This is a genomic window from Staphylococcus sp. MSU001, from assembly GCF_052976705.1.
The window spans coordinates 1-115,343 of sequence record NZ_JBRIKK010000002.1 but is presented as its reverse complement, the minus strand read 5'-3'; the positions used below and the strand labels follow the sequence as shown (position 1 = coordinate 115,343).

Sequence of the window (115,343 nt, the reverse complement as noted above, 5' to 3'; positions counted from 1 at the left end):
TTCTGATTTATAATCATCAACTAACTTTTTACTTGGAGATCCATCTTCATTAACGTCGTAACGTTCTGCCTTTAATAATAAATCCGCTGCCTTTTGATCGTGTGCTAAAGTATATGCAGTTGGTGGCAAGAAACCAACATCCACTTTCTTAGATTTCATCGCTTCAACTATCGTGTTGTAGTTTGTTGAAACTGATACTTTAACCGGAATCCCTAATTTATCTGACAACAATTTTTCTAACGGTTTTGCCTTAGCTTCGAGTGTATCAGCATTTTGAGATGGTACAAATTGTACTGTTAATTCTTTAGGTGTATAACTACCTGATTTTGAATCTGATCCGCTATCAGAACTTTTATTATTATTCAAAGAACTTGAATTCCCACAGGCTGCTGCAAAAATAACCACCGATAAAACAAGCACCACTAAAAACTTAAGATTTTTCATTCTACTTACTGTCCCCTTCACATCAATATTGGTGTAATATGTATATTTTTGAAACTATATTTATAGATTAGCATATCTTATAAGTGATGGGTATTTAATTTTAATTAAAATTATAAATTTTTTATAATAAATCGTAAGAAATTGTAAAAAATATGTTAAGCAAGCACAATACGCTATACTTTTATACTATACTTTTTAAAAATTCCATCTTTTATATAAGGAGTAATCATAGAGATGAAAATATTTAAAACTTTAAGTTCTATACTAGTTACATCTGTTCTTTCTGTGACTGTGATTCCATCAACATTTGCATCAACAGAATCTACTGCTACAAATCAGACACAACAAACAGTACTTTTTGATAATTCTCACGCTCAAACTGCGGGCGCTGCCGATTGGGTGATTGATGGCGCTTTCTCAGATTATGCAGATTCAATGAGAAAGCAAGGTTACCAAGTTAAAGAACTAGAAGGAAAATCAAACATTTCTGATCAATCTTTACAGCAGGCGCATGTATTAGTTATTCCCGAAGCTAACAATCCATTTAAAGAAAATGAGCAGAAAGCAATCATTAATTTTGTTAAAAATGGTGGTAGCGTCATTTTCATCTCAGACCACTATAATGCCGATCGTAATTTAAACCGTATTGATTCTTCAGAATCAATGAATGGTTATCGACGTGGCGCATACCAAAATATGACTAAAGATATGAATAATGAAGAAAAAAATTCTAACGTTATGCATAACGTTAAGAGTTCTGATTGGCTCTCACAAAACTTCGGTGTTCGTTTTAGATATAATGCACTTGGAGATATCAATACTCAAAATATCGTTTCAAGCAAAGATAGTTTTGGTATTACTAAAGGTGTACACTCAGTTTCAATGCACTCAGGTTCAACATTAGCAATAACTAATCCTAATAAAGCTAAAGGCATTATTTATATGCCCGAACATTTAACACATAGTCAAAAATGGTCTCACGCAGTTGATCAAGGTATTTACAATGGTGGTGGCATCAACGAAGGACCTTATGTAGCCATTTCAAAAATTGATAAAGGAAAAGCTGCATTTATTGGTGATAGCTCTCTCGTAGAAGATCGTTCACCTAAATATCTTCGTGAAGATAATGGGAAACCTAAAAAAACGTACGATGGTTTTAAAGAACAAGATAATGGAAAGTTATTAAATAATTTAACAACATGGCTAGGCAAAAAAGAATCTCAATCTTCTATGAAAGACATGGGTATTAAACTTGATCATAAAACACCGTTACTTAACTTTGAGCAACCTGAGAATTCAATTGAACCTCAAAAAGAACCGTGGACTAACCCAATAGAAGGCTACAAATGGTATGATCGTTCAACATTTAAAAAAGGGAGTTATGGAAGTGATCAACAGGGGGCAGACGATGGAGTAGATGACAAAAGCTCTTCTTATCAAAAACAAAATGGCAAAGTTGAATTAACTTTACCTCAAAATATCCAACCGCATCATCCATTTCAATTTACAATCAAACTCACGGGATATGAGCCTAATAGCACAATTAACGATGTAAGAGTTGGACTTTATAAAGATGGAGGTAAGCAAATCGGTAGCTTTTCTTCTAACCGTAACCAATTCAATACTCCCGGCTATAGTCCTAGCCAATCAATTAAAACAAATGGAGCGGGTGAAGCCTCAATCACACTCACAGCTAGAGTGACAGATGAAATTAAAGATGCTAATATTCGTGTTAAACAAGGGAAAAAAATTCTATTAACTCAAAAAATGAATGAAAATTTTTAACACCGATAATAACTTAGTGTTGAAAAGTGAGACATTGTTTTTAATTTATATATCACAGAACTATGTCTCTTCCCCGTACTTGAGGAGGTTAATTCAATGTCTCAAATTGCTTTCTATATCCTTAGTGATGTCCACGGTTTTATATTCCCAACAGATTTTTCATCAAGAGGAAAAGATTTACCCATGGGGTTGTTAAAAGCCAATCATCTTATCGAGCAAGACTGCGTGCACTATGACGACAGTGTAAAGATTGATAATGGAGACTTCTTACAAGGTTCTCCATTATGTAACTACTTAGTATCTAAATTAAAGAGTAGTCTCCCATTAACATCAATATATAATCGTTTAGGGTTTGATTTTGGAACTGTTGGCAATCATGAATTTAATTATGATTTACCTTATCTAAAACAGGCCATCAATCAACTTCATTACCCAGTTTTGTGTGCAAATATAATTGAAAATACACAGCCATTCACTGGCCAAGGTATTCATTATTTTAAAGTAAATGGTTTAACTATAGGAACTATTGGTTTAACCACTCAGTATATCCCTCATTGGGAACAACCTGAATACATTAAGACACTCACTTTTAACAGTGCTGTCCAAACATTAAAATCTGAGTTACCTACACTTAGGGAAAAGAGTGATATTGTAGTAGTAAGTTATCATGGTGGCTTTGAACGTGATTTAGATAGTGGCATCCCGACTGAGGCGCTTACTGGGGAAAACGAAGGGTATGATATTCTAAGTCAGTTTAGCGATAATATCGATGTGTTGATAACCGGCCATCAACATCGTGATATTGCGACAATCAAGAACCAAACAGCCATCATTCAACCTGGTTCAAAAGGTACAAAAGTTGGAAAAATAGTTATTGAATATACGCATGATAAAAAAGTATTAATTAAAGAATGTAACTTAATGAATGTTCATAACAATACCTCCTTTAAGCCGAATGACGAAGATATCGTTTTACGTAATCAATTAGAAGATTGGCTTGATACTCAAATCGCAGAACTCCCCTACGCTATGAGAATAAACAATTCATTTGAGGCAAGAAAATCACCGCATGCATTTGTTAACCTTCTTAATTATATTTTACTAGAAAAAAGTGGTGCAGATATTGCATGTACAGCACTATTTGATTCCGCAAATGGCTTTGATGAGAAAGTAACCATGCGTGATATCATCAATAATTATCCTTTTCCTAATACTTTTAAAGTGATAGAACTTAGTGGAAAAGATATTAAACTTGCAATTGAACGAAGCGCAAGTTATTTTGACATTGTTAACCATAAAATCACAGTTAATAAAGAGTTTCTAGAACCTAAACCTCAGCATTTCAACTATGACATATTTGCAGGTATACAATATACAATTCATGTTGGTCATCCTTACGGTGAACGTGTTAGTGATTTGCAAATTAATGATGCACCACTACAAAGTGATCAAATATATACAATATGCGTAAATAATTATAGAGCTGTTGGTGGTGGGAATTATGATATGTATGTTAACAAACCTGTGATAAAAGATATTCAAATCGAAGGTGCTCAATTGTTAATAGATTACTTATCTCACAATGATTTATCTCAAATCCCACAAGTGATCGATTTCAATGTTGTTAAGTAATCCCTCTTTCTATTAAAGTATCATTGCTGAAAAGTTTGATTGTATAAAGAAAAATCCTTATAGAGGTGTCGCCACACTTCTATGAGGATTTTTTAATAATCATGAATATTCATTAAATGTGACATGTTTCTTTTCATAAAGTTGATTAACAAGATTAAGAAGCATACCCAACACTATAATCCCACCAGATATCATAGTAATTTGAATGTAAGGTAATCCTACTGATAATAATATAGATCCAATAATTGCACCAAGAAAATTAGCAACATTGAAAATAGAAGCTGCTAACGTGCTTGCAAGAAGTGGTGCTTCTTTTGCACTTAAGATAATTTTGCTATTAAGTAACGGTGTTGTACCAAATGTACCAAAACCGAATAAGAAGCAAATGATTAATGCTAATATTGAATTTTGAATAACAGTAACAAATAGTATGATTGTTAAAAATAGTAAAAGAAATGTAAGGTATAAATTTTTTGTTAATTTATCTTCCGGTACATTACCAGTAATTAAATTCCCTATTACACCGCCTAAACCAAACATAAATAAACAAACAGTTAAACCTACAATTTTAAATGGAGAATAATCTCGTATCATTGGCTCCATAAATGTATAAGTAGTAAACACACCAGAGTAACCAAACACAATAATGGCAATCACAATTAAAATGTGTGGATTCTTAAACACTGTTAATTCTTTGCTAATATTTGCTTCTGCACTTAAAGAAACGTTTGGAACAAATTTAATCATTCCTATCATAGTAATGATTGCCAGCACAATCATGAATCCAAAAACAACTCTCCAATTTGCAAAGCCACCTAAAAATGATCCGAATGGTACACCTAACATTACAGCAATAGTTAAACCTGCCTGAACAAGTGCAATGGCCTGTGTTTTTTTAGCAGGAGGTGCGACTGTCGCAGCAACACTCATACACACACCGAAGAATGGCGCATGCATTGCCGCAGACATGAGTCTTGATAATAACAATACATTAAAATTCGGTGCAAGCATCCCCACTATATTACTTATTATAAAAATCGCAACTAATATTGGTAACAGACGATGGGCGTGAACTTTCAATGTAATGATTCGCATTAAAGGACCTATCAATGCAACACTAATAGCATAAACACTAATTAATAAGCCAGCACTCGAAACAGAAACCTTCATATCGTCAGCGATTTGTGTAAGTAAGCCTGTCACTACATATTCAGCCATTCCTACTGTAAATGTTCCTATCATAAATATAATGAACAACATTTTATTATCTTTCATGAGCATTTCCTCCCTTTTCTTAATATCAAAAAATCAATATGAGTGGTATATTATAAAAAATTCGTCTCAATGTGAAGAGTATGTTTTCAAATTTTCATCTTCCTCAAATATTAATCTCATAAGTTTTCATATTGTTTTCATGTAATAATATTAAGACAATTTATGATGACTTGATATAAAGCATACGTTTAAATACGTCTGATTGAATTGATTTAATTTTGATAAATAAAATTGAATATTCATGAAATAATGTCGATTTTTTGACGAACCCTCTTATAATACGTTTTCTTTTTCCTGTTTGATCATAATTAAATGATTTTTTAAATAACTCGACAGTAAATATCTTTAAATTCATTTTAATATTTGAAGGTGATTGGGTGATCTGAAATTAAAACAGTTACCTAAAAATTAATTGTAGTATGGACAATGTAGTAGTATGTGATTAATGTCGATTGAATGATAATCACAGTCCGAATTGTATATATATTTTAAGTAGCTTAATGAAGTCGATTTACATGTTTATAATGAAAAACTAATTGCTACTTTACAAAACCTTCTATATATTATATGATACTAATTGTTGAAATTTTGGAGGGATACTCAAGTCTGGTTTAAGAGGCTAATCATTCGTGATTAGTAGGAGCTTTTTGCTCGCGTTGGTTCAAATCCTTCTCCCTCCGCTATATATAAAAGAGCCTGAGGCATTTATTTGTCTCAGGCTCTTTTGCATATTGGCTATGATGATTCAATTGAACATCATAAATATCCCTTATTCAAGCTACGATATATGTAAACACTTGAATAAGGGATTTTTATCTTACTATAGTTTTACATTATGAAAATAAATTTTTTAATACTCTGTATAAAGAGCCTAATAATTGAAAGAAATCACCTGTCATTTATTTCACTCCTATCTATATAAGATTACGTTAGGTTTATACCCTATATCATTTTATTTATTTGTTGATGTTAATTGTTCACTTTGTACTAAATCATCAGCAAGACCGTGCCAGAACTGTTGTAACTCATCTCTAGTACGTTTAGTATCTGTACTGTCTTGTCCTACAAAGTCCACATGATCCCAGTCATGTTTTGTTGGAGTTACTTGCCATACACCTTTTTGATTTTTATCTGTAGCTTCAACATATTTTTGATTAAATGGATGTTGTGAAGAAATGACTGAAACAAGTCCATCATTTTCTCTCCATTCTTTCTCTTTAGCTTTTCCAATTAAGTTACCAGTAATTGTAAATGGTAAGAACATGTTAAGATCAGCTTTTTGTTTTCCTGCCAATGTTTTATGTGTTGATTCGCCCGTATAAGTTTTATATACAATATTAGGATTTAATGATGTTTTTCGGTTTAAATCTGTTGCGCCATCGCGTGTTAAATCGTGTAAACCACTATCTTCTGATTTCCACAGTTTTGAATTTTGAACACGTTTAACATATTGAATATATGATTCATTTGGTTTTTGTTTTAATCCCCAGTGTTCTAACCCAAAGTCTACACGTGAATCTTTATTACCATACATTTTACCTACGTCATATACAAGTTGGCGTACAATCGCTTCGTTACCTAATAAGTCTGACGCATGTGTACCATTATGTGGTGTACCGAGTGTTGTAATAGATGACACCATATTATCGTGGCCACCTTGGTATAATGGAGAAATTTCCCCACCATGTTGTTTTTGATATTCAACTTCTTCTGGATTACCATGTCTCAATAGCTCTTCTAATTGACGAATTGTTTGACCACCCATACTATGACCAACTAAATGTATTTTTTGACCTGGTTTCCAATCTTTATAAACACCTTCATAGGTTTTACCGTAACGCTCATGACCATATTTAGCTGCGTGTGCTGCACCATAGTCAACACGTCCGCCTTTGATGTAGTAATATAACTCAACAGCACGGTCATAGTTACTACCAAATGCACTTATACTTGCTTCATAAGCCTCATATCCATTTTCTTCTAAATCTTGGCGAATATTCATTTTATCGCCACCCCAATAATGTGTTAGTACTGATGGGTTAATATTGTCTGTAAATCCATTGAAACCATGTACTAAAATAATTGGATCATTATTTTTATATTGTTTTTGTTTTGCTGATTTATTTGTTTGATCCTCATTTTTTTCACTCACTTGTTGCTTAGACTGTTTATTAGTTGTAGCAACAGCATTACTTTCTAAATTAGCTAGGCCATCTTGAGACCCTTTATCATTTTTAGAAGATTTATCTTTATCTGTAGTTGGATTCGCTTGCTTGTCAACTTTAAGAGGTTCCTCTTTACTATTTAAATTAAATGTTTCAACTTTGTCGTCATCTTTCTTAGCAGTCACTTGTTGAGTGTCGTTATTTACTTCTTTGTTTACCTCTTCTGTTGATTGGCTATCTTTTGATTGATTTTGACCTGTTGCTCGTAGTAGATCAGTATTTTTAGATGATTGTGTATCTTGTTTACTCAAATTCTCTTTTTGAGAGTCTTTTTGTTGGGCAGTTGTATTATCGAGTTGTGAAGGTTTAGTTTTCACATCTTCATTGGACTGTGCTGCATTTGAGTGTAAAGTTTGATTGTTTTCACTAGCATGCTTTTCCAGTTCAACTTGTTCTTGTTGTGGTTTCTCTTCAGAATGATTTTGAACAAATGCTTCATTCTTTTTATTTTGTTCAACTACAGATTCAGATTTATTGTCATTTTGAGAATCTTTTTGTTGCTGAATCAAATCCTCATTTTTTGGTGTTTCGTTATGTAAGTTTTCATTTTCAGTAATAGAATTAACATTACTTTTCTCATTAACATTCTTATTTTGCGTTGATTGTTGTTCACTTAACTTTTCATTTTCATCCCCAATAGATTGTGTTGTGCTATTTTCAACAGTTCCTTTATCCTGTTGTTGCTCAGCAGCCTGAGCTGATCCTCCACCCATAAATAATAATGCTGCAATCAGAATGGATGATGCACCTACGCTAAATTTACGAATACTGTATTTATTTTGTCTTGTCTTCACAATTAGCACCTCTATCTATTTGTTTATTTTAAAATGAAATTTTTGTCGGTAATTTGTTAGATGAAAATATTAATAATCATACGTGGTATAAATCCGAAAATTTTACTAAAAATGGGTTTGATTGCTTCCATAACTATCTCCTTCCCACCAAAGGTAAGCGCTTCCATTTTTGTTCAAAAAAAATAAAAATTATAAAAATAATTTTAATAGGTCATAAAAGAATAATTCACTTATCTACTTTGGTTTGATTTGATTAATATATTACATCGATGTTCACAATTTGTCAACAATTACATGCAATTTAATTATTTATCATACTAATATTAAATCTAAAGAAATGATGGTAATCTATATATACTATAAAATAAAAAATATCGATTTATATAAAAATAAAGGATGATTAGTAATGGATATACAAAAGTTTGAATCTTATCTAAAAATTAAGCATTCATATTATTCAAACCCTTCTCTTGAAGCATTGAATTACTATGTAAGACGCTTTATGATAACTGTGCCGTTTGAAAATATTAATGTTCAAAACAAGATTCCTATCTCAATCGATATCAAAGATTTATACAATAAAATTGTTATTCAACGGCGTGGCGGATTTTGCTATGAATTAAATCATTTGTTTGCTACGTATTTAGAACATAAAGGCTTCCACGTCACTCGTGCTGCGGCAACAGTTTACACACCAAATGGTGGACGTAGTCCTGAAGGTTCGCATATGTCACTTTACGTTAATATCGAAGGAACACTTTATATTACTGATGTTGGATTTGGTGATTTACCTACAAGTATTATCGAGATAGGTTCTAAAACACAATTCATTCCAACATATGATAAAAATGGAGTTTACCGTGCTGTTTGGATTAATGACAATCAATATGCTTTACAGAAGCTTAGACAAAATAAATGGATGACACTCTATGAAGCACATTTAAAATCTCAAAGCATTAAAGACTTTGAAGATAAAATAAGCTACAATGAGCATCATCCTCATTCTATTTTTGTACGACATTTGCTTATTACACAACCACAATCGTTTGGACGTGCAACAATGACTTATCATTCTTTAACTTTAAGCAATGATAGTACTAAACATAAATATGACGTTACTACCAATAACTACAAATATTTTTTAAAAAAATATTTTAACTTAAACGTATCAATTATCCCATTTGAGCCATAAATAGGATGAATCGTCATTCACTTTCATCCTATTTTTAATAATTTATTTATAAGATTCATGGAATAAATCCCCCATATTAAATTAATTAAAATTCTAAATTATACTACTTTACCATTTTCGAACCTCTTTGCGCTCGCCTTTAAAATTATTTCTTTTTTGATGGCGATGTGCTAGTACCTGTTCTACTTCTGAAAATGGAATATCTAAACTATGTAGTAACACAAAAAGGTGATACATGACATCTGCTGTTTCATTAATAACTTCTTCACGATTATGTTTTATCGCACCTATCACAACTTCAAATGCCTCTTCACCAAATTTCTTAGATATTTTCTCGATCCCTTCCTTTAACAAATATTGAGTGTAAGAGTTAGATTGATTGTCTTTAGCACTTTGATGAATCGTTTGTGCTAAAGCTTGAATTTTAAAGCGTGATGCAAATTCACTATTAAAACAACTCAGACTTCCAGTGTGACATGTAGGACCTTGTGGCATCACTTTGATTAAGATTGTATCTTGATCACAATCTATATGAATACTCTCAACGTGTTGGAAATGACCAGAAGTTTCACCTTTAGTCCACAAACGTTGTTTAGATCTAGAGAAAAAGGTTACTTTCTTTTCTTTCAGAGTTTTTCGATAAGCTTCTTCATTCATGTATCCCAACATTAATACGCTATCCGTTTGAGCATGTTGCAAAATTACTGGTACTAATCCTTTAGAAAAGTCTATAGGTTTATTCATCTCACAAGGATACCTCCTTCACGCATTTTATCTTTAATTTCTGCCACTGTAGTTTCTTGATCATGTAAAATACTTGCCGCTAAACCTGCAGAAACATCTGTGTGTTGAAACAGTTCAACAAAATGTTGTGCATTTCCTCCACCCCCAGAGGCGATAATCGGAATATTAACTAATTGTTTAATTTTTGCTAAATGTTCAATATCAAAACCTTGTTTCATTCCATCATGATGCATGCTAGTTATAAGTAATTCCCCGGCACCTAAATGCTCTACTTCTTGTACCCAATCATATACTCTGACATCAGTTAATTTTTTACCACCGTGCGTAGTACAGAAATAATCCTTTCTGTCTTTATCATAAAAGCTATCAATAGCAATACAAATACATTGACGACCAAATTTCTCACTTGCTTGTCGAATTAATTCTGGATGTTTTAAAGCGCTTGAATTGAGTGATACTTTATCTGCTCCGTGATTTAATAGTTGTGTAATATCATCTAAATTTTGAATACCTCCTCCTACTGTTAAAGGGATAAATAATTGTTTTGCCGTTGCTTCTATCACTTCTATCATAAGATCATGTCCTGCTTCCGTCTTCGAAATATCAAGAAAGACTAGTTCATCTGCACCGGCTTCATTATAAAAAAGAGCCAAATCAACTGGATTACCGATATCTCTTAATGACTGGAACTGGATACCCTTTACGACGCGTCCATCTTTAACATCTAAACATGGAATTACTCTTTTTTTAATCAAGATAATCCCTCCCAGAATTCATCCAGATGTGCTGCTTTTCCTACAATAGCAGCATGAACATTTAACGATTCTAATCGAAACAAGTCCTCTTGATGTCTAATACCTCCTGAAGCAATCACAGGCAACGATGTATAAAGTGCGAGACGACCTGTCAAATCAAAATTAGGCCCAGAAAGTTTACCATCTTTCGAAATATCGGTATAAATCACACCACCCAAAGGTAAATGCTCAATTTTGGCAACATAATCAAATAAATTGAGTTTGGCATCCTCTTTCCATCCATTAATCTTTATTTTCTCTCCAAAAGCATCTACGGATAAGTAGAGTTTATTTGGAAATTGATGTGTCATATGTGTTAACCACTCTATATCTTGGATACCTTTTGTACCTACGATACAATAGTCTATTCCTGAATGAATATAATTTTCAATTGTTTGTTTTGAACGAATGCCGCCACCCACTTCTATAGGCTTAGTGGTCAACTTTCTTAAGGAACGGATGTAGTCGAATTCTTTTACCTCTTTTGCTTTAGCCCCAATTAAATCAACAATATGTATACGTTTCACACATTTAAATTGACTATAAAATCGGATACTGTCTTCTACAGATTTTTCCATTTTTTCTTTTGAATCATATTTGCCTTCTGTTAATCGAACACTTGTTGAATTAATCAAATCAATAGCTGGCCATAAATCAATCATTAATAAACCCTCCTTTAAGCGCTTGATTTAGAATCTCTAATCCATACGTTCCACTTTTTTCAGGATGAAACTGGATACCGATATAATTTCGGTATTGAATGACTCCCGGAATCTTTGTACCATAGTCAGCATAAGCTACTACATATTCTGACATTTCTGCTTGATATGAATGAACAAAATACACATCATTTTGCAGTAAGGGATGTGTACTCTTTAATTCATTCCACCCCAAATGAGGAATAGGATGAGATGATTGGATTGGCACTATATTTCCTGGGACAAGTTCCAATCCACTAATGTCACCTTCTGCGCTATGTTGAAAGAGTAATTGCATACCTAAACATATTCCAATTATCGGTTTATCATGTATATTTTTAAGCATATCTTTGATTCTTTTTTCTTCTATAGAATGCATCGCATCCCGAAAATGTCCAACACCTGGAAGTACGATAGCTTCAGCTTTTTGCACGTCTTTATCATTACATGTCAAAATCACATCATATCCTAAATGTTGAATCGCTCGAGTGACGTTACTTATGTTTCCTAATCCATAATCAATAATCGCAATCATTCAATTACTCCTTTAGACGATGGAATACGTCCATCTTCATTTTGTGCAAGAGAAATCTTTAATGCTCTTGCAAAAGATTTAAATATTGCCTCAATCTCATGATGGGTATTTCCACCTCTTAATAAGTCAATGTGAACGGTTAATCGCGCATTAATTACCAATGCTCTAAAAAATTCTTCAACTAGTTCAGTGTCAAAAGTTCCTACCTTTTGAGCGCTCAACTTGCTATTAAATGAGAAATAGGGACGGCCACTAATGTCCACTACTGTTCGAGCAAGCGTCTCATCCATAGGTACATATGAGCAACCATATCTTGTAAAACTTTGTTGAGTCTTAACTAATTCAAGAAGTAATTGTCCAATAACTATACCTATATCTTCAGTTATATGATGATCATCAACATACGTATCACCAATGGCCTCAATAGATAAAGTTAATCCACTATGAAAAGTAAATAGCGTTAACATATGATCCAAAAATCCTACACCAGTATTAATATGAGATTGTGTTCCGTTATTAGCCAGTGAAATATTAAGCTGAGTTTCTTCAGTGTTTCTTTTGATTTGATAGTTCATAACATACGCTCCATTTCTTCACTATTTTTTCCAGTAGAAAAAGTTGTTTTTCTGTAGCAATAGAGTAACGAACATACGCATTCATTTTTATTAACAGATATCATAATAAGCTATCCTTTTCGGCGTACGTGAATCGATTTTTCATGATTAAATAAAGATTCTATATGTGCAATGTGCTCAGCTGATTCTGCTACTTCGTTAAATGTTTTTTGTGACAAATGAATGACTGAATGTCTTGTCATAAAGTCATTCACAGAAAGTCCATTTGTAAATCTAGCTGTTTGATTAGTAGGGAGTACATGACTAGGACCTGCCACATAGTCTCCAATAACTTCAGGAGAAAAGTGTCCTAAAAAAAGTGCGCCAACATATTTAACTTTATCTATATACCTTTCAGGTGCTCGAGTTTGAATAGATGCATGTTCAGGTGCAATCGTGTTCATAATTAAACATGCTTCTTCAGTATCTTGAGCTAATATTAGATAATGATGATTAGTAATACTTTGTGATATGATATCTTGCCGTTCAACATATTGAAGCTTCTCTTGTATTATAGTGTTCAATTGATTAAGTACCTTTTCATTTTCACTAATCACATAAGTACAAGCCATTTCATCATGCTCTGCTTGTGCAAATACGTCATAAACGATTGCGTCTAAGTCAGCACTTTCGTCTATAATCAAGGCTATTTCTGTCGGTCCTGCGATTTGGTCTATGCCTACTTGACCGAATACAAACTTTTTGGCATAAGCAACATATTGATTCCCTGGGCCTACAATTTTGTCGACTTTTTTTATAGTTTCCGTGCCATAAGTTAGTGCTGCAATACTTTGTGCTCCACCGACTTGATAAACATGATGAACACCTGTAATGTAACAAGCGGCTAACACCTCTTGACATATACCGTTATTTTGAGGTGGGGTAACAACAGTAATCTCATTAACACCTGCTACTTGAGCAAGTGTTGCAGTCATTAATACCGTAGACGGATAGCTAGCCTTACCTCCCGGCACGTAAATACCTACTCGTTCGATAGGATGGTATCGTTCATAACATTCAGTTTGTTGAGATGATTCCTGTTTCACCTTAATATTTTCTTGATACACTTTAATTCTCTGATAGCTTTGCTCTAATGCATCTCGTGTTTTATTATCTAGCATGTCATATGCATTTTTTAGTTGGCTTTGCTCTAATTCAAGATTCTCAGTTTCCACTTGATCAAATTGTAAATTATAATTTTTTAAAGCTTTATCTCCCTGTAATTTAACTTCTTCACAAATTTGACTCACTATCTCGTACAAAGATTCATCTAGAGATTCAACATTATTAAATTCTTTTAAAAATTGTTGTGCGCTAAGCATAGCTAATAGACACTCCCAACTGCTTGATTAGTCTCTCTATTTCGGATGATTGTTTAAAATATGATTCTTTATTTGTAATTAACTTAGCGTTAATTTCACTGATATACTTTTTCTCAACGAGCCCGTTAGCTGTAAGCGTAGAACCAGTTTGTACAATATCTACAATAGCATCAACCATATCCACTACACATGACAATTCAACTGAACCGTTAAGGTGAATCACTTCTACATCCATACCTTCTTTATTGAAGAATTGAGTAGCTGTATGTACATAGCTCGTTGCTACTTTTTTATAGCAAGATGTTTCTGGCTTTGCCGCCAACGCAAAATGACATTTACCAAATGGCAAATCGAGTAATTTATTAATATTATATTTTTGACCATTCAGAATATCACTTCCCACAATTCCTACATCAGCAATACCTTGTTCTACATAAGTGGGAACATCGCTTCCTTTAACTAAAATCATTTCAATGTTGTCGACTGTAAGCAATAACTGTCGTTGTCTATTTAAAAGTACAGTTGCAATATCTATCTGATTAACTTGTTGTAAATATTCGATAAAACTCTCTAATAAACGACCCTTTGCTAATGCAACTCGTAACATGGCGTTCCACCTCACCTTTTATAATTAAAGTGTTAATCCTAAACCAAAACCTTCTAGTGAACCGTGATAATAACCACCTGTCAAAACGCTATGAGTAGTATTTTTAAGATGACATTTTATAAAAATACCTTTGTAATAAGATCTAGGCGCTTGTGCAGTTACGTCAAGGTGGATTTCAGTAATCCCATGATCAGTAAACCATTGTGCCCAAGATTGAATTGCCCCCATTGCAGGATGTTGCTCAGGTAAATAATGAGATAATATTTTAAGTTGGTTTAATGTGTTCTCTTTAAGAATTTGAATGATGGGATGATTGAAAGTTAGTGTTTGAATAAGCCCTGATAAATTGCGTTCTTCTATCATCTCCATAACTTCTCTAGTTTGATGATTTTTCTCTAAAAGTGCATCAATCAATTGATAGTGACCTAAAATGACAAATTGAATATCATCATGAAGTACGTTTTGAATAAAATATTGGAAATCTAAGAAATTTTGAGTGATTTTATCAAATTGTGGCTCGTAGTTCTCGATGCCGACTTGCTTTATAACTCTGTTATCTCTGATAATATCCCCTGCATAAGCTACTTTTTTAAAATGTGTTGGATAGTTCGAATAATATCTGAATAATTGATCAGTAAAATCATTTCTTAATGCATAGATAGATTTATTTTGTTGCCAAAAGCTTCTTTCATCCATTTGTTGCAAATCCTCGTGAGTCAATCGTCGCCAATCCAATTCTTCAATTAAGTTAAAATCTACAACATTATACTTTTGTTGATGAAAAAACTTTAAAAAACGTAATTCCTTTTCTTTCATTGAAATAATGGTATTGTTCATACTTACGCCACCCCTCCCTCACGCTGCATTCTTTAGTTCGATAATACACTAAAGTAAAAATGTAGTAATACACTAACATGTTACAAGTTATCTGACAAGTATTTTTCTGAAAATTCTTTCTTTTATAATGAAATATATCTAAGTCTTTAATTATCAATTTTTAATTAAAATAAAAACCTCTTGTGAAGTAAATAATACTTTACAAGAGGCATATATTATTGATCAGTATTAAATTTTTAATTATTGCTAGGTTGTAAATTCATCATGCTTATAGTTTTAGTTATTATCCAACGCTTGTACGTTAAAAAAACAACGATCTCCTTTATTAATTACATCGTCCCAGTTAGCATCATAATTATATCCGAGTCTTTGTGCTAATTTAATAGAATTTGTATTATATTGATTTGTTCGAATTATTTTTGGTGTTATAGTATCATGCTTTTCTAAATGACGAGCAATCTCCTCCATCGACTCAAAAGCTAAACCAACACCAGTATACGATGGAAAGATTCTATAATACGCATTAAGAAATTGTTGTTGATGAATTGTACGATACTCAAATCCTGCTATTCCCACTACTTCTTGATTATCTCTCATAATTAAAATGAAGTAACCAAATTGATATTCATCCCAATGCCTCATCCATCCTTTAATAAAATCTCGGGTTGCTACTTTATTCTGATGAATACCTTTAGGTGTATACTTTGTAGCTACTTTATTTGTATGCAATTGATAAAGTTCATCTGTATAACTCAAATTAGGCTTCACTAGCTTTAATCTATGTGTTTCTAACATCTACATCCCTCTTTCCAATAAATTATTCAATTGTAGATAACTTAATATTGTTTACGCACTCTTTTCACTATTGAGAAGAGTATATATTATATTTAGACTTACGTCAGTCTCACCTAAAAATTTCACCTAACATCCCATTTTGACACTATAGTTCACCTTATATTTATACTTGTTCACTAGTAAATGTGTCTAATCAATGATCATATTGTGTCCAAAATATTACAAAATGGAATAGGTAGTATTATAAATATGTATTTTTGTTATATAGCCTATCGTCTTATAATAGGAATCAGCGCAATAATTTAATTATTTTTGCACGAATTCTTAAACCAAAGAAAGGTGAGCAAAAAATGGCTAATAAAGAGTCAAAAAATGTTGTTATTATTGGCGCTGGTGTCTTAAGTACGACATTTGGTTCTATGATTAAAGAATTAGAACCTAATTGGAACATCAAACTCTATGAACGCTTAGATCGTCCAGGTATTGAAAGTTCTAACGAAAGAAACAATGCCGGTACAGGACATGCGGCGTTATGTGAATTGAACTATACAGTACAACAACCTGATGGTTCAATTGATATAGAAAAAGCCAAAGAAATCAACGAACAATTCGAGATTTCAAAACAATTCTGGGGTCACTTAGTAAAAAGTGGTAACATCAGTAACCCTAGAGATTTCATTAATCCACTTCCTCACATTAGTTTCGTAAGAGGTAAAAATAACGTTAAATTCTTAAAAAACCGTTACGAAGCAATGCGTAACTTCCCTATGTTCGATAACATCGAATATACAGAAGATATCGAAGAAATGAGAAAATGGATGCCATTAATGATGACAGGTCGTACTGGTAACGAAATCATGGCGGCTAGTAAAATCGACGAAGGTACAGATGTTAACTACGGTGAATTGACTCGTAAAATGGCAAAAAGTATTGAAAAACATCCAAATGCTGATGTTCAATACAACCACGAAGTAATTAATTTCAATCGTCGTAAAGACGGTATTTGGGAAGTTAAAGTTAAAAACCGTAATTCTGGAGACGTTGAAACTGTTCTAGCTGATTATGTATTTATCGGTGCAGGCGGTGGCGCTATTCCACTATTACAAAAAACTGGTATCCCAGAAAGTAAACATCTTGGTGGATTCCCTATCAGTGGTCAGTTCTTAATTTGTACAAACCCTGATGTCATTAATGAACATGACGTCAAAGTATATGGTAAAGAACCACCAGGCACACCTCCAATGACTGTACCACACTTAGATACACGTTATATCGATGGTGAAAGAACATTATTATTTGGACCATTTGCAAATATTGGCCCTAAATTCTTAAGAAACGGTTCTAACTTAGACTTATTCAAATCAGTTAAACCTTATAACATTACAACATTACTTGCATCTGCAGTTAAAAACTTACCTTTAATCAAATACTCTATCGACCAAGTATTAATGACTAAAGAAGGTTGTATGAACCATCTACGCACGTTCTACCCTGAAGCTCGTGACGAAGATTGGCAATTATACACTGCAGGCAAACGTGTTCAAGTTATCAAAGATACTAAAGAACACGGTAAAGGATTCATTCAATTTGGTACAGAAGTTGTTAACTCTAAAGACCACTCTGTTATCGCATTATTAGGTGAATCACCTGGAGCATCAACTTCAGTATCAGTAGCCCTAGAAGTTTTAGAGAAAAACTTTGCTGAGTATGAAAAAGATTGGACTCCAAAATTACAAAAAATGATCCCATCATATGGTAAATCTCTTATCGATGATGTTAAGTTAATGAGAGCAACTCGTAAACAAACATCTAAAGATTTAGAATTAAATTATTACGAATCTAAATAAAATACTTTCCCTTTAAAATATAAAAATGATGAAGAGAAAATAAATAAATATAAAATATTTCTCCCCTATCCTCAAAACCTTAATTAATATTAAATTAGAGTAAATAAATTTAGAAACAAAATTAACCCCTACCCCTGATACCTCCAACGAAGTCGAGCCAACTTCGTTGGAGGATTTTTTATTTTTTTCTTAGCGACTTAAGTATCTATCACAGTAGATATCTAACAAATCAGCGATACAACAAAATTTATGAATTGTCCATGTTTTAAAACTCAATGAGTTAAAATAACTATTCACACGATTCCTTCTCAATTCACTTTTTATAAACACTATTTCTATATAAAAAATAAGCTTGTCTCTCTTTTTATAAAAACAAACTCAAATATCATCTCATTATACATTTTTAAAGACGTCGTTTAACCCATGCACTCTATATATAAATATATCCATTGTACTAAAGGTTATTTAAAATTCCATGTTGCAAGTCATCATAGATACGAGAAAGCTTATGAGTTGATTTAATTTCAGAATATAATTGAACAGAATCTTCAACAATTTCATCACTCTACTATAAAAAAACACTCGTCCTAAGACGAGTGAAAATAAAAAGAGTTAGAAATAAAAGGAAACTAAACATAAAAAGAACAATATAATAGATGATGGTCAATTGATGTGTTATATGAGGTATTGAAGAATTTTCACTTTGTTTGCACTTCAAATAAAATAGACATGGACGGATGTGTCCATCTTATATTCATCCAACCATCATCTCTATATCATTCTTAAATCGTAAAAATTACGATTTAATGTCATGTTACTTTCTTCTAATAGCAATGTCAAATGAAAGTATATGTGCTTAATTATTTTTTGAGATATACGTTGTCTTACTTCAGTATTAAATGAAATATTCTTAATTTATACTTCAATAATTCTCTCTATGAGCAACCTCAAATTAACAATCACATGTTCTTTTTTATTTTAAAATAAAATTTTACAACATTTTTTCTGGAGGATAAATTTACTGTTGATTGCAAAATATCATCATTCTTTTATGTATACTTCATTTCTTTTTAACAAATCTAGTATTATAAACACACTAAAAAAGGGGTTAAAAATCCGTAAATTTAATGAGAGCAAAAAAATTGATAAGTCATCTTACTGTATCTAGAATATAAATACAAGAAACATAACTATTGTAATAAAGAGAGAAGGGGTTATAATAATGACAAAATTTAACTTTGATCAAGTTCACAGTGATATTCAGTTTAAAATTAAACATCTTATGGTGTCTCAAGTAAAAGGAACATTTAAACAATTTGATGTTCAATTAGATGGAGATATTAATGATTTAACTTCACTAAAAGCAACAGCTACTATTATTCCAAGTTCAATTGACACTCAAAATGAGGACAGAGACAATCATTTAAGATCAAACGATTTCTTCGGTACAGAAGACAACGATAAAATGACATTTGTAACTAAAGAAATCAACGAAGATCAAGTAGTTGGAGATTTGACAATTAAAGGTGAAACTCATGAAGAGACATTTGATGTTGAATTTAATGGTGTAAGTAAGAATCCAATGAATGGACAACAAGTCACTGGTTTTATCGTTAGTGGAACAATTAACCGCGAAAAATATGGTATTAATTTCAACCAAGCTTTAGAAACTGGTGGCGTGATGTTAGGTAAAAACGTAAAATTTGAAGCATCAGCAGAATTTAGTATCGAGAATTAAACGATTTGTTATAGAAAATTTTCTTAAGCTTTTTATCTTTAACAGTAAAATAAAGTAACACATATTATAAATACCTGGGACACATTCAATGTCTCAGGCATATTTATTTATGGACAATCGTTGCATTAATAAAAAAATACAATGAGTTATATCAAATTTTCAAATTGAGCTATACGAGTGAGAAACATAAAGTTTTATTCGACCTTTGTTCTACTTCCTTTATTTATACAAAACAACTTATTCCATACGCTTTTTTAAGAATTTATTGAAATTGATAACTCTCATATCCTTTAGCAAAGCCATTAACTGTATAAAGCATAGCCCCACCTTCTGAATGGTTTTCAATATCATTAGTACAAATTATAAGTTGATTTGTACCAGGTATGAATTGTGGATGTGTTGTACGTAACATCTTCCCATCATCACGTCCCGGCATTAAAATTTGACCTATAGGATAACCTCTCTTATTGAAAACTAATACACGTCCTTGTCCATACATAGCCACATATAAATTATCATCACTATCAATACAACAAGAATCCGGTCCTTCATGACCTGTAAAATAATATGGTACTGTTGCTCCAAATGGTGCAATAGTCACACCATCATCCTCTAATGTGATTCGGTGAAGTCGATTAGTTGTAGTTTCGGTTACCCATAGTACTTTTTCATCCGTACTTAAAGCAATACCATTCGCCACAGAAATATTTTGAATAATTGGCGTAACCTTCTTAAAGTCTGGATCTACATAGTAAACACCACCCAAAGGTTGTGTAGAATACCCTCTAAAATCAGTGAAATAAAATCCGCCTTTACTGTCAAAAACCATATCATCAATACAATATTCTGTATTTAAATCAGAAATAATTTCTTCTATTTGTTCACCATTTTCTGTTGTCGCAAATATGCCTCCAGTTGTCTTGAAATCACCTAGATAACAGATAAATAAACGGCCATCTTTATGTACTTTAATCGCTGCCGGATTATCTTTAACAGACTGAAATTCTGTTGTAACCTCCTTGGTCGCGGGATTAACTTTAAAAATATTCCCTTCAAACACGTCTAATAAGAATAACTGACCTTCGCGATTAAAATTAAGTCCTTCTAGTTGTAACCCTTTATCTGAAATTTTCACCCACGGCTCTGCTGTTACCGTTTGTAATTCACTTTCTGAAACAATTGGCACTGCACTTTCTGATTTACCAGTATATTTTAATGTTGGTAATTTTTGATTTGCCATCAATTGGATCCCTCTCTTTATTCGGTGACTTTATTCTCATTTTATAAAAATTTATATTAAATGTCATTATAGCTACACAACTACACTTTTATTCATATATAAAAACAATCACATCTTATATCGGTCAAATGACGGATTTATAGGCTACCTTATTGAAAGTAATTCTCATTTTGATACAATATTAAAATGTCTAATTTTTAAACTTCAATCACTATCAATTTTTTTATATAACTTCAAATACTTTTAAATTAACTAAAATTGACTAAAGAGGAGCACAGATTTATGGATTATAGAGTACTACTTTATTATAAATATGTAACTATAGATGACCCTGAAACTTTTGCAGCCGAACATTTGAAATTTTGTAAGGAACAGCATTTAAAAGGAAGAATACTAGTTTCAACGGAAGGCATTAATGGAACATTATCTGGAACTAAAGAAGATACTGATAAATATATAGAGCATATGCATGCAGATAATCGTTTTGCTGATTTAACTTTTAAAATTGATGAAGCTGAAAGTCATGTGTTTAAAAAGATGCACGTGCGTCCAAGACGTGAAATTGTTGCACTCGACTTAGAAGAAGATATTAATCCACGTGAAATTACCGGTAAATACTATTCTCCTAAAGAATTTAAAGCCGCACTAGAAGATGAAAATACTGTTATATTAGATGCTCGAAATGATTATGAATACGATTTAGGACATTTCCGCGGAGCTATTCGTCCTGATATAACACGATTCCGTGACTTACCTGAATGGGTGCGTAATAATAAAGAACAACTCGACGGAAAAAATATTGTCACATATTGTACAGGTGGCATTCGTTGTGAAAAATTTTCTGGTTGGTTAGTAAAAGAAGGATTTGAAAACGTAGGTCAGTTGCATGGTGGTATTGCTACATACGGTAAAGACCCTGAAACTAAAGGGCAATATTGGGATGGTAAGATGTATGTATTTGATGAACGTATAAGTGTCGATGTGAATCAAATTGATAAAACAGTCATCGGCAAAGAGCATTTTGATGGTACACCTTGTGAACGTTATATTAATTGTGCAAACCCTGAATGTAATAAACAAATTCTTGTTTCTGAAGAAAATGAAGAAAAATATTTAGGTGCATGTTCGTATGATTGCGCAAAACATGAGCGCAATCGCTACGTTGCCCGTCATCATATTAGCAATGAAGAATGGCAACGTCGTTTAAACAATTTCAAAGATGTGCCTGAACACACACATGCATAATTCAAACACGCCTTTATTGTGAGTTTAACATTTCACATATAAAGGCGTATTTTATATGATTTAAATATCTATAATAACTTTTAACCCTGTTTTTTGACATAAAGAATACGTAAAATGGCAAATATTGATATCATTTATGTCACTGATAGTTTTAAAATAAATAACATAATAAGTCTACTTAAGGAGTGTCTGCATGGAAATATTAGTCACAGCATTTGAACCATTTGGAGATGAAAAAATTAATTCTGCACTTGAGGCTGTTAGCCATCTAGAAACTAAAATTGGCTGTCATAAAATTGATCGATTGATACTTACTACAGTATTTCATGACTCTGCGAATGTGATTGCTAAAGTGTTAAAATCTAAAAATTATGATGTTGCTCTAGCTATAGGACAAGCAGGTGGTCGTAGTGAAATCACTCCTGAGCGTGTAGGTATAAATATAGATGACGCACGTATTAAAGATAATCAAGGACACCAACCTATTGATCAAGTTATACGTCACGATGGCGCACCCGCTTATTTTTCTAATTTACCTATCAAAAGAATGACAATGGCAATTCAAAAGACTGGTCTCCCTAGCAGACTATCTAATTCCGCTGGAACATTTGTATGTAATCATATCTTATATCAACTTGGATATATGGCAGACCATTTTTACCCTGACTTATTATTTGGATTTATACACGTGCCTTTGATTCCTGAGCAAACAATTAATCATTCTCAACAACCTTCATTGTCCGTTGAAGATATCGTAAAAGGATTAACTGAAGCAATCAAAGCTATCGACTTCGTTGAAGATAACAAGATTGCATTAGGAGAAATCCAATAGTCTCTTAGCTCACTAATCATTCTGTATGTACTTTAAACAGGTGGCCCTGGGAACATCAAGCTCGTTTGACGTTTGCTCACATATGTATTAGCAAAAGCGTGCATGATAAGAATATAGAGTAATTGATGTTCTTTAAATAGCCTATCATTCCCTTCTGCATAAGCATAATCACCAATTTGTTTCCAACTCGCAATTTGTGTATCTCGCTTTATATCTTTGATAGTAGTATGATGTTTCTCATTAGCATGAATATTTAATATTATACCGTCAATTTTTAATATTCCATACGTCTCCTCATAACCATTACTTTGCTTATCAAATAACGCTTCACACTGCCTACCTTTTGAATCACGATATTCTACTTTAAAATGTTTTTTCTCCATATATCGCGATACCTTAATATAAGCTACACTATTATTATTCACATCACATATCTCATATTGATTTAATTTTAAACCTAAGGTTAAATAACCAATACATTTTTGAATAAAATTTTTATACACTTTCGATATCATACCAACAGGTTGCTGAGCATCATTTTTTATAATTGAAGTCTGTGTTGAGAATCGATTTCTTTTTAAATATTTATACATTTTGTCACCCATCTCTTTAATATCATACTTTTATCATATACAACAGACTTCTCTAAATCAAAATCTCTTTTTTTATCAAATCATTTTAAATACAAAAAGTATTTTTGAAAATATTTCCAATTATCTGTATACTTTAAACAAATACTTTGCAAGTTAAAAAGGGATGAATAAAAATATTAAAATGAAAAACAAACGAAAAATAAACAATACGCTTGTTTATACTATCTCTGTTTTAATTATTGTTGTTATTACACTTATTGCGGGTATCTTTCCTAAAGCATTTGGGATGTATGCGCAAAGCATTTACGATTGGATTACAAATTGGTTTGGTTGGCTATTCCTTATCATTGTCTTTGTTTTGGATGTATTTTTAATATTCTTAGCTTTTTCTAGATATGGGCGCTTTAAACTTGGTTCGGATGAAGAAGAACCAGAATTTTCCATGCTATCTTGGATTGGCATGTTATTTTCAGCAGGCCTTGGCGTTGGTATAGTCTTTTGGGGTGTTGCCGAACCTTTAACGCATTATCTCCATTCACCCTTCCCAGGAAAAATTGCAGATCACTCTGAAGAATCAGCACGTGTCGCGATGGGATATACATTTTTCCATTGGGGGATTTCACAATGGTCAATTTTTGCAATTTCAGGATTAATCGTTGCATACTTTCAATTTAGAAAACAACGTAACGGGCTTATTTCAACAGCTATGGAGCCCGTTTTTGGTGAAGCTTATAAACGTCCATTCAGGAATATTATTGATATATTAGCAATTATTGCAACCGTAATGGGAATTGCTACATCCATTGGTCTGGGGATTATGCAAATTGGTGGTGGATTAAACCATCTTTTTGATGTTCCTAATAATAATTCCACTAAAATCTTAATTACTATTTTGATGGTAGCCATATTTTTAGGCTCTTCATTAACTGGCTTAAATCACGGTGTAAAATGGTTAAGCAATTTTAATATCATATTAGGCGCGGTTTTACTCATATTTATTTTGGTTTTCGGTGATTTGAAGTTTATTCTTGAATCATACACACTAGCAATTTCTGATTATTTGCAGCATTTTATAGAATATAGTTTACGCGTAAATCCATACTCAGGAGATGATAGTTGGATTCAACAGTGGACTGTTTTCTATTGGGCTTGGGTAATTTCGTGGTCACCTTTTATTGGTGGCTTTGTAGCAAGAGTATCTCGAGGACGTACAATTAGAGAATTTGTCGTAGGTGTACTCATTATCCCTCCTCTAATTTCGTTTACATGGATTGCAGGTTTTGGCGGTACAGCTATTAAGCTTGCTTTAAATCATAACGACAAGCTTGTTCATATTGTCGATAAAGATTATACTGTTGCCTTGTTTGAATTATTATCACATTTTCCATTGTCGGAAGTCACTAGTTCCTTAGCCATTGTACTTATTTTCATCTTTATTGTAACAAGTGCTGATTCAACTACGCATATTGTTGCAGGTATGGCTACAGGTGGTGCTATCAATCCATCTTTAAAACATAAAGTCTTATGGGGTCTACTTATTGGGGCGATTTCAGTTGCTATGACAATTGCAGGTGGTCTTAAAAGTTTACAAACTGCATCAGTCATTACTGGTCTACCATTCTCTATCATTTTATTACTAATGATATTCTCACTCATGAGGGCTTTAAAAAGAGAACCCATCCATCATTTTAAAATGACATCAATTGATGATGAAAAAGATTACTCTATTTCATTAGAAGAGCGTGAAAAACAGGATGAACAAGAAAATCAGTAAAGCAGCTTTAATTGAGTAGCGCTATTATTCACTTTCTTTATTATTCTTTTGAACTATGACACAACGGGAGCGGGACAGAATTCATATTGAATTCGTTGTCCCACTCCCGTTTATCTATGTTTTAAAATAATATTCTCTTTTTTAATTTGCTATATATAATCATTTATGACAATGTAGCACTTGTAACATACCCATCTTTAACGTGAAAAACGATGTTTCCTTTTCCGACTTGATAACCGTACAAGCCATCTGTCTTACTTGTTTTGTTTTTAGATAATGGCGGCTGATAATTATAATTTTTTCCATACTTTTGTTTAATTTGATCTAAAGTAACAGTTCTGGAAGCAATTTTAAATTGTACGTTGTTTGCTTTATTTCCGTTAATTTGTTGAAATGTCTGATCGTATATTTTTTTAGTAGCAGTCTTAGATTCATATTTTTGATTTACCTTAATACCATTAAATGTAACGTTTCCAGCTTTTAAACCTCGATAAAATGAATTGCTAAGTACAAAGTCGCCACCCGATGCAGTATAACCATTATATTTATACCAGTAACTGTGTGCTGTTTGTGCCTTTGCTTCATTAGATACACCATTATGCTCTGTTACATTTAAACCTAAAATTGCACCTAAAGTAATACCACTTACGACAAATGCTTTTGCAAACCTTTTCATAATGTATCACACTCCTAATATAAAATAATAACGTGTTGCTACACTCAACATATAATATTTCATTAATTATTACAACTAACTATTAATAGGTAAAAATCTTTTAATGATTTTTATCAGTGCTCTATCAATCTTTATTTTGAAATTAAATGAAAGCGGGCTAACAAAATTGTTCAATGTTGTTAGCCCATTCATTGTCACTACCTATAACATCAATAAATAAGGGTTTTCGATATATTTAGCTAGTACTTTAAGAAAATCGGCCGCACCTGCACCATCTAAAATTTGATGATCAAATGTCAGACTTAAAGGAATTTTTGAAACTTGTTTAATGTTATCCGCTTCTAGCACGACTTCTTTAGTTAAAGCACCAACGCCTAGAATACCTGTTTCACCTAAATTTAAAATTGGTGTAAAGTATTCTATACCACTAGCACCCATATTAGTGATTGTAAATGTTGCTCCCTCTAATTGCACTGCTCCTGTGTTTCCTTCACGAATAGCTTCAGCCGATGATTTAATTTCATGGGCTAAAGTACCAATACTTTTTGTATCTGCATGATTAATCACTGGCACCATAAGGCCTTCGTCTAGAGACGTTGCGATTCCTAAATGGACATCTTCATACTCAGTTAATTCGCCTTGTTCATAACGTGCATTCATTGCTCCATATTCTTTAAGTGCAAGGACTACTGCTTTAGCTAATAATGCAGTAACAGTTAATTTAACATCTTGATCTGCTTGTTTAAGTTCCGTAGCTAATCTGTCTTTGAAATCTAGCAAGCGATCCGCATCAACCTTACGATGTAATGTTAATTGAGCAGTATTATTAAGACTTTGTCTCATATTTTGAGCAATACGTTGACGCATAGGATTCAATCCTTCACCAATCGCACTTGTATCCACAGTCTGTGTTGGAACACGACTTGTATCTTCATTAGATGTCGTATCACTAGCATAGTCGTATCCATTTGCTTCAACACGTTGAATATCTAGTTTTGTAATACGATGATTACCGCCCGTGCCTTTTATCTTGTTAATGTCTAATCCTTTATCCTCAGCCATATTACGTGCGAGCGGTGAGATAAAGATTCTTTCTCGTGATGCGCTTTTAGGCGAATTATCTTCATTATCGGAAGATTGTTGTGATGTATCTTTAACTTCTTGCGTTTCTTTTTCATGCTCGTTGTCTTCTTTTACTTTTTCTGATGCTAAATCATCTTCATCTTTATCAATAGCTTCCCCTTCTTCTCCAATTACACCTAATACCGCTTTAACTTCTGCATCTTCTCCGGCTTGCACTTTAATTTCTAACAATGTCCCACTCGCCGGCGCTTCAACATCGTTGGTTAATTTTTCAGAGCTTATTGTAACAATACTCTCTCCTTGTTTTACGGTGTCACCCTCTGATTTAAACCACTCTTCAACTGTTCCCTCTTTCATTGTCATTCCAAGCTTTGGCATAATAATATTTTCACTCATTGTGATACACCTCCTATGCGTTAGCCTTTTTTAAATCATCAATTAATTCAGATGCAATATTTAATACCTTATCAGCATTCGGCATATATGCCGCCTCTAAGTTCGCTGCAAATGGTACAGGAGTGTCTGGGGCAGTCACTTTCTTAATTGGACCATCTAAGTAATCAAATCCTACATCTCCAATCACTGAAGCAACGTCTCCAGCAATGTTACACTGTGGATTAGATTCGTCAATAACAATTAGGCGGCCCGTTTTCTTCACAGAATCTAAAACTGTCTCTTGATCCCACGGTGACACTGAGCGTAAATCGATGACCTCAACTGATACTTGGTCTTCTGCAAGTTTTTCAGCAGTTTCTTCTGCTACAGCTACCATTTTGCCAATAGCCACAATTGTTAAATCGTCACCTTCACGCGTCACATTGGCTTTACCAATTTCTATAGTATAAGGTTCTTCAGGAACATTACCTTTTTGTCCTAATAATGTTTTATCTTCTGAAAAGACAACAAGATTGTCCTCTTGAATAGCTGACATCAATAGACCTTTCGCATCATATGGATTAGATGGAACAACAACTTTAACTCCTGGAATTGCTGCAAACATATTATATAAAGACTGAGAGTGCTGTGCAGCAGCGCTTGCCCCTGCTCCATGAACAGTACGTACAACTAGTGGGATTTTGGCTTTTCCACCAAACATATATCTCATTTTTGCACCTTGATTTAAAATGGGATCTAAACCAAATCCGATAAAGTCGTTGAACATGAGTTCAGCAATTGGACGTAGCCCCGTCGCAGCAGCTCCTACTGCCGTGCTCAATGTAATGTGCTCAGCAATCGGTGTATCGATTACACGTTTACGACTATATTTTTTTGCGAGTCCTTTTGTTACACCAAATACACCACCGAATGTATCGTCATCTTTGATGTGGTCTACCTTTGCACCACCTGAGACATCAGTACCAATTAAAATGACATCCTCATCTTTTTCCATAGATTGGTCAATGGCTTCATTAATAGCACCCATAAATGTTAACTTGCGTTCTTCACTCATCGTAAAAACCTCCTTATGTGGTTAGGTCATTTGTTCTTATATCTTTTAATAAATATTCCAACCTTTTGATTTAAGCAAAAACATCTTTGTATAATGAATCCTCATCTGGTAATTCGCTTTCTTCAGCAAATTTCACAGCATCTTCTACCGCTTGCTCAGCTGCTTTTTCTATTTCATCTGCTTCTTTTTCAGTGAGCCAATTTTTTTCAATTGCTCTTTTTCTAAATTCAACTGTCGCATTTTTATCTGCATTACGATCATCTGGTGATTTTACTTTTTGCTCATCACCTTCAAAATGTCCATATTTACGATACGTATCACATTCAATTAACGTTGGTCCTTCACCTTTTTTAGCGCGTTCTACAGCCTCTTGTGTTGCTTTATATACTTCCACAACATCCATGCCATCAACACGTACACCCGGCATATTATAAGCCGCAGCACGCTCTGCAATTGTTTCAGAAGCACTTGCGTAGTCGTGTGTTGTTCCTTCAGCAAATTGGTTATTTTCACATATAAAAAGAACAGGTAAATCTAAAATTGAAGCAAAATTAAGTCCTTCATGGAAATTACCTTCATTTGCAGCACCATCACCAAAGAAACATACCGCAACATTATCTTTACCTTGATTGATGATTGAAATACTTGCGCCAATTGCTAACCCAAAACCACCACTGACAATACCATTCGCACCGAGCATTCCTTTGTCAATTTCTGCAACATGCATTGAGCCACCTTTACCGTGACCTAATCCGTCACGCTTGCCCATAATTTCTGCCATCATACCATTTAAATCGCATCCTTTTGCAATCGCATGACCATGACCACGGTGTGTACTTGTAATATAGTCATCATCACTTAATTGAGACATAACACCTGTTGCAACGGCTTCTTCACCTACATATAAGTGTACGAATCCTGGGATTCTACCATCACTAAAAATTTTGTGTACCTTTTCTTCAAAAAATCGAATTTCGTTCATCGTTTTATAAATCCAACGTGCTTGTTCTTTTTCCATTTTCATTGTCAATTCCTCCTATCTTTCATAGGTCATAAAGTTTAAAACTACATATGAATTGCAGAATCAAAAAATGCATCTGCACTCTCACCTATTGCTTCTAATAAAGCCGGGTGTGGTTGAATAATTTGAGAAAGTTCATGAATCGTACCCTCTGATGCTTTGACACTTAAAAGTTCTCCAATGATATCTGTAGCATGTGGTCCTACAATAAAAGCACCAAGAACCTCTCCATACTTTTTATCAACGACAAGTTTAATAAATCCTTCATTTTCTCCTTTAATTAACGCCTTTGCATTCCCTTGAAATGCTGATTGAGTCACTTTCACATCATAACCAGCCTCTTTAGCTTGCGCTTCTGATAACCCAACTGATGCTGCTTCAAGTCTTGTGTATATACAACGCGTAATATCTTCTTGACGCACAAGTGACGGCTGTTTGTTCATTATTGTTTCGACAACATGAATGCCATGCGCACTTGCTGCATGTGCAAGTTGATATCCTTTAATTAAATCTCCTATAGCATAGACATGTTTTTGACTCGTTTCATAATGTTCATTGACTTTAAAGAATTTACCATCCATTTCCAAATTTAAATTCTTTGCAACTTGCGTATTCGGTTGTCTACCTGTTGCAACAAGAAGGGTATCAAAGCTAACATCATCTTGCCCATCTAATATTATTTTCGATTCCTTAACTTGTTTTATCTTTGCTTTCGTCAGTATCTTAATACCTTGATTATCTAAATGTGCTTTTAACATTTCTCTAGTTTCGTTGATTTCAGTTAATAAAATGTCATCTGCAACTTCTATTATCGTAACTCTAACTCCAAGATCAGCCATTGAGGATGCGAGTTCTGTTGCAATCACACCCCCACCGATAACCGCTAACTGTTTTGGTAGCTTCTCTAAATCGAAAAATGTATCGGTTGTTTCATAATTGACTTGATCTAACCCATCAATTGGTGGAATGAACGGCTGACTGCCAGTTGCTAAAATGATATCTTTCGCTTGATACGTTTCATTGTTAACGTCCACTTTTAAGTTTTTAGAAATTCGTGCTTCCCCTTCAATATAAGCAACTTTATTTTTCTTTAACAACTGCTTCACGCCACCCGTAAGTGTTTGTACAACTTTCTTTTTACGTTGGACAAATTGAGTAAAATCAATTTTTAAGTCTTTCGTTGTGATACCCCAATCATTTGCAACTCGTATGTTGTGTGCTTTCTCGCCGTGTTCTAACAACGTTTTAGAGGGGATGCAACCTACATTTAAGCACGTGCCTCCAGCATTATTTTTTTCAATGACTGCAACATTTTTACCAAGTTGCGCACCACGTATTGCAGCTACATAGCCACCAGGTCCAGCTCCTATTACGATTAAGTCATATGATTTACTCATATAATAAATGCCTCCTTTCACCAATAGTACGTTGTGCCATCCCAATTTCATTTGCATGAGGAATAAGAAATTTTACATTTGTAAGCGCTTTCTTATTCCTTCAATTCCATTCTACTTCAAGTATTTTGAGTTTTCAAACAATTGTATGTTATTAATTATTAATACTTTATAAACTTTATAAATTACTGTTTATCTAACTCTTAAACTGATTTAAAAAAGTAATGATGTTTAAAGATTGTATAATTATAAAAAGACCTGTACATCAGCGTGTGATAAGACTATGATTAAAATGTAAAAAAGATTTTAGATAAAGGAAGATGGTGTCGTGGGAAGTACTGTTAAATATCGTAAGTTTATTCTACCTATTGTCGTTGGTTTAATTATCTGGGCATTGACACCTATTAAACCAGATGCCTTAAATGATCAAGCCTGGTATATGTTTGCTATTTTTGTGTCAACCATCATTGCTTGTATTACTCAACCTATGACTATAGGTGCCGTATCAATCATTGGGTTTACAATCATGATTTTGGTTGGAATTGTTGATACAAAAACTGCCGTTCAAGGCTTCGGTAATAGTAGTATTTGGCTTATTGCAATGGCCTTTTTCATTTCAAGAGGATTTGTAAAAACAGGGCTAGGTCGACGTATTGCTCTACAATTCGTTAAATTATTTGGAAAGAAAACGCTTGGTTTGGCTTATTCACTTGTTGGTGTTGATCTTATCTTAGCTCCTGCTACTCCAAGTAATACAGCACGTGCTGGTGGTATTATGTTTCCAATCATTAAGTCTTTGTCAGAGTCTTTTGGTTCATCGCCGAAAGATGGCTCTGAGAGAAAAATGGGTGCGTTTTTAATCTTTACTGAGTTCCAAGGTAATTTAATTACTTCGGCTATGTTTTTAACAGCTATGGCCGGTAACCCAATAGCGCAAAGTTTGGCTGAAAAAACGGCACACGTTCAAATTACATGGATGAATTGGTTTGTTGCTGCTATTATACCCGGATTAATTTCTCTCATCGTTGTCCCTTTCATTATTTATAAATTATACCCACCAACTGTTAAAGAAACGCCTAACGCTAAAAAATGGGCTACTGAACAACTAGAAGAAATGGGACATATGTCTATAGCCGAAAAAGTGATGGTTGGTATCTTTATCATTGCATTGGCTTTGTGGGTATTAGGAAGCTTCATTAATGTTGATGCCACGCTCACCGCATTTATTGCTTTAGCATTGTTATTATTAACAGGTGTATTAGCATGGTCAGATATTTTAAATGAAACAGGCGCATGGAATACACTCGTTTGGTTCTCAGTTCTTGTATTAATGGCAGAACAATTAAACAAGTTAGGCTTTATCCCTTGGTTAAGCAAACTCATTGCTCAAGGTTTGAATGGCTTTAGTTGGCCTATCGTTTTAGTTTTACTCATCTTGTTTTATTTCTACTCACATTATTTATTCGCAAGTGCAACAGCACATGTCAGCGCTATGTACGCTGCGTTACTCGGTGTTGCAGTCGCTTCGGGTGCACCGCCATTATTCAGTGCATTAATGTTAGGGTTCTTTGGTAACTTACTGGCATCAACAACACACTATAGTAGTGGACCAGCGCCTATATTATACGCAGCTGGCTATGTTACACAAAAGCGCTGGTGGACTATGAATATTGTACTTGGTATAGTCTATTTTATTATTTGGATTGGATTAGGTTCACTATGGATGAAACTCATTGGTATGATGTAAAGTTAGAATTTTAATTAAACTTCCGTTCATCAAATATATTGTAAGCTAACGTTTGAAACGTTAGCTTATTTTTTTGCATCATACTCCCATGATTAATATTTACTATATTCATTTTACTTTTTATTCAATTCAACTATGTTATTCTGTACATAGATTAACCAGTATCACTAGGGGTGCAATTCAATTTGCTGAGAGAAAGTCTACTTTCAACCCTTGAACCTGTTGGTTAGCACCAGCGTAGGAAAGTGAGCAATATTGATAACTGTTTCTTCATTCACTTTTTTACGCAATAATTAAATGGATGGAGGAATTTTTTATGGACAAATTAACAGTAGGTTTAGAATGGTTTTTAAATCCTGATCATATGCCATTAATCATAGGTATTGAAAAAGGATGGTTTAAAGAAGAATCATTAGAAATTGAGATGATTGAACCAAAAGAGCACTTTGATGCATTAGACGAGATTGAAAATGGTTCAATGGATATCGCGATTACTGAACCTATTCATCTGGTTCAAGATAGAGTTAAAGAACAAAACGTCATCGGGTTTGCGAGATATCTTCACACTAACGGCGGTATTATGTATAACAAAGATAAAAATATCGCTCGCCCCAAAGATTTAATCGGTAAGCGACTTCAATATCCTGGCGCTCCCGGTCCAGGTGGTATTGCCATGGCTAAAACGATGATTGAAGCAGATGGCGGCACATATAAAGAGGGTGACATCACACCAGTTAATCATAGCTTTTATCATACTGATGCACTTTTAACTGATAAAGCTGATGCTGCTACACTTATTTTCGAAAATTTTGAAATTCTTGAAGCTAAAAATCAAGGACTAAATGTAGATTATTTTCCACTAAAAAATTATAATGTACCTGATTTTTGTCAACTCATTTTCATTACTACACCTGAAGTATTAAATACGAGTGAGATCAAACTTAGAAAGTTTCTGAAGGTCATTCAAAAGGCCATTCATTACATCAATCATCATTTAGCAAGTGCAATTGAAATTTACTCAATGTATACTCGAACTGATATCTCTAACCAATTAAACAAAGATACAATTGAAGCAACAGCTAAATGTTTTACAAATGATTTGTCTATGAGTTCCGACTACTACAATGATTTACAGTTGTGGCTTAAAGAAGTCAATGATATTAAAGACACGATTAACCCAACTTTATATTTTACAAATCAACTACTATTCAGTCGATATACAAAATAAAAAATACACCTTCACTCTATTTAAACGTTGATGTACACATCAATAGTTAGAATCAATATCTAATTTAGAGAATGCACATTAAATAAAGTGAAGGTATATTTATTTTACAACTGGGTTTTTCTTAATTTGAACATATTGAGAAATACTATATAACACAATACCTATCCATATAAAAATAAAGGTAATCAATTGATCAGTGTTAAATGGCTCTTTAAAGACAAAGATACCTAAGATAAACATGATTGTCGGCCCTACATATTGAATGAAGCCAGTTAACGATAATGGAATTCGCTTAGCACCTGCTGAGAACAGAATCAATGGTATTGCTGTAATTGCACCTGAAAATAGTAGCCAAAATGATGATATATTTAATCCAAATGTTATGTGTTGTTGCTGCCATAGGTAAATAACATAGATTAAACCTGCTGGTGCAGTAACAATACATTCAATAGTGATGCTACTTATCGCATCGATATGCACAATCTTTTTTAGTAAACCATAAATACCAAAAGAAAATGCTAACAGAAGTGAAATAAATGGAAATTCACCGATTTTTATTGTCATATAAAGTACGCCTACTAATGCAAAGATGATGGCTAACCATTCGAATTTATTAAATCTCTCTTTTAAAAATATAAGCGCCAAGACGATACTCACTAGTGGGTTAATGTAGTAACCTAGGCTAGATTGTAGCACGTGACCATTAGATACTGCCCAAATAAATGTCCCCCAATTCACTGTAATAACATACCCTGCAACTATGATGGCAATAAGTTGTACGGGATGCGATACCAACTGATTAACATCTCTAAAAAAAAGCGTTCCGTTGATTTTTTCCTATAATGAGCACAAAAATCATAAATATCACTGAAAAAATAATTCGGAATGCCAAAATTTCAAAAGCGCCTATTTCATCAATTAAACGCCAATAAATGGGTAAAATCCCCCATAAAATATAAGCACCTAAAGCTAAAAATATTCCTTTTTTATACTCCGAAGACACCATTAACCCTCCCTCAATATAAGCGATTAAAAAATGAGACTCATTCCAACTCATTAACAGTTATGTAATCAAGTCTACTAATAAAACAGTAATATTTACACATATCTGTTTGCGCACAGCTTTTGATTTTATAATCAATCTTCATTAAAATAAGCACGTTTAATACTTGGTACATCAATTGTTTGAGACATATCTATAAAGTATTGTTTTTGCCACGCTTGTGTCTTTTGAGCGACACGATTTAAATCTTTCTCCCAAGTAGGATACACTCGAAAAGCCATTTTCCCTTTAGATTCATGATGTCTTAAAATACCTTTATGAAAAAGTACATGTTTTGGAAAAATAAACTGACCTACTTGAGAATCATCTATCACGTGTACAATTAATTTCCCAGGAAATGATTCGTAGTCAAATGCACGATTTTTCTTTGTTTTATCTTTTTCCCAAAGCGATAAAAAATATCCTTTTTTCTTTGTTGTTTTTTTAGCTAACCTACTTTTAAATACGTAGTCATTAATATTAAAATTGTATGCCTCATAAGACTGATTCCATTGTTCATCTCTTATAATTAATGATTGTTGTAAATTCATTATCTTTATGATGTGATTCAACAATCGAACTGAAGACTTCATCTTCATACTCCCCTTTATTTTCAGTCTCAAAGTTCAACACATCGACGCAAACTCTGAGATACTTTTATAATAAATATTTAAAATGGGCATATATTTATTCCCTTTGCTTTATTTTTAAACTACGATATCGATTAAGTGTCGCAATAAACTCCTGCTTTCTAGGTAGCGCTAAATGACCAGGATGACCATGATGATTTGATATAACATCTAATCCGTGTTTCTCAATCCGTTGATACAAACAATTGGTCAATTCTACAATCGTACTTTTGTCATCTAGCAATTCATTTTTTACATAACTTAACATCATCGCTAAACCTTGTGTTTGACTGTCATCGACAAGTTGCTCTAAGCCAGAAATATGAATAGTTTCCTTACCATACGTTACTACATTCAATCCTTTAGCTTTAAAGCGATCACGTTTCCCTTTTTGATTAAAACTCGCTCTCAACGGAATTCTTGATGGAATGTGACCGAACTGATTGTGAGAAGAAACCTTTCTTTGATAACCGTCTGACTGCGCAATGTCTTTAGCATGTTGCGTAACATCTTTCAACACATATTCATCCATCATCAATACTTGATCTGCCACATCAAAATAATCTCCCGAACCTCCAACGATTAGAATAGTCGACACGTTATGGTCGTCATATAATGCTTTTACCTTATTAGAAAAGGGTGTAATCGGCTCTTTTTCGGGAGCAATTAAACGTTGCATACGACCATCACGAATCATGAAATTCGTTGCAGATGTATCTTCATCAATGAGTAACAATGACGCTTGTGATTCTAAAGCTTCCATGACATTTGCAGCTTGAGACGTACTACCACTCGCATTTTCAGTTGAAAAATGTGTAGTATCTTTTTCACCTGGCAAATGATCAATAAATGGCTGGATATTAACATTTTGAATACTTCTTCCGTCTTCAGCACGAATTTTCATTGCATCTTGATTTGTAATCACATATTCTCTACCATCACCGGCAATATGATTATATACACCTCGTTCTAACGCTTCAAGTAATGTTGATTTACCATGATAACCGCCTCCAACTATTAATGTAATGCCTTTGGGAATGCCCATACCCTTAATAACTTTGCCACTCGATAGTTTCATTACAATCTCATATTGTTTGGGACTTTTAAATTCAATAGCGTTATTCATAGGTAGATCTGAAACACCACTTTTTCTTGGTAAAATAGCACCATTTGCTACAAATGCAACAAGGTCACGTTTTACTAACTGTTGTCTAATCTCCTCTTGATCCATCATTAATTCAACTTGTTGTTGCAATTGTGAACCATTAATGTTGCGATAACATAAGGCATTTTCTACTATTTGGGGCAATACATTAATAAATGTATGTCTTGCTATTCTACCTAATATGGTACGTCCTCGTGCTGGTAATCCAACTTCAATACGTGCCTCAATTTGATGATTCTTAATTACTACTGCGGTACGCTCTAAGATTTCTTGGCCACAACTATCAATTTGAATTTTACTTACTTTTTTATCTTGGGCTACTATTGATTGAATCTGCTTATGAAACACGCGCGTTAAGTAATCACTCACAGCCCGTTGTTTCAGTTCAGAATTTAATAAAGAATCAGGAAATTTTGCTTGTTGGCGATCTATAACGACACTCATCTTAGATGGTGGCGCAAATGGATCAGCTTGAATATGGTCAATACGTAGTTTAAATAAATTAAATTCGTATAGGTCTTTTATTTGCTTATACGCACCGTACTTTTGACCGTCTAACGATGTTAAAATCTGTTCAAGTGCTTGGGCACTTTTCATATTTTCAACCTCCAACGTTCATATATTATTACTTTTATTCTTGTACTTATTATCAAGTGTACTAAACGTTGACATTCCTACAAAAATATTTGAACTAAAAAATACTCCAAATTTTCAACTATACATTGAAAATTTGAAGTACTTCTCATTGTAATTATTCAGTTCTTGCTCCTGTACGCTCACGTAATTCATATTCTATTTCTTCTAAACTACGTCCGCGTGTTTCTGGTAAGAATTTAATTACGAACATCATCGCTAACACGCCTATGAACGCAAAAATTAAGAATACCCATTCTGTACTTAATGCATCACTTAATATTGGGAAGAATAATGACACGATAAGCGTTCCGATATTTAGCACAAGCGCTGAAATACCAGTAGCAGCGCCACGTGCGCGCATCGGGAATAATTCAGGTAGCATAACCCATAGAACAGGTCCCCAAGAAATCCCGAAGAATACGATAAATAATGATAAACAAACAATAATAATCCACGCTGATGAAGCGATTCCAATTGTCCAAATTAAGATTGCCATAATTAATAATGAGGCAATCATACCAATATTACCACCAACAAGTAATTTTTTACGATCAATCTTATCTACTACAAAAATGGCAACTATTGTTACAAGAACATTAATAGTTCCTATACCAACTGAACCTAATATAGACGCCGCTTCACCCAGTCCAGCCTTAGCAAAGATTGAAGATGAATAGAAAATGACCGCATTGATACCAATAAATTGTTGGAAAATAGCAAATATACAACCTACAATTAATATTCTACCTAACCATGGTGATTTAATGACTGTCCATGTTGATTCAGAGATAGCGTTAATTTCTTTCATTTCTTTAAGTTCTTTATCAATTTCGCTATCGTCATAGGTAATTTTCATCACTTGACGAGCAGCTTCTTCGTTTCTATTTTCAAGTAACCATCTTGGACTCTCAGGCATAAAATAAATACCCACGAGTAAAATAACCGATGGAACAACTGCTAATCCAAGCATCCAACGCCAACCCTCAATATCCGCAAATGCATAGTTGACTAAATATGCTGCTAAAATACCAATTGTAATCATTAGTTGATTAAGTGAACCTAGTGAACCACGATATTCTGTCGGCGCCATTTCACTTAAATAAACAGGTACTGTAGACATCGAACCACCCACTGCTAAACCAATAATTAAACGTCCAATAATTAATAATGCTAAATTGGTTGATGCAGCAAGAATCAGTGCCCCAATAATAAATACAATAGCGATGAGCATTACTAGACGTCGACGACCTAATTTATCGGCAAGTGGGCCACTGCTTCCTGCACCGACTATTGCGCCAATTAACATTGAAGACACAACGATACCCTCAGTTGTACTATTGAGAGGTATGTCTTTATGTATAAATAATAAAGCACCGGAAATCACACCATTATCATAACCATATAATAAGCCACCAAGTGCTCCCAAAATAAAGATTAAATACTTATTTGCTTTCATTCGTATCATTCCTTTTTCTATAGCTAGACTAATTATAATGCCTATATGAAAGCGTTTCAACATAATTTTATTAACATTTACTTATGAATGGTTATGATTTGATATTCAAGTCAAGTATAAATAAATATCATCATATTGCTTAAATTATCTATATCAATAACTTCACTAATCATAGCAATTTAAATATAATCATTGATTCTAGAAATACATATATAAATAAAACACCCTATCCGCTCACAATTTCTATCGACCAGATAAGGTGCCTTTGATTTTTCTTTATTTAATTATTGTTTATCTGTCACTTTTTCATTACGTACCATATCTTCAAACATGTTGTCCCAGAAATCTTCTAATTCTTCTTTAGAGATACGAACTTCTGATGTATCTGTACCAACGAAGTCACCATGGTCCCAATTATGTTTAACTGGTGTCACTTGCCATACTCCTTTTTGAACTTGATCTGTCGCAGACGTATGCGCTTGGTTCAATGGATATTGCCCAGAGATGACAGACACAAGTCCATCATTTTCTCTCCACGCTTTGTCTTTTACTTTACCAATCGTATTTGCAGTTAATGTATAGCCTATGTTCATATTGACATCTGCTTTTTGAGTACCATTTGGACCTGGTCTTGTAGATTCACCCTGATATGTTTTGTAAACAATATTGGGGTTTAAAGATGTTTTTTGATTTAAGATATCTGTACCCTCAGTAGTTAAATCATAGAATCCATTATCTTTTGTTGTCCATAATTTACTTTGTTTCACACGTTGAATATATTGAACTAATGTTTCGTCTTCTCTTTTTTTAAGTCCCCATTGACTTAAACCAACATCAACATGAGATAATTTATTACCTTTTGACCTTGCATAGTCATATGCTACTTGTCTAATAATTTCTTCATTACCTAATAAATCTGCAGCATGGGTGCCATTATGTGGTGTGGCAATAGTAGTAATAGACGATATCATATTATCTTGCCCACCTTTATATAACGGAGAAATGTCACCACCATGTTGTTTTTGGTATTCTACCTCTTCTGGACTACCATGACGTAATAACTCTTCAAGATAACGAATTGTTTGACCACCCATACTATGGCCAATGAGATGAATTTTTTGACCAGGCTTCCAATCTTTATAAGCACCGGCGTATGTTTTTCCGTAACGCTCGTGTCCATATTTTGCAGCATGTGCCGCACCATAGTCTACGCGTCCACCTTTAATGTAATAGTACAATTCTACAGCTCTATCATAATTACTGCCAAATGCACTTACACTTGCTTCCATCACGTTATAACCTTTAGCTCTATAATCTTGAATAATTTTGAGACGGTCACCACCCCAATAATTACCTTTTCCAGTAATGGGACCAGTTCCTGATGCATAACCATTAAATCCATGTACAAGAATAATAGGATCGTGATTTTTATATTCTTTTTGTGATGCTACTTTATTTGTTTGATCCTTTAATTCTTTGGATGCCTCTGTTGTCGCAGTATTTCTTGTTGTTGCCTGAGAATTTTTAGTGAGTGCTTTGATCCCTTTTCTAGAATCATCTTTTTCATTTTCAGGAGATTCTTTTGTGGAAAGATCTTTGTCTATGTCATCCACTTTAAGTTCTTTATCTGATGATGTTGTTGACTTTTCTTGATTTAAACGTTCATCTCCACGATTATTTCGAGTAACACCTTCATCTTTTGCTGTTATATGTTGCTCTAAAACGTTCTCAGATGCAGTATCCTCATTCGATTGCGTTGCATCTTTATTGTATTGATGATCTAATTTTCCATCTATTCTTGAAGATTTTTGAGCCTTTTCGATGCTCGATTGTTGGAGGTTAATTTTTTCTTGAGATTTTTCTTGGTCTATATTTTGATTTTCCTGTTGAACATTTTTTACATCTTTACTTTGTAACTGCTTTTGCTCGTTTGTAATATCTTGTTCACGTGATTCTTTCATTTTTGTTTGTTCAGATGTTGTTTTATCATCTTGTTGGGGTTGTACTAGGCTTTTTGCATTTTCATTTTTTCTAGTTTCTTCTTTTTTTGCATTTATACCTTTCGTTGTATGTTCCGCAACTTTTTTAGGATTTTGTTGATCATTCTTTGTCATGGATGTCTGAGGTTGATTGGATTGATTATCAATTTGTTTGCTTTCATTAGATTTAACGTCAGTACTAGGTGTCTCATGATATGAGTAGTCATTGTTATGTATTGTTGGATTTTTATCAATTGTTTCTGAATGGTAATTTTTATTATCTTTATTCTCAGGTTGTTGAATTTCTTGATCTTTGTGTTGCAGCTCAATAGAATGTGATGCACTTACTTCTGATTGTTCTTGATTTTCAAGTTGATTGGATTCAGCAGCATGTACTGAGCCTCCGCCAATAAATAACATCGATGCAACAATGATTGAAGACGCACCAACACTTAACTTTCGAATGCTATATGAATTCTTTTTATTTTTCATGTTTAAAGCACCTCTATCTTTTTTATATCATTTATAACCGTGACTTAAATGAAAAGATTAATAATTTCGCGCGGGATAATTTCTAAAATTCTTTGAATCCAGGCTTTCATCAATAAACTCCTCTCTCTTAGCTGAATAATTTAACAATTTATGAGAACAACACCAATTTTACACAATGAATATTAATCTATTATTAATTTCTTTTTACAACTATATAAACAACAATAAAATATGTACTTAAATTTAAACTTTTAAATACACACATATGCACTATCTCGATAGCAATTAGTCAATCGAACAACCTTTAAAGTTTAAAAAGACACTCAAACGATTTTCATATCGCTTAAGCGTCTTTTATAAATTTACACCATTATAATAATTGTGTGAGCGGCACCACTTCAAAGTTCAAACTATGTTTACTCATATGACATATTTGAATGAGCATTTTAAAATAATCCACTGAGGTAAATTGGACCTGTTTTTTTAAAAATCTTAAATTTTGTGTCACATCATAGCGGTCTAAACCATTCACTAATCCCTCACCAATGAGTTTTGTATAACTTTCTTTCTTAGTCCAAATTTCATAAAAATCTTTAAGTGTAGTCACTTGGTTAAATTCATTTGTTGTAAAATTCTTCGCCAAATATTTATAATCTAAGTCTTTCATTTCTTCGATATCAATACCAATAGGCTGATTATCTATTATACAAACGAGATAAGGATAACTATACGAAAGACTCACGTATATATGACAAGAAGTTCGTATCTCAACTTTACCCATAGTTGTGATGTGATACCCCCATTCTTTAGGAGTTAATCCAGCACATTGTTCAATAGCATACTGAATCAATACATCACCTAATTGGTGCATAAGTCGATCCTTTAAAAATTTATAGTGCATTCGTTCTGGCTTTTTCAACTGACGAGAACTTCTATTCAAAAGCAATTCTACTTCCTCTAAAGTTTCTGTCATCTTAGTAATATACAAATACATGATTCACCTCTAGTTGGCATCAAATTTTTCAAACAATAAGTGGTACCATTGTTGCAACCATTGGTAAGAAAGATGTGGCCATTCACCTTGTAATTCTTTCATTACTGTTTGAGTCATATTTGAATCTGTCACACCTGAAATTTGATTATCTCCATTACTATTAAGACCAATCAATTCATGCATACCTAATTCATGTAATTTCTGTTCAAACTCACTATCACTTACTACAGTCATTTCTGACCCTTTGGCATTGTCAATTACTTGTTTCATAGTTATTGAACGTGGTGCGTATACATGATAAATAATAGGTATTGCATTGGATCTTGCTAATTTAATAATATGGCGCGCTGTGACATCTATAAATGAAAATTCAACTTTAGCTTTCGATATACTTTCTCCTATAAACGGCATTTTTAATAAATCATGCATGACAATACTAAAACGATTAGTTGTTAAATTTTTCATATTTAATGGTCCGGTAGAAGCACTTGTCAGATTTCCTAATCTTATAATCTGAGCTGCTAGACCTTCATTAACCGCTTCTAACACTTTAATCTCGCTATAAAACTTACTTTTAGTGTATGGTGATGTAAATAACTGGCCTTTATATAGATCTTTTTCAGAAAATGAAATATCGTCTTGATGTGCTTTAAACACCGTACCTACACTTATCGTTGATATATAGATTAATTTCGCTTTTTTATCCTTAGCTAAATCAATTAATGATTGTGTACTTCTTACATTTACATCAAAAAATGTTTCATCATCACCAAAATGATCTGTACGTGCTCCGGCATGAATAATTGTATCAATGGCTGAATCGATAATGAGGTGATCAAGTTCTGATAAATCAGCTAAAACAATATCAATATGCTTCATTAATTTATCCACATGAGACATATCAAAATAACAATTTAAATTATTTTCCAAGTTAGTCTTAGCTTGATTGATATCATGACCTCTGACAATACATGTAATTTGATCAGCATTATCTTGCATTTCATCAATTAAATATGCGCCTAGGAACCCCGTTGCACCAGTTAGCAATACATGACCTAAAGATGATTGCGCTAGGTTTTGTGGTTTTAGTTGATATCGTCGTTCAACTAATGATTGTAATTGTGGTAGATGATCTGGTAATACTACTTCTGGTAGTGCTTGGCGTGTTTCTGTGTGATTAGCTATATAACGAACAGTTTTAAATTGATATACATCTTGCATTGTAATGTGTATGCCATTTGATTTTAGTTTTGATACTACCACCATTGCATCTAGTGATGTACCACCCATTTCAAAGAAGTCATCATCTATACTCATAGATGATACGTCCAACACTCCGCTAACGATTTGTGCTATTTCTCGTTCGATATTATTACGTGGTGCAGCAAATTTATTTTTGTGTACATTAGGTACAGGTAATTTTGACTCATCCACCTTATCATTTCCTGTTAATGGTATTTCGCTAATAGCTGTTAATGTCTTAGGAATCATGTATTTAGGCAAATATTGATTTAAATGTTGTGAAATATGATTTTCGTCTTCTTGACTTCCAACATAATAAGCATGTAGCACTTCACGATCACTTTGTTTAGCTAAAATAACAACGCTATCTGTCACAGTATCCACTGAATTAATGATATTTTCAATTTCACCTAGTTCAATGCGATAGCCATATACTTTAACTTGCTTGTCTATTCTACCAAGAAATTCAATTTGTCCATCTGGCATCAATCGTGCTAAATCACCACTTCGATAAAGTTGTCCTGGACCAAACGGGTTTTCAATAAATTTTTCCGCCGATAGTTCGGGTCTGTTTAAATATCCTGAAGTTAAACTTTCTCCTGCAATACATAATTCACCTGGAATACCAACGCCACATAGTTTACCGCCTGACATAATAAAAATATCAACATTAGCTAACGGTTTCCCAATCGGAATAGTCGATGGTATGGCGTCACCTTTTTTGTATATCCAACAAGATGCGATAACCGTATTTTCAGAAGGACCATATGCATTAACATACATATCACAATGCTTAGAGATATGCTGCACAAATGCTGGCGTACTTGTCGCACCTCCTGTAATTACTTTAGGAATGTAAAAATGATGCATCACATTATATACCTGTAGTGGAATAGATGCGATGGTGATATTTTCTTGTGAAATTAACTTTTCTAATAAATCTGTATTGGTCCGCTCAACTGATGTTGCAATGACAAGTGGATATCCATTTAATAAACTACAGTAGAAATCAGTTGCCGAAGCATCGAACACATAATTAGCGTACTGCAGATAGACTTCATCATCGGATAAATTGAGTCTTTTTGTCCAAGCACACACTAAATTTAATATATTACGTTGTTTCACTGATACTGCTTTAGGCTTTCCTGTTGTTCCAGATGTATAAATATGATACAAATCATCTTCCAAATTCCCTGCATATTCAATATTTAACCTTTTATTATTTTCAGTGTTATCAATATCTTCGATTTTAATTACTGGTATATGTGAGGATATTGTTTTTCCATATGTGACAACTGCTGCGACTTCAGCGTCTTTAATAATAAATTCAATCCGTTTATCGGGATAAGTGACGTCAATAGGTACATAAGAACCTCCAACTTTTAATACAGCAATCATACTAGCAACCATTTCAAAACTTCGTTCAGTTAAAAGGGCTACACGTTCCCATTTTTGAATGCCATTATGTATCAATGTTTGAGCTATACTATTAGAATAATCATCAAGTTCTTGATACGTCATCGATTGTCCATTCATTTTAAGTGCTACATCATCTGCTTTCGCTTTCATGACATCATGTAAAAGTTGCTGTATTGACTTATTTTTTGGCAAGTCTAAAGAACAATCATTCACATACTTGTCCAACCAAATTAATAAGTCATCATTTTCATCAATATCTTGAATTTTTAGGTTTTCGGTAGATATTACATGTTTAATAATCATTTGAAGTTGTTCAGCAATATGATGAATGGTCTCTTGTTTATATAAATCTGTATTATATTCAATATTAACAACATAGCCATCTTGATCTTCTTCAATAATAAATGACATATCAAATTTAGCTGTTGTTGACTGAGGTGGAATATGTGTCAGTTGACTATGTCCAAAATTCGCATGATTTGTTTCATTATTTTGAAGTACGAGCATCACATCAAATAACGGATTATGTGAAGCATCTCTTTCATCAACAAGATCATTGACTAAGCTTTCAAAAGGATATTCTTGATGTTCATATGCCCCTAGACACATCTCTTTCATCTCAGCCATCAATTGATCCCATGTCTTTTGATCATGTGGTCGACCACGATATACAAGTGTATTAGCAAACATACCTAACATATTTTCAGTATCGCGATGCGTACGCGCACTGATTACACTACCAATAGCGATATCGTCCTGACGTGTATATTTGTGCAATAATACCATGATTGCACTAGCAAAGAACATAAAGTCTGTCACTTGATGTTGTTCTATATAAGATTTCAATTGCTGTTTGATTTGACGATTGTAATGAAATGACAACATATTACCGTTGGTTGTTTTAATACTTGGTCTAGGATAATCCGTAGGCATGTTTAATATTGGAACCTGATTTTCAAATTGTTGTAACCAAAAGCGACGTTGTTTAGATAAATCTCTATGCACCATCCACTCACTATAATCTTTATACTGAAGCTTAAGTTCAGGTAATGATTTATCTTGATATAAAGCGTTCAAATCAGATAGTAAAATCGTGTTACTCATACCATCATTAATACTATGATGAGTATCCATAAATAAATAATCTTGTTGTGATCCATGTATATATTTAACTCGCATCTGACTTGGTTGTTCTAAATCAAACGGTTCCATAAATGATTGAATAATATCTTGCTCGTTCGTTAGAGATGTCGTTACCTCTTCAAAATCAGGTAAAACATGTGTTGCAATACGTTGTTTAACTTCATTGTCATCAATTACATATTGTGTTCGTAATATTTCATGACGTTCAATTAACTTAGATAATGCACGTTGCAATTGCATAACATTGAGTTCAGAAGATAATCTCCATAAGAATGGAATGTTATACACTGTGTCTTTAGGATTGACCTTCCATAATAGATACATACTTTTTTGAGACGCACTTAAATCATATTGATCCGATTCATTTGCTTTGGGAATCACATCATAGACATCATTTTGCAGTTCTTCAATTTGTTGTCCTAGTTGCTCTACAGTAGGAGATTTCATTAAATCACCTACTTTAAGACGTTTTTTCAACCTTTCTTCAATACTGTTTACAACTAATGTTGCTCTAAGAGAGTGTCCACCTAGTTCAAAGAAATTATCTTTAATACCTACCTGATCAATATGTAAAATCTCTTCGAAAATACGGCAAACAGTGCGTTCAATATCGTTACGAGGTTCTACATAATTTCTATTATTCTTTAGATTAATTTCAGGTAATGCACGCACATCTAATTTCCCATTCATCGTGATAGGTATACGATCCACCTTCATAAAATGCACAGGTATCATATATTCAGGTAATGTTCCACTTAAAATATCTTTTAATTGACCTGTTGATTTTAATTGCGATGCTTCATAATATGCCACTATTTGTTTATCTTGGTCTTGTTCCCGAACGATGACTACAGCTTTATTAATATCACGTATAGCTTCTAATGCTTTTTCAATTTCTGATAATTCTATTCTAAATCCACGTATTTTAACTTGCTTATCGATACGACTAATATAATCAATATTGCCATCTTCTTGAAGACGAACTAAATCACCGCTACGATAAAGCATTTCATTATTAAAAGGTGACTGAATAAAACGTTCAGCAGTAAGTTTAGGTTGATTTAAATAACCTTTTGCTAAACCTGCACCAGCAATGCACAATTCACCTGGAACACCTACACCACAAATACGTTCACCTTGCATGACATAAACTGTCGTTCCACTAATAGGTAAACCAATAGGTATACGTGAAGGCATCTCTTGTGGAATCGCAAAAGTTGTAGTAAATGTTGTATTCTCTGTCGGTCCATAACCATTGATTATTTGAGGATGACACTCACGTGAATTTAATAAGTGAACCCACTTAGCATTTAACACTTCCCCACCGATAAGCAAATAAGTTAAAGATTCTAATGCTTCGATACGTTCGCTGGCAATTTGATTAAATAAAGATGACGTTAACCACATCGTGTTGACTTTATTTTCAGTAATAGCTTGATCTAACAATTGAGGATTTAACAATGTATCTTTAGATGTAATGACTAACCGTCCACCATTCAATAATGGACCATATATTTCAAAGGTTGCTGCATCAAAAGCTACTGTTCCTGATAATAAGACGGCTGTATTTTCGTTTAATTCGACATAATTTGGATTGTGTACTAAGCGATCAATACCTCTATGTGGCACCAGTGTCCCTTTAGGTTTACCAGTCGTTCCTGATGTATAGATGACATAAGCGATATCTTCTGAACAATTAATGCCTCTCGGGTTATCAATCTCTTGTTCTCTTGAACCAACTATAAATTCTATATCAATTTGAGGTAAATCTGATTGAAATGATGTACGATATGTTAAAATCGCTTTAGGTTTTGCGTCCTCAACAATATATTTCATTCTTTCTTCAGGATAATCTGGATCAATTGGTATATAGCCTGCACCAGCTTTCAAGATGCCTAACATTCCAATAATCATCTCTAAGCTGCGTTCTGCTATTAACGCCACCATATCATTAGGTTCAATCTGATTATTTAAACGCAATTTATATGCTAAAAGATTCGCACATTGATTTAATTGATGATATGTCATCGATTGTTGTTCATATTGCAACGCAATACTATCTGGATGTTGGTGCACTTGACGTTCGAATCTTTCAACCACGGTTTTATAAGTGACCTCACTATAATTGATGTCATTGTTTTGAAAATTGATGTCGTTATATTTAGCTAAATCTGATTGATCACTGAGTTTTATATCTTTAATTAATAATGATGGATTTTGTGTAATTTGCATATAAATCCCATTAATTAATTTGACTAACGTATGTACAGTTAAATCATCATAAACGTTGTCATTATAAACTATATCAAAACCACCCTGTACATGAGGATAAAACTCTAAATCCGCTAATGATGATGCTTCATTGTATAGACGATGTATATGATGACATATATGATTAAGCTCAAATTGTTCTTGTACTTTTTCAATATGAATCATCGTTTCTACATCTGTTTGTACTGCTTTAGGTTGAACAACAAAAGACGCACCACACATTTGAAGCTCTTCAAGTAGTGCGGAACACTCATCCACCATATCTTTTACGGCGTCACTTTGACTAATACTTAAATTAAGTGGGGCAATGTCTGTGTTTAAAACCATCATATTCTCAGTATTTTTATTATCTGTCGAAAAATGGATGCCTAACGTCACATCAGAAGACTGACTTATAAAATGATGCGCTAAGTAAATACTTACAATCCACACATCAATGTCTAAAGATGGTAGTTCTGTATGCAAAGAACACATTTTTTTCTTTTCACATGTATTCTTAACAGGTATGTAAGCGTAATTATCACCGCCTGCATTCAATACGTTGAAGTGCTTTGATGGACACTCAGCTTGATTTTGATCCATCTTTTGGTTCATTTCTTTGATCCAATTATAAAAATCCGAGATACTATATTCACTTTTTAAAGAGTGGGTATAAGCGATATTTAATTGTTGCAAAAATGGAGTTAATTGACTTTCATTAAAAATAGTAGCGTGGAAATCTAAAAGTAGATAGGCTTCATCTAGAAATTGATAAATCTTAAAATTAAACAGAGGTAATTGATTGAAATGGTAGGAATTTAAATTACGTGTAAAGAATGCTTCTAAATCTATGCTTTGCGACATTTCATTAACTTCTTGAATTTCAATAAATGGAAAAAAATCTCTTAAATTTATCTTGAGTTGATTAAAATCATCTGTCACAAACTGTGTGCGCAACACAGGTTGATTTTGAACGACATCTAATAATGCATACATTAATCTATGTAACTCAATGTCGCGACTTAACTTTACCCAATATGTCACCCTGTGTTCTGAACTTGATTGATTTAAATGTTTAAAATAAAAGTACTTTTGAAAATATAGTGCTTCAATATTCATTAGAGTCCTTCTTTCATATTCATTCCCAAAATAACTCATAAACAACATACATCATATTTTCTAGCCATGATTTATATTAGTATACTCTCACTATAGAAAACAATTAGGAATATGAAAATTAACAAAATCTTAATAAATATAGTTTTTTTAAAATTACGAGCAATTTGGTACGAATTATACATTTCTAATTTAAAAAATTATTGTGAATTTGCATTATTAAAACGACTCACTGCAATGTAAAGTGACATGCCACCTAGCAGTAATAAAACAAACATATAAATCCCCATCTCCATTGAAGTTAAAAACACACCTAATATAATTCCAAATCTTGCAAGTAATTCAGCTAGGTTAAATCCTAAAGCATGCACTGCTGAATATGTCCCTCTCTTATGAGAAGGAACCATTTTAAAACGATTTTCTTCAAGAATTGGAGAATATACCATTTCACCTATCGTCGCTATAATCATAAATATGATAAGTAACGTAAAATCATTAAGATAAGTGAGGTTCGAATATCCAATCACATAAAAAATAATTCCAATCAATAGTGCTGTTTTAACATCCATTTTCATAACAATTTTTGAAATAAAATAGGTGAAAATGATAACAATAGTTGTATTCGTCATTAATAGAAGTGAATACATTTTAACGCCATTGATATGTAACGAAAACAATATCATCGGATCAAACTCTTGTTTTAAACGTACTGAAATGTATGATGATACAGATAACTCACCCATCGTTAAAATGCTAAATCCTATAATTAGAAGTAGATATGTTGTATCTTTAAATGCTGGTTTATAACTTTTTAATATTTGACCCACGGAGAATTGTTGCTCATTAGCATGATGTGTGTACGACTGATTCACTTGATTTAAATCTTTAGGCAACCATATGAAAAGTGCTATAAAAACCATAATGTAAATGGCAAATGCGATTAAAAACAACATAGATTTATGTGCTCCGTACATCAATCCACCTATGAGCGCACCAAGAGCAACAGCAATATTCGTCAGCCAATAACTTATCTTATAAATATATTGTTCAACTTCAGGTGTAATCGCATCCATAATAATCGTGTCCATTATAGGTTGCTGCATGCCTATTGTGATACTAAATATTGCGTAAGCGATGCAAAATAAAATGATCATATATGCTTGTTCAGAGATTGTAATCGCCATAATCACAAGCATCAAACTTAATATCGATTGATAACTTAGTGTTAATGTCTTTTTAGGTAATCGTTCAATAATATGACCTGATATTATTGATATGGGAAAATTTATCATAACTAGCGCAAATAAGAATAGCCCTGCAAAATGTTGATTGACCATATCTGTTAAATACAACGCAATAAATGGTAAAAATGCCGTGACTATAATATTTTGAAAAAAATCGCATATTAATCGGACTTTTAAAGTTGTACTTAATTGCTTCACATTCATCCTTCTTTCTCTGTTAAAACATATAATACTTTTTAAACCTTTAAAGAAAGTGATTAACCTCATATAAATTAAATGCAATTCAATTTTACATCACACATAATATATATAGTCTTTTTTATATTTAAATGCAAGTTTCATATTAAGTAAATTGATTTAAAAGTTGTTTCAATTTCTCATTAATCGATTTCATTTTAAATAAAAATATTTCATCGGTATATTTAAGTGGTGGATGGGGGCTTGAATTTAGAAATTATGATGGAAGTCATTTTTTATTTAACAACCGTTAGTCCGTTTGAATTTCCACTAAAAAGCTGAATAATAAGACATATATTCATAATGTCTTCATTGTCTCACTCTCTAAGCGTCGATACCCAAATTGCTTTGTCTATTGAAATACACTCTGTTAATGCCCAGAAGTTCACCGCTGTCTTTACATTATAAAAAACCTGGAACATCAATTTGTGTCCCAGGTTCATCCCATAATTCAGTCTCTCTTATACAGTTTTTTGAATAATTAATGATTTTTTTCTTCTTTTATGAATAACGCTAAGATAAATCCAATAATGATTAATACTGTAGTAAAAATAAATGCAACATCTATACCATGTACTGTTGCTTCTTGTGTTAGTTTCATTTTTGACATTGTCGAGTGTGAAGCTGTATACTGTTTTGCCACTATTGATAAAATTGTCACACTAATCGCTGTACCCATAGCACCTGCAATGATGCGTAAGGAATTCATAATTGCTGTACCATGTGAGACATCATCTGACTCAAGTGCATTCAGTCCAACTGTATTAAGAGGCATCACTAATAATCCTAATGCGATCATCCGTATAGTATAAACGAGAATCACAAACCAGTATGGTGTTCCTGTAGTAAGGAACGAATATAAGAATGTCATACTAATGAGTAAGATAAAACCAGGTATCACAAGCACTTTAATACCATGTTTATCAAAAATTTTTCCTGTATAAACCATCGTTAATCCATTAATGACCGCGCCTGGAAGTACGACAACCCCCGATAATAATGCGGATTGACCTAAACCTGTTTGAATATAAATAGGTATGAGTAACGCAGGACTTACCATTGTAATATATACTAGCATTGAAGAAACAGCTGAAAGTGTGAACACTTTATTTTTAAACACACGCATATTTAACAATGGATGTTTTAATTTAAGCTGACGCGTTGTAAAAATTATGATAATGGCTATACCGAGAACAAATGTCACAATGACAGGTAGAGAGGTGATACCAAACGTACTCACGCTACTAAATGCGAATAATATCAGACCAAAACCAAAAGTGGAATAAACTACAGAAATTTTATCAAGAATAATATCTTTTGTTTTTGTATTATTTTCTACGAAGAAGAAACCTAAAATAAAAGCCACAGCAGCAATTGCTGAAACAAGATAAAAAGGCATTCTCCAACTAAATAAATCTACGAATAATCCAGTTAACGTTGGACCAATTGCAGGCGCACTTTGTACAACCACACCTGCCAATCCCATCGCAAACCCACGTTGTTCAGCAGGAAACAGTGTAAATACTGTAAACTGCATCAAAGGCAAAAGAATGCCGGCACCAATCGCTTGGATAATACGAGATATCATTAAAATTGTAAACGTAGGTGAAAATGCCGCTACAATAGATCCTATAAGAAAAATAGCCATTGAGAAAATATATAGATGACGTGTCGAATATTTATCCATTAAAAAGGCAGTGAGTGGAATCATAATACCGTTAACAAGCATAAATCCCGTAATTAACCATTGTGCTGTTGTTTCTGTGATGTTCAGTCCTTTGATGATTGCTGGTAGTGCAGTGTTTAAAATAGTTTGATTGAGCATAGACACAAAAGCACTAATGAGCATTACCGTAACGATAGCATTACGTTTAGAAGTCGTCATCGAAATGTTAGACATAGAATGGTACTCCTTTCAAAATGAAGTTGCAGACACCAAACTTAAGATTGTGTGGAAGACTATTACAGAAACAATTGGTAGGTATAACATGAATGGTAGTCTTACTTGAACATTAACAAGAATTATTACTACATTGTGAAATATATCCTAGAAGTCTTATATAAGTACTTAACTGTATAAAATGATTAAAAATTAACAGAAGTAAAATAAAATTCGTATCGAATACGATGAACTACGCTTTTCAATAGATTGAGTTAAACCTTGTTATAATAACATTTTAGTTCTATCATCATATGTGAATACATAAAAATACCCGAGACGTTTGATGATGTCTCGGATATTAATCATATATTACTATTTTATATATCTACATTCCTTTTCAAGTCCCAACTTACTAGCGTCATCATTTACACAACACTACATAATAACAAAACGCTTTTCGTTAAACTTAATCCTCTCGTTGTTGTTCATGATATTCAACTTTATTTATATGATATAAAACCTGAAAATTTCTCAACAACTGCTATGTCATAATCATCTTGAGGGATTACTAACTTCCTTTATTTATCCTTTTGTGCTCTCTGCCATTCCTCAGCCAAGAATAATAGAGCCACAATACCTATAATAATAACGCCAATCAGTTTCATATGTATAATATCGGCTTGATACATATAGACAAGACTTGCAATTACCCCAACAGGTACAATAAAGCCTAAATATTTTATTTCCCGTACGCGATAAAAAGTAATGAATAGCAAGCAAAACAGCGTATATAATGACTGGTAATATGTTCTGTAGATGAATCATAAAATTGTATCCCTCCATAAACATTCATTGAATTGTCTTGCGCATCTATTGTCTATCTTAACGTATTTAAAATGGTTATTCATTCTTCTTTAAATAGTGAATGAATTCTAATACTATTTGTTGTTTTGACTTTTCTTTATTTACAATCGCTATAAAATTTACTACATAATCAAATGGTTTACCTAGGGTTACTGACTCTATGAGTTCATTATCTAAAAACGGTTCCTTTTCAAGCATTAACGCTGAAACGATACCTACACCTAAACCTTCAGCAACTGTTCGCATAAGAACAATTGGATTAGTGGTTTTAAAAATAATCTTCAGTGGATGGTGCGTTTCTTCAAATTTCTTCAAGTGATGTTGGTAAAACTCACGATCATATAGTACAAAAGGATATTGTTGAATTTCTTCCAAATTAACATATTCTTTGAAAGTTAATTTAGACTTTTTAGGAACAATCAATCTAAAATGAGAGGTTAAGTTAAGTGAGTGTTGTGATATTTGACTATCTTCATCCTCTCGTTCTGTAACACCTATCAGACCAATATCAATGTCACCATGATTAACCAACATTTTTATTCTATCTTTATCAGCTTCAATGACTTCAACATCAACATTAGGATGGTTATCTTTAAATTGAGATAAAGCTCTGGGTAGTATTTTATGAAAGAGAGTTGGAATCGTACCAACTCTAAGTGTCCCTTTAATATTTGTCCTCATCATAGCTATTTCTGATAATAGTGCATCTTTAGACTCCAGTATTTCTAATATAAACGGTATTAAACGGTTTCCTGCTTCTGTTAAAGTAGTTCCTTTTCTAGAACGTGAAAATAATTTATATCCTAATTCTTTTTCTAAATTAGTGAGAGATTGACTCATTGCAGATTGGCTAATATGTATGCTTTCACTCGCTTGAATCATTGATTCCAATTCATATAGCTTTTTTACGTATGCTAACTGTTCAAAGTTCATAATTCTCTCCTTCTTATATAAGCTTTACTTATATTATATTAATTAATTCTAATTATACATTAGTATACCCGATATATATAATAGATGTTATGACAACATTAAGTACGTAGAATTTCATTATATTGAGGAGGAATAGCATGTCGAATCAATCAACGAATAACGGTTTGTGGACAAAAGACTTTATATCTATTACTTTCATTAACTTATTCATGTATTTAATTCATTACATGTTGGTCGTAACGATCACTGAATATACTATTGATAAATATCATGCCTCTGAAAGTATAGGTGGATTAGCAGCAGGTATATTTATTATTGGTATGCTAGCTGGACGTTTAGGTTCTGGTAGAATTATAGATCACTTACAACCTAAAAAGGTCTTACTTTACGGCGTCATCTTTTCAATTATTGCGATAGCATTATACTTCACTATCACAAGCTTATGGATTCTTATGTTGATTCGATTTATTCATGGTATAGCCTTTGGATTCTCATCAACGGCAACAGGAACCATTTCATCTCGAATCATCCCAGAGAATCGAAAAGGTGAAGGTATTGGTTATTATGGATTAAGTGTAACACTTGCTTCTGCTATTGGCCCTTTTATTGGATTAGTATTTAATAACCATTTAGGGTTTAAATCTATCTTTGCTATCAGTCTATTAAGTATTCTTATAGCATTTGTATTAAGTATTTTTATTAAAAAACTACCCGTACTCAATAATAATATCGAAGCTAAAGATCAACCAAGTGGTATACACGCTTACCTACAAAAAGAAGCACTACCTATTTCTTTGGTGGTCATTTTAATTGGTGTCGCTTATTCTAGTGTCTTATCATTTTTATCTATTTACTCTGAAAAAATCAATCTCGTTACTACATCAAGTTTCTTCTTCATTGTCTTTGCGATTGTTACGTTTATCACACGCCCATTTACAGGTAAAATTTATGACAATTATGGTGAAAACAAAGTAATGTATCCAGTTTTACTGAGCTTTACATTTGGACTTATTATTCTCGGCTTTACTCATACAAGCATGATTTTACTTATTGCAGCTGCATTCATCGGCTTTGGTTATGGCACTATCGTACCTACTGCTCAAGCAATTGCAATTCAACAATCACCTGCAAATAAAATGGGCTTAGCAACGTCAACATTCTATATCTTTGCAGATTTCGGTGCAGGTATGGGGCCATTTATTTTAGGTATCATCATACCATTTATTGGTTATCGTCATTTATATATGGCAATGGGGATGCTTGTTATCATAGCACTTATTCTGTATTACTACGTTCACGGTAGAATGCACAAAAATCCATTCAATTAATGAGAATATTGAAATTAATCCAAACAATTTATAATTAAAACACCGTATAAATTTATTAAATAGCCACTTAGAGTTAAAAGTTAAAATCTCTAAGTGGTTATACTATTAAAATATGATAACTTCATTTTTTCATTCAAATTATATTAATATCAAGTTTGTATAATAAACAAAGAAATATATGCTAACACTTAAATATAAGCACAGTGTTTTTTGCAATACACAATATATAGTATTATCATATTATTATAAAATATTTAATAGAGGTGATATTGTTGAGTGAATTTTTAGCTGCAATAGTCGGAGGCATTTTTACTTTAGCAGGTACATTTATAGCACTTTGGTTCCAATTTAGAAAAGAGGATAAAGATAAAAGTAAAGATTATCATAACGATCAAGTTAGTTCTTTAGATGTTACAGCTTATAAAGCTGCAAAAGTAAGAAATAACTACTTAAATTTCGAGACTTCTAACTTTAGTAAAGAAAATACAATGGAAATTTATCAAGATATTGAAACAGATTTTAAATCTCTTGATACCCATGTTCAAAACCTAATTTCTCTAATGAGTCATCATAGCGATCAATCGAATACAATAATACAAAAATTATTAGGTAGCTATGAACCAGTCGAAAATCAATATAACAAACTTAAAGTAGCTTATAAGATTTATCATCATCAATATAATACACCGGATTTTGATAAAAATGGCATCACTTTCTCTAAAAGAAAGCTAGACATCGAAATAGATCAATTTATAGATAAATTAGAAGCATTTGCTAAAACCGAATATGCTAATCACCAACTATATAAACCAACACTAAATCCTACTGTAGATAAATCCGACGCAATTTATAAAAAATATTAACTTCATCAAACTTTGTCATATGAGACCAACACATGAAACATTATAAGACAGAAAGCAATATTCATTAATAATGCTTATACAAACAAATTTTCCTTTATGTTTTGAGCTTATTTATCTTTTTCGATTTTATAATTTTTACAAATTTTTCAGCTATTTAACCAGAAACATGTTTACAATATCTTAGTTACCACTACATTTTGCTTTTAGTATGTATACTAACACTAAAAACTAGGAGTACCATAACTATAACTAGCTATGGTACTCCTAGCGACAATTTCAATATTTACGCTCTATCTTTACATGTTATTCTTCAGGATATTTAGCTCTTACTTCAGAGATAACACTATCCATACTCATATTTGATTTAATTCCTACACTTGCAATAAAGCTTCCTTCAACGATTGGCGCTTCCATTTTAACAATTTTGTGGTCACCTTCGTACATTTCTAAAGCTGTGTCTAAATTCATGCCTGCTGAACCGATGTCATAGAAACAAAGCGCATCATTTTCAAGTTCATTAATTACAGAGACGATTTGATCAAATGATGTACCGATTTCATCGTCACTTAAGCCACCAACGGCAATAAGGTCAACACCACCGTCAGTCATTTGATTGATTAATTGTTTAACACCTTCTGCGATTTTATGACTATGACTTACTACTACTATAGATGTCATGACTTACTCTCCTCCTATAATTGCATTAAGAATATAAACACTACTTTGTGCACCAGGATCAATATAACCTTTTGAAGCTTCGTTAAAATATGATGCACGGCCTTTAGTAGCTACCATATCTTTGGTTTCATTAGCAAATGATTGTAGTTTATCAAGATTTACTGTTTCATCTTTTTCAACAGCTTCTCTCGCACGTTCGATAACATCATACATCGTTTTTTCATTTAATTCGACTTTACCACGTTGTTGAATGCCATCAGCAAACGCTTTAAGTACCTCTTTAAGATTATCATGATCAATTTCATCATTCACTGCACTCGCCATTTTGATAAAACCAAACCCGTATAATGGTCCAGAAGCACCACCTACGTTAGACATTAATGTCATACCTGTTGATTTAAATAGCGCTTGCATACTTTGATCATCTATTTTTTCTTTTAAGTGTTCGAAACCTCTGACCATATTTACACCATGATCTCCATCACCGATAGCTCTGTCTAAATCAGTCAGTTCACTTTCTTTTTCTTTAAAAGTATTTTCTAAATCTAATAAGCGTGCTTTGATATCTGCTACATTCATTCTCTAAGTCACCTCAAAATTTAATATATATTTATTACTTATTGAATTTTAAAATTAGAAATATTTACTTGCTGTAGGTGCAGCTAAAGCTTCACTCACTTCTTCACTGAAGGGGAGTACAGTAATAGAGAAGCCTTGCATATCTAAAGCTGTCATATAGTCACCTACATACCATTGTTTAACATCAATATCATTCTGATTGAATTGCTCATCTAAATATTTAGTAACTATATTTAATTCTGATAGTGGCGTACCACCCATACCATTAACCATTACGATTAAAGGTTTTTTCTCAATTTCTTTGTACAACTGATCGAGTAAACGTTCAACAATCACGTTGATGGGTTGTACGTCTTCACGATGTAAACCTTTTTCACCGTGAATACCGATACCAATTTCCATTTGATTGTCTTCAATATCGAAACCATTTTTACCAGTTGTGGGCACCATTGGAGGCGTTAATGCCATACCAATACTTTTAATATCTGGTAAAAGTGCCTCAACTTTAGATTTGATTTCATCAAGTGCAACACCTTTTTCAGCTAGGTATCCAGCATATTTATGCACAAACACTGTACCCGCTACACCACGGCGTTTTTCTGGGTCAGAAATAGCAATATCATCTCTGACGATAACACTTTCAACTTTAATATCTTCCATTTGAGCCATTTCTTGAGCCATTTCAAAGTTCATAACGTCTCCTGCATAGTTTTTAATGACAAGTAGAACACCGTCACCATTGTCCACAGCTTTAATGGCATCTAATATTTTATCAGGTGTAGGTGAAGTGAAGATTTCTCCACATACAGCTGCATCGAGCATGCCTTCTGCTACAAATCCTGCATGTGCAGGTTCATGACCACTACCGCCACCAGAAACGAGTGCAACACCTGATTGTTTTTTATGCTTTCTAACAACAATAGTGTCAGATACAACTTCAACATCGTTGTTTGAAACTGTAATTCCATCGAGCATATCTTTTAAAATTGTGTTTTTATCTTGAATTAACTTTTTCATTCAAAGCGACTCCTTTTAGTTGAACTGACTTTTAGATAAATCGTTAACAGTTAAAATTGCGTCTGCGATTTCATCAGCAGTGATTTTATCACTTAAGTTAGCAAACGTATCGTTTGGTGTTAATGCACGTTCACCTACTTGAACTAATTCTTCATAACTTGTGTTTTCAATGTGAAGACCTTCTAATGTTGTTGGCATATTGATATTATCGAAGAATGTTTTGTATTTCATGAATTTTTCAGTTGGCGCATTTTCAAGTACTAATTGTACTAAAATACCGTATGCCACTTTTTCACCATGAGTTAAGTGGTGGATGTCTCCTTCTAAAGCTGTGAATCCATTATGAATTGCGTGTGCACCTGCTAGTCCGCCGTTTTCAAATCCTAAACCTGAAAGTAATGTATTGGCTTCAATCACAGCATCTACTTGTGGTGTCACGATATGTTTTTCTACAGAAGTATAAGCACTATAACCATATTCAAAAATAACTTCTTCACATTTTTGAGCGATTGCTAAACTTGCTAATGTAGGTTTGCCATAGAACATGTTTTGTCCTTGTCTACGAAGTGTAGATTCAACTTCGATTAATGTTGCTAAACCATCACTCATACCTGATGCAAATAAACGTACAGGTGCTTGTGCAACAATTTCAGAATCTACGATAACTGTATCAGGGTTTTTAGGGTAGAATTCATAACCACTAAATGATCCATCTTCGTTATAAATAACAGATACTGCTGCTGTTGGTGCATCCATTGATGCTGTAGACGCAAAATCGATGACGCTTGCTTTAAGTTCAAATGCCACAGCTTTACCTGTATCTAACGCTTTACCTCCACCTAAACCAATAACAACGTCAATATTTTTTTCTTTATATTGTTTAGCTATACGTTGAATTTCTTCTTCAGAAGATTCTCCTTTAAATACTTCATATTCAAAATCAACGTTGTTATTTGCTGAGAAACTTTCTTTTATTTTTTCTTCAGTAATATTCCAAACTACTTCGTCTGCAATAATCAACGCATGACTACCAAGACGTTCTGTTTCTTCAGCGATAGAGCTAACAATACCTTTCCCTTGTACATATCTTCCAGGTGATTGATAAATAAATTTAGACATAAGTATTCCTCCAAAACATCTTTTATATTTATATTAAAAAATAAGATTTAAAATGAAATAATGTAATCTCATTCCCCTAATCTTAATTTTTAATAAGCATGGATCATACTGTCTCTCATCTCTCAATTCCTAGTATACGCTTTCAAAAATTTTTTTAAAGGATTATCCATCGAAAATTTAATAGAATTTGATTAAATTGTTGTTAATTCTTTTAAAAATTCATTAAAAAGCGCATGGTTAGTGCATTATGACAATTTATTTAAAATTATATTTACATTGCATGAATATATTTTTAATTATAAATTAACTGTCGATTTCAAACCCTAAATCTTCAATCATGCGATAATCTTCCTCATTCGGTTGACCACCTGTAATTAAGTAATCTCCTACAAAAATTGAATTAGCCGCTTTCAATGCGAGTGGTTGTAATGAACGAAGATTTACCTCCCGTCCACCTGCAATTCGAATTTCTTTTGTTGGATTGATTAACCTAAACATCGCTATAATTCTTAAACATTTCATTGGTGACAATAAATCTAATCCACCGAATTTAGTTCCTTTAATAGGATGTAAAAAATTAATAGGAATGCTGTCAGCATCGATGGCGCTTAAAGCAAATGCCATATCAATAATGTCCTCATTTGACTCTCCCATACCACATATCACCCCTGAACAAGGAGAAATATGATTATCTTTCATCATTTCAACCGTATTCACTCTATCCTCATATGTATGTGTAGTTACTACTTCATCGTGATAACGCTCACTCGTATTTAAATTATGATTATAACGATCGACACCAGCAGTCTTTAATTTTTTAGCTTGTTCTTCTTTCGTTAATCCTAAGCATGCACAAATCTTTAGTTGTGGGTGTACCTTTTTAATATCTTCTACTGTTTCACAAATATGATCGACTTCTCTGTTACTAGGTCCTCTACCACTCATAACGATACAATATGTACCGATTTGATTTTCAGTGGCCACTTGAGCACCTTCTTTAATTTGGTCCTGTTCAACAAGTGCATAACGTTGCTTTTCTTTCATTTTTACAGATTGCCCACAGTACCCACAATCTTCTGCACAGATACCACTTTTAGCATTTAATATCATATTAAGCTTAACTTTTTTACCGTAGTAATGTTTTCTCACTGTATAGGCTTCATTTAATAAATCAAATGTATCAATTTCAGCATTTTCGAAAATAGATATTGCTTCATCTTTTGATAATGATTTTTGATTTAACACACGTTGGGCTAGGTTTAATGTCATAATCTTTAACTCCTTTTTCTTAAAAATTAGCATTTTCAAATCATCCGATTGCAAATTGTAAACTTTTACCTATTATAAGTTTACATTAATCTAGATACGATTGAAAATATTTATAAAAAAAGGATGAAACAACGCGTACATTGTTTCATCCTCGCAATGGTATAACACGGAATTAAAGTACTCCATGTAAATATAACTTTATTAATTATTAAAATGTCTGCACACAATACAATCATTATGTGCAAAACTTTCTTTTACTAATAGAAGTTTAGTATTTAATGTCAGGAATTATTTTACTTCACCCGTTTTAGGATTAAATTGTTTAATTGATGCCTTTCGTAATGTATCTTTTTCATTCTTACTTATTTGGTAATTGTTATGATAAAGTGTAGATTCCCAACTTCCATACATTGGATTAGGGAAAATAATATACTTTGTGCCAAAATCTTTTTCATGTTTCTGCACGAGTTTCTCACGTTCTTTAGCAGTAGATTTTTTAGGATCTGTAAAATCTAACAAATTGTCACCAAATAACATCACTAACTTATGATTTTTTTCGACTTGTTGACGTCGTGATGCTTTACTTTTATCGTTTTTCCCTTTTAGTAAAATATGATTATCTTTCGCTTGCGGTAGTCCAATATTTTTTAAATTTTCCTTTGTAGCTTTAAAATCTTTTTCTTTATCACGGTCAGAAATATAGTAAATATCGATACCTTTTTTGTCAGCATATTTTAAAAATGATTTGGCACCATACACAGGTTTTGCCTTCGCTGCTGCAACCCATTCATGCCATCCTTCTGGAAAAGATGTATCGTGCATAGAAGCATATCCTTGATATGGTGAATTATCAAGCACTGTTTCATCTAAGTCTAAAGCTATAGCAAGTTTTTTCTTACCTTTATGCTTTTTAATATGTTCATCTAACTGATATTTCGCAGTATTGTATCCCTGTAGATAAAGTGCCTTCGCTTCGGCAGAATTTTGATACCATGAGACAGCCATTACATTTTGTTCACCAAGGTTGGGGTCATTTTGATGTTGTGTCGTATGATTATGGTTATCTTTAGTATGGGATTCACATGCATATGTATGAATTGGTGCTGAAATTGTAACTGTCGATGCTAGTGTAACTATTGCAATGTACTTTGATAATTTATTCATTGATTCACCTCATTAAAATAATTGAAAATTACAAATTTTAGTATATAGTAATTTTATTACAAAATGAATCATAAAATTTTTTTACAAAAAATTACATATCAATTAAAATATCAAAACTCATCGTAAAATTGCATATGGGTCTTCTCACTTTTATAATATTCCATTCTATCTTTTAGTGTCCCAGTATGTAATTCAATTTTATGTCCATCCGGATCTGTAAAATATATCGACTTTTTGTCTTTAATGTCTCTTGGTCGCCCTTTTAAAATATTTACTTGATTCTCTTTAAGCCATTGAATCCACTTTTGAAAATCTTCTTCATCTATGGAGAAAGCAACGTGTGTATAGGAATGGTTTATTTCATTCCTTGGTATATTTTTTCTTGATTCAGTGCAATCCAAGTATGACCAATAGTTGAATATGCTGTCGTTCTACCAGATACTAATAATTTACCTTGTAAAATATCTTTATAAAATTGTATAGAGGTATTTAAATCACTTACTGAAAAACAAATATGATTAACACTTGTTATTTCCATTTATACACTCCTTATATTAGTGAAGTAAAATTTAATATCATGCGTAAAAAAAACCTGTAACCGAACGAATGATCACAGGATGTGCTGATATATGATTAAATAATTAATTTAGATAGTGATCCACGTGTTCAAGTCTATAGTGTGAATCTTTCGCTTTCTCTTCTTCAAATTCCTTTTTAGTTAATGGAGATAAATGTTCAATCTTGTAATGTAATTTTTTCGCAAACGCTTCAACTTCATTTTGATTGTCAGCTGTTACAAACATCGTTAATACATTATCATCAACAATATCTTTATGGTGTTGATAATTCAACTTATACACTTTCATCTTACTGTTCCTCCTATTATACTAATATGCCCTTTTTACTTTGAATGACCTTCAATTTAACTAAAATAATCCACTGAGAGCTTAAATTTCATGTAAGTTGTGGTTTATTGTAAGAGATGTTTCTAAATATAATAAAGAACAAGTGATTAATCAATATAATTTTACAATTATTTTGAGAATTCACTAATAATATAAAGAAGTAACTACAGTTTATTCAACTAACATACCTCTTACATTTCGATTCTAACCTACCGTCATTATATAAAATGTGTTAAATTCACTTTAATTGAATTTTCTAAATTCTTTAAAGTTGGTTTTAACTTAAACATAAACCTTTTTGACAAATTTCACACTATTCAAATCCAATGTTAATAAAAAGTTCATTGATTTATTAATAAAAAATTACAATTTTTGAGATAAGTTGAAAACTTCAAGGAAACGCTTACAATAAAATTGTAATTCATTCACAAGGAGTTGTTATTGATGAAAAATTTACGTAACAGAAGCTTTTTAACTTTATTAGACTTTTCACGACAAGAGGTAGAATTTTTATTAACACTCTCCGAAGATTTGAAGCATGCCAAATATATCGGCACTGAAAAGCCTATGCTAAAAAATAAAAATATCGCACTTCTTTTTGAAAAAGATTCAACTAGAACACGTTGCGCATTCGAAGTTGCCGCACATGATCAAGGTGCACACGTCACTTATCTTGGACCTACAGGTTCTCAAATGGGTAAAAAAGAGACTGCTAAAGATACAGCACGTGTACTTGGTGGTATGTATGATGGTATTGAGTACCGAGGGTTCTCTCAACGTACTGTAGAAACATTAGCACAATATTCAGGTGTTCCGGTATGGAATGGATTAACCGATGAAGATCACCCTACACAAGTGCTTGCTGACTTTTTAACTGCTAAAGAGGTATTGAAAAAAGAGTATGCTGATATCAACTTCACTTATGTTGGCGATGGACGTAACAATGTTGCTAACGCATTAATGCAAGGTGCTGCCATTATGGGTATGAATTTCCATCTTGTTTGTCCTAAAGAACTCAATCCGACAGAGGAATTATTAAATCGTTGCGAACGTATTGCGGCGGAAAATGGCGGTAACATTTTAATAACAGATGATATTGATAAAGGCGTGAAAGATTCTAATGTTATTTATACAGATGTTTGGGTATCAATGGGCGAACCTGATGAAGTATGGCAAGAACGCCTTAAACTTTTAAAACCATATCAAGTTAACCAAGCACTATTAGAAAAAACAGGAAATCCAAATGTTATTTTTGAACATTGTTTACCTTCTTTCCACAATGCAGAAACTAAAATTGGTCAACAAATTTATGAAAAATATGGCATTAGTGAAATGGAAGTCACTGATGATGTCTTCGAAAGCAAAGCTTCTGTAGTATTCCAAGAAGCTGAGAATAGAATGCATACAATTAAAGCAGTCATGGTAGCAACTTTAGGAGAATTCTAAATTATAGAAGGAAGTGAGTGAAATGGCTAAAATTGTAGTAGCTTTAGGTGGAAACGCTTTAGGAAAATCACCACAAGAACAACTTGAATTAGTAAAAAATACAGCTAAATCCCTAGTAGGATTAATTACTAAAGGTCACGAAATTGTAATCAGTCACGGTAATGGACCACAAGTAGGAAGTATTAACCTTGGCCTGAATTATGCAGCTGAACACGATCAAGGTCCTGCTTTTCCATTTGCTGAATGTGGCGCTATGAGTCAAGCCTACATCGGCTATCAACTTCAAGAAAGTTTACAAAATGAACTTCATTCAATGGGCATAGATAAGCAAGTTGTCACACTAGTTACTCAAGTAGAAGTTGATGAAGGCGACCCAGCTTTTAATAGTCCTAGTAAACCCATCGGTCTGTTCTACACTAAAGAAGAAGCTCATCGTATTCAACAGGAAAAAGGTTATCAATTTGTAGAAGATGCTGGTCGAGGTTACCGTCGCGTCGTACCATCACCACAACCAATATCTATTATCGAACTGAAAAGTATTAAAACTCTAATAGAAAATGACACACTTGTCATCGCTGCAGGTGGAGGTGGTATACCAGTCATTCGTGAGCAGCACGATAGCTTTAAAGGTATAGATGCCGTCATTGATAAAGACAAAACAAGTGCATTATTAGGTGCTGATATTCATTGTGATCAACTCATTATTTTAACAGCGATTGATTATGTTTATATCAACTATCATACTGACCAACAGCAAGCACTTAAAACAACAAATATAGATACGCTTAAAACATATATTGAAGAAGAACAATTCGCCAAAGGCAGCATGCTACCTAAAATTGAATCTGCCATCTCCTTTATTGAAAATAATCCTAACGGTAGCGTGCTCATCACATCATTAAGCCAATTAGATGCAGCACTAGAAGGTAAAATTGGCACACTCATTACAAAATAGCATTTTAACGCATAAGTAGAAATTAATTTAAACATATTCATACAGTGCATCCTGTTATCCCACTCCTCTCCATTTCAAGCAGGGTGCACTTCCTTAATCAATCATGTAAAATACTAACCAAATTCAATTGATAGGCTTTTATTTTAGGTTAACTGTCGAAGGAGATGAAACCGTTGGAACAAGCGATCAATGATAATAAAAAGAAAAAACGTTTTAACTTTAGAATGCCAGGTGCATTTATGATTCTCTTTATCCTAACAGTTGTCGCAGTTATAGCAACTTGGATAATCCCCGCGGGTGCATACTCAAAACTTTCATATGAACCTTCATCCCAAGAATTAAAAATTGTCAATCCTCATCATCAGGTAAAAAAAGTTCCTGGAACACAAAAAGAACTTGATCGATTAGGCGTTAAAATCAAAATAGAACAATTTAAATCTGGTGCAATTAATAAACCCGTTTCAATTCCTAATACTTACGAACGTTTAAAACAACATCCAGCTGGTCTTGATCAAATTACCAGTAGCATGGTTAAAGGAACCATCGAAGCCGTCGATATTATGGTCTTTATACTTGTTCTAGGTGGATTGATTGGCGTTGTTCAAGCGAGTGGGTCATTTGAATCAGGATTGTTAGCACTTACTCAAAAGACGAAAGGCCACGAATTTATGCTTATCGCCTTTGTCTCCATACTTATGATTATAGGCGGAACGCTATGTGGCATTGAAGAGGAAGCTGTAGCGTTCTATCCTGTACTCGTTCCAATATTTATTGCGCTCGGATATGATTCTATTGTCTCAGTCGGTGCAATTTTCTTAGCAAGCTCTGTGGGTAGTACATTCTCAACAATCAACCCATTCTCAGTCGTCATTGCTTCTAATGCAGCAGGAACAACTTTTACTGATGGTCTTTATTGGAGAATAGGCGCTTGTATCATCGGTGCCATATTTGTTATTAGTTATTTATTCTGGTATTGTAAAAAAATTAAAAAAGATCCTAAATCCTCTTATTCTTATGAAGACAAAGCAGCATTTGAAAAACAGTGGTCTGTGCTCCATGATGACGGTTCTTCTGAGTTTACATTACGTAAAAAGATTATTCTTACGCTTTTCGTCCTACCATTCCCTATTATGGTTTGGGGCGTCATGACACAAGGATGGTGGTTCCCAGTCATGACATCTGCATTCTTGATCTTTACCATTGTCATCATGTTTATTGCTGGAACAGGACAATATGGTTTAGGCGAAAAAGGCACTGTAGATGCATTCGTTAATGGCGCTTCAAGTTTAGTAGGTGTATCTTTAATCATTGGTTTAGCTCGAGGAATCAACTTAGTGCTGAATAAAGGAATGATTTCTGACACAATCTTGCACTTTTCATCATCTATCGTACAACATATGAGTGGGCCTTTATTTATCATTGTTCTGCTCTTTATCTTTTTCTGTTTAGGATTTATCGTGCCGTCCTCATCAGGATTAGCAGTACTATCTATGCCTATCTTTGCGCCATTAGCTGATACAGTAGGTATACCACGATTTGTTATTGTTACAACATATCAATTCGGTCAGTATGCAATGTTGTTCTTAGCGCCTACTGGACTTGTAATGGCAACACTTCAAATGTTAAACATGCGCTACTCACACTGGTTACGTTTCGTATGGCCTGTTGTCGCGTTTGTTTTAATATTTGGTGGAGGCATACTAATTACACAAGTTTTAATATACTCATAATCCTTTAACAGTGGAAAAAGATTTACCTATTCATAGTTATATCTTTTAGAAATGACGAAAAAAAGAACGCCTAGGACATTAATAGTCTTCCTAGGCGTTCTTAGCATATGAGCAGTCGATGCTTAAATAAAAAAGTTCTATATTCAAATTTTACATGCATGGGACGGTTCATTGTTGAAATAATCTAACTCATTCAATACGTATGCTCTCCCACTTCTTTATTAATCTTAACAAAAGCCGTACGGGTTTAACTATATTCTAACATTCATTTTAAATATGTGATGATGTAAAACGGTCAATGACATCTTCTATTGCTTTATCCCAAAATGCATAATCGTGATGACCTGGCGCTTTTTTAAATTGATATGAAATACCTTTTTCATCTAAATAGTTCACAAAATCAATATTACCTTGATACAATTCATCTTCAGTTCCACAAGTAATATATAGTTGTGGTAACGTTTGTCCATTGTCTATTGCTTGTTCAACTAAATAGTATGGATCAAAAGATGTCCCCGCGACATGTTGCGTATTACCTACAATCGCTTCTGGAGTAAAATCATACCATTGATATTGACCAATCATAGAAACATCATATGGCGCTGAAAGCATAGCGGCTTTTGAGAAACGATAACTTTGCGTTAATGCAAATTTGATTGCACCATAACCTCCCATAGAGTGACCTGCTATAAAATTATCTTCTCTCTTTTTAGACAATGGAAATATTTGATGAACATAATCATAAACTTCTAGTATATAGTCATAATAACTATGTCCATAAGCCATATTTGAATAGAAACTATGATCAGCATTAGGCATCACCACTGCTAGTTGGTGGGTATTCGCATAGCGTTCTATACTCGTATATCTCATATAAGAGGAAGTATCACTTGATAAACCATGTAGCAATAACATAGTTTTTAATGGTTTCGCATTTTCATTTGTATCAAAGTAACTTTTATCTTCTGGAAGAATGACATTAATCGTTTGATGCATTCCTAAAGTTTTAGATAAATAATTTAATGTAATATGAGCCATAATGTTGGATCACTCCTCCCTGTGTAAAAAATTAAATTACTTACGTAGCTGGATCTAGCTTTTTCTCTAATAAACGTAATAAAACATCTATAAGTATGACAATGATAACGATAGGTATGGCACCTGCTAGAATGAATAGTGTTCCATCAGTTGCATTTGTACCTCTAATCACAATATCACCTAATGTTGGTGCACCAATAAATGAACCTACAGCTACGACACCAATAGCTACAACAAGGGCAATCCGAATACCACCTATAATAACTGAAAGTGACAGAGGTAACTCAATCATAGTTAATACTTGGTTACGCGTCATACCCATCCCTTTTCCAGCATCTTTAATATTTGGGTCAACTTCATTAATTCCTGTATACGTATTTTTAATAATAGGAAGCAAGGCATATAAGAACACAGTAAAAATGACTGTATTCATACCGAGTCCCATACTAAGCATTAATATCGCTAACATAGCAATAACCGGAACAGTTTGAATAATATTCGCAATAGTGATAATGACACCTGATAATTTACCAAATCGTGCAATGATGATACCAAGAGGTATGCCCACTAAACATGCTAGTAAAACACCGTAAACAGACATTAACAAATGATTAACAAACAATTCCCATAGGTAGCCAAAGTTCATTTGATAGTAGTGAACGAGTTGTTGTATTAAATTCCCTTCCATGTTTATTGACCACCTTTCTGTTTATGTTTTTTATTGTCATCGTCTTCAAAATAATGATGTTTTTTCAAGAAGTCCTCTGCAACTGTTGCAGGCTCTTTCCCTTTACCATCAGCTTGATAATTTAATTCTTGCATTTGTTCTGTTGATATCTTACCTTCTAATTTTTTAACAATCGGTTTGAGCTCTGGCTTCTCTTTTAACAATTGATCTGATGCAAGTGGACTAGCATCGTATGGTGGGAAGAATCGACGATCATCTTTCAACACTTTTAAATCATATGCTGAAATACGTCCATCTGTAGAATAACCTACGGCAACGTCTAATTTGCCAGAACTAAGTGCATCGTAAACCAGACCAATTTGCATAGGTCTTACCGTACCGAAACTATAGCCATATTCTTTTTTAAATGCTGGATAACCGTCACCTTTACGGTCCATCCATGAACTATCCATACCTACTCTTAAATCTTTAGCATGCTTTTCTAAGTCTGAAACAGTTTCTAAATGATATTTCTTAGCTGTCTCTTTTGTTACTATCAATGCATATGTGTTTTCAAAACCATATGAATTGAAGAAGGTTTGATTGTATTTCTTTTTAAACCCTTCTTGAGTCGCTTTCATGGCCTTTTTAGGATCTTTAATCGGATCTTCTTTCAACGCCCCTGTTAAGTCAGTGCCTGTATAACGCGTACCTGACATATTAGCTTGGCCACTTGTGACAGCATTATGTTGAATCGTACTTGAACCTAAATTATTAATTAAGGTAGGTTTAATTTCACCTTTTGTATCATGTTCAATAAGTAATCTCAGCATGTGCGATATAATTTGTGATTCACTTGTTCCTAAACTTGTGATTCTAACATCGTCATCTGAATGACTATTTTTTAAACCGGGTAAGTTACATCCAGATAACACTGTTAGACATAATACTAAAACAATTAGATATTTTTTATAATTCTTCATATTATCCTCCTTCAATGATTATCTGGAAACTTTTAATCCTTTAGGTACAACCCATTTTTCAATCAGTGATAAAACATAATCTACAATAAGTGCAATAGCAGTGACAAGAATAGTTGCAGTAATAATCATACTCGGTTCAAATAGCGCTAATCCGTTAAAGATAAAATCACCTAAACCACCAGCACCAACATAACTTGCCAATGTTGCCCAACTAATAACGTAGACAGAAGACAGTCTAATTCCACTAAGTATTAATGGTAATGCGAGTGGCAACTCCACATCTTTCATCAATTGAAAATTAGTCATTCCCATACTACGTCCTGCTTCTCTAAGGTTGGAATCTATATTTTGAATGCCTATAATCGTATTATTTAAAATTGGTAATAATACATATAAAAATAACGCTATAATTGCAGGTGTTTTTCCTACACCAAATAATGGAATCATTAAAGCTAATACCGCTAATGTAGGTATCGTTTGTAAAACGCCAGCTATCGTCAATGACACTTTCGAAAGCTTTTCCTTTTTAGATAATAAAATGCCTAAAGGAACCGCTACGATCATTGCAATAACCAATGCCACTATCGATATGTACAAATGTTCGAATGTCTTTGCAAATAACATACCACTATGTTCCGAAATAAACTTTATCATGGTGTCTCAACTCCTGTGGATTCGGGTTCAACAATCCCAGAATGATTATCATTGTTATCCGATTCTAACTCTCCCCAGATACTGTCATAAACAATGTCTACAAGGTTAGCTCGAGTGACAAGGCCTAATAATGTTTTATTATCACTGTCAACAACGGGTACATTACGTACATTACGTTTAAGAATTGTACGAACAGAATCTTGTAACTTACTATCAATACGTACTCTATAAATATCTCGTTGCATCGTATCTATAAGTTCTTTATGATGTCTTAATCCTTCGTTAATATCTTCAATATCTAAATAACCCAATAAATGCTCATCATTGCCGACAACAAATATCGTATCGACTCTTTTCTCTCTCATAATATTCACCGCATCATTAAGAGAACGGTCAACATGTACTGTCACGGGTTTAATCATCGCATCTTTAACTGTACGGATATTAGGTCTATCTTGAATTAAGCGATTCTGACCAATAAAGTCTTTAACGAAATCATTCGCTGGACTACGTAAAATATTATCTGGCGTGTCATATTGAACCACCTGTCCATTTGTCATAATACATATTTTATCTGCAAGTTTGATTGCTTCATCCATATCATGTGTAACAAAAATGAATGTCTTTCCTAATTGTTGTTGTAATTTTTTGACTAAGTCTTGTAATGTATCTCTTGTGATTGGATCGAGTGCACCAAACGGTTCATCCATTAAAATAATATCTTGTTCAGCTGCGAGTGCTCTTACAACACCAATACGTTGTTGTTGACCACCTGATAATTCTGAAGGATATCGATCTAAATATTCTTCTGGTAAATCTACTAAGCGTATAAGTTCTTTCGCTTTCTCATCCTTTTTCTCTTGTGACCATTTTAATAACTTTGGTACGAGAACAATATTCTCTTTCACTGTCATATGTGGCATTAAGCCGATTTGTTGTATGACATAACCGATACTGCGACGAAGCTCAACCGGATTAAGCTCTTTGATATTTTTACCGTCAATGGTAATTTCTCCCTCTGTAGATTCAATCATACGATTAATCATTCTAAGGGCAGTTGTTTTACCGCTACCACTTGTCCCAATAAATGCAATAAAGTCTCCTGATTCAATGTCTATGGTCATATTATCTACAGCTTTTTTACCACCTGCATAGACCTTTGATAAGTTTTTAATACTTAACATATGTCCATTCCTTTCTATAGGTAATTCAATTTGTTAAAAAATAAGGACTCATTGTGATGTTATACAAAGTAAACTAAGTAAGAACAAGGCACAAAAGAGTCCTTAAATCATATTCATCTAAATTCTAAGTTGTATTACTCTTTGCTTTTTGGCTTTTTCTTGATGCCGATACGATGACCTATATATTGAGATGTCGTCTCCACATTTTCTATATTATAATAGCGTTCGATGTTATTCAAAATGTCGTTCGGAAATGCTGAAGGTCTTCCTGAAGTCGTATCAATGCCCATCAGCATCACTTCATATGTTGCACATAAATCATCATCTGCATTAAACATTTCCATTAGGACATGTAATCGTTTGCTATCATAATCGTGAAGATGTACTTTAACAATGACATCTTCATTTTCTTTCATTTCATTAAGAAACATGACATGATTTTCTAAGGTGAATACGGTATATTGATAAGATTGAATGGCATCAATAGTTAAGCCTAAATGACCTAACCAATCATCTGTTGTATCACTGAAAATTCGGTTATACATTGCATCATTTAGGTGCCCGTTATGGTCTACCCAATCACGATGCACTTTTGTGTGAAACACATACTGTTGATTCATCATTATAACTCCGCTGCTCCGTTAGACTTTTTCATCGCTTTACTATCACTTGGCCAATATTGTTCGGCTAATTCTTTCACTTTAATTAGAAATTCGTTTCTTTTTTGATCAAGTTCAGACATTGTATATCCTTGAGAAGATGCTTCACTACCATTTACTACTTTATGATATAAGTCATCTGTCAGTTCGGGCGCGATGAGTTTTGTCCAAGGTTTTTTTAAAGCTGGCCCAAATTGTTTTAACATATGACGCATACCACCTTCACCACCTGCCAAGTGGAACGTCATAAATGGACCATATTGTGCATAACGTAAACCTGCTGCATGAGTAAACGCCTTATCAACTTCCTCTGTTGTTGCAATACCATCATTAACTATGTGCAATGATTCACGCCATAATGCTTCCATAAGACGATCTGCAATATGTCCTTCTATTTCATGACGCACATGTAAAACATCCATACCAATACTTTCATAAATCTGTTCGGCTTTAACTGTGGTTTCTTCAGATGTTTGCTTACCTGGCACAATTTCGACTAATGGCAATATATATACCGGGTGAAATGGATGGGCAACAACTAATCGTTCAGGATGTGATAAGTTAGTTTGTAATTCTGAAGGCATAATTCCTGATGTACTTGAACCAATTGTTGCTTCAGGTTGCGCATAAAAATCAATCTCTTTTAATACAGCGTCTTTAATTTCTTCTACTTCTGGTACATTTTCTTGAATATGATCCGCATCTTTGACCGCTTCTTCTAAATGTGGTGTAAATGTTAAGTTTTGAATTGATGCATTTTCAGCAAGGCCCATTTGCTCTGCGTAAGGCCAATTTTGTTTAACTTGTGTCAACATGCGTTCATATGCACCTTCACTTGGATCAGTAGCAATCACTTCATGACCATGCGCAAGCATTCTAGTAATCCATCCACTACCAATTACACCTGTTCCAACAACTGCGAATTTCATTATTTGTCTCCTTTACCATGAGGATTTCTAAGATTAAATTTTTCTCTTGCTTCAGCAGGTGTAAGTGGCTCAATGTCGAGCTCTGCTAAAATTCTTTTTGCCTCTTCTACCAATGCTTCATTCGTTGCTTTTACACCTTTTCTTAAATAAATATTATCTTCTAATCCAACACGAACATTTCCTCCACGTTGCGCAACTTCTCTTACAGTTGGGAGTTGCATCTTACCAATGCCAAATGCTGACCAATGTGCATTTTCTGGTATACGTGATTTAAGATATTCTATTGTTTCAGGATCATTTTCTGCACCCCAAGGAATACCTAAACAAAATTGGAACATAGGGTCTCCATCAATTAATCCTTCTTCTATCATTTGTTTGGCAAAACTCACATGACCTGTATCAAAACATTCAAGCTCAGGCTTGACTCCCGCATCTTTAACCATTTGTGCTTGTTTACGTAACCACGATGCAGGGCTTAAGTATATTGCATCTCCCATATTGACACTGCCACAATCTAATGTACACATTTCTGGTAATAAGTCACCAATAGGTTTAAAACGTTCTTCTGGTGTTTGAATCCAAGTTCCTTCTCCACCTGTCTCTGGATGTTCTAGACTTGGAATGAAGTCTCCACCGCCACCAGATGTCACATTAATGACGATATCTTCATCAGCTTCTCTGATTAATCTAACTGTTTCAGCATACAGTTCTGGATCATGACTTACTCCTCCAGTTTCAGGATCTCTTACATGAATATGTGCGACAGTTGCTCCTGCTCGTGCACATTTAATTGCTGAATCTGCAAGTTCTTGTGGTGTAACTGGTACGTTCTCATTTTTTTGTATTGTATCTCCAGCGCCAGTAATAGCTGCTGTTAAAACAACTTTTTGCATCATTAACACCTCTAAAAGTTTTATTTTTTATGACATTGATTACTATACCAACTAGTCGGTTTAGTTTCAACTGACTTTACACAAAAAAGAACAGCGCGATGTACGAGACATCACCCTGCTCTATGGATATAGCTTATTTAATTTTTTTCTATTTGCATCTTTAAACGTTTAATAACTTTCTCTCTCATTTCTTCATCTATAGCACTAATTCCGAATATTTCCGACAACCATAAACCATCGACAGCTAAACGAATAATGGTAGCATCTACCTCATCTAACCCGTCGTGTGTAATTTGATATTGCCATTCTTGATATGAGGTCTTTAATGGTGATAATAAACTTCTATTAGTCCCTTGCGCCGCTAGCATTCCAGAAGTAATAGGCGCATTATCCGTACGATGTGCTCTTGTCGCTTCTATAAATGCGTTGAGCCATTGCCCTTTTTTGTTCTTTTCATTACCGATATGTTGGTTCACGTTATCTCTGTACAAATTATTGGCATAGTTAACCAGCTCTTTGATGAGTTCATCTTTACTTTTAAAATGATAAAATAAACCACCTTTACTTATTCCAGCCCTTTGAGCTACAGCATCCAACGTGAGATAATCAGCACCTTTTTCATTAATAATAGCTGCGGCCGATTCTAATATTAATTGTCTTTTGGAAGTTCTAGGCATTTCGTCACCTTCTTTATCGAATTCTAAATAATATATAATTGTATTTATTTAACACTTTTTCAACACCCATACTTATCGAGTGTATTTATTTTATAAACAACTTTTCTTAAATTCAACTTTATTAACATGAATTGTATTTATTAATAACGATTTACTTATTACTATATGTCACAAACATATAAAAAGTAAACTTATCATATAATATATGTTCCTCTGTCAACGTCGGTTAATTATGAAAAAATATTAAGTAGCTCCATTCCGTTGCTTAATACTTTTTTATTCACTTATAAAAATCCAAAAAAAGAGAGAGCGATTTCGCCCTCTCTTTTTTGTGTAGTAGTACTATTAAATTTTATCTCACTAACAATTAATATACTTATTAATAAAATGATGTATTTAAAAATTATAATAATCTTGAAATATAATTATTAAGAAATTCGCAGTTATATCATTTATTAACTCAGCCTTATTGTACGTGGGACGATTTTTTAGCAGTCATAAAGTATACAATAATACCAATAATGAAACCAATAAGTGCTGGAACAATCCATCCCATACCAATGTTAAAGAATGGGAGATAATTTTCACCAAATCCAATGATTGTTTGTGCAAATTTTGTATTAACAAAGAACTCTGGACTTGCTTTCACACCATCTACAAATGCCGCCACCATTGTAAATAATGTTGTAAATCGATAGACAATTTTAGAATGTTTAAATAATGGACTAAGTAATGCTAATAAAATTAAAGTAATCGCTAAAGGATAAATGAACATCAACACTGGTGTTGAATACATAATAATTTTTGTTAAACCTACATTAGCAAATATACAAGCTAATATACTCACCCCAGTAGCTAACCAAAGATAGTTAGATTTAGGGAATAACTCTGTAAATGTTTCCGAAAAGGCTGTGATCAATCCTATTGCTGTTTTCAGACATGCCACAATGATGATTAGTGACAAAATAATAATTCCGTAATCCCCTAAATAATGTTGTGCAATCTGAGCAAGCGCAATACCACCATTTTCACTTACTTTAAAACGACCTAAACTCATCGTACCCATTAAAGCTAATAAAGTATAAATAACGCCCATAGCTATAATACTAATCGTACCTGATTTTAAAGTTTCTTTAGCGATTGTATTCGGATTAGTAATCCCCAACTTTTTAATTGTAGTAACAATGATAATACCAAATGCTAATGATGCCAAAGCGTCTAATGTATTATATCCATCGATAAACCCTTTGAGTAACACGCTATTGCTATAATCAGCACTTACTGGCGCATGACTAATTCCACCCATAGGACGGATAAATGCAAGCACAACAACAATTCCAAGCAAGATGAGAAAGACCGGATTTAAGAATTTTCCAATATAGTCTAATATTTTAGAAGGTTTACGCGAAAATAACCACGCTACTCCGAAGAATAAAATACTAAAAATAGGCAACAACGCTTGGGCCGTACCAGATGAAATAAATGGTGAAAATGCTATTTCAAATGACGTCGTCGCAAGTCTTGGCAACGCAAAAAACGGACCTATAACAAGATACAAGCCAATTGTGAACAAATAACCATATATTTTACTTATCCTTGAGGAAATTTCAAAGACCCCGTTTGTTTTAGATACACCTATCGCTATAATTCCTAAAAAAGGTAGTCCGATAGCCGTGATAAGAAATCCTAAATTGGCGGTCCATACATTTGCCCCCGCAGTTTGGCCTAAGTGAATTGGAAAAATGAGATTTCCAGCACCAAAAAATAGACCAAACAGCATTGAGCCGATAAATAGATTCTCTTTTAATGTTAATTTATTTTTCATCATTAATTATGTATCTCCTAATAATATGTATTATTAGCTATTATACATGATTTTAACCGTCTGCGTGGCACGAAGTTATATTTATATATATGTATTATTACATCTTAATCTCATCGCTTTTCATTTTATAACACGATTCAAACTATAAATAATGAAAAATTTTTAATATTGCTATACATTGTTGTTTTTTATAATAAATGTTAAGTCAATATTTATTTTTTATTAAAAATCCATTTATTTTGACATATAATTTTTAATAAATAAAAGTTTTTGATAATATTAAGTGTACAAGGATTTTTATTTTTTATTAAAAAGTAAAAATCATTACTAAAAATGAGGAGGACTGTGAAATGACTGTATTGAGTGAGCAAGACAAAATAAGATTATTAGCTGATATCGTCAAGATTCAAACTGAGAATGATCATGAAATTGAAGTATGTGAGTACTTAAAAGACCTGTTAAGTCAATATGATATTGATTCTAAGATTGTTAAAGTTAATGATTCACGCGCTAATTTAGTTGCTGAAATTGGTAGTGGCGCTCCAGTCTTAGCAATCAGTGGACACATGGATGTTGTAGATGCTGGTGACCATGATGATTGGACTTTTCCTCCATTTGAACTCACAGATAAAGATGGCAAGTTATTCGGCAGAGGTACCACTGACATGAAAGGTGGTCTTATGGCGATGGTCATCGCGATGATTGAATTAAAACAATCAAACGCATTAAAGCAAGGTACGATACGTTTATTAGCTACTACAGGAGAAGAGACGGAACAATATGGTGCACAATTACTAGCTGATGAAGGTTACTTAGATGATGTGAGTGGTTTAATTATTGGCGAACCAACTAGTAATATCGCTTACTATGCTCATAAAGGTTCTATGAGTTGTGTAGTCACAGCGAAAGGTAAGGCTGCACATAGTTCTATGCCACACCTAGGTACAAATGCTGTTGATATTTTAGTTGATTTTGTAAATGAAATGAAACAAGAATATAAAAATATTAAAGAACATGATAAAGTACACGAGTTAGACGCTGTTCCAATGATTGAGAAACATCTCCACAGAAAAATTGGTGAAGAAGAATCACATATCTACTCTGGATTTGTAATGTTAAACTCTGTATTCAATGGTGGTAAACAAGTTAATTCTGTTCCTCATAAAGCGACAGCTAAATATAATGTAAGAACTGTTCCAGAATATGACAGCACTTTCGTGAAGGATTTATTTGAAAAAGTCATTCGTCATGTGGGTGAAGATTATTTAACTGTAGATATACCTAGCAGTCACGATCCAGTGGCAAGTGATCGTGATAATCCTCTTATTCAAAATATTACACGTATTGCACCGAATTATGTACATGAAGACATTGTTGTGAGTGCATTGATTGGTACAACTGATGCATCTAGTTTCCTAGGAACAAATGAAAATAACGTGGATTTTGCTGTCTTTGGACCTGGAGAATCTATTATGGCGCATCAAGTTGATGAATTTATTAGAAAAGATATGTATTTAAGTTACATTGATGTTTATAAAGATGTATTTAAAGCATATCTAGAAAAATAAACTATTTAAACTTATGAATCATATTTTTATTAAATAAAGTTAATTGAGATATATTTTAAACTCAGTTTATCGACTGATTAAACATAAAGAAGCCTGAGACAACGATTGATGTCTCAGGCTACTACTATATATATTTATCTTTCTATAATGTTACAGGTATTTTGCCATTAAAGTTAACATAACGATAAGCTTCTTTAACCGCTTCATCGTCAGGCGGTTCAACATTTTCGAGTTGATAAGGAATGCCTAAATTTTTCCACTTATGCACACCGAGTTGATGATATGGTAAGATTTCAAACTTTTCAACGTTATCTAAAGAATTAATAAATTCTCCTAGTTTTATCAAATCTTCTTTATCATCCGAAATACCAGGTACTAAAACATGTCTAATCCAAACAGGTTGTTTCATATCAGATAATTTACGTGCAAACTTTAAAATATGTGTGTTAGGTTTGCCTGTTAATTTGATGTGCTTATCATTATCAATATGTTTAATATCTAATAAGATTAAATCTGTATGCTTTTGCAATTCATCAAAATGACGATTAAATGCTGGTGTATCATTCACACATCCCGCAGAAGTATCAATGCATGTGTGAACACCATTCGCTTTTAATTCCTTGAATAATTGCTCCAAGAAAGGCATTTGTAGTAATGGTTCGCCACCACTGACTGTTACCCCACCACCTGAAGCTTCAAAGTAAGGTTTGTACGGTAAGATTTCATTTACCATTTCATCAACCGTCACTTCTCTTGATGGTTCGTTAATCTTCCAAGTGTCTGGATTATGACAATATAAACATCTTAACAAACAACCTTGAGTAAATAATATATATCTAAGTCCTGGCCCGTCGACAGTGCCCATACTTTCAACGGAGTGTAAGTGTCCTTTAAGCATTTTGCTCCCACCTTAAATTTATTACATAGATTCGTGGAATGTACGTGAAATAACATCTAATTGTTGTTCACGTGTTAATTTAATGAAGTTTACAGCGTATCCAGATACACGAATCGTTAATTGTGGATACTCTTCTGGGTGTTCCATTGCATCAATTAATGTTTCTCTATTAAATACGTTAATATTGAGGTGATGACCATGTTGCATTGCATAACCATCTAACATACTAGTTAAGTTTTTATTTTGATCTGCTTCTTCTTTACCTAGTGATTTCGGTACGATACTAAATGTATTTGAGATACCATCTTTACAGCAATCGTATGGTATTTTAGCTACTGAACTTAGTGAAGATAATGCACCTTTTTGGTCACGACCATGCATTGGGTTTGCGCCAGGTGCAAATGGTTCGCCAGCTTTACGTCCATCTGGTGTGTTACCAGTTTTCTTACCATAAACAACGTTTGAAGTAATTGTTAATACACTCATTGTGTGTTCAGAATTACGGTATGTTTTATGGCTACGTAATTTAGTCATGAAACGTTCAACTAAATCTACTGCAATTTCATCAACACGACTGTCATTATTACCATATTTAGGGAAGTCGCCTTCGATTTCAAAGTCAGTTACAAGACCTTCTTCGTTACGGATAGGTTTAACTTGTGCATATTTAATCGCTGATAAAGAGTCAGCTGCTACAGACAATCCAGCGATACCAGTTGCCATTGTGCGAATAATTTCTGTATCATGTAAAGCCATTTCAAGACGTTCATAGCTATATTTATCATGCATATAGTGAATGATATTTAATGAGTTGATGTATACGCCAGCTAACCAGTCCATCATTTTTTCATATCTTTCGAAGACTTCATCATAATCTAGTACGTCTGATTTAATACCTTCATAACTAGGCCCAACTTGTTTACCAGATTTTTCATCTTTACCACCATTGATAGCGTAAAGTAATGCTTTAGCTAAGTTAGCACGTGCACCGAAGAATTGCATTTGTTTACCAATCTTCATGGCAGATACACAGCAAGCGATACCATAATCATCGCCATAGCTTTCACGCATTAAGTCATCATTTTCATATTGGATTGAGCTCGTTTTAATACTCATTTTAGCACAATAGATTTTGAAGTTTTCAGGTAAGCGAGTAGACCATAACACTGTTAAGTTTGGTTCTGGTGCTGGACCTAAATTATCTAATGAGTGTAAGAAACGGAATGAGTTTTTAGTTACCATTGGACGTCCGTCAATACCTACACCACCGATAGATTCAGTTACCCAAGTTGGATCTCCAGAGAATAATTCATTATATTCAGGCGTACGCGCGAATTTAACGATACGCAATTTCATAATGAAGTGGTCAATGATTTCTTGAACTTCTTGTTCAGTGATGTCACCATTTTGTAAATCACGTTCAGCATAAATATCTAAGAATGTTGAAGTACGTCCTAAACTCATTGCTGCACCATTTTGTTCTTTGATAGCAGCTAAATATGCTAAGTATAACCATTGCACAGCTTCTTTGAAGTTAGTAGCAGGACGGCTAATATCAAATCCATATTTTTGACCTAATTCTTTTAAATCTTGAAGTGAACGATATTGCTCTGATAATTCTTCACGTAAACGAATTACATCTTCAGACATTTCAGTAGACATTGTGTTAAAGTCTTTAAGTTTTTGTTCCATTAAGAAGTCTACACCGTATAAAGCAACACGACGATAGTCTCCGATAATACGTCCACGTCCGTATGCATCTGGTAAACCAGTAATAATACCAGCTTTACGACAATTTAACATTTCTCTTGAATATGCATCGAATACACCTTGGTTGTGTGTTTTACGATATTCAGTGAAGATTTTTTCTGTTTCTGGATCTAATTCGTAACCGTACGCTTCACATGCTGCTTTTGCCATACGAATACCACCGAATGGTTGCATAGAACGTTTGAATGGTTTTTCAGTTTGAACACCAACAACTTTTTCTAAATCTTTGTCTAAGTAACCAGCGTCATGAGAAGTGATTGTCGATGCCACTTTAGTATCCATGTCCCACATGCCACCGCGCTCACGTTCTTCTTTTGATAATTGCATTACTTGATCCCATAAAGTTTCAGTTGCTTTTGTAGGACCTTCTAAAAATTCATCGTCACCTTCATATAATGAATAGTTCAATTGTATGAATTCTCTCACGTCTATATTTTTATTCCAACGACCTGTTTTAAATCCTTGCCAAGCATTAGTATGATTATTTGTTTCTAACATACTCTCCGCCTCCATTTCGTATTGTTAACGTTTTCAACGACAGTATACCATGAATTATGTGATTAATTTCACATAATTTGTGGCATATTTTCTACTAAAGTTTGTATAAATTACGAACCTGTGACAGAAGTTATAACAGTTTGTGAATAAATTATCCTGTTACATAACAGTTTTCTGAAAAATTCCTTCTATAATGAAACCTCATAGCAAGAAAAATTCACTATCTTATAACGAAAAGTAAAACAAAACCTGAGACAATTGTTGTCTCAGGTTTTGTTTATCTATCATTAAATTAGAAACTGGCTTAGTCTTTTTATCTCTGTTACTAATAAGGCTAAATTGAAAAACATATCATAGATATTACAGATGTGCGTTTGAGTGTCCTAACACATAAATTTTATAGACAGTTCAACTTAGAGCTCATAAGCTATATAGGGATTGTACTCAAAATAAATTCTACTCTACCTCATTTTTCACACTCTTAATTTACCTCTTTATTATTATTGATTTAGCTTCTTTCTTTTTAAAAATCCATAAAACTAGAATTAAAAAGATATGAATGTAAAAATTTCTTCTATTGTAATCAAAAAGCGTGAATATTCTAATGCAATAAAAGTTTGATATAATTTCGTTTCTTTCGATTTAACAAAGTAAATAAATCGATTATTTTTACATGTGCGGAAGTGTAACCTCAGACAAACTGGAGGCTCCCTTTAAATTTATCATTATTTTTATGTAGTTCTGCTATGAAGCTTTAGAAACACTTTGTCCTTGTCTAATTTTACTTAGTATCATTGCAATAGTAACCAATAAAGCGCATAAAATATACATCCATTTAAATCCTATCGTATCTGATATTGGCCCCATTAGCACACCTCCTAGTGAAATCCCTAAATCTGCACATGCTATAAACAATCCTAATAACATATTACGTCCTATCTTTGGTAAGACAAAACTTAAATACGTTGTCAATGTAGGATAAACGAGCGCTTGTGTTATTCCAATAAAGATTGCACTTATATATACAAATATACTCAATATTTGTGGTCCAAAAGCTACAATGATTGAAGCAATCATCAGTAACGTTAAGACAATCATCATAAACCGGTGATGCCATAAACCATCAGATGGTACATACTTACGTAAATAAAATCTAGCTATCACTACTGTAATGGCTTGAATTGTAAGGAAAATACCTGCATTCGCGAAACCTTCCCTAACTGTATATAATGGTATAAAAGTACTCATCGCACCAAACACGATAGATGACAAAATCATAATCATACCACTGCAGAAGAGTGCTTTATTTTTAAAAAATTGGACATATACAGTCATTGCATTAAAAGGTAAGACTTCTTCTTTTGGTGCTACCTCTTTTTGTGTATTTGCAAAAGTAGTTCTATAACCAAATAAGGTTGTTGTTACTGCAATAAAAATCATAACAATAGCAAATATGGACATATTTTCCACGTGCCAAATCCCAACTGCAATTAATGGTCCTAATAAATTGGGAATTGTTGAAAATAATGAATAGAGAGATACACCTTCTGAACGATATTTCTCAGGTAAAGCATCTATAATACCCAATTGTAAAGACATTGAGAAGAATGCCGTACACACACCTTGCATGATACGTGCAACCAAATAACCTTCAAGTCCTGTAAACCCATATAATACCAGTGCCATAGCATTAATCAATAATATAATACGCAATACTTTAATCGGACCTACACGAGCAATAATTTGACCAGCCCAAGGGCGAAATAGCATTGCCGTTAGCATATAAGCTCCCATTACAATTCCAATTTTGGTATTCGTCGCCCCCAAGTCATGTCCTCTTAGAGGTATGAAAACATTGAGTATGGCATTCGCACTAAAAAACATCAATGTTAAAATATATAATCTTAAAAAAGGCCAAGACATGGCACCTTTCATATTGTCACTCCTTAGATTGATAGTTGTTTATCAATCAGTTCTCTTGTATAACCATTTTGTTGCCTATGCAATTCACTTATAGATGTCCTAGCTTCGATACAGCCATTTTTAAAAATAAGCAAGTCATCACATATATACGTCGCAGCTTGTATATCATGAGTAATAAAAATATAACTCAGCTGATGTGAGTGACGTAACCTTTTCAATAAATCTAATATTTGTGTTTGCATAGACATATCTAATGAACTAATCGCCTCATCAAATAATATATAATCTGGTTGCATACATATCGCACGTGCAATAGCTACACGCTGTGCTTCTCCACCTGAAAGCATATGTGGATAACAATACAAACAATCAGATTTTAACCCTACTTCACGTAGTAACGCTGTTACATACTCTTCCATATTCTCCTTCGATGTACATCGACACTGATTCATTACTTCAAACAAAATATCTTTGACAGTATGAAAAGGATGCAAAGAAGAAGTATAGTCTTGAAAAACCGCAGCAATTCGATGACGTCTCACTTTTTTAAAATGAACAGGCTGACCGTCCAACGTCACTTGTCCTTGATCTGGTTTTTCTAGTCCTAAAATCATACGACTCAACGTAGACTTTCCACTTCCACTTTCTCCAATAATTGCTATTGATGCACCAGTGGGGCAATCAAATGACACACCTTTAACTAAAGGAATACGTTTATCACGAAATATTGATTTTTTTCCATAAAATTTAATAACATTTTGAACCTTAAGCATTGAAATCACCCCTCAACACTAACTGAAAATAATCATGAATTGTCTTTTTAGTAGATAATAAATAAGCTGTATAGTGATGACGAGGTTGTTGTAATACCATGTTTGTTCGACCTTCTTCTATCACGCGACCTTCTTTCATAACTACAACACGATCTGCAATTTTATTAATCACTGTGAGGTCATGAGATATAAAAATCATGGCGCAATCAAAATGTTGTTTTATATCTTTAAAAGCATTGATAACTTCATATTGTGTAATGGTATCTAATGCTGTGGTCGGCTCATCAGCAATAATCAATTTAGGTTTCAATGCCAATGCTAGTGCAATCATCATACGTTGAAGCATCCCACCTGACAACATGTAGGGATATGCTTTTAATAACGAACGGGGATCTTTCAACTTCATATACGTCATATAATGAATGAGTTCTTGTTTTATTTGTTGCTTTGATAATGTCGTATGTGCACGCAAAGTTTCAATCATTTGCTTCCCCACTTTAGTTGAAGGATCAAATGCTCGTGTTCCTTGTTGCATAATCATCGCAATATCTTTACCACGAATTTTGCGTAGTTGCTTTTCAGTTATTGTATTTAAATTTTGATGTTCAAAAAAGATATCTCCGCTTACAGATAAACGTTGAGCATTTAAACCTATTAATGCTTTACAAGTAATCGATTTTCCGCTTCCACTTTCTCCAATAATACCTAATGTTTCACCACATTGAACTGTGAAATTCACGTTATCAACGAGTGTCTCATCTGACCATGTGTCCTTAATTCTTAAATGCGCTACTTTAAGCAATGTCATGTGCTTTCACACCTTTCTTCAATGCCAGTCGTTTCTCTTTAGAGGACATACGAGGATCAATCGCCATTTGTAAAGCATCTGATAAAAAGTTAAACGCCATTACAATTATGACGATAGCCACACCTGTTGTCATCATCATTCCAGGATGTGTGAACATTACTTTTCGTGCTTCATTAAGCATCATCCCCCATTCGGCTGTAGGTGCCTTAACACCTAATCCAAGGAACGAGAATCCTGACATTTGTAATATCATTGAGCACATCGAACTACTAGCAATAATCGCTATGTCAGTAAAGGTTAGTGGCAAAATATGTTTGCGAATGATTGTTAAATCATTCATACCAATTACTTTGGCAAATTTTACATGATCAGCTTCAATATATTGCATTACACTGGTTCGAATCACGCGACAAAACCACGCCCATCGAGTCAATATAAACGCAATAATAATATTTTCTACACCCATGCCAAACAACGTAATCAATGCCAATGTCACCACATAGCTTGGAAAAGCTAACATCACATCGCATATACGCATAATTATTGCATCGATATAACCTGGGAAATAACCTGAAATAAAACCAAGTATCGCTCCTATCACAACGGAAATAATCAATGCAACAAATACATATAACAAACTAGGTCTTATGGCGTATATTATCCGTGTTAATACGTCTCGGCCTAAATGGTCTGTCCCCAACCAGTGAGACCAGCTTATACCAGCAAATTTATTTGCTGTATCAATGTGATTCGGTTCATAAAATGTAATTAAAGGAGCTAAAACTCCAAGCACTACGTAAATTGTAATAATAGCTATAGCAACTATGGCACCTCTATCTTGAAATAGACGACGTAACACAATCATTTCATTGCCTCCCTTAAACGCGGATTTAATATTGCATTAATGATATCTGCAAGTGTATTAAAAAGAATAAACAACACCGCGACAATGAGCACGTATGCTTGAATTACTGGAAAATCATGTTCAGTAATCGCTTTAACACTTAATGGTCCTAAACCTGGCCACGCAAATACATTTTCAATAACGACTAAACCTCCCATGATCATTGGTATCGACATACAAAAAATAGATACGGCTACCTGTAATGCATTACGTAATACATGCAGCAACATTGTCAGACGAGGTAAACCACTAGCTTTTAAATACAAAACATAATCTTCATTTAATTGTTCAAGCATAGATCGTCGGACATTTCTAAAATAAATTCCTGCATAGGTAATCGTAATAACAAAGACTGGAAGAATATAACTTTCTGGACCTGTGAGTCCTGAGGTTGGTAATAAATTGAGTTTTACAGATACATAAATAACTAATATTGAAGCTACCCAATATGAAGGCAGAGCTGTTAGTAGAAAAGCTATTGAACGTATAGCACGATCTGTAAATCGACCACTAGTCAAAGCACTCACTATGCCTAGAACAACAGATGTTATCATCACCACCACACTGGAAATCAAAGTGAGTTTTAATGTATTCATAAACGCTGGACCCATACGCTCAGATACTGGATCCCCTGTGATATAACTCGTTCCAAATTTAAACTGCAAGGCATCAACAAGCCAATTTTTATATTGCGTGAATATCGGTTGATTTAATCCATATTTTTCTTTAGTTTCAGCTATTAAATCTTGTGTTATATTAGGTGTTCCTTGGGCATGTAAAATTGTTACTGCTGGATCTTCGTTCGTGAGATAGGTCATCATGAAAGTCATAAAAGTCACTACAATTAATAATGGAATCATGAGCGTAAGACGTTTCATAATAAATTTAACCATGACGACGCTCCTTTATTTATATTGCATTTCATTAAATGGAAGCTCATATTGTGATTGTGTAAAGGATAATTTTTGTAAATCTTTAGGTGCAACAACAGTCATTCTGCCGTGAGTAATTGGAATAAAGACACCTTCATCGTCAACTTGTTTCAAAATTTGCTGATACGCTTTTGAACGTGCCTTTGCATCTTGAATTTTGAAAGCATCATCAATATCTTTGTACAGTTGTGTCTTATTCTTAATACCTAATGTTGCACTTTCATATCCCGTTTTCGTCTTAAGTGCTGCTAATGTACTCTGAGGATCATATAATAGCCCCCATGTTTGATTAAACATTAAATCGTAATCACCAGAACTACGACGTTCAGCTACTTTATCTGACGTTTCTCCGTTTATATCTAGTTGTACACCTAACTTCTTAAATTCTGCTTCTAAGAATTCAGCTTGTTCTTTTTGACTGGAAGACCCTTTGTCATAATACAACTTAAGATTCAAATCTTTGCCCTCTTTTTGACGAACTTGTCGATCTTTTGAAAGCACCCATCCAGCCTTGTCTAATAACGCTTGCGCTTTTTTCTTATCATATGTTCTTGTTGGTAAATTAAAGTTTATATCTGTCACATTTTTAGCAAATAATTGTGTGGCTGGTTTTTCTTGTTTGTCTAAAATATCTTGAGCTATTTTATCTCTATTTACCATGTGACCTAATGCTTGTCTGACGGCTTTATCACTGACTGCACTATCTTTCTTACCAGAATTAACAACAAGCATTTTTGTATTCATAGCTTGACTACGTTTTACTTGGTAGCTTCCGGTTTCTTTTAATTGTTTTAAACTATCTTTATCTAAGCTGTCTGTACCTCTATCATCTGTATAAGCAAAGTTGGTTTCTCCTTTTTTCATTGATAAAAATGCTGTTTCTCCTGCAGGTTTAACTTTTGCTTCTACTTTATTTAATTTTGCCTTTTCTCCCCAATATTGATTATTTTTATTAAACTCTGCAGATATATCTTTTTTGTGTTCACCCATTTTAAATGGTCCTGTACCGTCAAATGATTTCACACCATCTTTGGTTGTGCCGTGTTTAAAATCTTTAGGCGATACAAAAACGTATGGTCGTGGCATAGCTAGTTCTGCTAACGCAGGTTGATAAGCTTCCTTCAAATGTAGTTGTATCGTATACTTATCCTTAACTTTGACATCATCAATCAGTGTTGAAAGTCTTAACCATGAATGTAGTTTCTTATTTTGTTGTACTGCATCGATGTTTTTCTTCACTGCATCTGCATCAAATTTCGTACCATCATGAAAAGATACATCGTCCCTTAAATAAAACGTATATGTTTTACCATCAGGTGAAATGTCCCATTTTTTTGCTAATAATGGCTTAATACCATCCTTGGTATTGCGAACTAACGGCTCATAAATCATACTCTCTGCTGACATTGAGCCTCCATAAACATGGGGATTCATATCTCCAATATCTTTGACAGTTGTATATGATAATACTTTATTCTCTTTTTTCTCTGTTAGTTCTTTGTTACTTCCACAACCGGCTAAAATAATTCCAGATACAAAAATGACTGTACTTAGTTTTGTGAGTTTATTCATTGCTTTCCTCTTTCTTTTCGAAAATATGTAAACTTATATCATTACGTTTTTTATTTATAAAAAGTTAAGTAGTTCGTCACTAACGCTAAATCCTGTTTAAAATGATGTAATTCGAATTGCCTTGATAGTTGTTGATGTAAATGTGTGTCACAGTATTGTTTAACAGTATTTTCATAACGTAATAACAATGTGTCAATCATCGGTGTTGCAACGTTTAATGCTCTTCCAATCGCTTGAATTATCAAAGTACGATAATAATCTTCACTCGGCATGCGTGGTATATGTATGACTCCTTGTTCATCAGTATCAACATGTTTGTATGGTACGGCAGAAAAATCAAAATATGCACCTTGATCGTCCGGATTAGAAAACGGATCGATTAAAATTGCTGTATATCGCACATAAAGTAGATACTCTTGATGAATAGCTGGTAAATTTTCAAAGTTTTCAATATCTACTTCGCGCATGGTCTCATAACGTATAGGGTAGTTTTCTTTCACCATAAACTTTAGAAGATTGACCGAAGGTACCTTTAATTTTTTTAATATCATCATCATTTCTTGCCACATTAATCGCATTTCGTGTATTAAGGTCATTGTGATTGGACCCTCTGGAAATAGCTTATATACATATACTGGTACTTTCGTCCCTTCAAATACCGCCTTTAATGAAAATTGATTCATAAACAATGGTGGGTGTACATAAAGTGAACTATTATGTATCTCCGCATGTAGTGGTGTGTCCATCGTTGTTAATTCTATATTCAAATAGTCAAATAAAGACTTAAGCTTACACAACGTCATAGACTGAGATTGAGTCGAACCTACGAATAATTTTGATTTAACTCGTGTGGTTAGGACACAATGTGGTTGTGCTTTATCAAATATTCGGGTATCGCCTAGATAAGTGGAAAATGAAATCACTTCACCTTTACATTGAACATCTGATAGTAATTGCTTAACAAGCATATGTGATCCTAATGTTGGTGAGACCAAGATGATTTGCTTAATACGCTTTAATGTGGACTTAGATAATTGCTGTAATATCGGTCGATACGCATCGGCAGTACATGCTAAAATCACCACGTCATAATATTCCGTAATATCTTTAACATCTTTAAAAAAATGTCTAACCGTAAACTTACCTGAAAAACACTGATGTGCATCATTTTGAGTCATTACTGAAAAAAAGCCGTCACGTTGATACGCATCAAAGACTCTCTTAGATTTGGTTGATGCATGAACGCGACTCACCATATCAACTATATGTTCTCCATGTAAATGACATAGTCGAGCAAGTTGAATAGCGACCGGTCCACTACCAACCATTAATATTTTAGACATGTTCAACACCAACTTTTGATGCCACTTTACGATAAAGTGCAATATCAAAAATCTGCTTCGGTCGTGTTTGTAGTTCTTCACATCGCCACTGTGTTTCGTCAGTTGCTTGAGATGGATAATTAAACAATGCTTTTATATCATCACCGTATCGCATAGCTACAACAACTTCATCATTCGTCAATGTGTAAAGTTCATTCAAAATGTCATATTTGATAGGTATCGTCGAACTGAATATAATATGTGTCACAGATTGGATGTCTTCTAATTGATCAACTGTTTGATTACTAATAACGATATCTTCATTTGGCGCTAGTACATTGACGACACGTTGCCCTAAATCAACTGCTTCCTAATCTATATCTATACCAATGACCGCAGCGCCAGTTTCTTTAGCAACTTGAATCAATGTCATAGGATATGCACCCGAACCAATCAGTAATAATTTGTCATTTTTTCCAATTTGCCATCTTCCGAATTCTTCATTAATACAATGCTCTATATTTTCGAAATAACCTGACGTGGTCGCCCTACCATTCAACAAACGTTGTGCGCGAATGACTTCTACTTGTTTCACACATTTTGCTGATACCTCTTGAAGCTTCTTGGTTAAGCTCATTTTTGTTTCTAAATCGTCCCATGTTAAATAGTGATGCTCTGCCAAAGGTTGAAGTATCCATTGACTGTATTCATCAATCAAATTTTCTAAATCAACAATATGCCGACTATCTTCCAAAACGAGTTGATGTAAGTACGTAAATTGTTCTAAATAATATTGTAATTGGTTCTCTATTTTTGTATGATCATTCATATTTGCGTCATTGTCTCCTGTTCTATATATGCTTGTCCTGTTGCGACAGTTGAAACTTGACCCTTAATCGTTGTTTGGTATTCATTTTGTCCAGACTTTCTGGATGAGACAATAATACTGCCTCCGGGTTGGTTAACTAGGTAATCTTGAATATCATGATCTGTTAGATAATTAACTAACACACCGATAGAAGCCGCTCCTGAACCACAGCTATTTTCCCAGATTAAGCTATCTATTTTAGGTATATGTATCAATGGATATATGAATTGTTTATCTTGTTGAAAAAGCATGACGCCAATCGTTTTAAATTGTTGATGCCATGTTTGCGCACTGACAAAATCTTCCACGCGCTGTTTCATTGCTAAATCTACACCATCACACATCAACACGTAATGAATGTATGTATCGTAGCTAATTTCAAATGCTTTAAACTGTTGGTCCCCTAATTTCACAAATCTTTCTTTAACTTGATGTACTTTTGGCATAGTCACTTCATAATGTTGCGAATGAACTTTACACTCTACAGGATGAGAATATCCCGAAACTCTTAATTGAAATTGTTGATGCTGTATCAATAAACGTTCTTTTAAATAGTGAATGTAAGACATAGTCGCATTACCACAAAATTCATTTCCACTCATTACCAAGTGATAGTTATCTCCATTTTCATAGTTTACTGATTCAATGAACCCTACTTGTTCACAACACACATGTGTTGTCGCCATCAACTGATGTGCAATCGCTGCGTATTCACTCGGTTGATGCTTTGAATGAACAAGAATTGTCATATTTCCAGATGGATTATATTTTGAAAATTCGACCACTTGACGTTGCATAAAACACTCCTTTTTATTGTAAATTTTTAAATTAAATTGTTAATGAAAAATGATTAACCTCATAAAAATCAATAACTTAAAATAATTGCATAAAACAAATCGTAATTGTTACGATTTGAGAATTATATTAAACGAGGCACATACAGTTGTCAATATAAATGATAATTATTTTCAATTAAGAGAATAAAGTGAAATGAATATTCTTATAAATATCTACGATAAAAAGTACATATGTCTATATTTAAAAACTTGGTTGATACGCTTTAAATGAATTTAAATTCAATTATCATCTGAAGTGTTTTTATTAGAGAATATAAGCAGAAAAAGTTTAACTAAATTAAATGACACAAAATTATAAAAACAAATATATAAATACTAACAATATTTTAATTATCTTCTATGTTGGCAATGCTATAGATTTCATAGAATATTTAAATAAAAGTATTACTATTAAGCAATACAAATGATATACTTAATAGCGAAAATATCCATTATATTATTATATTGAAATTATTATTATTAGGATATTTTACATTTACATATTTATTTTATTTCTTATTTACGGGAGGATATTAATAATGAAAAAAGTATTAGCACTATTATTTGCGTCAACACTCATTTTAGGAGCATGTGGTGACAAAAATGACGAATCTAAAAATGATTCTTCATCTAATTCTACAGATAGCGTTTCTGTAGACAAAAATGACAATGAAGATAAAACAACAGCGAAATTCAAAAATGATAAATTAACAACAGACAATTTTGATATTGAAATTTTAGAAGCCAAAACTGTCAAAGCATCTGAGTACGATGATGACAAGAAACCAAGTATCGCTATCATCTATGGTGTTAAAAATAAAAAAGACAAAGATTTAACAGCATCTTCAGCATTTATCAAATCATTTGATATTTATCAAAATTCTAAAGATGTTAAGAGAAGATTAGAAATTGGCGGTGGATTTGATACTGATTTAAAGAAAAAATATGAAGAAGATATGGATAACAAAATTAACAAAGATGGAAAAGTAAAAGGTGTTATGTTCTTTAAATTGAAAGACACTAAAACACCAGTAACACTTGAAGCTAAAGATCCAAATCATGGCAATGACGAAAAAGTGGGTACTAAAGAATTTAAAATTAAAGAAAATTAAAAATATAGATATGTAGACATAGACACAATTTGGGAGGATATTTAATGTCTAAAAAAATTAAAGTTATAGTGCCTATCGTACTTGGATTAATCATTCTTTTGGGGATTGCTTGGGGTGTATATGCCTTTGTAACAAATACACCTAAAAACGCATATTTACTGAGCGAAAAAAAGACCGCTAAAAATGTAAAATCTTATGTTGATCATCGTTTTAGTAACGAAAAGAAATTCCAAAAAAAATTAAAAGATAATTCATATGTTAATACGTATGATTTACATGCTAATGCATCTAAGGAATATCTAAAAGATCTTGGTTTACCTAAAACTATTTTAGATAGTTCTAAAATAACTGGAACTATCGGTCATGATCCAAAATCAAATAAAGGAATCATGAGCGTGTCACCTAAAATATTAGATAAAGATATTGGTAAGTTCCAATGGACAGCAAATGATTCAACTCAATTCTTCGAATCACCCTTATTCAAGAAAAAGTATAGCGTCAAAAACTCAGAACTATTAGAAACAGCTGCTCAAATCTTTGATGAAGATCCTTCTGACTATAAAGAAGAGGGACTTTCAAATGCAAACTTTGATCTGAATAATAAATTGGGTATTGTTCATTCTCAACAAGAAGATGTTGAAAAACTGATTAAGCGATATACAGATTTAGTCATCGATCAATTAGAAGATGATGACTTTGAAAAAGGTAAAAAAGAAAAAGTTAAAATTGACGGTGAAACAAAAAATTTAAAACCTATCACTTTAAATATAAGTCGTGATAAAGCTAAAAAAATCACTGTCGCAGCATTAAAAAAAGCTAAAAATGATAAAGAATTACAACGTTTATCAAGCATTAATGAAAAAGAGTATAAAAAAGAAATCGAAGAGCAACTTGAAGATGCTCAAGATAAACAAACTAAAGAATTTCCAAAAATTAAATCAACTATCTACCAACAAAAGCATCAAATACTAAAACGTAACATCACAGTTACTGATAGCGACGGTGAAAAAACTACTATCAAAGGCACGAATGTGATAGATGACAATATCGAAGTCGATTATAAAGTAACTAGTGATGGAAACACACATAACATTAAAGGATCTTCTAAGAAAGACGGAAAGCATTATAAAGATGACTATAAATATAGTGGTGACGTAGACTATGAACGTCTAAATGTTCATTTAAATAATAAAGAGAGCGTAAAAGATTCAAAACGTAAAGATACTGGAACTATTACTATCGATAATGCTATCGATCATTATAAAGTAAATTATGAAGACAATTTAGAAACAGACGCTAAAAATAATCTTCAAAAACAAACATTAAATATTGGATTTAAACTAGACGAAGAGCCTATTAATATTGTTATCAATGCTAATTCAAAACTTAAAGAGCGCATTGATTTTAATACCGATAATGCAACGGACTTTAATTCATTATCTAAGAAAGATAAAGATAAATTATCAGATGAAATTAAGGATAAACAAAAAGACATTGTCAAATCAGTCTTTAAAAAGTTAGATGATTAATTCATAGAATGCTAAGCGATTGAACGACAATGACTTTCACCACCTATAAAAGGTAGGTCATATACTGGTTAATCTCACGGGGTGGGACTCACATTCAATTGAAACTTTACGAATGATAGTCTCACCCCTTTTATCTTGAATTCGCTAGGAGTGGTCACTTGAAATCTTTCAAATTGTTTCATATATACCACTCATTTTTACTTAAAAAGTGGTATCTATTTTTATATTTAATATTGATATTATTGACGCTCATCGTAACTTTAACAACTATCCAGCACATTAATCAAAATGATTCAAAATTTAATATTGGTATCGTTGATAAAGATCATTCTAAAGAAACAAAACTAATTTTAAACACTGTGGGTAAAGGCAACAATCTTGGCAAAAATGCTGCTCTCAAAACTTATAATGAGAATCAAGCGCAACATCTGCTTAAACAGAATCAATTACAAGGATATTTTGTCTTCGACCGTGGTATGACCGATACTTTTTATAAAGATGGTAGCCTCCCTATAACTGTTTATACATATGATGAACAATCAAGTAACAGTGTCGTGGTTAATCAATTAACACGCTCAGTTTATGACCGTTTAATGTTATCAATGGGCGGTGTGCTAAACTTTAACCAATTAGCTAAAGATCCTTCAAATGAAGACGTAGCAATGACATTGATTGATATGTTATTTACCGGTTTAAATCGTTCAGGTTCATTTAATTTTGAACCCATACATATTTATGACACCAGTAGTTATTATGTAGTCACTGGATTTCTTTTGTCTATCTTTATATTGTGTTTATCACTTTATACAGTACTAAAAATGAATCAAGAAACTGCACTCAAAGAACGCTTGCAAATGTTTCATTTTTCCTTTGAAAAGCTCACGATAGTTCGAGGTATCATTGCATGGTTTTATTCACTCATATGGGCATTTATTGGCTTTATCTGGATTACTCATGCTCTAAATGCCCCATTTGAAAAATACAATTGGCCAACGGTAGCTTTACAACTCACTTATTACGTTACGTTACTCGTCCTATGCTTATTACTTATAGACTTAATTACTCGTTCATGGGTAAACTTTCTACTCAAATTATTACTTAGCTTTGTTATCGTTATTTTTTCTGGGATAATTATCCCTACTATCTTCTTTAAACACATGCTTAATGATGTAATCATTACACAACCATTTAGTTTGGTTACTAATCAAATGTTAGAAATAACACTCAATAACTATATTTTAGACACACATCCAGCATTTTATTTAAGTTTTATTACACTATTGATACTATTCATCATTGTTTTAGTATGGAGGTATCGCCGATGAAACCATACATTCAACTCGTCATTAAGAAACAATGGTTACAATATGTGTTTCTTATTAGCACGATACTAATCGCTTTAGGAACTCTATGGTTAGGACAAAAATTGGCTCAGCAAAATTTTAAAATACCTATCGCCATTCAAGATATGGACCATAGTTCCGCTTCGAAAAAATTAATTAAAGATATAGAGCAAAATCAGTATGTAACAGTAAAACATTTATCTCATGATGATTTTTATATCGATGATTTGGTAAAAAAGAAGGAAGTCATTGCAAGCCTTGAAATACCTAAGGATTTCTCAAAACACCTTAAAGATAATGATTTAAATAAGACTCTTCCATTATATAGCAGAGATGATTTTATAGGACATATTGCTATGGAAATAATCAGTCGATCATTATACGAACAACAAATCCCTAATATTATTCATGAACATCTTGATGATATGAAACAACCACAATCCTTAGATAAAGTGAAACAATCTTATTATTCTCATACACCTCAATCTAAAATAAAAAGTGTAGCTATCAATAAACATGCTCATCAATCCATTTCAATTGGCATTGTATTTGTTGTCGTCATCTTTGTAAGTGTTATCCAAATCCTATTACATCAACGTCTTAAACAGAACGCACCTCTCGGAAGATTATATTTGGTACCTTATAGTCAACTTAAACTATACTTGACTTATATCAGTGTACATGTGGTCATACTGATGCTCATGCTATTGATGATCAGTCTTTTTATGCATCAACCATTAAGCATTCTTTTCTACTTAAAAACACTAATTATAGTTTTATTTTATGAGGCAGGTATTGCTTTATTACTTTTTAAAATTAATGTCCTTAGTCATCGTATATTTATGGCTATTATTTATACAGTAGCGATAGGTATCATATATTTATGGATTCAATTGTAAAGGAGTCATATTCAATGATAGATATTCAAAATGTTTCAAAAAGCTATAAAAAGAAGCATATTTTCGATTCCCTAGATATGCAATTTCAACCTCATAAAATTACTATTTTATTAGGTGAAAATGGTGCTGGAAAATCTACATTATTGCGTTTAATTGCAGGTATTGAGAATGCAGATGAAGGACGTATTCAATACTTCAATCAATATATATCAAGACGTCGAATACGTCATATTGTAGGCTATGTCCCTCAAGACATCGCATTATTCGAGCATATGACTGTCATGGAAAACATTGAGTTTTTCAAGTCACTTTGTGAAAATCCTATTTCAGATGAAACACTTCATTCTTATTTATCACAATTAAACTTTACTGATACAAAAGTGAAAGTATCTAACCTTTCTGGTGGAAATAAACGTAAAGTCAATATTATGATAGGTCTACTTAGTCGGCCTAAAATACTTATTCTAGATGAGCCAACAGAAGGCATCGATCTAGAATCAAGATATGATATTCACAACTTATTACAGCAAATGACCGATCAATGTTTAATCATCATGACGACACATCATTTAGACGAAGTTGAAGCACTAGCAGATGATATTAAAGTTATAGGTCAAAATCCTTTTTATCCTGATATTTTAGAAAATAAAGGTTGGTCTTTTAAAAAATATGCAAATGCCTTAGCTGATAATACGAAATCTTAAGTTGTACTTTCACTCTATCATTTCATCAATATTTAACATCAAAAAGGCTTGCCCTTTCGTCGTATATTTCTCGATTGAAAAGGCAAGCCTTAATAAATTTTATACACCTTTATTTACCATGTCTAACTTATCTATACACTAATCCACCATCAGTTAAAATGGATTGGCCTGTGATATAATCAGAATCATTTGAAGCTAAGAATGATACTAAATTCGCAACATCTGATGGCTCTTGATATCTTCCAAGTTTGATTTCTGAAGAAAATGCTTCAAATGCGTCTCCTATTTCTAGACTATCATCAAGTTTCACCATTTCTTCATCAATACGATCCCACATTTCAGTTTTGGCAACTCCTGGGCAATAAGCGTTTACGGTAATGCCTTTGTCTGCTAATTCTTTAGCAGCTGTTTGAGTGAAGGAACGTACAGAGTGTTTTGTTGCTGAGTAAGTGCCGAGTACTTCATAAGATTCATGTCCTGCAATACTACATGCGTTGATGATTTTACCTTTACTTTTTTGTTTAATAAATTGGTTAGCAGCTGCTTGAATTCCAAACAATGTACCAAATACGTTAATATTAAATAACTTAGATAATTCATCTTCATCAATTTCTAAAATTGGCGTCACTGCATCAACACCTGCGTTATTTACCATAACATCTAATTGACCAAATTCTGTAACTGCGAACTGAACTAATTCTTCCTGTTCTTTCTTTTTAGATACATCACTCTTGAATGCGACAGCTTGATAACCTTTTTCTTTGAATTCTTTCTCAGTTTCTAATAGAAGTGCTTCATTAATATCTTGTAGTACTACATTAAACCCATCGTTAGCAAGACGTTCTGCAATACCTTTACCTAATCCACCTGCTGAACCTGTTATAATTGCTGTTTTACTCATATCTATCTTCCTCCTTATTTATCATCTACCCTTTAAACATGGTCGTAGTAATAAGATTGGGAAATGTCAAATGTTGTTAATATATTTGTCGAAAAGTTGTTGTTTTTATTCATTATTAAATGCAACTTCAAATTACTAACACTGCTTTTAACTCCAACAATATACCTTTTAAATATCTACATTCTTTTTAGGAATTAAACAATACGCCGCAATAAATGCGATAAATACTAAACCTGCACCCACGATAAATGCGATAGTAGCTGCTAAATATGCCGGGTGATTTACAGATAATGCCGTATATATTGTTGTCACAACAGCGATTCCAAATGCTGCACCTAGTGTAGAAGTCATTTTTATAATTCCTGATGCAGTACCTGCTTTTTCAGCTGGAACATTAGATACAGCAGTAGATAGCGCAGGTGTAGCGAAAAATCCTAATCCTAGACCTATAAAGATAAAGCCAATACATGCCACAATATAATAAATCATATTAGGCAAAGAGGTGAATGCTAAAAGTATAATACCAGCAGTAATTGATATCGGACCTAACATCAATGGCAATTGCGGTCCCCTTTTTTGCATAAAACGTTCACCAACACGAATCATTAACAAACTACACAGCATATATGGAATCGTAATTAAACCAGCTTGTGCAGCTGTTAGATGCTTATCGTCTTGAACATAAATATTAAATAATGCTAATGAACCAATATCCATGTTCACCATCAAGTTGGCTAATGTTGTTCCGATATAAACATTATTTGAAAATAAACTTAAATCTATAAAAGGTTCATCTTGACGTTTTTCAAATATATAAAATGCAATTAATGTCACAATGAATATAGCAATTAATATCAATATAAGAGGATTTAACCATCCAATTCTATCTCCTTGCGTAATCACTACGTTAATACTTAACATCATGACAACAAAAATAATGATTCCAACGATATCAAATTTTTTATTATATGCAGACTCATCTTTAGATTCTGGTATACCTCTAAGCAATATTAAGGCAATAATTGAGAAGATGATTGACAACACGAAAATCCATCGCCATCCAATAAATGTAGCTATAATTCCAGCAAATAGTGATGCTAACCCTGTTCCACCATAGGATCCGAATGACCAATAACTAAGCACCTTTTGTCTTTCTTCACCTTGGAAGAAAGAATTAATTAACGCGATAGTTGCTGGAAGTAAGCATGCCGCAGATAAACCCTGTAAAACACGCCCTAATAATAATAAAATTGGTGCATGAGAGATGATCAATGCAATAGAGCCAAGTATACTTAATATTAGACCTGCATTTGTGATTTTAACTCGACCTATTTTATCAGATAATCCCCCTGCTACGACTATAAATACACCTGTTAAGAGTGATGTGAGACTGACCGCAATATTAACAATACTCATATCTACATGATAAAAACGTTGAACATGTGGTGCGATATTCAAAAAAGACTGTGCAAATAACCAGTATGTGAGAATCCCTAAGATAATCGCTACAATTAGTTGTTTCCCTTTATTAAACTGTTCGCTCATCGTAAGTGGCCTCCTACTCTTCCATCATTTATTTCGTTACAGCACTTTGACCGGCAATGCGACCAAAAGTAAAAATATCTGCCAGTGCATTTCCGCCTAAACGGTTACCAGCATGAATACCACCGGCAACTTCACCAGCCGCATATAAACCTTCAATGATATGACCTTCAACATCTATAACTTGTGCATGCGTGTTTATTTTTAAACCACCCATAGTATGATGTATTGCAGGTTTACGTGGTGTCGCGTAGAATGGTGCTTTTTCAATTTTTAAATCAAAAGCATTTTTATTGAAATCCTCATCTTGCCCTTGTTCTACAAAGGTATTATATCTTTCAATCGTGTTCACAAAAGTAGTTGTATCAATGTTTAATTTTTGGGCTAATGCTTCTAAGGTATCTGCTTTTACTAAAGTGCCGTCTTCTAATTCTTGATTAATTTTGTCCTCAGTTGTATTCATAGCTAGTGCTTTAATATTTGCATCTGCAATAATATAGAAGATACCGTCTTTTTGTTCTAATGCTGCCTTAGATAATACATCTCTACTTTCAAATTCGTTAACAAAACGTTGTCCTTCCTTATTAATGAAGACAAAGTTTGAAGGTGTTACGATTAATCCAGTAAACAATGCACCTGTCTTCGGATCAGAAATCGGCATCATTTGAGAGAATCCCATACCTACGATGTCAGCGCCTGCCTGCACACCTAAACGTATACCATCACCTGTAATTGCAGGAGAATTCGTTGTCTTAATGTCATCAGGAATATTATCCCAATACGTATTATATTGTTGTAGCATTTTTGTATTCGCTCCAAAGCCACCTGTAGCCAACACTACACCATGACGTGTATGAATCTTAACTTTAGCACCATTTGCTTTACGTGCTTCAATACCAACGACTTGATTACCTTCTTTGATTAACTTTTCTGCAGTAGTTTCTGTAAAAATACGACCATGATTACGTTTAACGTAGTCTCCTAAATTTTCAATGTACTCTAAGCCTTGTGCTTTCATTGGTTTATGACCACGACGCCATAAAGCACCCACAGGCATATCCACAAACGAACGATCAAAATGAACACCTTTGTCTTTCAACCAATATACTGATTCCAAAACGTTATCTGTGAGTGTTTTAACTAAATCATAATCACCTGAAATTTCAACATTATTACGATCTTTACGTTTACCACCTAAATATGTTTGAATACGATGTAATTCGACAGAATCAAAAAGATATTCATCTTCATTACTGTTATTTTCAAGATAGTCTTTAATTTGACGTTTTAAAGTATTGAAATCTTCAATGTAAGCTTCATCTATATCATTTTCATCATGATTTAATAACTGTAAGAGTGTCTCTTTTTCACCAGCAAGTGCCGGGAATGCATTTTGCCATTTAGGCTCAGCAGCGTTGACTTGACCACCTGTACGGATAGTATTGCCACCTATAGCAGCAAATTTCTCAAGCATGATGACTTCTTTTCCTTCATCTAATACCGTAGCAGCTGCGCTGAGTCCAGCACCTCCTGTACCAATCACAACGACGTCAGTCGTCTCTTCAACGACCTCATCAGACCACTGAACAACTGGTTTAGGACGGGCCCGTAAAATATCTGGATCTTCTCCTGCTTGTTCAATTGCGTCTGCAATACCTTGCACGATGCCTTCACTTGTTACTGTCGCACCTGAAATGACATCTACATTCAGTGTTTGCCCATTGATAATATCTTGAGGTAAACGTTCAAACACTGGGTTCGCTATACCTTCAGATTCTCCGCTATCATCTACCTCGATACTTACAATCTTATCTTCTGATAATTGAACTTTCATAGGTAGGTTGCCATTATGACCTTTTGCATAGACATGATACGTACCTTTGTTAAATTTAACTTTTTTATTTTGAAGTGCTTTTAATCTTTCATATTTACGATGCTCTTCTTCTTTATCTAAAATCATGAAGTCCATTACTTTCCATAAAGGGGATGGTATGTGAAGTACTTTCTGATCATGTATATCGACAAATTGTTCTACTTCTTCGTTTTGTGAAATTTTATCTGTCCATTGTGGTTCCACTAAATAGGCTTTCCCAACACTTAAAAGATCATATCCTAGTTCAAGGGCATGTTCCGCATCTTGTCGTTGGGCAATACTACCTACACCAATTAATGGGATTTTTGCCAACTGTGCACTTTGCATTTTGAGGTACTTATTAATTAAAGGTTCTGTATCTTCTTGATTCACAATAGATGTACGTTGATAACTGTTTGCTGATATATGGAAGTAATCAGGTTCATATTCTGCTAATGTATTTAGTAAAAACATAGTATCTTCAAAACGTATGCCTGGTTCTTCAATTTCTTCAGGTGAGAATCGATATCCTATAATAAAATGAGAAGCCTCTTTTTCAGCAACGACATGTTGAACCTTTGTTAAAACTTCGATTGGAAATCGCGTACGTTTTTCACGACTGCCTCCCCATGAATCTTGTCTCCGATTAGAATGTGGAGAGAAAAATTGTTGTAATAAGTATGTGTTGGCACCATGAATTTCGACACCATCAAACCCCGCTTCTATAGCGCGACGTGTAGCCTCTCCAAAGTCATCAATCATCTGATTGATTTGAGCATGTGTCATTTCTCTAGGTGGTACTGCATCGGGTCTTAATGCTGCAATGGGGCTTGCAGATATCGGCTGCTCTCCTTCATTAAATTTAGGATTTGCCATTCTTCCGGCATGATAAAGTTGCAAAATCGCTTTTGATCCCTTAGCTTGAATTGCTTCTGCTAAACGTTTGAGTCCAGGTATTTTATCATCATTATCAATACCTATAGCTCCCGGAAATCCTCGTCCGTGATTTTCAACAAAACAACTTTCAACAATGATTGCTGAAGCATCACCAGCTCTAAATTGATAATAATCAATCATTTCTGATGTAACACTTCCATCAAAATACCCAGCTTGGATAGTCATGGGCGCCATTAATACTCTATTTTTTAATTCGGCACCACTTTTAAATTTAAAAGTATCGAATATTTCCTTACTCATAGCAAATCCTCCTAGTCATTTGTGAATATTTTCACATTATTGTTTAAAAATAAAATACTCTTCATGAGTATTCTTTAAATTTTTATAAATACTTTTGCATTTTCGAAGTCATTAAAACGCTTCCATCTCTTGTCACAATAATGCCTTCAATACCGTCAATGATATTTAATAATTCAATATTTTTTTGTGATTGACCAAAACTACAAATTGTACTCCATACCTCGCCATCAATCCCATGATCAGATATGATTGTCACGCTAGCGATATCATTATCTACAGGATAACCTGTTGTTGAATCCAATATATGATGAAATAATTGATTTTCCTGTATGAAGTAACGTTCGTAGATACCTGATGTAACAACTGATTGATGCTCTACGTTTAATGTAACGAGTGGTAGTGCATCCTTATGAAATGGATTACGTACACCTACATGCCATTTTTCTAATGTTTCGGGTTGTCTACCAATTGTTAAAACATTACCACCTAAATCGATAATGGCAGAAGATACACCATGAGATAAAAAGTATTGCTGTAATTGATCAGCAAAATAGCCTTTAACTATAGCTCCTAAATCAATCTCCATTCCTGATTGTGTAAGAAATACTTCATGTGTTTTTGAATTTAGAACAAGATTTTCAGGATTCATACACAATAAAGCACGTTGTATATCCTCTTCTTTAGGTTTCAATGCATCTTTAAAACCGATTTTCCATAATTTGACTAGTGGCCCTATCAAAATGTTCATCTTAAAATTAGAAGATAATGTAGTTTCATAACCATAACGTATCATGTTAAACATCTCAGAACTAACCTTGACTGGTGCGATACCTGCATGCTGATTCACATTCATCAAATCTGATTTCGGATCATTAGCACTAAATTGTGATTCCCAAGCACGAATTTTTATTTCAGCTTCTTGAAGTAATGTATCCGAATATTGATGCTCAATCGATAAACGTATCACCGTCCCCATTGCTTTAATCATTAGCGTTTTCACCTTTTGACTCCCCCTTTCCACCTATCCCACAACGCTAATATGTATATAAAAATTAAAATCTACTTTTAAATAAAAATGATTACTTTAGTTTCTATATTTACATTAACATAATTTCAAATATATGGTTTTTGCTTATTTAAGTGTTCACAATTATATCAAATATTAATCAAAGAATAAATTTCACTCTTTTAAATTATGCTTCTTTGAATCTTTTTAATAAAAAAAGAGTGGAACAGAATCCATACAGAATTCTTTATTCCACTCTCACAAAACTAACTAGAGTTGACAGCCTTTTACCTTCATAAGTAATCAACTCAATCAATCGAAAATACTTCCACATCTGAACAAATCATTTCTGTCAATGTTTCTTTGGTGTCGTCTTTTCTATAATTTTGATTGATTTATTCGTTTTTTAGCGCTTTTTCAATGGCTTTAATATTTTTTTTCATAAATGATTGGTAAGTATTGTTGTCATCATCTTGTTGTTTTGTGTGTGATCCCATATTGTAAAATTTAATTGTTTTAGCATTTGTCTCTTTTCTTACCGTATCTGCTACTTTATGAGATACATTTTCTTCTATTAAAATATTTTTCACTTTATCCTCTTTAATTTGTTTAACAATATTTGTTAAATCTTTTTGACTTGGTTCTTCAGCATTCATATTTTCAATGCCTTCTTGTTCAAAATGATAACGCTCTGCTAAATAACCAATAGAGTCATGTGAAATATAAACCGTTTTATCTTCATTACCTTTCACAGCGTATTTCATATCTTTATCTAAGTCTTTTAATTCTTTAACGAGTTGCTTGTAATTCTTTTCATAATAAGATTTATGCTTGCTATCTTTTTCTACCAATTCATCTTTAATTGCTTTAGCAAATTTTTGACTTACTACAGGATCCAACCAAATGTGTGGGTCGTATTTTCCATGGTGATGATGTTCATGTTCGTGTTCATCTTCATGTGCTTCGCCATGTTCGTGACCTTCTCCGTGCTCATGCTCATGTTCTTCGCCTTTTAATAAATCCTTATTTTTATCTAAAGCTGATTCTAGTGATAGTGTCTTATCTTTATCATTTATAGCTTTAGCGATTTTCTTAGCTACGGGATCTAAGTTATCACCAGTATATAAGAATAAGTCAGATTTCCCAATATCTACCATTTGTTTTTGACTTGGATCATATGTATGTGGATCTACGCCTTTAGGATAAACCGATTCAACATTTACATATTTTCCACCGATTTGCTGTGCAAATGATTTAAGTGGATACACTGTCGTCTTTACATCTAACTTTCCTTTATGATCAGATGCTTGCTGATGACCATCTTTACCGCAAGCAGCTAGTGATAATGTTAAAACTGCTACAAAAAATATAATTAAACCTTTTTTATACATGTGTACATCTCCTAAATCGAAATTGTTACGCTTTAATATTTACATTATTTTTTATTATTGTCAACGGCAATATTTAATCTCAAAAAAGTCTGAAAAAAACAAATTTTTTCAATTTGATAGATTCATGCACAATATGTTCAAGAAAATCCATAAACCTACTGTTTCTTTTTCATTTGAAAAGTGACTTAATTATCGCTATACTTTTAAATCGTAATCATTACGTTTTATAGAAATAAAAATGAGAAAGGATGTGTTACCATGTCTCATCATCGCATCATCATCATCGGCGCAGGAGCCGCTGGCCTGGGTATGGCAATCACTTTACAAGAATTCAATATTAAAGATGTTCTAATTGTTGAAAAGGGAACCATTGGTCATTCATTTAAACATTGGCCTCTATCAACAAAGACCATCACACCATCATTTACAACTAATGGTTTCGGCATGCCAGATATGAATGCAATAGCTAAAGATACATCACCTGCCTTCACTTTCAATGAAGAACATTTATCTGGAAAACGTTATGCTGAATACCTCTCACTAGTAGCTACGCATTACAATCTAAATGTCAAAACAAACACCAATGTTTCACGTGTAACATACATAGATGGTGTATATCATGTATCAACGGACTATGGTGTTTATACCGCAGATTATATATTTATAGCAACTGGAGACTATTCATTCCCATATCATCCTTTTTCATATGGACGTCATTACAGTGAAATTCAAACATTCACTCAATTAAAAGGTGATGCTTTTACAATCATTGGTGGTAATGAGAGTGCTTTTGATGCTGCCATAAACCTTAGTCAAACAGGCGCAAGAATATCAATATATACATCTAAAACTGGACTTAAAAAGGAAGATGCAGACCCAAGTATAAGATTATCACCATATACTCAACAGCGATTACAGAACGCTATACAAGAGGGTGCATTAATTGAAATGCATGTGGGCTACCGAGCACACAAAGTAACATATCAAGATCATTCCTATAAGATACACTTTGATAATGGGCATATTGTTCACTCTCATACTGAACCGATTATCGCAACTGGATTTGATGTCACCCAAAATCCTTTAATAGAGCAACTATTTCAAATACGACAATCAGAAATTCAGTTAACAGAATTGGACGAGTCTACAAAGTTTCCTAATGTATTTTTAATTGGTGCTACTGTACGTCATCAAAATGCTATCCTTTGTTACATATATAAATTCAGAGCACGTTTTGCAGTATTAGCTCATTTAGTAAGCCTACGCGAAGGCTTACCTGAAGATACATCATTAATTCAGTCGTATCGTCAAAAAAATATGTATCTAGACGATTATCATTGTTGTGATGTGAATTGCACATGTTAACAGTAACATTTAATTTACGTGATGGAACGTTTTCTGATATCCCAGATGACGCACATGAGTTGATCATTGAAGGTTATGACAAATTAACCTCTAGCCAACAAGTTTTGTTAAAACGTTACATTATCAAACACCAATTAGATATTTCATTACAACATGGTGTCCCTTCATCGCCACTTCATAGTTTAAATATCATTAAAACATTGCGTACTTTTGTTAAGGAGAGCAAAGTATACCATCCTCGTTTTCACAATATTATTTATGGGTGGTGCTTTATCATACTCATGTTTGCTTTACCCATCTACTTGTCTTATCACATTTCAGACGGATTACAACATTATGTGGCACCCTGGTTATCAAAACTATCTCAAATATCATTATTTCAAGAGGATAAATTGCAACATATTTTATTCGGTCATTATGGTGTCATCTCCTTAGGCACATATTCGTTTATCTGGGCGTTACCAGTTGTTTTTATGATTAGTTTATCCACAGCGCTTGTTGATATCAGTCATTTAAAACATCATCTCGTTTGGTCTATTGAACCTACGATGTTACGACTAGGTCTTCATGGGGCAGATATCATCCCCTTATTAGAAGGCTTTGGTTGTAATGCTGCTGCTATTACTCAAGCTACTCATCAATGTCATCAATGTACCAAATTACAATGCATGAGCTTGGTAAGTTTTGGGACTGCCTGCAGTTACCAAATTGGGGCAACATTATCGATATTCAACGCAAGCCAAATATCTTGGTTATTTTTGCCATATTTATGCATGATATTCATAGGTGGAATCATACATAACAAACTATGGTATAGTCATCAAACACATATGACAACACAGTCTGTTTTTCAACGACAACCTGTACGTTGGCCCAAACCAAAGCTACTCTTAAAAGCAGCGTGGAAAAGTATTCAAATGTTTATTGTACAAGCCTTACCTATCTTTATAGTCATTTGCCTTATTGTAAGTTTATTATCTCTTACGCCTATTTTGACTTTTATATCAAATGCATTCATACCTTTATTATGGCTACTAGATATACCAACACAGCTTGCACCAGGTATTCTGTTTTCAATGATACGTAAGGATGGAATGTTGTTGTTTAATATGAATGACAGTGCTTTAATTCAACGACTTTCGGCTTTCCAATTATTGTTGCTAGTCTTCTTTAGTTCAACATTTACAGCATGTTCAGTAACAATGACGATGCTCATACGACGGCTCGGTTCAATTCTAGGAATTAAAATGATTATGAAACAAATGGTATCGTCCACCCTTTGCGTCATCGTACTAGTCATAGCAATGTTAAGCATAGCTAAAATTTCAGACTTAGGAGTGATGTTATGGAAATCATTATTGTCAGTGGCTTTTTAGGAAGTGGCAAGACCTCAACACTCAATCATTTAATCGCTGATGCACTTGAAAACAATTTAAATACTGCCGTTATCATGAATGAATTTGGAAAATTAAGTGTAGATGGCCAACTTATAAATCATCCTAAAGTACCTATGAGTGAGATCACTGAAGGATGCATTTGTTGTGCGATGAAATCAGACGTATCACAACAACTACATGAACTATACTTAAAATATCAACCAGATATCATCTTTATTGAATGTAGTGGTGTAGCTGAACCACTAGCTGTCGTCGATGCATGCTTCACGCCCGTACTTGCCCCTTTTATCACTTTAAGGAGTATGGTCGGAATGATTGATGCAAGCATGTATGCACAAATTAAATCTTATCCACGTGACATTGTCGCTTTATTTTATGAACAACTGCGTCATTGTTCAACTTTATTTATTAATAAAATAGATAAAGTAGAGGTAGAAGAAACCGCCCGCTTGCTACGTCACCTCGAACGCATTAATAGCGATGCCAATATTCAAGTTGGTCAATTTGGAGAATTAAATTTAAAATCACTGCTAGAGCCAACACATATAAATTCAAATACATGTGGCACTTTGCACAGTAATATAAATCATCAATTCATTGAAAATCCTAGGCTACAAACAAAAGAAGAAATGATTAGTGCGTTAGATAACTTGCCTCAAGATGTTTACCGTGTCAAAGGGTTTGTTCGTTTTTCAGATCAGCAACACGTTTATTTAGTACAGTATGCACAAGGAAATATTGAATTGTCTCCCATTCAACTTAAAACCGATGTACCATTGTACCTCATTGTTATAGGAAAACATTTAAAACAAATACAACTTGATTTATAAAAGCACATTTCTCAATTGTCAGTTAAACTTTATACATAAACAAACCTCTAAATGAAAAAAGTCATTTAGAGGTTTGTTGTACTTATTTCAATATTTCTATTGTTCATTTTTTATTAACGTTTACGTTTTTGATCTGATTCCATGCTTACTTCTACTCATTATTTACCTCACTTGGATTCAATTCCACACTATCTGAAAAGTAGATGCTTTCTTCTTTGTTTCTGACAAAAGATAACTCAACATGTTTATGTCCTATAGATGAACCTTTAAGATCTCCATCACCTTTTAATATTAATTTTGGTGCCTTTTTTGTAGGGATATCATATTTCTTTCTTAACTGTTTCACATTGTCATCTTCATTACTTAATTGGTACTCTGCCGAATAACTTGGTACGTTTGGGTTATAAGACACATTTCCATTCTTGTAGTCTTTTAAATTTTTAAAATTCCCATATTGAGAGAAAAACTGAAAGTTTTTAATTTCATTTTTTAATGTTTCATCGGCGATTGGTTTAGTCGGTTCAATTTTATTGTTTTTTAGTTGAACAGGGTATTTTTTATCTTTACTGTGCACTCTCCCCTTTTTATCTTCTGTAATTATACTTGTATAAAAATGACCAGTCGTTTTTCTAGTATTTCTATTTATATACAAAACCATACCTCTAGATTTCATCGCTTGACCTTTTTTCTGAATATTCATTTCTGAATTAATAATCCATGTCCCTTTGTCTCTCTTTTCAAATTCTTCATCACGATAGCCTTCTTTATCGTATAAATCTTCTAAATTTTTAATTGGATACATACTTAATGTTTTGTGGAAACTTTCTTTAATTTCTGCTTCTTTATTATTATCTTTATTCATAAATCCACATCCGCCAATAAAATACGTTAATATTAAAAAGCTAATACCACAAAGTAACTTCCCATAATATTTCATCTTTTCACATCTCACTATTATTTTATTCATTCATTAAAAATATGGTGTATTCATATAAATATCTTTTTATAAAAAATTCACTTTTATATTATCAAATCATTTATACACATTCAATTTAATTTCTTAATATATTTTTTCGGCGAAACAATCAAAAAACCTCATTAAATGTACCGCAATCATACATTTAATGAGGATGTTACCGTTCTTTTAATCACTACTTACGTGTGATACCATCTAACTCTTCGACTTTCAACATATTATTTATCATACTCATATAGAATTGACCTAATTCTTCTCCAGTTCGCTTATAATCAGTAGTATCTAAGCCGACTAAATCTAGATGATCCCAATCATATTGTACGGGTCTCACTTGCCAGATACCCTTGTCAGTTGCCAGGTTCATCATACCTACCTTCTTAAACGCTTCATCACTTGGATGTAGTGAAGAAGACACAGGTACTATGCCATCATTTACTCTAACATTTTTATTGTCATCTCCACCTATCACACGACTTGTTAAATCGAATAATGGGAATTGTCTAATATTCGGTACTTCATTACCTAATGGTCCAGTATGTGTTGCAGCACCTGTATATGATGTATAGACGATATTAGGATTCAATGTCGTCATTTGGTTTAACTTTTCTGCTCCAGCAGTTGTTAAATCATTTACAGCCTGATCTTCAGTTTCCCAAACTTTGCTATTCGCTATACGTTTTGCATATTCAGCATATGATTCATTAGGTTGCTGTTTGAAGCCCCATTGAGAAAAACCTAGTTCTAAATCGAGCGCTTTAGTTCCACCAATTTTTCCAATTCTATTAATTGTATCTTTAATAAATTTAGTCGACCCTAGTTTATCTGCAGCAGGTGTGCCATTATGAGGTGTTCCTAATGTAGTAATCGTAGACACCATGTTATCTTGTCCACCTTTAAATAAATCAGATACCGTACCACCATATTGACGTTGGTAGTCTATTTCTTCTTGATTTCCATTTCTTAAAAAATGTTCCATCAAGCGTATCGTTTGGCCTCCCATACTATGCCCAACAAGATGTATCTTTTTACCTGGTTCCCAATCAGGCATAATGCCTTCATATGTTCTGCCATAACGTTTGTGACCATATTTTGCAGCATGTGCTGCACCATAATCTACTCGTCCACCTTTAATATAATAATAAAGTTCAACAGCACGGTCATAATTACTGCTAAATGCCCCTACATTGGCTTCGTGAACTCGGTAACCTAATTTTGTAAGTTCTTGTTTCACGTTATATTTAGTACCACCCCAATAATTTGGGTACATGCTAAACGCATCTTCACCGACTAAACCTACAAATCCATGTACAAACACGACTGGATATTGATTTTTATATTGAGCTTGCGCAGTAAGTTGATTGATATGTTTAGTTTGTTTTGATTTCACAACACGTGGTGAAGTTAATGATGTTTGCTTTTTTTGATTTGTTTTAACTGTTTTATCAGTTTTCGTATTACCTATTCTATGTACTTTAGAAGATGGTTGTTTTACTGTTTTATCTCTATCTTCTATAGACTGTGATTGTTTAGGTTGTGTTCCTTTTTTAGATGAGGCTTGAGTTTGGTCAGATGAGTGTTGATTTTTATCTGATGAATCTTGAGCATTATTTTGGTTTTGAGTATTAGGTTGATGTTCTGTTTGTGAGTGTTGATTATCTTTAAACTGTTGTTTGCCTTTATCATCTTGATTTGGGCCTTTCGGATATGTATCCTGACGTAAATTTGGGGTAGCATGATTGTCTTTTGATTGTTGTTCCATTGAAGTTTGTTTTTGGTCATTTAATGGTGACGTTTGTGTTGAATCTTGTTGTATTTGATTATCCTTTTTTTGTACATTGCCATCAGATTGATTCTCTTGATTAGTCTTTGATTGGCTCGCTGTCTCACCCTCTTGATTCAATTCGTAAGATAAATGAGTTGTATCTTCTTTTTGTTCAACTTGTTCTGTTTGTTGTGCCTGTTCGTTAGAATCTGATGATGATTGTGTCATTTCAGCAGCTTGAGCATGCTGACCACTGACAAATATTGTAATCCCAGTAATGATTGACACGACTCCCACCGTGTACTTCCTAATGCTAAATCTTCTTGTTTCATTATTATTTTTCAAAAAAATCACCTCTATAAGTTTTTTCCCCTATAAAATATGAAAATATAACTGTTATGTATAGATTAACATAAAAATATAAATTACTTTAGGTTATTTATTAAAACTTTGTAAACTTTAAATTTTAAATTATTAAAAATAATCAATACTTACATATAATTATTATGTTTATACACAACATTAAAATTGATTGATAACATATATTGGAACATTTTTCATTACACATGTTGAAGAAGCATAAACATATAATAATAATTAGAAGTGCTAATTATAAACATTTGCTTCATAGTCGTGTTAAAAGTATAGACATCATGTCACTAAATCCATCCATTATTTTATTATGATTTATATCAATTTAATTTTGTTCAATTTATATTTTTAACGTATAAGTATTATAACTTAACGTTTAGGAAATAAATGAATTATATTTTAAAATAAATGTTATATTCAGTTTGAAAGAGTTGCAAAAAACTTTAGTAAAGGAGTACTTTTTTATGAAGAAAAAATTAAGTTATATGATTACCATTATGCTTGCTTTTACGCTAAGTTTAGCACTTGGCCTATTTTTCAATAGTGCTCACGCCGACTCGTTACCACAAAAGGATGGTGCAAACCAAAAAACAACTAAAGTCACTGTCAGTAATAAAGACGTTCCAAATGCAGTTCGCAAACTTGCTGAAGAACAATATTTATCTCGTGTAGCTTTATTAGATAAAGCTTCCAACCACAAAGCAACATCGTATACACTTGGTGAACCTTTTAAAATTTATAAATTTAATAAGGAAAGCGACGGCAATTATTATTATCCAGTGCTCAATAAAAAAGGAGATGTCGTTTATGTAGTAACAATTTCTCCTAATCCTTCAAATTCTAAAGCTTCAAAACAGCAAAACAATTATTCCATTAATGTTTCTCCATTTCTTTCTAAAATATTAAATCAATATAAAAATCAAAAGATAACAATTTTGACTAATACAAAAGGATATTTTGCACTTACTGAAGATGGTAAAGTGACACTTGTGCTTAAAACGCCACGTAATAATGAAAAAACATATGAAAATGCCACTAAATCCACTAAACCTAAAGATTTAAATGATTTTAAACAAACTGCATCAGTAACAAAACCAACTTTAGAATATCAAAGTACACGAAATGAAATTCACGCAGAATATGTAAATCAATTAAAGAATTTTAGAATACGCGAAACACAAGGGTATAATAGTTGGTGTGCCGGCTATACTATGTCAGCACTACTCAATGCCACATATAACACAAATCGATATAATGCAGAATCAGTAATGAGATATTTACATCCTAATTTAAGAGGTCACGACTTCCAATTTACAGGACTAACATCTAACGAGATGCTTCGTTTTGGTAGATCACAAGGCAGAAATACTCAATATCTTAATAGAATGACTTCATATAATGAAGTAGACCAATTAACAACAAATAATCAAGGTATAGCTGTATTAGGTAAGCGTGTTGAATCAAGCGATGGTATTCACGCTGGACATGCCATGGCTGTGGCTGGTAATGCTAAAGTTAACAACGGACAAGAAGTCATTTTAATTTGGAACCCATGGGACAATGGTTTCATGACTCAAGATGCACATAGTAATATCATTCCAGTATCAAATGGCGATCACTATGAATGGTATGCATCAATTTATGGTTATTAATATAGAAGGTGTGCTTATGCATAATTACAACAACATTAACATCGTAAGTGATGATTTAAAATATCAAGAAATTTGTTGGTTTCATACATTAGAAGGTATTTGGCACCCTGTAGAAGTAGAAACTTCACCATTAAATATTACATTTAATAAAGAGATAACACCTAATTACGTTTGTACGTTAATAAATGAAGATTCCAGAAAAATAATTTTAAGTAATGTAGACAATCCGAATATCATTATTGAAATGATTCTTATTAATTCAAAAAAATTGGTTTTTAATGCTATAAGTAAAGAAGGCTTAGGTACTTCGCCTAAAATCACGTTTACAAAATAATTTATACCCTGTAACTCTTTCATTAAAAAACAATATGATATAACCAAAAAGCTCCCAGTAAAGGTCACATTTTAAATGCTTTCTTTACTGGGAGTGTTTTATAAATATTTGTGTGTGGTTTAGAGATAAACTTAAATAATACACAGTATCTCTTATACTTTAAGATGTCTATTCTTTACCATCTTCATCTTTTTTGCGTCGTTTAAAGAATAAAAGTAATGCACCTAGACTAGCGACTAAAGTACCAAATAAAGTACTTTTATTGAAGTTTTCCTTACCTGTTTGTGGTAAATCTTTATTTATCTCGTTTGTTCTAGATTTTTTAACAGGTTGATTCACTTTATTTCGACTATATTGATTGTTATTGATATCAGACACATTTTGTTGTTCAAATGTTGCTGATTTATTATTTTTATTACTTATGTCTTTCGAATATCTTGAATAATCATAAGTTGACATATCTTTTTCAACAATCTTTGTCGGTTTATTAACACTCATTATTTTTTCTGATTTGTTATGATAACTTTGCTGTTCTGACGCCTTATGCTTAAGTGATTTCGAATTATTCTTTGTTACAGTATCAGTTACAGTTCCAGGTTTTTCACTATTCTTATCTTCTTCCTGAACCGTTGCTATAGAAGGTTCAGATACATTTCCTTCTTCGTCAACAACTTTTACAATCAGTTGTTGTCCCACTTTAAATTTCTCGTCAGATGGTATTTGAATATGATAGTTGCCATCACTATCTACTTTACCTTCTACTTTCTTACCATCTGGGAATGTTACTTCCACTACTGTTCCAGGTTCACCTCGACCACTAACTTCTGTAGAGTTCTCCGTTACTTTATTGATTGTTGGTTGCTCTGGTGCTGTCGTATCGATGACAGTCGTAGTTGTTGATTCCGATTTGTTTCCTGCTTTATCAATTGCGATGACTTGTAGTGGTTGTCCACCTTTCAACGTTGTCTCTGACGGTACTTGAATATGATAGTTGCCATCATTATCTACTTTACCCTCTACTTTGTTACCGTCTGGGAATGTTACTTCTACTATTGTTCCAG

Annotated in this window: 89 protein-coding genes, 1 tRNA gene, 5 pseudogenes and 1 riboswitch (1 of these 96 running past the window's edge); of the genes and pseudogenes, 27 read left to right on the top strand and 68 right to left on the bottom strand. The window is 33.2% G+C overall.

Features of this window, described 5'->3' with window-relative positions; translation table 11 throughout:
- Window positions 1–444: the 5' end (the start) of a phosphate/phosphite/phosphonate ABC transporter substrate-binding protein gene (locus ACVBFA_RS01740; protein ID WP_002458058.1), read on the bottom strand. 513 nt of this gene lie to the left of the window's left edge; only the first 444 of its 957 coding nucleotides appear in the window; the start codon lies at window positions 442–444; the stop codon falls past the left edge of the window.
- Window positions 445–678: 234 nt separating this feature from the next.
- Here ACVBFA_RS01740 and ACVBFA_RS01735 point away from each other — a divergent pair, with 234 nt between their 5' ends.
- A complete protein-coding gene (locus ACVBFA_RS01735; protein WP_126122189.1) occupies window positions 679–2,229 on the top strand; it encodes a Gldg family protein in 1,551 nt (516 codons plus the stop codon).
- Between the two features lie 96 nt (window positions 2,230–2,325).
- Window positions 2,326–3,861, top strand: a complete 1,536-nt coding sequence (locus ACVBFA_RS01730; protein ID WP_126122190.1) for a bifunctional metallophosphatase/5'-nucleotidase — start codon at window positions 2,326–2,328, stop codon at window positions 3,859–3,861.
- 99 nt (window positions 3,862–3,960) lie between these two features.
- Here the strand turns inward: ACVBFA_RS01730 and ACVBFA_RS01725 are convergent, their stop codons facing one another.
- Window positions 3,961–5,136: an MFS transporter gene (locus tag ACVBFA_RS01725; protein WP_126122191.1), complete on the bottom strand. Its 1,176-nt coding sequence runs from the start codon at window positions 5,134–5,136 to the stop codon at window positions 3,961–3,963.
- 590 nt (window positions 5,137–5,726) lie between these two features.
- Here ACVBFA_RS01725 and ACVBFA_RS01720 point away from each other — a divergent pair.
- A tRNA-Thr gene (locus ACVBFA_RS01720) sits at window positions 5,727–5,816 on the top strand.
- A 272-nt stretch (window positions 5,817–6,088) separates the two neighbouring features.
- Here the strand turns inward: ACVBFA_RS01720 and gehC are convergent.
- On the bottom strand, window positions 6,089–8,155 hold the full coding sequence (gene gehC, locus ACVBFA_RS01715) for a YSIRK domain-containing triacylglycerol lipase GehC (protein WP_002458063.1): 2,067 nt from the start codon (window positions 8,153–8,155) through the stop codon (window positions 6,089–6,091).
- 406 nt (window positions 8,156–8,561) lie between these two features.
- On the opposite strand from gehC, the gene ACVBFA_RS01710 reads away from it, so the two are divergent.
- Window positions 8,562–9,347: an arylamine N-acetyltransferase family protein gene (locus tag ACVBFA_RS01710; RefSeq protein ID WP_002501255.1), complete on the top strand. Its 786-nt coding sequence runs from the start codon at window positions 8,562–8,564 to the stop codon at window positions 9,345–9,347.
- Between the two features lie 108 nt (window positions 9,348–9,455).
- On the opposite strand, the gene hisIE is transcribed toward ACVBFA_RS01710, so the two are convergent.
- The 9 genes from hisIE to ACVBFA_RS01665 form a co-directional block, all read right to left on the bottom strand.
- Window positions 9,456–10,091, bottom strand: a complete 636-nt coding sequence (gene hisIE / locus ACVBFA_RS01705; protein ID WP_002496014.1) for a bifunctional phosphoribosyl-AMP cyclohydrolase/phosphoribosyl-ATP diphosphatase HisIE — start codon at window positions 10,089–10,091, stop codon at window positions 9,456–9,458.
- The gene (gene hisF / locus ACVBFA_RS01700) at window positions 10,088–10,846 is read right to left on the bottom strand and encodes an imidazole glycerol phosphate synthase subunit HisF (protein ID WP_002490899.1); all 759 of its coding nucleotides are present in this window, start codon (window positions 10,844–10,846) and stop codon (window positions 10,088–10,090) included. The genes hisIE and hisF overlap by 4 nt, the downstream gene beginning before the upstream one ends.
- A complete protein-coding gene (gene hisA / locus ACVBFA_RS01695; protein WP_002470280.1) occupies window positions 10,843–11,547 on the bottom strand; it encodes a 1-(5-phosphoribosyl)-5-((5-phosphoribosylamino)methylideneamino)imidazole-4-carboxamide isomerase in 705 nt (234 codons plus the stop codon). Before hisA ends, hisF begins: the two co-directional genes overlap by 4 nt.
- Entirely contained in the window at window positions 11,540–12,118 is a 579-nt protein-coding gene (gene hisH / locus ACVBFA_RS01690; protein WP_126122192.1) for an imidazole glycerol phosphate synthase subunit HisH, read from the bottom strand. The genes hisA and hisH overlap by 8 nt, the downstream gene beginning before the upstream one ends.
- Window positions 12,115–12,693, bottom strand: a complete 579-nt coding sequence (hisB, locus tag ACVBFA_RS01685) for an imidazoleglycerol-phosphate dehydratase HisB (protein ID WP_002501253.1) — start codon at window positions 12,691–12,693, stop codon at window positions 12,115–12,117. Before hisB ends, hisH begins: the two co-directional genes overlap by 4 nt.
- Window positions 12,694–12,803: 110 nt before the next feature.
- The gene (gene hisD / locus ACVBFA_RS01680; RefSeq protein ID WP_126122193.1) at window positions 12,804–14,054 is read right to left on the bottom strand and encodes a histidinol dehydrogenase; all 1,251 of its coding nucleotides are present in this window, start codon (window positions 14,052–14,054) and stop codon (window positions 12,804–12,806) included.
- Window positions 14,047–14,661 (bottom strand): ATP phosphoribosyltransferase, encoded by a 615-nt coding sequence (hisG, locus tag ACVBFA_RS01675; protein WP_002458067.1) that lies wholly within the window; start codon window positions 14,659–14,661, stop codon window positions 14,047–14,049. Before hisG ends, hisD begins: the two co-directional genes overlap by 8 nt.
- Window positions 14,662–14,685: 24 nt before the next feature.
- Window positions 14,686–15,498 carry an ATP phosphoribosyltransferase regulatory subunit gene (locus ACVBFA_RS01670; protein ID WP_002487479.1) on the bottom strand — a complete coding sequence of 271 codons (813 nt, stop codon included), beginning with the start codon at window positions 15,496–15,498 and terminating at the stop codon, window positions 14,686–14,688.
- Window positions 15,499–15,774: 276 nt separating this feature from the next.
- Window positions 15,775–16,293 (bottom strand): GNAT family N-acetyltransferase, encoded by a 519-nt coding sequence (locus tag ACVBFA_RS01665; protein WP_126122194.1) that lies wholly within the window; start codon window positions 16,291–16,293, stop codon window positions 15,775–15,777.
- 320 nt (window positions 16,294–16,613) lie between these two features.
- Between ACVBFA_RS01665 and lqo the strand changes: the two genes are divergently transcribed.
- A complete protein-coding gene (lqo, locus tag ACVBFA_RS01660; protein WP_255296948.1) occupies window positions 16,614–18,140 on the top strand; it encodes an L-lactate dehydrogenase (quinone) in 1,527 nt (508 codons plus the stop codon).
- 1,222 nt (window positions 18,141–19,362) lie between these two features.
- A complete protein-coding gene (locus tag ACVBFA_RS01655) occupies window positions 19,363–19,878 on the top strand; it encodes a YceI family protein (RefSeq protein WP_002446907.1) in 516 nt (171 codons plus the stop codon).
- 262 nt (window positions 19,879–20,140) lie between these two features.
- Here ACVBFA_RS01655 and ACVBFA_RS01650 read toward each other — a convergent pair whose 3' ends face one another.
- On the bottom strand, window positions 20,141–21,118 hold the full coding sequence (locus tag ACVBFA_RS01650) for an SMP-30/gluconolactonase/LRE family protein (protein ID WP_002446906.1): 978 nt from the start codon (window positions 21,116–21,118) through the stop codon (window positions 20,141–20,143).
- A 282-nt stretch (window positions 21,119–21,400) separates the two neighbouring features.
- Here ACVBFA_RS01650 and trhO point away from each other — a divergent pair, with 282 nt between their 5' ends.
- Together trhO and pcp are read left to right on the top strand one after the other, a co-directional pair.
- Complete coding sequence (gene trhO / locus ACVBFA_RS01645; RefSeq protein WP_447158766.1) at window positions 21,401–22,363, top strand: oxygen-dependent tRNA uridine(34) hydroxylase TrhO; 963 nt, start codon at window positions 21,401–21,403, stop codon at window positions 22,361–22,363.
- Between the two features lie 193 nt (window positions 22,364–22,556).
- Window positions 22,557–23,195, top strand: coding sequence for a pyroglutamyl-peptidase I (gene pcp / locus ACVBFA_RS01640; RefSeq protein ID WP_126122196.1), 639 nt, complete (start codon window positions 22,557–22,559; stop codon window positions 23,193–23,195).
- Between the two features lie 32 nt (window positions 23,196–23,227).
- Here the strand turns inward: pcp and ACVBFA_RS01635 are convergent, their stop codons facing one another.
- Window positions 23,228–23,788 (bottom strand): tubby C-terminal domain-like protein, encoded by a 561-nt coding sequence (locus tag ACVBFA_RS01635; protein WP_002458076.1) that lies wholly within the window; start codon window positions 23,786–23,788, stop codon window positions 23,228–23,230.
- A gap of 181 nt (window positions 23,789–23,969) precedes the next feature.
- Here ACVBFA_RS01635 and ACVBFA_RS01630 point away from each other — a divergent pair, with 181 nt between their 5' ends.
- Window positions 23,970–25,562 (top strand): BCCT family transporter, encoded by a 1,593-nt coding sequence (locus ACVBFA_RS01630; RefSeq protein WP_002499737.1) that lies wholly within the window; start codon window positions 23,970–23,972, stop codon window positions 25,560–25,562.
- A 163-nt stretch (window positions 25,563–25,725) separates the two neighbouring features.
- Here the strand turns inward: ACVBFA_RS01630 and isaB are convergent, their stop codons facing one another.
- From isaB to lpdA, 5 genes are all read right to left on the bottom strand, one after another.
- Window positions 25,726–26,238 carry an immunodominant staphylococcal antigen IsaB family protein gene (gene isaB / locus ACVBFA_RS01625; RefSeq protein ID WP_002458078.1) on the bottom strand — a complete coding sequence of 171 codons (513 nt, stop codon included), beginning with the start codon at window positions 26,236–26,238 and terminating at the stop codon, window positions 25,726–25,728.
- A 201-nt stretch (window positions 26,239–26,439) separates the two neighbouring features.
- Window positions 26,440–27,717, bottom strand: coding sequence for a dihydrolipoamide acetyltransferase family protein (locus tag ACVBFA_RS01620; protein ID WP_002446900.1), 1,278 nt, complete (start codon window positions 27,715–27,717; stop codon window positions 26,440–26,442).
- 13 nt (window positions 27,718–27,730) lie between these two features.
- Window positions 27,731–28,771, bottom strand: coding sequence for an alpha-ketoacid dehydrogenase subunit beta (locus ACVBFA_RS01615; RefSeq protein ID WP_002475401.1), 1,041 nt, complete (start codon window positions 28,769–28,771; stop codon window positions 27,731–27,733).
- A gap of 70 nt (window positions 28,772–28,841) precedes the next feature.
- Window positions 28,842–29,795, bottom strand: coding sequence for a thiamine pyrophosphate-dependent dehydrogenase E1 component subunit alpha (locus tag ACVBFA_RS01610; RefSeq protein ID WP_126122197.1), 954 nt, complete (start codon window positions 29,793–29,795; stop codon window positions 28,842–28,844).
- A 41-nt stretch (window positions 29,796–29,836) separates the two neighbouring features.
- Window positions 29,837–31,189, bottom strand: coding sequence for a dihydrolipoyl dehydrogenase (lpdA, locus tag ACVBFA_RS01605; protein ID WP_070853442.1), 1,353 nt, complete (start codon window positions 31,187–31,189; stop codon window positions 29,837–29,839).
- Between the two features lie 325 nt (window positions 31,190–31,514).
- Here lpdA and ACVBFA_RS01600 point away from each other — a divergent pair, with 325 nt between their 5' ends.
- Complete coding sequence (locus ACVBFA_RS01600) at window positions 31,515–32,933, top strand: anion permease (RefSeq protein WP_002458082.1); 1,419 nt, start codon at window positions 31,515–31,517, stop codon at window positions 32,931–32,933.
- 159 nt (window positions 32,934–33,092) lie between these two features.
- Window positions 33,093–33,194: riboswitch (TPP riboswitch) on the top strand.
- 55 nt (window positions 33,195–33,249) lie between these two features.
- Window positions 33,250–34,161, top strand: coding sequence for an ABC transporter substrate-binding protein (locus ACVBFA_RS01595; protein ID WP_123213747.1), 912 nt, complete (start codon window positions 33,250–33,252; stop codon window positions 34,159–34,161).
- Between the two features lie 99 nt (window positions 34,162–34,260).
- On the opposite strand, the pseudogene rarD reads toward ACVBFA_RS01595, so the two are convergent.
- From rarD to ACVBFA_RS01535, 12 genes and pseudogenes are all read right to left on the bottom strand, one after another.
- Window positions 34,261–35,164: pseudogene (gene rarD / locus ACVBFA_RS01590) on the bottom strand (EamA family transporter RarD).
- 134 nt (window positions 35,165–35,298) lie between these two features.
- Window positions 35,299–35,796 carry a MepB family protein gene (locus ACVBFA_RS01585; RefSeq protein ID WP_002458085.1) on the bottom strand — a complete coding sequence of 166 codons (498 nt, stop codon included), beginning with the start codon at window positions 35,794–35,796 and terminating at the stop codon, window positions 35,299–35,301.
- 94 nt (window positions 35,797–35,890) lie between these two features.
- Entirely contained in the window at window positions 35,891–37,594 is a 1,704-nt protein-coding gene (locus ACVBFA_RS01580) for an ABC-ATPase domain-containing protein (protein ID WP_126122199.1), read from the bottom strand.
- A 154-nt stretch (window positions 37,595–37,748) separates the two neighbouring features.
- Complete coding sequence (gene glcP / locus ACVBFA_RS01575) at window positions 37,749–39,089, bottom strand: glucose transporter GlcP (RefSeq protein ID WP_070592611.1); 1,341 nt, start codon at window positions 39,087–39,089, stop codon at window positions 37,749–37,751.
- A gap of 284 nt (window positions 39,090–39,373) precedes the next feature.
- Complete coding sequence (gene lip / locus ACVBFA_RS01570; protein ID WP_237638906.1) at window positions 39,374–41,560, bottom strand: YSIRK-targeted triacylglycerol lipase; 2,187 nt, start codon at window positions 41,558–41,560, stop codon at window positions 39,374–39,376.
- 370 nt (window positions 41,561–41,930) lie between these two features.
- Window positions 41,931–42,554, bottom strand: coding sequence for an aureusimine biosynthesis 4'-phosphopantetheinyl transferase AusB (gene ausB, locus ACVBFA_RS01565; RefSeq protein ID WP_162160634.1), 624 nt, complete (start codon window positions 42,552–42,554; stop codon window positions 41,931–41,933).
- 9 nt (window positions 42,555–42,563) lie between these two features.
- Window positions 42,564–49,727 carry an aureusimine non-ribosomal peptide synthetase AusA gene (gene ausA / locus ACVBFA_RS01560; RefSeq protein ID WP_447158765.1) on the bottom strand — a complete coding sequence of 2,388 codons (7,164 nt, stop codon included), beginning with the start codon at window positions 49,725–49,727 and terminating at the stop codon, window positions 42,564–42,566.
- Window positions 49,728–49,924: 197 nt separating this feature from the next.
- Entirely contained in the window at window positions 49,925–51,166 is a 1,242-nt protein-coding gene (locus ACVBFA_RS01555; RefSeq protein ID WP_164539671.1) for an MDR family MFS transporter, read from the bottom strand.
- A gap of 275 nt (window positions 51,167–51,441) precedes the next feature.
- Window positions 51,442–51,648: pseudogene (locus tag ACVBFA_RS01550) on the bottom strand (single-stranded DNA-binding protein).
- Between the two features lie 38 nt (window positions 51,649–51,686).
- A complete protein-coding gene (locus ACVBFA_RS01545) occupies window positions 51,687–53,105 on the bottom strand; it encodes an MDR family MFS transporter (protein ID WP_126122203.1) in 1,419 nt (472 codons plus the stop codon).
- A gap of 560 nt (window positions 53,106–53,665) precedes the next feature.
- Window positions 53,666–53,912, bottom strand: a pseudogene (locus ACVBFA_RS01540) (hypothetical protein).
- 75 nt (window positions 53,913–53,987) lie between these two features.
- A complete protein-coding gene (locus ACVBFA_RS01535; protein WP_126122204.1) occupies window positions 53,988–54,884 on the bottom strand; it encodes a LysR family transcriptional regulator in 897 nt (298 codons plus the stop codon).
- 137 nt (window positions 54,885–55,021) lie between these two features.
- Between ACVBFA_RS01535 and ACVBFA_RS01530 the strand changes: the two genes are divergently transcribed.
- Together ACVBFA_RS01530 and ACVBFA_RS01525 are read left to right on the top strand one after the other, a co-directional pair.
- Window positions 55,022–56,212, top strand: coding sequence for an MFS transporter (locus ACVBFA_RS01530; RefSeq protein ID WP_126122205.1), 1,191 nt, complete (start codon window positions 55,022–55,024; stop codon window positions 56,210–56,212).
- Between the two features lie 272 nt (window positions 56,213–56,484).
- A complete protein-coding gene (locus ACVBFA_RS01525; RefSeq protein ID WP_126122206.1) occupies window positions 56,485–57,075 on the top strand; it encodes a type I secretion system protein in 591 nt (196 codons plus the stop codon).
- Between the two features lie 303 nt (window positions 57,076–57,378).
- Here the strand turns inward: ACVBFA_RS01525 and dhaM are convergent, their stop codons facing one another.
- The 8 genes and pseudogenes from dhaM to ACVBFA_RS01485 form a co-directional block, all read right to left on the bottom strand.
- Complete coding sequence (dhaM, locus tag ACVBFA_RS01520) at window positions 57,379–57,753, bottom strand: dihydroxyacetone kinase phosphoryl donor subunit DhaM (RefSeq protein WP_002473370.1); 375 nt, start codon at window positions 57,751–57,753, stop codon at window positions 57,379–57,381.
- A gap of 3 nt (window positions 57,754–57,756) precedes the next feature.
- The gene (gene dhaL / locus ACVBFA_RS01515; protein WP_232166490.1) at window positions 57,757–58,332 is read right to left on the bottom strand and encodes a dihydroxyacetone kinase subunit DhaL; all 576 of its coding nucleotides are present in this window, start codon (window positions 58,330–58,332) and stop codon (window positions 57,757–57,759) included.
- Window positions 58,333–58,386: 54 nt separating this feature from the next.
- Entirely contained in the window at window positions 58,387–59,349 is a 963-nt protein-coding gene (dhaK, locus tag ACVBFA_RS01510; RefSeq protein WP_020361079.1) for a dihydroxyacetone kinase subunit DhaK, read from the bottom strand.
- Window positions 59,350–59,364: 15 nt separating this feature from the next.
- Entirely contained in the window at window positions 59,365–60,468 is a 1,104-nt protein-coding gene (locus tag ACVBFA_RS01505) for a glycerol dehydrogenase (protein WP_126122208.1), read from the bottom strand.
- A gap of 303 nt (window positions 60,469–60,771) precedes the next feature.
- Entirely contained in the window at window positions 60,772–61,737 is a 966-nt protein-coding gene (gene bioB / locus ACVBFA_RS01500) for a biotin synthase BioB (protein ID WP_447158764.1), read from the bottom strand.
- A 288-nt stretch (window positions 61,738–62,025) separates the two neighbouring features.
- Complete coding sequence (locus ACVBFA_RS01495) at window positions 62,026–62,901, bottom strand: 5'-nucleotidase, lipoprotein e(P4) family (protein WP_126122585.1); 876 nt, start codon at window positions 62,899–62,901, stop codon at window positions 62,026–62,028.
- Window positions 62,902–63,011: 110 nt separating this feature from the next.
- Window positions 63,012–63,439: pseudogene (locus ACVBFA_RS01490) on the bottom strand (FosB family fosfomycin resistance bacillithiol transferase).
- 103 nt (window positions 63,440–63,542) lie between these two features.
- Entirely contained in the window at window positions 63,543–63,767 is a 225-nt protein-coding gene (locus ACVBFA_RS01485) for a hypothetical protein (RefSeq protein ID WP_002487485.1), read from the bottom strand.
- 483 nt (window positions 63,768–64,250) lie between these two features.
- Between ACVBFA_RS01485 and argF the strand changes: the two genes are divergently transcribed.
- The 3 genes from argF (at window position 64,251) to ACVBFA_RS01470 (ending at window position 67,937) form a co-directional block, all read left to right on the top strand.
- Window positions 64,251–65,252 carry an ornithine carbamoyltransferase gene (gene argF / locus ACVBFA_RS01480; RefSeq protein ID WP_126122586.1) on the top strand — a complete coding sequence of 334 codons (1,002 nt, stop codon included), beginning with the start codon at window positions 64,251–64,253 and terminating at the stop codon, window positions 65,250–65,252.
- Between the two features lie 22 nt (window positions 65,253–65,274).
- Window positions 65,275–66,207, top strand: coding sequence for a carbamate kinase (gene arcC / locus ACVBFA_RS01475; protein WP_002458101.1), 933 nt, complete (start codon window positions 65,275–65,277; stop codon window positions 66,205–66,207).
- A 164-nt stretch (window positions 66,208–66,371) separates the two neighbouring features.
- Entirely contained in the window at window positions 66,372–67,937 is a 1,566-nt protein-coding gene (locus ACVBFA_RS01470; protein ID WP_447158763.1) for a YfcC family protein, read from the top strand.
- A gap of 270 nt (window positions 67,938–68,207) precedes the next feature.
- On the opposite strand, the gene ACVBFA_RS01465 is transcribed toward ACVBFA_RS01470, so the two are convergent.
- The 10 genes from ACVBFA_RS01465 to brnQ form a co-directional block, all read right to left on the bottom strand.
- Entirely contained in the window at window positions 68,208–68,975 is a 768-nt protein-coding gene (locus ACVBFA_RS01465; RefSeq protein ID WP_002484664.1) for an alpha/beta hydrolase, read from the bottom strand.
- Between the two features lie 40 nt (window positions 68,976–69,015).
- Entirely contained in the window at window positions 69,016–69,663 is a 648-nt protein-coding gene (locus ACVBFA_RS01460; protein WP_001830555.1) for an ABC transporter permease, read from the bottom strand.
- 2 nt (window positions 69,664–69,665) lie between these two features.
- Window positions 69,666–70,625, bottom strand: coding sequence for an osmoprotectant ABC transporter substrate-binding protein (locus ACVBFA_RS01455; protein WP_126122588.1), 960 nt, complete (start codon window positions 70,623–70,625; stop codon window positions 69,666–69,668).
- 18 nt (window positions 70,626–70,643) lie between these two features.
- Complete coding sequence (locus ACVBFA_RS01450) at window positions 70,644–71,279, bottom strand: ABC transporter permease (protein WP_001830452.1); 636 nt, start codon at window positions 71,277–71,279, stop codon at window positions 70,644–70,646.
- Window positions 71,276–72,463 carry a betaine/proline/choline family ABC transporter ATP-binding protein gene (locus ACVBFA_RS01445; protein WP_001830513.1) on the bottom strand — a complete coding sequence of 396 codons (1,188 nt, stop codon included), beginning with the start codon at window positions 72,461–72,463 and terminating at the stop codon, window positions 71,276–71,278. Before ACVBFA_RS01445 ends, ACVBFA_RS01450 begins: the two co-directional genes overlap by 4 nt.
- Before the next feature lie 134 nt (window positions 72,464–72,597).
- Complete coding sequence (locus ACVBFA_RS01440; RefSeq protein WP_002487520.1) at window positions 72,598–73,086, bottom strand: thioesterase family protein; 489 nt, start codon at window positions 73,084–73,086, stop codon at window positions 72,598–72,600.
- On the bottom strand, window positions 73,086–74,051 hold the full coding sequence (locus tag ACVBFA_RS01435) for a 3-hydroxyacyl-CoA dehydrogenase NAD-binding domain-containing protein (RefSeq protein ID WP_126122590.1): 966 nt from the start codon (window positions 74,049–74,051) through the stop codon (window positions 73,086–73,088). The genes ACVBFA_RS01440 and ACVBFA_RS01435 overlap by 1 nt, the downstream gene beginning before the upstream one ends.
- Window positions 74,051–74,944 carry a BKACE family enzyme gene (locus tag ACVBFA_RS01430; RefSeq protein WP_002494032.1) on the bottom strand — a complete coding sequence of 298 codons (894 nt, stop codon included), beginning with the start codon at window positions 74,942–74,944 and terminating at the stop codon, window positions 74,051–74,053. The genes ACVBFA_RS01435 and ACVBFA_RS01430 overlap by 1 nt, the downstream gene beginning before the upstream one ends.
- Before the next feature lie 137 nt (window positions 74,945–75,081).
- Window positions 75,082–75,621, bottom strand: a complete 540-nt coding sequence (locus ACVBFA_RS01425; protein ID WP_046044202.1) for a TetR/AcrR family transcriptional regulator — start codon at window positions 75,619–75,621, stop codon at window positions 75,082–75,084.
- Between the two features lie 466 nt (window positions 75,622–76,087).
- Window positions 76,088–77,449 carry a branched-chain amino acid transport system II carrier protein gene (gene brnQ / locus ACVBFA_RS01420; protein ID WP_002446862.1) on the bottom strand — a complete coding sequence of 454 codons (1,362 nt, stop codon included), beginning with the start codon at window positions 77,447–77,449 and terminating at the stop codon, window positions 76,088–76,090.
- 347 nt (window positions 77,450–77,796) lie between these two features.
- On the opposite strand from brnQ, the gene ACVBFA_RS01415 reads away from it, so the two are divergent.
- Window positions 77,797–79,014, top strand: coding sequence for an ArgE/DapE family deacylase (locus ACVBFA_RS01415; protein WP_002458109.1), 1,218 nt, complete (start codon window positions 77,797–77,799; stop codon window positions 79,012–79,014).
- Window positions 79,015–79,156: 142 nt separating this feature from the next.
- On the opposite strand, the gene pflA is transcribed toward ACVBFA_RS01415, so the two are convergent.
- The 11 genes and pseudogenes from pflA to cntK all read right to left on the bottom strand — a co-directional run bounded on the left by pflA (window position 79,157) and on the right by cntK (window position 92,079).
- Window positions 79,157–79,912, bottom strand: a complete 756-nt coding sequence (gene pflA, locus ACVBFA_RS01410; protein ID WP_002446860.1) for a pyruvate formate-lyase-activating protein — start codon at window positions 79,910–79,912, stop codon at window positions 79,157–79,159.
- 21 nt (window positions 79,913–79,933) lie between these two features.
- Entirely contained in the window at window positions 79,934–82,180 is a 2,247-nt protein-coding gene (pflB, locus tag ACVBFA_RS01405; protein WP_001830559.1) for a formate C-acetyltransferase, read from the bottom strand.
- A gap of 744 nt (window positions 82,181–82,924) precedes the next feature.
- Complete coding sequence (gene cntE / locus ACVBFA_RS01400; protein ID WP_002487493.1) at window positions 82,925–84,115, bottom strand: staphylopine family metallophore export MFS transporter CntE; 1,191 nt, start codon at window positions 84,113–84,115, stop codon at window positions 82,925–82,927.
- Between the two features lie 11 nt (window positions 84,116–84,126).
- Window positions 84,127–84,876: an ABC transporter ATP-binding protein gene (locus tag ACVBFA_RS01395; protein ID WP_126122591.1), complete on the bottom strand. Its 750-nt coding sequence runs from the start codon at window positions 84,874–84,876 to the stop codon at window positions 84,127–84,129.
- Window positions 84,869–85,684, bottom strand: a complete 816-nt coding sequence (gene cntD, locus ACVBFA_RS01390; RefSeq protein WP_002487499.1) for a staphylopine uptake ABC transporter ATP-binding protein CntD — start codon at window positions 85,682–85,684, stop codon at window positions 84,869–84,871. Before cntD ends, ACVBFA_RS01395 begins: the two co-directional genes overlap by 8 nt.
- Window positions 85,671–86,549, bottom strand: a complete 879-nt coding sequence (cntC, locus tag ACVBFA_RS01385; RefSeq protein ID WP_002446855.1) for a staphylopine uptake ABC transporter permease subunit CntC — start codon at window positions 86,547–86,549, stop codon at window positions 85,671–85,673. Before cntC ends, cntD begins: the two co-directional genes overlap by 14 nt.
- Window positions 86,546–87,481, bottom strand: coding sequence for a nickel/cobalt ABC transporter permease (gene opp1B, locus ACVBFA_RS01380; RefSeq protein ID WP_002487532.1), 936 nt, complete (start codon window positions 87,479–87,481; stop codon window positions 86,546–86,548). The genes cntC and opp1B overlap by 4 nt, the downstream gene beginning before the upstream one ends.
- A 12-nt stretch (window positions 87,482–87,493) precedes the next feature.
- Entirely contained in the window at window positions 87,494–89,092 is a 1,599-nt protein-coding gene (gene cntA / locus ACVBFA_RS01375) for a staphylopine-dependent metal ABC transporter substrate-binding lipoprotein CntA (protein ID WP_002487525.1), read from the bottom strand.
- Between the two features lie 50 nt (window positions 89,093–89,142).
- Window positions 89,143–90,435, bottom strand: coding sequence for a staphylopine biosynthesis dehydrogenase (gene cntM / locus ACVBFA_RS01370; RefSeq protein ID WP_126122592.1), 1,293 nt, complete (start codon window positions 90,433–90,435; stop codon window positions 89,143–89,145).
- A pseudogene (gene cntL, locus ACVBFA_RS01365) lies at window positions 90,428–91,243 on the bottom strand (staphylopine biosynthesis enzyme CntL). Before cntL ends, cntM begins: the two are co-directional and overlap by 8 nt.
- Complete coding sequence (cntK, locus tag ACVBFA_RS01360; RefSeq protein ID WP_126122594.1) at window positions 91,240–92,079, bottom strand: histidine racemase CntK; 840 nt, start codon at window positions 92,077–92,079, stop codon at window positions 91,240–91,242. Before cntK ends, cntL begins: the two are co-directional and overlap by 4 nt.
- A 578-nt stretch (window positions 92,080–92,657) precedes the next feature.
- Between cntK and ACVBFA_RS01355 the strand changes: the two genes are divergently transcribed.
- From ACVBFA_RS01355 to ACVBFA_RS01335, 5 genes are all read left to right on the top strand, one after another.
- Window positions 92,658–93,230, top strand: coding sequence for a DUF5067 domain-containing protein (locus ACVBFA_RS01355; protein ID WP_049383071.1), 573 nt, complete (start codon window positions 92,658–92,660; stop codon window positions 93,228–93,230).
- A gap of 44 nt (window positions 93,231–93,274) precedes the next feature.
- Complete coding sequence (locus tag ACVBFA_RS01350) at window positions 93,275–94,759, top strand: DUF6583 family protein (protein WP_002487480.1); 1,485 nt, start codon at window positions 93,275–93,277, stop codon at window positions 94,757–94,759.
- 158 nt (window positions 94,760–94,917) lie between these two features.
- A complete protein-coding gene (locus ACVBFA_RS01345; RefSeq protein WP_447158762.1) occupies window positions 94,918–96,084 on the top strand; it encodes an ABC transporter permease in 1,167 nt (388 codons plus the stop codon).
- Window positions 96,081–97,001, top strand: coding sequence for an ABC transporter permease (locus ACVBFA_RS01340; RefSeq protein WP_002477316.1), 921 nt, complete (start codon window positions 96,081–96,083; stop codon window positions 96,999–97,001). Before ACVBFA_RS01345 ends, ACVBFA_RS01340 begins: the two co-directional genes overlap by 4 nt.
- A 14-nt stretch (window positions 97,002–97,015) precedes the next feature.
- Window positions 97,016–97,705 (top strand): ABC transporter ATP-binding protein, encoded by a 690-nt coding sequence (locus ACVBFA_RS01335; RefSeq protein ID WP_002487502.1) that lies wholly within the window; start codon window positions 97,016–97,018, stop codon window positions 97,703–97,705.
- Window positions 97,706–97,832: 127 nt separating this feature from the next.
- On the opposite strand, the gene ACVBFA_RS01330 is transcribed toward ACVBFA_RS01335, so the two are convergent.
- The 5 genes from ACVBFA_RS01330 to ACVBFA_RS01310 all read right to left on the bottom strand — a co-directional run bounded on the left by ACVBFA_RS01330 (window position 97,833) and on the right by ACVBFA_RS01310 (window position 105,594).
- The gene (locus tag ACVBFA_RS01330; RefSeq protein WP_002446842.1) at window positions 97,833–98,606 is read right to left on the bottom strand and encodes an acetoin reductase; all 774 of its coding nucleotides are present in this window, start codon (window positions 98,604–98,606) and stop codon (window positions 97,833–97,835) included.
- A gap of 168 nt (window positions 98,607–98,774) precedes the next feature.
- Window positions 98,775–100,151, bottom strand: coding sequence for an MFS transporter (locus ACVBFA_RS01325; protein ID WP_002446841.1), 1,377 nt, complete (start codon window positions 100,149–100,151; stop codon window positions 98,775–98,777).
- A gap of 28 nt (window positions 100,152–100,179) precedes the next feature.
- Window positions 100,180–103,197 (bottom strand): NADH-dependent flavin oxidoreductase, encoded by a 3,018-nt coding sequence (locus ACVBFA_RS01320; protein WP_126122520.1) that lies wholly within the window; start codon window positions 103,195–103,197, stop codon window positions 100,180–100,182.
- 82 nt (window positions 103,198–103,279) lie between these two features.
- Window positions 103,280–104,185 carry an FAD:protein FMN transferase gene (locus ACVBFA_RS01315; RefSeq protein WP_164539674.1) on the bottom strand — a complete coding sequence of 302 codons (906 nt, stop codon included), beginning with the start codon at window positions 104,183–104,185 and terminating at the stop codon, window positions 103,280–103,282.
- Window positions 104,186–104,598: 413 nt separating this feature from the next.
- Window positions 104,599–105,594, bottom strand: a complete 996-nt coding sequence (locus ACVBFA_RS01310; protein ID WP_162156093.1) for a metal ABC transporter solute-binding protein, Zn/Mn family — start codon at window positions 105,592–105,594, stop codon at window positions 104,599–104,601.
- A 258-nt stretch (window positions 105,595–105,852) separates the two neighbouring features.
- Between ACVBFA_RS01310 and ACVBFA_RS01305 the strand changes: the two genes are divergently transcribed.
- Genes ACVBFA_RS01305 through ACVBFA_RS01295 form a run of 3 tightly spaced genes read left to right on the top strand, consistent with a single transcriptional unit; the run spans window position 105,853 to window position 109,186 of the window.
- Entirely contained in the window at window positions 105,853–106,959 is a 1,107-nt protein-coding gene (locus ACVBFA_RS01305; RefSeq protein WP_049383078.1) for an NAD(P)/FAD-dependent oxidoreductase, read from the top strand.
- A complete protein-coding gene (locus ACVBFA_RS01300) occupies window positions 106,953–108,335 on the top strand; it encodes a nucleoside recognition domain-containing protein (RefSeq protein ID WP_447158761.1) in 1,383 nt (460 codons plus the stop codon). Before ACVBFA_RS01305 ends, ACVBFA_RS01300 begins: the two co-directional genes overlap by 7 nt.
- Window positions 108,305–109,186 carry a CobW family GTP-binding protein gene (locus ACVBFA_RS01295; protein WP_049383082.1) on the top strand — a complete coding sequence of 294 codons (882 nt, stop codon included), beginning with the start codon at window positions 108,305–108,307 and terminating at the stop codon, window positions 109,184–109,186. The genes ACVBFA_RS01300 and ACVBFA_RS01295 overlap by 31 nt, the downstream gene beginning before the upstream one ends.
- Window positions 109,187–109,337: 151 nt before the next feature.
- Here the strand turns inward: ACVBFA_RS01295 and ACVBFA_RS01290 are convergent, their stop codons facing one another.
- Window positions 109,338–110,123, bottom strand: a complete 786-nt coding sequence (locus tag ACVBFA_RS01290; RefSeq protein ID WP_080355892.1) for a tandem-type lipoprotein — start codon at window positions 110,121–110,123, stop codon at window positions 109,338–109,340.
- 214 nt (window positions 110,124–110,337) lie between these two features.
- On the bottom strand, window positions 110,338–112,269 hold the full coding sequence (gehD, locus tag ACVBFA_RS01285; RefSeq protein ID WP_049383085.1) for a YSIRK domain-containing triacylglycerol lipase GehD: 1,932 nt from the start codon (window positions 112,267–112,269) through the stop codon (window positions 110,338–110,340).
- A 491-nt stretch (window positions 112,270–112,760) separates the two neighbouring features.
- Between gehD and ACVBFA_RS01280 the strand changes: the two genes are divergently transcribed.
- Together ACVBFA_RS01280 and ACVBFA_RS01275 are read left to right on the top strand one after the other, a co-directional pair.
- Entirely contained in the window at window positions 112,761–113,948 is a 1,188-nt protein-coding gene (locus tag ACVBFA_RS01280; RefSeq protein WP_002487517.1) for a cysteine protease staphopain, read from the top strand.
- Window positions 113,949–113,964: 16 nt separating this feature from the next.
- Complete coding sequence (locus ACVBFA_RS01275) at window positions 113,965–114,282, top strand: staphostatin A (protein WP_002475884.1); 318 nt, start codon at window positions 113,965–113,967, stop codon at window positions 114,280–114,282.
- Window positions 114,283–114,450: 168 nt separating this feature from the next.
- On the opposite strand, the gene ACVBFA_RS01270 is transcribed toward ACVBFA_RS01275, so the two are convergent.
- Window positions 114,451–115,343: Ig-like domain-containing protein (locus ACVBFA_RS01270; protein WP_447158760.1), on the bottom strand; the 893-nt coding region annotated here is incomplete at its 5' end.

Excerpts from the sequence above, each read along its gene's own strand:
- ACVBFA_RS01465 (WP_002484664.1), bottom strand. The coding sequence starts at position 68,975 with ATGGCTCATATTACATTAAATTATTTATCTAAAACTTTAGGAATGCAT.
- hisG (WP_002458067.1), bottom strand. The coding sequence starts at position 14,661 with ATGTTACGAGTTGCATTAGCAAAGGGTCGTTTATTAGAGAGTTTTATC.
- cntA (WP_002487525.1), bottom strand. The coding sequence starts at position 89,092 with ATGAATAAACTCACAAAACTAAGTACAGTCATTTTTGTATCTGGAATT.
- ausB (WP_162160634.1), bottom strand. The coding sequence starts at position 42,554 with ATGTATTTGTATATTACTAAGATGACAGAAACTTTAGAGGAAGTAGAA.
- dhaK (WP_020361079.1), bottom strand. The coding sequence starts at position 59,349 with ATGAAAAAGTTAATTCAAGATAAAAACACAATTTTAAAAGATATGCTC.
- ACVBFA_RS01350 (WP_002487480.1), top strand. The coding sequence starts at position 93,275 with ATGTCTAAAAAAATTAAAGTTATAGTGCCTATCGTACTTGGATTAATC.
- hisB (WP_002501253.1), bottom strand. The coding sequence starts at position 12,693 with ATGAACTATCAAATCAAAAGAAACACTGAAGAAACTCAGCTTAATATT.
- glcP (WP_070592611.1), bottom strand. The coding sequence starts at position 39,089 with ATGAAAGCAAATAAGTATTTAATCTTTATTTTGGGAGCACTTGGTGGC.
- ACVBFA_RS01355 (WP_049383071.1), top strand. The coding sequence starts at position 92,658 with ATGAAAAAAGTATTAGCACTATTATTTGCGTCAACACTCATTTTAGGA.
- ACVBFA_RS01455 (WP_126122588.1), bottom strand. The coding sequence starts at position 70,625 with ATGAAGAATTATAAAAAATATCTAATTGTTTTAGTATTATGTCTAACA.
- ACVBFA_RS01445 (WP_001830513.1), bottom strand. The coding sequence starts at position 72,463 with ATGTTAAGTATTAAAAACTTATCAAAGGTCTATGCAGGTGGTAAAAAA.
- ACVBFA_RS01495 (WP_126122585.1), bottom strand. The coding sequence starts at position 62,901 with ATGAATAAATTATCAAAGTACATTGCAATAGTTACACTAGCATCGACA.
- ACVBFA_RS01325 (WP_002446841.1), bottom strand. The coding sequence starts at position 100,151 with ATGAGCGAACAGTTTAATAAAGGGAAACAACTAATTGTAGCGATTATC.
- dhaM (WP_002473370.1), bottom strand. The coding sequence starts at position 57,753 with ATGACATCTATAGTAGTAGTAAGTCATAGTCATAAAATCGCAGAAGGT.
- trhO (WP_447158766.1), top strand. The coding sequence starts at position 21,401 with ATGGATTATAGAGTACTACTTTATTATAAATATGTAACTATAGATGAC.
- ACVBFA_RS01505 (WP_126122208.1), bottom strand. The coding sequence starts at position 60,468 with ATGTCTAAATTTATTTATCAATCACCTGGAAGATATGTACAAGGGAAA.
- cntC (WP_002446855.1), bottom strand. The coding sequence starts at position 86,549 with ATGATTGTGTTACGTCGTCTATTTCAAGATAGAGGTGCCATAGTTGCT.
- ACVBFA_RS01655 (WP_002446907.1), top strand. The coding sequence starts at position 19,363 with ATGACAAAATTTAACTTTGATCAAGTTCACAGTGATATTCAGTTTAAA.
- ACVBFA_RS01470 (WP_447158763.1), top strand. The coding sequence starts at position 66,372 with ATGAAACCGTTGGAACAAGCGATCAATGATAATAAAAAGAAAAAACGT.
- ACVBFA_RS01430 (WP_002494032.1), bottom strand. The coding sequence starts at position 74,944 with ATGCAAAAAGTTGTTTTAACAGCAGCTATTACTGGCGCTGGAGATACA.
- ACVBFA_RS01635 (WP_002458076.1), bottom strand. The coding sequence starts at position 23,788 with ATGTATAAATATTTAAAAAGAAATCGATTCTCAACACAGACTTCAATT.
- ACVBFA_RS01330 (WP_002446842.1), bottom strand. The coding sequence starts at position 98,606 with ATGAGTAAAACAGCAATTATAACAGGTTCAGCAGGTGGATTAGGTAAA.
- cntD (WP_002487499.1), bottom strand. The coding sequence starts at position 85,684 with ATGACATTGCTTAAAGTAGCGCATTTAAGAATTAAGGACACATGGTCA.
- lip (WP_237638906.1), bottom strand. The coding sequence starts at position 41,560 with ATGAAAAATAAAAAGAATTCATATAGCATTCGAAAGTTAAGTGTTGGT.
- dhaL (WP_232166490.1), bottom strand. The coding sequence starts at position 58,332 with ATGAATGTAGCAGATATCAAAGCACGCTTATTAGATTTAGAAAATACT.
- ACVBFA_RS01620 (WP_002446900.1), bottom strand. The coding sequence starts at position 27,717 with ATGAGTGAAAATATTATTATGCCAAAGCTTGGAATGACAATGAAAGAG.
- ACVBFA_RS01395 (WP_126122591.1), bottom strand. The coding sequence starts at position 84,876 with ATGCTTAAGGTTCAAAATGTTATTAAATTTTATGGAAAAAAATCAATA.
- opp1B (WP_002487532.1), bottom strand. The coding sequence starts at position 87,481 with ATGGTTAAATTTATTATGAAACGTCTTACGCTCATGATTCCATTATTA.
- ACVBFA_RS01670 (WP_002487479.1), bottom strand. The coding sequence starts at position 15,498 with ATGAACAATACCATTATTTCAATGAAAGAAAAGGAATTACGTTTTTTA.
- ACVBFA_RS01545 (WP_126122203.1), bottom strand. The coding sequence starts at position 53,105 with ATGTCTAACATTTCGATGACGACTTCTAAACGTAATGCTATCGTTACG.
- ACVBFA_RS01290 (WP_080355892.1), bottom strand. The coding sequence starts at position 110,123 with ATGAAATATTATGGGAAGTTACTTTGTGGTATTAGCTTTTTAATATTA.
- ACVBFA_RS01300 (WP_447158761.1), top strand. The coding sequence starts at position 106,953 with ATGTTAACAGTAACATTTAATTTACGTGATGGAACGTTTTCTGATATC.
- ACVBFA_RS01305 (WP_049383078.1), top strand. The coding sequence starts at position 105,853 with ATGTCTCATCATCGCATCATCATCATCGGCGCAGGAGCCGCTGGCCTG.
- isaB (WP_002458078.1), bottom strand. The coding sequence starts at position 26,238 with ATGAAAAGGTTTGCAAAAGCATTTGTCGTAAGTGGTATTACTTTAGGT.
- hisIE (WP_002496014.1), bottom strand. The coding sequence starts at position 10,091 with ATGAATAAACCTATAGACTTTTCTAAAGGATTAGTACCAGTAATTTTG.
- pflB (WP_001830559.1), bottom strand. The coding sequence starts at position 82,180 with ATGTTAGAAACAAATAATCATACTAATGCTTGGCAAGGATTTAAAACA.
- hisD (WP_126122193.1), bottom strand. The coding sequence starts at position 14,054 with ATGCTTAGCGCACAACAATTTTTAAAAGAATTTAATAATGTTGAATCT.
- brnQ (WP_002446862.1), bottom strand. The coding sequence starts at position 77,449 with ATGATGAAAAATAAATTAACATTAAAAGAGAATCTATTTATCGGCTCA.
- arcC (WP_002458101.1), top strand. The coding sequence starts at position 65,275 with ATGGCTAAAATTGTAGTAGCTTTAGGTGGAAACGCTTTAGGAAAATCA.
- ACVBFA_RS01580 (WP_126122199.1), bottom strand. The coding sequence starts at position 37,594 with ATGAAAAGTGCCCAAGCACTTGAACAGATTTTAACATCGTTAGACGGT.
- ACVBFA_RS01315 (WP_164539674.1), bottom strand. The coding sequence starts at position 104,185 with ATGATTAAAGCAATGGGGACGGTGATACGTTTATCGATTGAGCATCAA.
- pcp (WP_126122196.1), top strand. The coding sequence starts at position 22,557 with ATGGAAATATTAGTCACAGCATTTGAACCATTTGGAGATGAAAAAATT.
- pflA (WP_002446860.1), bottom strand. The coding sequence starts at position 79,912 with ATGCTTAAAGGACACTTACACTCCGTTGAAAGTATGGGCACTGTCGAC.
- ACVBFA_RS01650 (WP_002446906.1), bottom strand. The coding sequence starts at position 21,118 with ATGGCAAATCAAAAATTACCAACATTAAAATATACTGGTAAATCAGAA.
- hisA (WP_002470280.1), bottom strand. The coding sequence starts at position 11,547 with ATGATTGATTTATGGCCAGCTATTGATTTGATTAATTCAACAAGTGTT.
- ACVBFA_RS01280 (WP_002487517.1), top strand. The coding sequence starts at position 112,761 with ATGAAGAAAAAATTAAGTTATATGATTACCATTATGCTTGCTTTTACG.
- ACVBFA_RS01610 (WP_126122197.1), bottom strand. The coding sequence starts at position 29,795 with ATGAAAATGGAAAAAGAACAAGCACGTTGGATTTATAAAACGATGAAC.
- argF (WP_126122586.1), top strand. The coding sequence starts at position 64,251 with ATGAAAAATTTACGTAACAGAAGCTTTTTAACTTTATTAGACTTTTCA.
- ACVBFA_RS01725 (WP_126122191.1), bottom strand. The coding sequence starts at position 5,136 with ATGAAAGATAATAAAATGTTGTTCATTATATTTATGATAGGAACATTT.
- ACVBFA_RS01435 (WP_126122590.1), bottom strand. The coding sequence starts at position 74,051 with ATGAAATTCGCAGTTGTTGGAACAGGTGTAATTGGTAGTGGATGGATT.
- cntM (WP_126122592.1), bottom strand. The coding sequence starts at position 90,435 with ATGTCTAAAATATTAATGGTTGGTAGTGGACCGGTCGCTATTCAACTT.
- hisH (WP_126122192.1), bottom strand. The coding sequence starts at position 12,118 with ATGATTGCGATTATTGATTATGGATTAGGAAACATAAGTAACGTCACT.
- ACVBFA_RS01425 (WP_046044202.1), bottom strand. The coding sequence starts at position 75,621 with ATGCCTAGAACTTCCAAAAGACAATTAATATTAGAATCGGCCGCAGCT.
- ACVBFA_RS01460 (WP_001830555.1), bottom strand. The coding sequence starts at position 69,663 with ATGGAAGGGAATTTAATACAACAACTCGTTCACTACTATCAAATGAAC.
- ACVBFA_RS01340 (WP_002477316.1), top strand. The coding sequence starts at position 96,081 with ATGAAACCATACATTCAACTCGTCATTAAGAAACAATGGTTACAATAT.
- ACVBFA_RS01710 (WP_002501255.1), top strand. The coding sequence starts at position 8,562 with ATGGATATACAAAAGTTTGAATCTTATCTAAAAATTAAGCATTCATAT.
- ACVBFA_RS01310 (WP_162156093.1), bottom strand. The coding sequence starts at position 105,594 with ATGTATAAAAAAGGTTTAATTATATTTTTTGTAGCAGTTTTAACATTA.
- ACVBFA_RS01440 (WP_002487520.1), bottom strand. The coding sequence starts at position 73,086 with ATGATGAATCAACAGTATGTGTTTCACACAAAAGTGCATCGTGATTGG.
- ACVBFA_RS01735 (WP_126122189.1), top strand. The coding sequence starts at position 679 with ATGAAAATATTTAAAACTTTAAGTTCTATACTAGTTACATCTGTTCTT.
- ACVBFA_RS01630 (WP_002499737.1), top strand. The coding sequence starts at position 23,970 with ATGAAAAACAAACGAAAAATAAACAATACGCTTGTTTATACTATCTCT.
- lpdA (WP_070853442.1), bottom strand. The coding sequence starts at position 31,189 with ATGAGTAAATCATATGACTTAATCGTAATAGGAGCTGGACCTGGTGGC.
- ACVBFA_RS01275 (WP_002475884.1), top strand. The coding sequence starts at position 113,965 with ATGCATAATTACAACAACATTAACATCGTAAGTGATGATTTAAAATAT.
- ACVBFA_RS01320 (WP_126122520.1), bottom strand. The coding sequence starts at position 103,197 with ATGAGTAAGGAAATATTCGATACTTTTAAATTTAAAAGTGGTGCCGAA.
- ACVBFA_RS01295 (WP_049383082.1), top strand. The coding sequence starts at position 108,305 with ATGGAAATCATTATTGTCAGTGGCTTTTTAGGAAGTGGCAAGACCTCA.
- ACVBFA_RS01485 (WP_002487485.1), bottom strand. The coding sequence starts at position 63,767 with ATGAAAGTGTATAAGTTGAATTATCAACACCATAAAGATATTGTTGAT.
- cntE (WP_002487493.1), bottom strand. The coding sequence starts at position 84,115 with ATGAAAGGTGCCATGTCTTGGCCTTTTTTAAGATTATATATTTTAACA.
- ACVBFA_RS01665 (WP_126122194.1), bottom strand. The coding sequence starts at position 16,293 with ATGTTAGAAACACATAGATTAAAGCTAGTGAAGCCTAATTTGAGTTAT.
- ausA (WP_447158765.1), bottom strand. The coding sequence starts at position 49,727 with ATGAATATTGAAGCACTATATTTTCAAAAGTACTTTTATTTTAAACAT.
- bioB (WP_447158764.1), bottom strand. The coding sequence starts at position 61,737 with ATGACATTAAACCTAGCCCAACGTGTGTTAAATCAAAAATCATTATCA.
- ACVBFA_RS01335 (WP_002487502.1), top strand. The coding sequence starts at position 97,016 with ATGATAGATATTCAAAATGTTTCAAAAAGCTATAAAAAGAAGCATATT.
- ACVBFA_RS01585 (WP_002458085.1), bottom strand. The coding sequence starts at position 35,796 with ATGAAGTCTTCAGTTCGATTGTTGAATCACATCATAAAGATAATGAAT.
- ACVBFA_RS01595 (WP_123213747.1), top strand. The coding sequence starts at position 33,250 with ATGGACAAATTAACAGTAGGTTTAGAATGGTTTTTAAATCCTGATCAT.
- ACVBFA_RS01415 (WP_002458109.1), top strand. The coding sequence starts at position 77,797 with ATGACTGTATTGAGTGAGCAAGACAAAATAAGATTATTAGCTGATATC.
- ACVBFA_RS01535 (WP_126122204.1), bottom strand. The coding sequence starts at position 54,884 with ATGAACTTTGAACAGTTAGCATACGTAAAAAAGCTATATGAATTGGAA.
- ACVBFA_RS01730 (WP_126122190.1), top strand. The coding sequence starts at position 2,326 with ATGTCTCAAATTGCTTTCTATATCCTTAGTGATGTCCACGGTTTTATA.
- ACVBFA_RS01450 (WP_001830452.1), bottom strand. The coding sequence starts at position 71,279 with ATGATAAAGTTTATTTCGGAACATAGTGGTATGTTATTTGCAAAGACA.
- ACVBFA_RS01615 (WP_002475401.1), bottom strand. The coding sequence starts at position 28,771 with ATGAGTGAAGAACGCAAGTTAACATTTATGGGTGCTATTAATGAAGCC.
- ACVBFA_RS01530 (WP_126122205.1), top strand. The coding sequence starts at position 55,022 with ATGTCGAATCAATCAACGAATAACGGTTTGTGGACAAAAGACTTTATA.
- cntK (WP_126122594.1), bottom strand. The coding sequence starts at position 92,079 with ATGCAACGTCAAGTGGTCGAATTTTCAAAATATAATCCATCTGGAAAT.